This window comes from Terrisporobacter hibernicus (assembly GCF_020809405.1).
In the GTDB taxonomy this organism is placed as follows: Bacteria; Bacillota; Clostridia; order Peptostreptococcales; family Peptostreptococcaceae; genus Terrisporobacter; species Terrisporobacter petrolearius.
The window spans coordinates 2998916-3114258 of the sequence record NZ_CP081135.1 but is presented as its reverse complement, the minus strand read 5'-3'; the positions used below and the strand labels follow the sequence as shown (position 1 = coordinate 3114258).

105 protein-coding genes and 1 other annotated feature (2 of these 106 running past the window's edge) are annotated in these 115343 nt (G+C 28.1%); of the genes, 10 read left to right on the top strand and 95 right to left on the bottom strand.

Going from position 1 to position 115343, the window contains the following annotated elements:
- From alaS to JW646_RS15010, 6 genes are all read right to left on the bottom strand, one after another.
- Positions 1-2468 carry the 5' portion of an alanine--tRNA ligase gene (gene alaS, locus JW646_RS15035; RefSeq protein WP_228415564.1) on the bottom strand. 172 nt of this gene lie to the left of the window's left edge, so the window shows 2468 of its 2640 coding nt (coding positions 1-2468); the start codon lies at positions 2466-2468; its stop codon lies off the left edge, out of view.
- 160 nt (positions 2469-2628) lie between these two features.
- Positions 2629-2846 (bottom strand) — a binding site (T-box leader).
- A gap of 65 nt (positions 2847-2911) precedes the next feature.
- Positions 2912-4000 carry a tRNA 2-thiouridine(34) synthase MnmA gene (mnmA, locus tag JW646_RS15030; protein ID WP_228415563.1) on the bottom strand — a complete coding sequence of 363 codons (1089 nt, stop codon included), beginning with the start codon at positions 3998-4000 and terminating at the stop codon, positions 2912-2914.
- 141 nt (positions 4001-4141) lie between these two features.
- The gene (gene nifU, locus JW646_RS15025; protein WP_074915515.1) at positions 4142-4585 is read right to left on the bottom strand and encodes a Fe-S cluster assembly scaffold protein NifU; all 444 of its coding nucleotides are present in this window, start codon (positions 4583-4585) and stop codon (positions 4142-4144) included.
- A 52-nt stretch (positions 4586-4637) separates the two neighbouring features.
- On the bottom strand, positions 4638-5828 hold the full coding sequence (gene nifS, locus JW646_RS15020) for a cysteine desulfurase NifS (RefSeq protein ID WP_228417395.1): 1191 nt from the start codon (positions 5826-5828) through the stop codon (positions 4638-4640).
- 14 nt (positions 5829-5842) lie between these two features.
- Entirely contained in the window at positions 5843-6304 is a 462-nt protein-coding gene (locus tag JW646_RS15015) for an RrF2 family transcriptional regulator (RefSeq protein WP_074915513.1), read from the bottom strand.
- Positions 6305-6512: 208 nt separating this feature from the next.
- A complete protein-coding gene (locus JW646_RS15010) occupies positions 6513-7286 on the bottom strand; it encodes a GNAT family N-acetyltransferase (RefSeq protein ID WP_074915511.1) in 774 nt (257 codons plus the stop codon).
- A gap of 224 nt (positions 7287-7510) precedes the next feature.
- Here JW646_RS15010 and JW646_RS15005 point away from each other — a divergent pair, with 224 nt between their 5' ends.
- A complete protein-coding gene (locus tag JW646_RS15005) occupies positions 7511-7726 on the top strand; it encodes a hypothetical protein (RefSeq protein WP_018589677.1) in 216 nt (71 codons plus the stop codon).
- Positions 7727-7778: 52 nt separating this feature from the next.
- On the opposite strand, the gene JW646_RS15000 is transcribed toward JW646_RS15005, so the two are convergent.
- The 6 genes from JW646_RS15000 to JW646_RS14975 all read right to left on the bottom strand — a co-directional run bounded on the left by JW646_RS15000 (position 7779) and on the right by JW646_RS14975 (position 15154).
- Positions 7779-9056: a replication-associated recombination protein A gene (locus JW646_RS15000; protein WP_148556335.1), complete on the bottom strand. Its 1278-nt coding sequence runs from the start codon at positions 9054-9056 to the stop codon at positions 7779-7781.
- Positions 9057-9111: 55 nt separating this feature from the next.
- Complete coding sequence (codY, locus tag JW646_RS14995) at positions 9112-9897, bottom strand: GTP-sensing pleiotropic transcriptional regulator CodY (RefSeq protein WP_074915505.1); 786 nt, start codon at positions 9895-9897, stop codon at positions 9112-9114.
- A gap of 158 nt (positions 9898-10055) precedes the next feature.
- The gene (gene topA / locus JW646_RS14990) at positions 10056-12131 is read right to left on the bottom strand and encodes a type I DNA topoisomerase (RefSeq protein WP_228415562.1); all 2076 of its coding nucleotides are present in this window, start codon (positions 12129-12131) and stop codon (positions 10056-10058) included.
- Between the two features lie 26 nt (positions 12132-12157).
- On the bottom strand, positions 12158-13255 hold the full coding sequence (dprA, locus tag JW646_RS14985) for a DNA-processing protein DprA (protein WP_074915501.1): 1098 nt from the start codon (positions 13253-13255) through the stop codon (positions 12158-12160).
- A gap of 3 nt (positions 13256-13258) precedes the next feature.
- On the bottom strand, positions 13259-14797 hold the full coding sequence (locus JW646_RS14980; protein WP_228415561.1) for a YifB family Mg chelatase-like AAA ATPase: 1539 nt from the start codon (positions 14795-14797) through the stop codon (positions 13259-13261).
- Between the two features lie 12 nt (positions 14798-14809).
- Entirely contained in the window at positions 14810-15154 is a 345-nt protein-coding gene (locus JW646_RS14975; RefSeq protein WP_018589683.1) for a YraN family protein, read from the bottom strand.
- A gap of 148 nt (positions 15155-15302) precedes the next feature.
- On the opposite strand from JW646_RS14975, the gene JW646_RS14970 reads away from it, so the two are divergent.
- A complete protein-coding gene (locus tag JW646_RS14970; RefSeq protein WP_228415560.1) occupies positions 15303-16571 on the top strand; it encodes a CapA family protein in 1269 nt (422 codons plus the stop codon).
- 32 nt (positions 16572-16603) lie between these two features.
- Here the strand turns inward: JW646_RS14970 and JW646_RS14965 are convergent, their stop codons facing one another.
- Positions 16604-16759, bottom strand: coding sequence for a hypothetical protein (locus JW646_RS14965; RefSeq protein WP_228415559.1), 156 nt, complete (start codon positions 16757-16759; stop codon positions 16604-16606).
- A 266-nt stretch (positions 16760-17025) separates the two neighbouring features.
- Between JW646_RS14965 and JW646_RS14960 the strand changes: the two genes are divergently transcribed.
- Positions 17026-18285: a CapA family protein gene (locus JW646_RS14960; protein WP_228415558.1), complete on the top strand. Its 1260-nt coding sequence runs from the start codon at positions 17026-17028 to the stop codon at positions 18283-18285.
- Positions 18286-18329: 44 nt separating this feature from the next.
- On the opposite strand, the gene JW646_RS14955 is transcribed toward JW646_RS14960, so the two are convergent.
- The 6 genes from JW646_RS14955 to mgtE form a co-directional block, all read right to left on the bottom strand.
- Positions 18330-18845: a VanZ family protein gene (locus JW646_RS14955; protein WP_148556328.1), complete on the bottom strand. Its 516-nt coding sequence runs from the start codon at positions 18843-18845 to the stop codon at positions 18330-18332.
- Between the two features lie 32 nt (positions 18846-18877).
- Positions 18878-21475: an ABC transporter permease gene (locus JW646_RS14950; protein WP_148556327.1), complete on the bottom strand. Its 2598-nt coding sequence runs from the start codon at positions 21473-21475 to the stop codon at positions 18878-18880.
- Positions 21476-22153 (bottom strand): ABC transporter ATP-binding protein, encoded by a 678-nt coding sequence (locus JW646_RS14945; protein WP_074915488.1) that lies wholly within the window; start codon positions 22151-22153, stop codon positions 21476-21478.
- Between the two features lie 98 nt (positions 22154-22251).
- Positions 22252-23490, bottom strand: coding sequence for a sensor histidine kinase (locus tag JW646_RS14940; protein WP_148556325.1), 1239 nt, complete (start codon positions 23488-23490; stop codon positions 22252-22254).
- On the bottom strand, positions 23483-24178 hold the full coding sequence (locus JW646_RS14935; RefSeq protein WP_083399255.1) for a response regulator transcription factor: 696 nt from the start codon (positions 24176-24178) through the stop codon (positions 23483-23485). Before JW646_RS14935 ends, JW646_RS14940 begins: the two co-directional genes overlap by 8 nt.
- Positions 24179-24392: 214 nt before the next feature.
- Positions 24393-25727, bottom strand: coding sequence for a magnesium transporter (gene mgtE, locus JW646_RS14930; protein ID WP_228415557.1), 1335 nt, complete (start codon positions 25725-25727; stop codon positions 24393-24395).
- A gap of 261 nt (positions 25728-25988) precedes the next feature.
- Between mgtE and JW646_RS14925 the strand changes: the two genes are divergently transcribed.
- Positions 25989-26672: an MBL fold metallo-hydrolase gene (locus JW646_RS14925; protein WP_228415556.1), complete on the top strand. Its 684-nt coding sequence runs from the start codon at positions 25989-25991 to the stop codon at positions 26670-26672.
- A 49-nt stretch (positions 26673-26721) separates the two neighbouring features.
- Here JW646_RS14925 and JW646_RS14920 read toward each other — a convergent pair whose 3' ends face one another.
- Positions 26722-28731: a penicillin-binding transpeptidase domain-containing protein gene (locus tag JW646_RS14920; protein ID WP_228415555.1), complete on the bottom strand. Its 2010-nt coding sequence runs from the start codon at positions 28729-28731 to the stop codon at positions 26722-26724.
- A gap of 174 nt (positions 28732-28905) precedes the next feature.
- Between JW646_RS14920 and JW646_RS14915 the strand changes: the two genes are divergently transcribed.
- Positions 28906-29895, top strand: coding sequence for an HD domain-containing protein (locus JW646_RS14915; protein ID WP_228415554.1), 990 nt, complete (start codon positions 28906-28908; stop codon positions 29893-29895).
- Positions 29896-29948: 53 nt separating this feature from the next.
- Here JW646_RS14915 and JW646_RS14910 read toward each other — a convergent pair whose 3' ends face one another.
- The 10 genes from JW646_RS14910 to JW646_RS14865 form a co-directional block, all read right to left on the bottom strand.
- Positions 29949-30791, bottom strand: coding sequence for a MerR family transcriptional regulator (locus JW646_RS14910; protein WP_148556320.1), 843 nt, complete (start codon positions 30789-30791; stop codon positions 29949-29951).
- Between the two features lie 14 nt (positions 30792-30805).
- A complete protein-coding gene (locus tag JW646_RS14905) occupies positions 30806-31549 on the bottom strand; it encodes an ABC transporter permease (RefSeq protein ID WP_228415553.1) in 744 nt (247 codons plus the stop codon).
- Positions 31542-32267, bottom strand: coding sequence for an ABC transporter ATP-binding protein (locus JW646_RS14900; protein ID WP_148556318.1), 726 nt, complete (start codon positions 32265-32267; stop codon positions 31542-31544). The genes JW646_RS14905 and JW646_RS14900 overlap by 8 nt, the downstream gene beginning before the upstream one ends.
- A 204-nt stretch (positions 32268-32471) precedes the next feature.
- Entirely contained in the window at positions 32472-32990 is a 519-nt protein-coding gene (locus JW646_RS14895; RefSeq protein ID WP_083399252.1) for a DUF2179 domain-containing protein, read from the bottom strand.
- A gap of 105 nt (positions 32991-33095) precedes the next feature.
- Positions 33096-33704, bottom strand: a complete 609-nt coding sequence (locus JW646_RS14890; RefSeq protein ID WP_074915471.1) for a hypothetical protein — start codon at positions 33702-33704, stop codon at positions 33096-33098.
- 203 nt (positions 33705-33907) lie between these two features.
- On the bottom strand, positions 33908-34543 hold the full coding sequence (locus tag JW646_RS14885) for a glycosyltransferase family 2 protein (protein WP_074915469.1): 636 nt from the start codon (positions 34541-34543) through the stop codon (positions 33908-33910).
- Positions 34544-35058: 515 nt separating this feature from the next.
- A complete protein-coding gene (locus JW646_RS14880) occupies positions 35059-35811 on the bottom strand; it encodes a flavodoxin family protein (protein WP_148556317.1) in 753 nt (250 codons plus the stop codon).
- Positions 35812-35835: 24 nt separating this feature from the next.
- Positions 35836-37239, bottom strand: a complete 1404-nt coding sequence (locus JW646_RS14875) for an MATE family efflux transporter (RefSeq protein WP_187359182.1) — start codon at positions 37237-37239, stop codon at positions 35836-35838.
- Positions 37240-37496: 257 nt separating this feature from the next.
- The gene (locus tag JW646_RS14870) at positions 37497-38756 is read right to left on the bottom strand and encodes a coproporphyrinogen-III oxidase family protein (protein WP_228415552.1); all 1260 of its coding nucleotides are present in this window, start codon (positions 38754-38756) and stop codon (positions 37497-37499) included.
- A 10-nt stretch (positions 38757-38766) separates the two neighbouring features.
- Entirely contained in the window at positions 38767-39669 is a 903-nt protein-coding gene (locus tag JW646_RS14865; RefSeq protein ID WP_228415551.1) for a radical SAM protein, read from the bottom strand.
- A 222-nt stretch (positions 39670-39891) separates the two neighbouring features.
- On the opposite strand from JW646_RS14865, the gene JW646_RS14860 reads away from it, so the two are divergent.
- Positions 39892-40497 (top strand): GNAT family N-acetyltransferase, encoded by a 606-nt coding sequence (locus tag JW646_RS14860; protein ID WP_228415550.1) that lies wholly within the window; start codon positions 39892-39894, stop codon positions 40495-40497.
- 81 nt (positions 40498-40578) lie between these two features.
- On the opposite strand, the gene mprF is transcribed toward JW646_RS14860, so the two are convergent.
- The 3 genes from mprF to JW646_RS14845 form a co-directional block, all read right to left on the bottom strand.
- A complete protein-coding gene (mprF, locus tag JW646_RS14855; protein WP_228415549.1) occupies positions 40579-43116 on the bottom strand; it encodes a bifunctional lysylphosphatidylglycerol flippase/synthetase MprF in 2538 nt (845 codons plus the stop codon).
- Positions 43117-43576: 460 nt separating this feature from the next.
- Positions 43577-44824 (bottom strand): DEAD/DEAH box helicase, encoded by a 1248-nt coding sequence (locus JW646_RS14850; RefSeq protein WP_148556311.1) that lies wholly within the window; start codon positions 44822-44824, stop codon positions 43577-43579.
- Positions 44825-44986: 162 nt separating this feature from the next.
- A complete protein-coding gene (locus JW646_RS14845; RefSeq protein WP_074915445.1) occupies positions 44987-45640 on the bottom strand; it encodes an HNH endonuclease family protein in 654 nt (217 codons plus the stop codon).
- A gap of 104 nt (positions 45641-45744) precedes the next feature.
- On the opposite strand from JW646_RS14845, the gene JW646_RS14840 reads away from it, so the two are divergent.
- Positions 45745-46149: a branched-chain amino acid transport system II carrier protein gene (locus JW646_RS14840; RefSeq protein WP_228417394.1), complete on the top strand. Its 405-nt coding sequence runs from the start codon at positions 45745-45747 to the stop codon at positions 46147-46149.
- Between the two features lie 518 nt (positions 46150-46667).
- Here JW646_RS14840 and JW646_RS14835 read toward each other — a convergent pair.
- Positions 46668-47576: a LysR family transcriptional regulator gene (locus JW646_RS14835; protein WP_228415548.1), complete on the bottom strand. Its 909-nt coding sequence runs from the start codon at positions 47574-47576 to the stop codon at positions 46668-46670.
- A gap of 126 nt (positions 47577-47702) precedes the next feature.
- Here JW646_RS14835 and JW646_RS14830 point away from each other — a divergent pair, with 126 nt between their 5' ends.
- Positions 47703-48893: a coenzyme F420-0:L-glutamate ligase gene (locus JW646_RS14830; protein WP_228415547.1), complete on the top strand. Its 1191-nt coding sequence runs from the start codon at positions 47703-47705 to the stop codon at positions 48891-48893.
- A 328-nt stretch (positions 48894-49221) separates the two neighbouring features.
- Here the strand turns inward: JW646_RS14830 and JW646_RS14825 are convergent, their stop codons facing one another.
- The 24 genes from JW646_RS14825 to JW646_RS14710 all read right to left on the bottom strand — a co-directional run bounded on the left by JW646_RS14825 (position 49222) and on the right by JW646_RS14710 (position 73435).
- The gene (locus tag JW646_RS14825) at positions 49222-50238 is read right to left on the bottom strand and encodes an alpha-hydroxy-acid oxidizing protein (RefSeq protein WP_228415546.1); all 1017 of its coding nucleotides are present in this window, start codon (positions 50236-50238) and stop codon (positions 49222-49224) included.
- 59 nt (positions 50239-50297) lie between these two features.
- Complete coding sequence (locus JW646_RS14820) at positions 50298-51065, bottom strand: ribonuclease HII (RefSeq protein ID WP_074915426.1); 768 nt, start codon at positions 51063-51065, stop codon at positions 50298-50300.
- Between the two features lie 156 nt (positions 51066-51221).
- Complete coding sequence (gene nhaC, locus JW646_RS14815; protein ID WP_228415545.1) at positions 51222-52652, bottom strand: Na+/H+ antiporter NhaC; 1431 nt, start codon at positions 52650-52652, stop codon at positions 51222-51224.
- A 308-nt stretch (positions 52653-52960) separates the two neighbouring features.
- A complete protein-coding gene (locus JW646_RS14810) occupies positions 52961-53464 on the bottom strand; it encodes a lecithin retinol acyltransferase family protein (protein ID WP_228415544.1) in 504 nt (167 codons plus the stop codon).
- Positions 53465-53562: 98 nt separating this feature from the next.
- On the bottom strand, positions 53563-54477 hold the full coding sequence (gene ylqF, locus JW646_RS14805; RefSeq protein ID WP_018589717.1) for a ribosome biogenesis GTPase YlqF: 915 nt from the start codon (positions 54475-54477) through the stop codon (positions 53563-53565).
- Between the two features lie 165 nt (positions 54478-54642).
- The gene (gene rplS / locus JW646_RS14800) at positions 54643-54993 is read right to left on the bottom strand and encodes a 50S ribosomal protein L19 (RefSeq protein ID WP_039677931.1); all 351 of its coding nucleotides are present in this window, start codon (positions 54991-54993) and stop codon (positions 54643-54645) included.
- 98 nt (positions 54994-55091) lie between these two features.
- Entirely contained in the window at positions 55092-55787 is a 696-nt protein-coding gene (gene trmD / locus JW646_RS14795; protein ID WP_228415543.1) for a tRNA (guanosine(37)-N1)-methyltransferase TrmD, read from the bottom strand.
- Between the two features lie 8 nt (positions 55788-55795).
- Positions 55796-56311 carry a ribosome maturation factor RimM gene (gene rimM / locus JW646_RS14790; protein WP_074915418.1) on the bottom strand — a complete coding sequence of 172 codons (516 nt, stop codon included), beginning with the start codon at positions 56309-56311 and terminating at the stop codon, positions 55796-55798.
- A 220-nt stretch (positions 56312-56531) separates the two neighbouring features.
- Positions 56532-56759 carry a KH domain-containing protein gene (locus JW646_RS14785; protein ID WP_074915416.1) on the bottom strand — a complete coding sequence of 76 codons (228 nt, stop codon included), beginning with the start codon at positions 56757-56759 and terminating at the stop codon, positions 56532-56534.
- A 62-nt stretch (positions 56760-56821) separates the two neighbouring features.
- A complete protein-coding gene (gene rpsP / locus JW646_RS14780; protein WP_074915414.1) occupies positions 56822-57094 on the bottom strand; it encodes a 30S ribosomal protein S16 in 273 nt (90 codons plus the stop codon).
- Positions 57095-57135: 41 nt separating this feature from the next.
- The gene (gene ffh, locus JW646_RS14775) at positions 57136-58488 is read right to left on the bottom strand and encodes a signal recognition particle protein (RefSeq protein WP_074915413.1); all 1353 of its coding nucleotides are present in this window, start codon (positions 58486-58488) and stop codon (positions 57136-57138) included.
- Positions 58485-58853, bottom strand: a complete 369-nt coding sequence (ylxM, locus tag JW646_RS14770) for a YlxM family DNA-binding protein (RefSeq protein WP_074915411.1) — start codon at positions 58851-58853, stop codon at positions 58485-58487. The genes ffh and ylxM overlap by 4 nt, the downstream gene beginning before the upstream one ends.
- A gap of 98 nt (positions 58854-58951) precedes the next feature.
- A complete protein-coding gene (gene ftsY, locus JW646_RS14765; protein WP_228415542.1) occupies positions 58952-60112 on the bottom strand; it encodes a signal recognition particle-docking protein FtsY in 1161 nt (386 codons plus the stop codon).
- A 34-nt stretch (positions 60113-60146) separates the two neighbouring features.
- A complete protein-coding gene (gene smc / locus JW646_RS14760) occupies positions 60147-63695 on the bottom strand; it encodes a chromosome segregation protein SMC (RefSeq protein ID WP_148556298.1) in 3549 nt (1182 codons plus the stop codon).
- A gap of 87 nt (positions 63696-63782) precedes the next feature.
- Positions 63783-64853 carry an elongator complex protein 3 gene (locus JW646_RS14755; RefSeq protein ID WP_228415541.1) on the bottom strand — a complete coding sequence of 357 codons (1071 nt, stop codon included), beginning with the start codon at positions 64851-64853 and terminating at the stop codon, positions 63783-63785.
- 17 nt (positions 64854-64870) lie between these two features.
- Positions 64871-65575, bottom strand: coding sequence for a ribonuclease III (gene rnc / locus JW646_RS14750; protein ID WP_228415540.1), 705 nt, complete (start codon positions 65573-65575; stop codon positions 64871-64873).
- Positions 65576-65689: 114 nt separating this feature from the next.
- Entirely contained in the window at positions 65690-66163 is a 474-nt protein-coding gene (locus tag JW646_RS14745; RefSeq protein ID WP_228415539.1) for a CD1247 N-terminal domain-containing protein, read from the bottom strand.
- Between the two features lie 90 nt (positions 66164-66253).
- Positions 66254-66811 carry an elongation factor P gene (efp, locus tag JW646_RS14740; protein WP_074915398.1) on the bottom strand — a complete coding sequence of 186 codons (558 nt, stop codon included), beginning with the start codon at positions 66809-66811 and terminating at the stop codon, positions 66254-66256.
- Positions 66812-67053: 242 nt separating this feature from the next.
- Positions 67054-67653 carry a shikimate kinase gene (locus JW646_RS14735; RefSeq protein WP_148556294.1) on the bottom strand — a complete coding sequence of 200 codons (600 nt, stop codon included), beginning with the start codon at positions 67651-67653 and terminating at the stop codon, positions 67054-67056.
- 150 nt (positions 67654-67803) lie between these two features.
- A complete protein-coding gene (locus JW646_RS14730; RefSeq protein ID WP_148556293.1) occupies positions 67804-68100 on the bottom strand; it encodes a putative quinol monooxygenase in 297 nt (98 codons plus the stop codon).
- A 17-nt stretch (positions 68101-68117) separates the two neighbouring features.
- Positions 68118-69350 carry an MFS transporter gene (locus JW646_RS14725; protein ID WP_331478023.1) on the bottom strand — a complete coding sequence of 411 codons (1233 nt, stop codon included), beginning with the start codon at positions 69348-69350 and terminating at the stop codon, positions 68118-68120.
- 86 nt (positions 69351-69436) lie between these two features.
- Entirely contained in the window at positions 69437-70303 is an 867-nt protein-coding gene (gene aroE, locus JW646_RS14720) for a shikimate dehydrogenase (protein ID WP_148556292.1), read from the bottom strand.
- An 80-nt stretch (positions 70304-70383) separates the two neighbouring features.
- A complete protein-coding gene (locus JW646_RS14715) occupies positions 70384-72309 on the bottom strand; it encodes an oxidoreductase (RefSeq protein WP_228415538.1) in 1926 nt (641 codons plus the stop codon).
- 265 nt (positions 72310-72574) lie between these two features.
- On the bottom strand, positions 72575-73435 hold the full coding sequence (locus tag JW646_RS14710; protein WP_228415537.1) for a sugar phosphate isomerase/epimerase family protein: 861 nt from the start codon (positions 73433-73435) through the stop codon (positions 72575-72577).
- Between the two features lie 319 nt (positions 73436-73754).
- On the opposite strand from JW646_RS14710, the gene JW646_RS14705 reads away from it, so the two are divergent.
- On the top strand, positions 73755-74648 hold the full coding sequence (locus JW646_RS14705; RefSeq protein ID WP_148556289.1) for a LysR family transcriptional regulator: 894 nt from the start codon (positions 73755-73757) through the stop codon (positions 74646-74648).
- A 114-nt stretch (positions 74649-74762) separates the two neighbouring features.
- Here JW646_RS14705 and JW646_RS14700 read toward each other — a convergent pair whose 3' ends face one another.
- The 4 genes from JW646_RS14700 to JW646_RS14685 form a co-directional block, all read right to left on the bottom strand.
- Positions 74763-76148: a dicarboxylate/amino acid:cation symporter gene (locus tag JW646_RS14700; RefSeq protein ID WP_228415536.1), complete on the bottom strand. Its 1386-nt coding sequence runs from the start codon at positions 76146-76148 to the stop codon at positions 74763-74765.
- A gap of 33 nt (positions 76149-76181) precedes the next feature.
- Entirely contained in the window at positions 76182-76943 is a 762-nt protein-coding gene (gene aroD, locus JW646_RS14695) for a type I 3-dehydroquinate dehydratase (RefSeq protein WP_228415535.1), read from the bottom strand.
- Between the two features lie 70 nt (positions 76944-77013).
- The gene (locus tag JW646_RS14690; protein WP_148556287.1) at positions 77014-77880 is read right to left on the bottom strand and encodes a shikimate dehydrogenase; all 867 of its coding nucleotides are present in this window, start codon (positions 77878-77880) and stop codon (positions 77014-77016) included.
- Positions 77881-78032: 152 nt separating this feature from the next.
- Positions 78033-78914, bottom strand: coding sequence for a LysR family transcriptional regulator (locus JW646_RS14685; protein WP_148556286.1), 882 nt, complete (start codon positions 78912-78914; stop codon positions 78033-78035).
- A gap of 221 nt (positions 78915-79135) precedes the next feature.
- Here JW646_RS14685 and JW646_RS14680 point away from each other — a divergent pair, with 221 nt between their 5' ends.
- Entirely contained in the window at positions 79136-81148 is a 2013-nt protein-coding gene (locus tag JW646_RS14680; RefSeq protein ID WP_148556285.1) for an NAD(P)/FAD-dependent oxidoreductase, read from the top strand.
- 193 nt (positions 81149-81341) lie between these two features.
- On the opposite strand, the gene JW646_RS14675 is transcribed toward JW646_RS14680, so the two are convergent.
- The 33 genes from JW646_RS14675 to xseA form a co-directional block, all read right to left on the bottom strand.
- Positions 81342-81863 carry a hypothetical protein gene (locus JW646_RS14675; RefSeq protein WP_074915394.1) on the bottom strand — a complete coding sequence of 174 codons (522 nt, stop codon included), beginning with the start codon at positions 81861-81863 and terminating at the stop codon, positions 81342-81344.
- On the bottom strand, positions 81853-82287 hold the full coding sequence (locus JW646_RS14670; protein WP_074915391.1) for a GspH/FimT family protein: 435 nt from the start codon (positions 82285-82287) through the stop codon (positions 81853-81855). The genes JW646_RS14675 and JW646_RS14670 overlap by 11 nt, the downstream gene beginning before the upstream one ends.
- A gap of 20 nt (positions 82288-82307) precedes the next feature.
- A complete protein-coding gene (locus JW646_RS14665) occupies positions 82308-82907 on the bottom strand; it encodes a hypothetical protein (protein ID WP_228415534.1) in 600 nt (199 codons plus the stop codon).
- Positions 82888-83247 (bottom strand): hypothetical protein, encoded by a 360-nt coding sequence (locus JW646_RS14660; protein ID WP_148556283.1) that lies wholly within the window; start codon positions 83245-83247, stop codon positions 82888-82890. The genes JW646_RS14665 and JW646_RS14660 overlap by 20 nt, the downstream gene beginning before the upstream one ends.
- Before the next feature lie 13 nt (positions 83248-83260).
- Positions 83261-84115, bottom strand: coding sequence for a shikimate dehydrogenase (gene aroE / locus JW646_RS14655; RefSeq protein WP_148556282.1), 855 nt, complete (start codon positions 84113-84115; stop codon positions 83261-83263).
- A gap of 59 nt (positions 84116-84174) precedes the next feature.
- Complete coding sequence (locus JW646_RS14650; protein WP_228415533.1) at positions 84175-86664, bottom strand: sensor histidine kinase; 2490 nt, start codon at positions 86662-86664, stop codon at positions 84175-84177.
- Positions 86665-86688: 24 nt separating this feature from the next.
- On the bottom strand, positions 86689-89085 hold the full coding sequence (locus JW646_RS14645; protein ID WP_074915382.1) for a sensor histidine kinase: 2397 nt from the start codon (positions 89083-89085) through the stop codon (positions 86689-86691).
- A gap of 213 nt (positions 89086-89298) precedes the next feature.
- The gene (sigK, locus tag JW646_RS14640; protein WP_139216732.1) at positions 89299-89949 is read right to left on the bottom strand and encodes an RNA polymerase sporulation sigma factor SigK; all 651 of its coding nucleotides are present in this window, start codon (positions 89947-89949) and stop codon (positions 89299-89301) included.
- 77 nt (positions 89950-90026) lie between these two features.
- Complete coding sequence (locus JW646_RS14635; protein WP_228415532.1) at positions 90027-91688, bottom strand: peptidoglycan D,D-transpeptidase FtsI family protein; 1662 nt, start codon at positions 91686-91688, stop codon at positions 90027-90029.
- A 114-nt stretch (positions 91689-91802) separates the two neighbouring features.
- On the bottom strand, positions 91803-92258 hold the full coding sequence (locus JW646_RS14630; RefSeq protein ID WP_228415531.1) for a MarR family winged helix-turn-helix transcriptional regulator: 456 nt from the start codon (positions 92256-92258) through the stop codon (positions 91803-91805).
- A 213-nt stretch (positions 92259-92471) separates the two neighbouring features.
- Positions 92472-93401, bottom strand: coding sequence for a peptidase U32 family protein (locus JW646_RS14625; protein WP_228415530.1), 930 nt, complete (start codon positions 93399-93401; stop codon positions 92472-92474).
- On the bottom strand, positions 93401-94063 hold the full coding sequence (locus JW646_RS14620; protein WP_228415529.1) for an O-methyltransferase: 663 nt from the start codon (positions 94061-94063) through the stop codon (positions 93401-93403). The genes JW646_RS14625 and JW646_RS14620 overlap by 1 nt, the downstream gene beginning before the upstream one ends.
- A 108-nt stretch (positions 94064-94171) precedes the next feature.
- Positions 94172-95239, bottom strand: coding sequence for an endolytic transglycosylase MltG (mltG, locus tag JW646_RS14615; RefSeq protein ID WP_228415528.1), 1068 nt, complete (start codon positions 95237-95239; stop codon positions 94172-94174).
- 171 nt (positions 95240-95410) lie between these two features.
- Positions 95411-96736 (bottom strand): pyrimidine-nucleoside phosphorylase, encoded by a 1326-nt coding sequence (locus JW646_RS14610; RefSeq protein ID WP_228415527.1) that lies wholly within the window; start codon positions 96734-96736, stop codon positions 95411-95413.
- An 87-nt stretch (positions 96737-96823) separates the two neighbouring features.
- A complete protein-coding gene (locus tag JW646_RS14605) occupies positions 96824-97996 on the bottom strand; it encodes a phosphopentomutase (RefSeq protein WP_148556278.1) in 1173 nt (390 codons plus the stop codon).
- Between the two features lie 14 nt (positions 97997-98010).
- Positions 98011-98898, bottom strand: a complete 888-nt coding sequence (locus JW646_RS14600) for a tyrosine-type recombinase/integrase (protein WP_074915362.1) — start codon at positions 98896-98898, stop codon at positions 98011-98013.
- A gap of 12 nt (positions 98899-98910) precedes the next feature.
- Entirely contained in the window at positions 98911-99522 is a 612-nt protein-coding gene (locus JW646_RS14595) for a hypothetical protein (RefSeq protein WP_074915360.1), read from the bottom strand.
- A 58-nt stretch (positions 99523-99580) separates the two neighbouring features.
- Positions 99581-100111 (bottom strand): NUDIX hydrolase, encoded by a 531-nt coding sequence (locus JW646_RS14590; protein ID WP_074915358.1) that lies wholly within the window; start codon positions 100109-100111, stop codon positions 99581-99583.
- Entirely contained in the window at positions 100083-101180 is a 1098-nt protein-coding gene (locus tag JW646_RS14585; RefSeq protein WP_228415526.1) for a DUF3866 family protein, read from the bottom strand. Before JW646_RS14585 ends, JW646_RS14590 begins: the two co-directional genes overlap by 29 nt.
- Positions 101181-101184: 4 nt before the next feature.
- A complete protein-coding gene (locus JW646_RS14580; RefSeq protein ID WP_083399376.1) occupies positions 101185-101949 on the bottom strand; it encodes a glycosyl transferase in 765 nt (254 codons plus the stop codon).
- Positions 101950-102013: 64 nt separating this feature from the next.
- Positions 102014-102706 carry a glycosyltransferase family 2 protein gene (locus JW646_RS14575; protein ID WP_074915352.1) on the bottom strand — a complete coding sequence of 231 codons (693 nt, stop codon included), beginning with the start codon at positions 102704-102706 and terminating at the stop codon, positions 102014-102016.
- A 25-nt stretch (positions 102707-102731) separates the two neighbouring features.
- On the bottom strand, positions 102732-103610 hold the full coding sequence (locus JW646_RS14570) for a copper transporter (protein ID WP_074915349.1): 879 nt from the start codon (positions 103608-103610) through the stop codon (positions 102732-102734).
- Between the two features lie 22 nt (positions 103611-103632).
- Complete coding sequence (steA, locus tag JW646_RS14565) at positions 103633-104754, bottom strand: putative cytokinetic ring protein SteA (protein ID WP_074915347.1); 1122 nt, start codon at positions 104752-104754, stop codon at positions 103633-103635.
- 121 nt (positions 104755-104875) lie between these two features.
- Positions 104876-106099, bottom strand: coding sequence for a CCA tRNA nucleotidyltransferase (locus JW646_RS14560; protein WP_074915345.1), 1224 nt, complete (start codon positions 106097-106099; stop codon positions 104876-104878).
- A 117-nt stretch (positions 106100-106216) separates the two neighbouring features.
- Positions 106217-107044 (bottom strand): sporulation transcription factor Spo0A, encoded by an 828-nt coding sequence (gene spo0A, locus JW646_RS14555; RefSeq protein ID WP_026255020.1) that lies wholly within the window; start codon positions 107042-107044, stop codon positions 106217-106219.
- A gap of 106 nt (positions 107045-107150) precedes the next feature.
- Entirely contained in the window at positions 107151-108167 is a 1017-nt protein-coding gene (locus JW646_RS14550) for a SpoIVB peptidase S55 domain-containing protein (protein WP_228415525.1), read from the bottom strand.
- 122 nt (positions 108168-108289) lie between these two features.
- Positions 108290-109969, bottom strand: a complete 1680-nt coding sequence (gene recN / locus JW646_RS14545; protein WP_228415524.1) for a DNA repair protein RecN — start codon at positions 109967-109969, stop codon at positions 108290-108292.
- A 25-nt stretch (positions 109970-109994) separates the two neighbouring features.
- Positions 109995-110807, bottom strand: coding sequence for a TlyA family RNA methyltransferase (locus JW646_RS14540; protein ID WP_074915341.1), 813 nt, complete (start codon positions 110805-110807; stop codon positions 109995-109997).
- 4 nt (positions 110808-110811) lie between these two features.
- Positions 110812-112680 (bottom strand): 1-deoxy-D-xylulose-5-phosphate synthase, encoded by a 1869-nt coding sequence (gene dxs, locus JW646_RS14535; RefSeq protein WP_074915339.1) that lies wholly within the window; start codon positions 112678-112680, stop codon positions 110812-110814.
- Between the two features lie 170 nt (positions 112681-112850).
- Positions 112851-113288 carry a divergent PAP2 family protein gene (locus tag JW646_RS14530; RefSeq protein WP_074915337.1) on the bottom strand — a complete coding sequence of 146 codons (438 nt, stop codon included), beginning with the start codon at positions 113286-113288 and terminating at the stop codon, positions 112851-112853.
- Positions 113289-113297: 9 nt separating this feature from the next.
- Positions 113298-114185: a polyprenyl synthetase family protein gene (locus JW646_RS14525; RefSeq protein ID WP_074915335.1), complete on the bottom strand. Its 888-nt coding sequence runs from the start codon at positions 114183-114185 to the stop codon at positions 113298-113300.
- Positions 114186-114401: an exodeoxyribonuclease VII small subunit gene (gene xseB / locus JW646_RS14520; protein ID WP_074915333.1), complete on the bottom strand. Its 216-nt coding sequence runs from the start codon at positions 114399-114401 to the stop codon at positions 114186-114188. It lies immediately after the preceding gene.
- 2 nt (positions 114402-114403) lie between these two features.
- A protein-coding gene (gene xseA, locus JW646_RS14515) for an exodeoxyribonuclease VII large subunit (protein ID WP_228415523.1) crosses the window boundary here: on the bottom strand, positions 114404-115343 show its 3' portion. The gene runs 266 nt beyond the window's last position; only the last 940 of its 1206 coding nucleotides appear in the window; the start codon falls outside the window, past its right edge — the gene reads right to left on this strand; its stop codon occupies positions 114404-114406.

Here is a 115343-nt window from a genome sequence, read left to right as displayed (position 1 = left end):
TCATTGGTTGCAGTAACAACAAAGTTTACTTTATTATCTACTACATTTGAAAGAACTACTACACCACTTCCTACTTTATCTCTTAGAGAGTCTGCAGTTTCTTTTAGCGAATTCATGTCTATTCCTTCAAACTTAGCACACAGTAAACTTACTCCAGATACATCAACTTTTGAATCTAATAAAGCATCAACTGATTGTAAATTTAATTTAGTTTTAGCATCTTGTAATTCCTTAGTTAAAGATTTATTTTCTTCTACTAAAGTATGTGCTCTTTGAACTAAATTATCTTCTTTTGTTTTTAAAGCTATACATATGTCATTTATTACTGTATCTCTGTTTGTTAAATATTTATAAACAGCTTTACCAGTTATAGCTTCAATTCTTCTAACACCAGCTGCTACTCCTCCTTCAGATAGTATTTTGAATAATCCAACTTGAGAAGTATTGTTAAGGTGAGTTCCTCCACAAAGCTCTACTGAATAATTGCCCATAGATACAACTCTTACCTCATTACCATACTTTTCGCCAAAGAGTGCCATAGCTCCTTTTTCTTTTGCATCTTTTATATTCATAATTTCGCAATTTATGTCTAATGCGTCTAAAATAGCAATATTTACTTTTTCTTCTACTAGTTTTAACTCTTCTTTTGATATTGGTTCAAAATGAGTCACGTCAAATCTTAATCTTTCTGGAGTTACTAAAGAACCAGCTTGGTTAACATGATCACCTAAAACTTCTTTTAATGCTTCATGTAACAAGTGTGTTGCAGTATGGTTTCTTGCACAATCCATTCTTATTTCCTTGTTAACTTTTGATTCTAATTTATCATTTACATTTATTTTACCTTTTTTAACAAATCCTATGTGCTTTATCGTATTGTTTGCACCTTTTTTAGTATCAACAACTTCAAATATAGCATCTTTATTTTCTAATGTCCCTATATCTCCAGCTTGTCCTCCACCTTCTGCATAGAAAGCAGTTTCATTTAGTACTACTATAGCTTTTTCACCTTCACATATAGTATTTGTAACATTATCGCCTTTAACTATAGCAGTAACATTACCACATACATTTAAGTTTTCATATCCATCAAATGTTGAAGCTATACTTTCATCTAGTGTTGATAGTGGATCTTCTTTCCAACTTTCGTCTTCCATAGCACCTCTATCAGCTCTAGCTCTTTGTCTTTGTGCTTCCATTTCTCTTTGGAATCCATCTTCATCTATTTCAAATCCTTGCTCTTCAAGAATTTCCTGAGTTAAGTCCATAGGGAATCCATAAGTATCGTATAATTTAAATGCTTTTTCTCCACTTAAAACTTTTTCGTTATTTTCTTTTAATTCATCTATATAAGAATTTAATATCTCAACACCTTGGTCTAAAGTTTCGTTGAATTTTTCTTCTTCTATTTTAATTACTTTTTTAACGTAACTTTCTTTTTCTACTATTTCTGGATATGCTTCTCCACTTACTTTTTTAACTCTGTCGAATAATATATATAAGAAATCCTCTTTAATTCCTAATAATTTACCATGACGAGCTGCTCTTCTAAGTAGTCTTCTAAGAACATATCCTCTTCCTTCATTAGAAGGTAATACACCATCAGCTATTAAGAAACTCATAGCTCTCATATGATCAGTTATTATTCTTATAGATACATCATTTTTAGAATCTTTTCCATATTTAACATTAGCTAATTCTTCTATTCCTTCAATAATATATTTTATTGTGTCTATTTCAAATATGTTGTCTACATCTTGCATTATACAAGCCATTCTTTCAAGCCCCATACCAGTATCTATGTTTTTGTTAGCTAGTTCTGGATAAGTTCCATCTTCTTGTCTATCAAACTGAGTGAAAACTAAGTTCCAAAATTCTAAATATCTATCACAATCACATCCTGGCTTACAGTCTGGACTTTCACATCCAAATTTTTCACCTCTATCAAAGTATATTTCTGAACAAGGTCCACATGGTCCAAGTCCTATCTCCCAGAAGTTATCATCTTTTCCAAGTCTAACCATTCTTTCTTCTGGCACACCAATTTCTTTAACCCAGTAATCATAAGCTTCATCATCATTTAGATATACAGTTACCCATAGTTTATCTTCTGGTATCTGTAGTTGCTTTGTTATAAATTCCCATGCCCATGTTATAGCTTCTGTTTTAAAGTAATCTCCAAATGAAAAGTTACCCATCATTTCAAAGAAAGTACCATGTCTAGCAGTTTTACCAACATTTTCTATATCACCTGTTCTTATACATTTTTGACAAGTAGACATTCTTTTACTTGGTGGCACTTCCACTCCTGAGAAATAGTTTTTAAGTGGTGCCATACCTGAGTTTATAAGTAATAAACTTTTATCATTGTTTGGTATTAAAGATGCACTTTTACCTACATAATGTCCTTTTGATTCAAAGAACTCTAAAAATCTTTTTCTAATTTCATTAGCTCCTAAGTTTTGCATTAGCTTTACCTCCTATAAATTTATATCTTTTACTTTACAAATAAAATTTCCTATTGTTTCTATTGATTAAGTAATATAATATTTTACTCAAAATTAATAAATATATTTTAATTTACTTTACTTAAAACAAATTAAAAAACCTCGCACCTATATAAAACTATATAGGGGCGAGGTATATTCGCGGTACCACCCTAATTATCATAATAAATATGATATCTTCGGAAAACCTTAGCTATAACGTAACTACCGTCAATCTATACTTAATTTCCAGATTGATACTCCAAGACTGCTTCAAATATTCTACTCTAGGAGTTCTCACCATTTCTCCTTCTCTGTGAAGACCTTAAATATTTTACTACTTCTTTTCACTGTATTTAAATTATTTGTAAAATTATATTTTCTTATAGTAATTCTACTAAATTTTCAATTTATAATCAAGTATATTATAAACTTTTATCTATAATTCCTCCTCCAACTACTTTATCTCCTTGATACATTACAACAGATTGACCTTTAGTAATAGCTCTTTGAGGCTGATCAAACACTATTCTTATTGAGTCTTTTCCGTTTTTGTATACTGTAGCTGGTGATGGTTTTGCAGAGTATCTAATTTTAGCTTCAACTCTAATTGGTTCTGTAATCTCATCTACTGTTATTAGGTTAACATCTTTTGCTATTAATTCATTATTGAATAAATCGTCATTTGAGCCTAAGATTACTTCATTAGTTTGTGGGTTTATATCAAGAACAAACATAGGTTTACCAAAAGCAATTCCTAGCCCTTTTCTTTGTCCTATTGTGTAATAAATTATTCCTTTATGTCTTCCTAAAATATTACCTTTAGTATCTACAAAGTTTCCTTCTTTAATACGTTTGTTTGAATGCCTTTTTACATAGTTTGCATAATCATTGTCTTTTACAAAACAAATTTCTTGGCTATCAGGTTTATTGTGAACGTCCATTCCCATTTCTTTCGCGATTTCTCTTACTCTATCTTTTTCATAGTCTCCAATTGGAAGCAATGTATGTTCTAGTTGTTCTTGTGTTAAATTATATAGTGCATAAGTTTGATCTTTTTTATCAGTTACTGATTTTATCAAATAATTTCTACCAGTTTCTTCGTCTTTTTCAATCTTAGCATAATGACCAGTTGCAACATAATCACAACCTAGTGCCATGGCCCTTCTATATAAGTCATCAAATTTTATATGCTTATTGCATGCTATACAAGGATTTGGTGTCCTTCCTTGTAAATATTCATCAATAAAATAATCTATTACTTTTTCTTTAAATACATCTTTAAAATTTAATACATAAAATGGGATGCCTATTTTGTCTGCAACAGCCCTTGCATCTTCTACAGCTGCCAATGAACAACATCCTCCATCATTTTCTATCAGATCATATTCTTCATCATCTTGCCATAATTTCATAGTAACGCCGATTACTTCGTATCCTTGTTTTTTTAGTAAGTATGCAGCAACAGAACTATCTACCCCACCACTCATACCTATCATTACTCTTTTGCTCATTTTCTAAATCACCTCATTCTCTATATTATATATACTTTAAAAGAATTTTAAAAGTATATTTTTAAATTCTCAAAATTTCTTGCTTCTTTGACAAAAAAAATCTTTGAGATACGTTACCCCAAAGATTTTATTTATTTTATATTAGTCTTCTTCTATATCATGGTGATGATCATGGTCATCGTCTATAACTACACCATCTAGTTCTGGTATGTGTATATTATTTTTTTGTGCATAATCTATTAATGCTGCTTTTATAGCTTGTTCTGCTAAAACTGAACAGTGCATTTTAACTGGTGGTAAACCATCTAGTGCTTCAGCAACAGCCTTATTAGTAATTTCTAAAGCTTCATGTATATTTTTACCTTTTACCATTTCTGTAGCCATTGATGAAGAAGCTATAGCTGAACCACATCCAAATGTTTGGAATTTAACATCCTTTATTATTTCATCTTCTATATCAAGGAATATTTTCATTATATCCCCACATTTAGCATTTCCAACTTCACCTATTCCACTTGCATCTTCTATTTGTCCAACATTTCTTGGGTTTAAGAAATGATCCATTACTTTATCACTATATTGCATAATCGTTTCCTCCTAATATTTTCATATATATATATCTATCTATTCTAATTTATTATTTATTTTGTTCTTTTAAATATGTTTGATATAAAGGCGATAATCCTCTAAGTCTTTCTATTACTTTTGGAAGATGTTCTAATATATAATCTATATCATCTTCAGTAGTAAAATCTCCAACAGTAAGTCTTAAAGAACCATGTGCCCATTCATGAGTTAATCCTATGGCCATTAATACATGAGATGGATCTAGAGAACCTGATGTACAAGCAGAACCACTTGAACCAGCTATTCCTACTTGATCTAATAACAGTAATATTCCTTCACCTTCTATAAATTCAAATGAGAAGTTTGCATTACCTGGTAACCTATCAGTTCTGTGTCCATTTAATCTTGTATAAGGTATTCTTTCTAATACACCTTCTATTAATTTTTCTCTAAGTCTTGTTAATTCTGATACATGATGTTCCATATTTTCTTTAGCAATTTCTGCTGCTTTTCCATACCCTACTATTGAAGGTATATTTTCAGTTCCAGCTCTTTTTCTTTTTTCTTGAGCTCCACCATGTATAAGATTGTGTATTCTTACACCTTTTTTCATATATAAAGAACCAATACCTTTTGGTCCATATATTTTATGAGAAGACATACTCATTAAGTCAACATCTATATCTTTAACATCTACTGGTATATTACCAGCTGCTTGAACTGCATCTGTATGCATCAAAGCACCATGTTCGTGAGCTATTTTAGCTATTTCTTTTATAGGTTGTATCGTTCCTATTTCATTATTTGCATACATTATACTTACAAGTATAGTAGTATCTTTTATTTCTCTTTTTAATTGTTCTAAATCTACTTTTCCATTTTCATCAACATCTAAATAAGTAACTTCAAATCCATGTACTTTTTGTAAATATTCACAAGTATGAAGTATAGCATGATGTTCTATTTTACTTGTTATTATATGATTTCCTTTATCTCTTCTTGCAAAAGCAGTTCCTTCTAAAGCCCAGTTATCACTTTCACTTCCACCATTTGTGAAATATATTTCACTTGGATCTGCATTAATAAGTGATGCTACTTGTTTTCTAGATTTATCTAAAGCCGTTTTTGCTTCTCTTCCAAATAAGTGGAAACTTGACGCATTCCCAAAGTAATCAGTTAAATATGGCATCATTTCGTCTAATACTTCTTTTTTTACTGGAGTAGTAGCTGAATAATCCATGTATAGTCTTCTTTTTTCCATCATAAATTCATCTCCTATTTTTTATTATTCATTAACTCTGTTATATCAAATTCTTTTATGTTATTTTTCTTATTGTAGTCATCAACCATATCTTGCAGTGTAATGGAATTTAATACGTCTTCAATTCCTTTTTTTAACTTTTCCCATACTAATTTGGTAGAGCAATCATTTGAGTTTTCACAGACTCCTTCATCAATAATGCATTGAGATAGTGCTACTGGTCCCTCAAGTATAGCAAGTACATCACCTACAGTAACTTCATTAGGTGCTTTATTAAGAAGATATCCGCCTTGCGCCCCTCTTACACTAGTTATTAATTTTGACTTCTTCAATGTAGAAAATATTTGTTCTAAATACTGCTCTGGTATTTTTTGTTTACTTGCAATCATGTTTAAAGGCATAGGCCCTTCATTTACATGCAAAGATAATTCAAATATTGCCTTAAGTCCATATTTACCTTTAGTTGATAATTTCATTTTTTATCACCCTCTGTGTCTATTCCAATTCATAGTAAACTTGTATGAATTACTTTGATATCATTGTATTATTTCCTACTGTTTTTGTCAAGATTATTTCTGACTATTTTTATCAGAATTAATTGCTTAACATTTAATGATAATTTATTTATACCCACAAATAAAAAAAGATAACTTGAAAATTCAAATTATCCTTTAACAATTTTTTCTATTTACGATATATACTCCAATACCCAATTTGTTCAAATCCTAACATTTTATATATAGCACCTGCTGCTTCATTATCACAAAATAAACAAGGTATTCTATTTTCTTCTAGCAATTCATTACAAATCTTTATTAGACATCTGGTAGCATAGCTTCTATTTCTATATTTAGGATGAGTTCCTACCCCTATAATCATAGCATTATGCCTATTTTCTGAAGTTGTTTTAGCCATAGAAACTACTTTTCCTTCTCTTTCTATACAGTAACCTCTCCCAGTTTTTAAACTAGACTTAATATTGTCTACTGTTGTATCTTCAAATTCATCTATTTCTTCATATAATTTTACTATTTTATTTAAATTTCCAAATCTAATTTTTCTAAGTTTAACATTATCTTCTATGTACGGAGGTAGTAGGTTTTTATTAATTAATTTAAAAATATTAACTTTTCTATATTTTCCTAAGCAAATCTTTTTCTCTAATTTTTCCAGTGCTTGTGATTTTCCACAGACCTCTTCACAACTACTGTCGTTTATAAATTCTGCGAAATCATCTACATCAAACTTATCATAAGCATAAAATATAATAAATTCAAAACATTTTAGTAAAATACCTTCAATTTCTCCTTCTTCATTTATTCCACCATAAATGCTAAAAAAATAACTATCATAGCCATATCTCTCAATATCACTTAATAAAAATATATTCACTTCTTTTTCTTTATGCAAATATTCAATAACCTTCTTATGATAAGTACTATTTAGTCTTTGAATCATTAACATTCCCCCTGATATATGATCATCATTTATTAAAATTATTAAAAACTCCTCAATATTAATCATAAGTTTATTTAATCTCACTTGCAATTAAAAATTCTACTTACTAATATATATAGTTAAACAATTAATTTTTTATGATTTTTATTGGTAATCTTTTATAAGAATTTTAAATTATTTAAAACAAATAATAATCTTATAAATATGTAAAAGGATGTGTAAAAATGACTGACAAAAAAAGACCTAGCACAAAAAAAATGAAAGATTACGAAAATGAAAAATTAGAAATAGCTAGCGAATTAGGAACAATTAATATGAATGACGTACAAGTAAATGTTAAAATAGCTGCCCAAGATGAAGCAAAATATAGCAGTAAAACTACTACAAAACAACATAACTTAAATAATCAAATGAAAACTACACCTCACGAAAAAGTATAATTAAATCTTACTTACAAATAAAAATCAAGTATACCTTTGGTATACTTGATTTTTATTTTGATTTATTTTTAATTAATTTCCAATAATTTTCGAAGGAACTTTCATTTTTATTGTTACCATGAACATAATATTTTTTATCCTTTATTGCATCTGGTAAATATTGCTGATCTACGTAGTGATTTTCGAAATTATGAGGATATTTGTATTCAATACCTCTACCTAATTTTTTAGCCCCAGCGTAATGAGCATCTTTTAAATGATTTGGGATTTCACCTGTTTCAATATTATCCAAATCATGCAAAGCCATATCAATTGCGTTTATGACTGAATTTGACTTTGGACATTGGGCCAAATATATAGTTGCTTGTGCAAGAGGTATACGTGCTTCAGGGAATCCTAATTGAAGAGCAGCGGAAACACAAGCTTCAGTTATAGTTATAGCCTGAGGAACTGCCAATCCCACATCTTCACTTGCAACACATAATAATCTTCTTGTTATGGATTGAATATCTCCAGCTTTCACTAATCTTGCTAAATAATGAACTGCGCCATCAGCATCAGAGCCTCTTAATGATTTATGAAATGCTGACAATATGGAATATCCATCATCTCCACCTTTATCATAATTTAACATCTTTATAGAAGAGCAATTTATAACATCATCTAGGGTTACTTTAACTGAATTATTAAGAATATCTATTCCCACATTAAATGCTAATTCAAGTTTATTTAAAGCACTTCTCATATCACCATTACAAGTATCTGATATATACTCCAATGCCTTATCTTCTATGTTAATGCTTTCATATGAATACAAGCCTTTCATTTTTTTTACAGCTCTATTTAATCCTTTTACTATATCATTTTTTACAATAGGCTTAAATTCAAATATTGTACTTCTACTTAAAATAGCCTTATACACTACAAAATATGGATTATCTGCAGTACTAGCTATTAGCGTTACTGATCCATCTTCTATCACTTCTAATAAGGATTGTTGCTGTTTTCGATTAAGAGCTTGTATTTCATCAAGCATTAAAAGTATGCCATTGTATGAAAACAAATCTTGTTTATTTGCATCAATTACTTCTTTTATTTCTTTCACTCCACAATTTACAGCATTTAACTTTACATACTTTTTATTTGTACAATTCGCTATAATATTTGCAAGTGTTGTTTTACCTGTGCCTGGCGGACCATACAATATCATATTAGGGATGGTATTGTTATCTAATAATTTATTTATGATTTTTCCTTTTCCAATTATATGAGATTGTCCTACCATATCATCTAAACTTTTAGGACGTAATTTATCTGCCAAAGGTTGCACATCTTTCACTCCTTTTATATGTAAAAAAGGTATCTTATAAAGATACCTTTTTATATTAATAATTACTTCTTACTTTTTTAAGTTCTGGTATTAACTTATCATTAAGAATTTTTATATGAGTTCCCTTCATACCTAGAGATCTAGACTCAATTACACCTGCACTTTCAAATTTTCTAAGAGCATTTACAATTACTGATCTTGTTATTCCTACTCTATCTGCTATTCTACTTGCAACAAGTAAGCCTTCACTTCCTTCTAACTCTTTGAAGATATGTTCTACTGCTTCTAATTCTGAGTAAGACAATGTTCCTATGGCCATTTGAACTACTGCAGTTTTTCTCATTTCTTCTTCCATTTCTTCACTTAGACCTCTTAGAATTTCCATACCTATTACTGTAGCACTATACTCAGATATGACTAAGTCATCATCTGTAAATATATCATTATATCTTGATATTACTAGTGTACCAAGTCTTTGTCCACTTCCTAGTATAGGAACTATTGTATGATATTTTTCTAATCTTCCTTGTTCATCTGGAAATACTTCTAATACTTTCTCTCCAGTTAGGTTTTCCAGTGTTTCATCAATTTTTAAAACTCTATCTGTATAAGCTTTAGGGAAAATTTGTAACTTAGTTTCCTCATCTTCTATAACAGAACTATCTTGAATATCTGTTAAATGAAGACCTATAACTTTTCCTTTTGCACTTATAACATATATATTAGCATCTAATACTTCCCCTAATGTTTCTGCTAATATATCAAATGATACACTACTACCTCCGCTTGTTTGAAGAGTTTTGTTGATTCTTCTTGTCTTTTGTAATACTTCACTTGCCATTTAATCATCTCCTTAACGAAGTTTAAAGAATTTAATATTCTCTAGTTCTCTAGTTCCCTAGTCATTTACTTATTTTACCTATTTCATTCTAACACAAAAATGTACACTAAACAATAAATTGTTTGTACTTTTGCCAATATTCTGTCATCTCAATAATTTTATTCCAAAATTCTACCTTCAGCCTTACACTCTTTATTAGAACATATTTCTTTTGTTTCGCTTTTTGTTTGTTTTTCTATCATGTAAGAACCACATTCTTTACAAATTTCTCCTGTAGGTTTGTACCAACTTATAAAATCACATTCTGGATAATTTGAACATCCATAAAAAGCTTTACCTTTTTTAGATTTTCTAAGAATAATGTCTCCTTCTTTACACTTAGGACATTTTACTCCTACTTTATTAACCAATGGTTTTGTATTTTTACAATCTGGATAGTTTTTACATGCCATAAATTTACCAAATCTACCGTATTTAATAACCATATTTGAACCACATAGTTCACATATTTCATCGGTTTCTTCATCCATATTAATTTTTTCTATTTTTTCGTTAGCTTCTTCTATAGCTTCCTTTAAAGGCTCATAGAACTCACCAACAACACTTTTCCATCTTATGTCGCCTTCTTCTATTTCATCTAATTTACTCTCCATCTGAACGGTGAAGTCAACATCTATGAATTTTTGGAAGTTTATATTTAAAATATCAGTTACTATCATTCCTAACTCTGTTGGATGTAAACTAGTTCCTTGTTTTTCAACATAACCTCTATTTAGTACAGTTGTTATTGTAGGAGCGTAAGTACTTGGTCTACCTATACCCAGTTCTTCTAAAGTTTTAACTAAACTAGCCTCAGTGAATCTTGCCGGTGGCTGAGTGAAGTGTTGAGAAGGCATAAATTGATTAACTTCTAGCTCATCACTTTCTTTTATTGGAGGTAAAATTTTATCTTCTCTTTCTGTAAAATTATAAATCTTAGTATATCCATCAAATTTCATCACTGAGCCTGTTGCTCTAAATAATGCATTACCTATTTTACAATCTACATTTAGAACATCGAATACAGAGTCTTCCATCTGACTAGCTACAAACCTTCTCCAAATCAAGTTATAAAGCTTAAATTGATCTTTACTTAATGAACTTTTCACACTATTTGGTGTTCTAAGTACTGAGGTTGGCCTAATAGCTTCATGGGCATCTTGTACTTTTTTCTTATCTTTGGTCTCTTTTTTATCTGCATTAACTTTATAGTAGTTTTCACCTAATTCTTCTAAGATATATGATTTTGACTTTTCCTTAGCTTCTTCGGATATTCTCTTTGAGTCTGTTCTTATGTATGATATAAGACCTACTGTTCCTTCTCCTTCAATATCCACACCTTCATATAACTCTTGAGCTATTATCATTGTCTTTTTAGTTGTAAAAGACAACTTGTTAGCTGCATCTTGTTGAAGCATACTAGTTGTAAATGGCTTTGGAGCAGATTTTCTTCTTGTTTTTGATTCAATTTTTTCTACTACTAATTTTCCATTTTTTATATCATCTAAAATTTTATTTACTTCTTCTTCATTATTTAAATCTATTTTTTCATTATTAAATGATACGAATTTAAATAATACAATTTCTCCATCTTGAGTTTTTCCTTCAATTTCTAAATTCCAATATTCTTTAGGTACAAATTCATTAATTTCTCTTTCTCTTTCACATATTAATTTTGTTGTTACTGATTGTACCCTACCTGCACTAAGTCCTTTTCTTACTTTGGCCCAAAGGATAGGACTTATTTGATATCCTAAAAGTCTATCTAGTACTCTTCTCGCTTGTTGAGCATCTACAAGTTTTAAATCAATATTCCTAGGACTTTTTATAGCTTTTTTAATAGCATCTTTTGTTATCTCATTAAACTCTATTCTGCATTTATCATTTTCATCAATACCAAGTATATATGATAAATGCCAAGAGATTGCCTCTCCTTCTCTATCGGGGTCAGTTGCCAGATATACTTTCTTAGCTTTTTTAGCTTCTTTTTTTAATTCTTTTATTAAATCGCCTTTACCTCTGATATTAATATATCTTGGTTCAAAATCATTATCTATATCAACACCTAAAGTACTTTTAGGTAAATCTCTAACATGACCAACTGAAGCCTTTACAGTATAATGGCTTTTTCCTAAGAATTTTTCTATTGTTTTAGCTTTTGCAGGCGATTCCACAATTACCAATGTTTTCGCCATTTTTGCACCCCCACCCTTAAATTATTTTAGTTTATGCTAAACATTTTATTATTCATTTCAACAACTAAGTCTCTTAGTAATAATTCATTTATTATAGTATTAACATTTTTTATATCAATACCAGTAGTATCACAAATTTCATTAATTTGCAACATACCTTGCCTTTTTATAACCTGAATAATTTTTAATGCTTCATTACTTAAATCCTTAATATCATATTCTATACTATTTTTATTATTATTAAAACCACTATTATTATATTCATTTAAAATATCATCAATATTTTCTATTAGTTTTGCACCCTCTTTAATTATTTTGTGACAACCTTTGCTTAAATCTGAATTTATATAACCAGGAACTGCAAATATATTTTTACCTTGGTCTAATCCTAGATCAGCAGTAATTAAAGCACCACTTTTTTCTCCTGCTTCTACAACAATAACACCATCACTTATTCCACTAATAATTCTATTTCTACATGGAAAGTTGCCTCTAGTGGTAATATGACCTACATTATATTCAGATAAAATTAATCCTCCATCTTCTAAAATTTCATTAGCAAGAGCTTCATTAGTTGATGGTCTAATATTATCTAAAGATGATGCTAGGACTGCTATAGTCTTGCTTTTTCCCTTTATACATCCTCTATGACAACAAGAATCTATTCCTAAGGCAAGTCCACTTATTATATTAATACCTACTTGAGATAATTCATAACTTATACGATGTGCACAATTTATTCCATAGGGAGTAGGTTTTCTAGAACCAACCATTGCTATATTTAAGTTATTATTTATTATAGACAAATCTCCTTTATAAAATAATAATAAAGGTGGACTATAAATATTTCTAAGTTTTTCTGGATATTCATCATCTTCTATACAAATATACTGAATAGAGTTTTTATATAGTTTTTCTTTAATTTCATCTAAATTGAAACGACTAATATATTTTACTAGATTTTCTTTAATATTTAAACTTATATTTTTCAAATTATATATATCTTTTTCACTAAGACTTATAATTTCCTCTACACTTCCCACTTCTTTAATTATTTTTCTAAGGGTTATAGTACTTAATCCTTTTATGGATTCTATACATAGGTAAATATCTTTTTTATTCATAATTTACTCCAATCTAGAATTAAAATATGTATAATAAGCCTTTCTAAACGAGTAAGACTCTAATACATGGCTTGAGTTTATATCCTCTTTTCCTTCTAAATCCGCTATGGTTCTTGCAATCTTAATTAATTTTGTATAACTTCTATTACTTAACTCATGCTTATTATAAATTTCATTTAAAATATTTGTTGTATTATTATCTAATTTACAGTATTTATCTATCATAGATGTAGACATCTCGTTATTTGTACTTATTAACTCATTTTTAAATCTTTGTCTTTGTATTTCTCTTGCTTTTTCAACTCTAACTCTTATTTGTGAAGATGTTTCTTCATGAGATTGTTCATTAAGTTTTTTAAAAGGTATTTGAGTTACTTCCACAAATATATCAAATCTATCTAAGAGTGGTCCTGATAATTTATTTCTATATCGAATAATATCAAAACTTTGACAACGACATTGTGTTTTTGATAAATATAAGCCACATGGGCAAGGGTTCATAGCTCCAATAACTAGCATATTACAAGGATACTTTACATTTTGTCTTACTCTAGCTATATTCACATATTTATCTTCCATAGGTTGCCTTAAACACTCTAGTATTTTTCTATCAAATTCTGCTATTTCATCTAAAAACAATACTCCTCTATGAGATAAAGTAATCTCTCCTGGTTTGGAATTAAAACCTCCTCCTACTAAAGATTGCTTTGTTGTGCTGTGGTGAGGAGATCTGAATGGTCGCTCTCTAATAATTCCATATTCTTCATTAATTAACCCTGCAATGCTATAGATTTTGCTTATTTCAATCATTTCTTTTTTATCTAATTTAGGTAGTATAGTCCTAATACGTTTTGCTATCATAGTTTTGCCTGACCCAGGAGGACCCACCATCATAAGATTATGATTTCCTGCCGCACATATTTCAGCAGCTCTTTTAGTAAAATAGTTACCTTTAACATCTTTAAAATCTTCTGTATAGTTAAACTTTACATTATCTACCTCTAAGTCTTTATAGGTCAAAGGTCTTTTTTTATTTTCATTAAAATAATTAATACAATCTTTTAATGTTTTAACAGGAATAATTTCTATTCCATCAATAAAGTTACTTTCTCTTAAGTTATCGTAGGGTATGAAAATTCTTTTAAAATTTTCTTTTTTAGCTCCAATAACTAAAGATAAAATTCCCTTTACTTTTCTCAAGTGTCCGTCTAAAGACAACTCTCCTACAAAAACACACTCATTTAAGTAAGAATCATCTTTATTTAAACACTTTCTTAATATACCAATTGAAATAGGTAAATCTAAAAATGAACCCTCTTTTTTAATATCTGCTGGTGATAAATTAACTACTATTCTTGAGTTTGGAAAATCATAACCACTATTGATTATGGCAGATTTTACTCTTTCTCTTGCTTCTCTTACTTCTGCACCAGGAAGTCCTACCACATTAAATGCTGGAATTCCTCTACTTATATCAGTCTCTACCTTTACTAAAAAACTGTCTATTCCTATCAAATTATTAGAATTTATTATACTTAACATATTTCCCCTTTCTTAAAAAGCATTTACAATATGATTTATTTTCTTTTCATTAAAATAAATTTCAATTACATCAAACCTAATAGATAGATTTTCTAGAGAATTGTCTAAAATATAATATTTAGCAACATTAGTTATTTTTCTTTTTTTCTTATAGTTAACTGACTCTGATGGATATCCATAGTTTATGTTGCTTCTACTTTTTACTTCAACAAAAACTAACTCTCCATTTAATTTTGCTATTATATCAACTTCGCCTATTTTTGTTCTGTAATTTTTTTCTATTACTTTCCCACCTTTTGAAATAATGTACTTTAATGCAATTTCTTCACCTAGTTTACCTTTTTCAATATTATTCATATTTTCACCTTACTATTTTTATTATGAGATTATTGTCAAGGTAATTGCCATATATACAAATTTTTTTATAATTGATAAATTATTCCAATAAATATATGATTATTAAGAAGGGGTTTGTGAAATTAATTATTAAAAAGGGGGATAATTAATGTCTAGAAAAAAATCTAGAAAGAAAAGAAAAAGTAATAACAAATTATTTTGGATTATAATAATTGTTATTTGTATTATGGGAGCTTTTTTCATATATAAAGGCGTAAAAAATGATACAAAAGAGAGCAGTAAAGGTAACACTATTCCTATATTTAACGAAAATATTGAGACTTATAAAGCTTCCATATTCGCTGCTGGAGATGTTATGGTCCATACTCCTCAGCTTCAGGCACAATACGATCATTCTACTGGTGTTTATAACTTTGACAATAACTTTAAGTATGTAAAAAAATATATTGAAGACGCTGATTATAGCTTAGCTAATTTGGAGACAACCTTAGCTGGCAATGATGTATATCAATATAGCTCATATCCGACGTTTAACTCACCTGACGAGTTAGCTGATGCACTAAAAAATGCTGGTTTTGATTTATTGTCAACAATAAATAATCATAGTTTTGATAAAAGTGATTTAGGAGTTAATAGAACTTTATCAACCTTAGAAAAAAAAGGATTTGATACGGTTGGTACAAGAAAAAAGTCTTCTGACAATGAATACATAATAAAAGATATAAATAATATTAAAGTCGGTATTACATCCTATTCTTATGGAGAAGTAAAAAACAATAATAAGTATTTAAATGGTATCAAAATATCTGAAGAATGTGAGGATAAAATGAATATTTTTGATTCCTCAGATGTAAATGAAGGATTTAAAACTATTTCTTCTACAACAGATAAAATGAAAGATTCAGATTTGCAGGTGGTTATTATACATTGGGGTATAGAATATGCAAGAAAGGAAACAGATTTCCAAAAACAATTGGCTCAAAAGCTTTGTGATGATGGAGTTGATATTATAATTGGTTCTCATCCTCATGTAGTTGAACCTGTAGAAACAATTACATCCACAGATGGAAAAAACAAAACACTTGTAATTTACTCCTTAGGAAATTATATCTCTAATCAAAGAAGAGAAACTGTAGGCTCATATAGTGAAGATGGGTTGATGGTTAATATTGATATAAGTAAAAAAAGTAATGAAGAAGAAGCTAAAGTAAATAAAGTCACTTGTATACCTACTTGGGTTAATAAGTATAATAAGGGTTACAAAAATGTATACGAAATTATTCCAATAGAAGATGAAAGTGATTTGAATTCAATTACCTCTTTAAATAAACATAATGTAAAACAATCATATAATAATACAGCTTCTTTAATAGATGCTTCTGATATAGTTACTGTAGTAGACAGTCCTTTTAAGTAAACTATTTGCTTATAAATAAGTCCCAGCCTTATTTAAAGACTGGGACTTATTTTATACTTCAATTTAAATCCACTCTTTGGTGTTATTTCCATATTTATAATTGACTTAATATTATTCTTATCTAAGTTAACTTTTACCATTATATCTTTGTATCCAATAGTTTTGTTTTTACTTATTATTATAGGCATATTTAACTACTGAGGTTTTTGAAATCATATTTATCATCATTAAAATTAAAGTAAATTTTTTATAATATCTTCTTGTAAAAATAAAAAAAGAAACTAATAATAGCTTCTCCTTTTATTTTTATATATTATTGTATTTTGTTTAATTTAGTTATTTCCAAAAAAACTCTTAAATATACAAAATAAAACTTTTAATTGAAAATATGCTAATTTATAGATAATATAAAGTTATATGAATATTTTATATTTTTAAGAAAGGGGGCAAAAAAATGTATAGCTATAACAATCGTAATACTAAGAAATTTCTTATTTGTTTTTGCTTAAGTATATTAGTCATGGGAACTTTTTCCTTTGCTACTATTAACAAAACATCCATTTTCTCTAAAAATAAATCACAAGAAGCATCTATATTTACACCTAAAAAAGATGACCCTAATAAAGCCTCTTTATTAGCTGTAGGTGATACTATGGTATATAACGCCCAATTAACTGCACAATACGATGTATCTAGCGCAAAATATAACTTCAATAATAATTTTGAGTATGTAAAAAAATATGTTGAAGAAGCTGATTATTCCATGGTTAATTTAGAAACAACATTAACTGGAAATAAAGTTTATAGATATAGCTCTTCCCCAAAGTTTAATTCACCAGATGAGCTTGCCGATGGTTTAAAATATGCTGGTTTTGATTTAATTTCAACAGCAAACAATCATGCGTATGATAAGGGGTATTTAAGTATAAAAAATACTCTTGCTACCTTAAAAGATAAAAATTTTGATGTAGTTGGAACTAGAGAAAACAGCGATGAAAGATTTATAGTAAAAAAAATCAATGGGATTAATGTAGGCGTTACTTCTTATTCTTATGGAAGAATTATTGGAGATAACAAATATTTAAATGATGTTAAAATATCTGATGAATACAAAAACAGCATTAATATTTTTGATTCTACAAGTGTAGATAGAGCATTTAACAACATAAACTACACTCTTAAAAATATGAAGGACACTGATTTACAAGTAGTGTATTTGCACTGGGGAGATAAATATTCTCTTAAAGAGAATACTTTCCAAAAGAAGCTAGCTCAAAAACTTTGCGATGCTGGTGTAGATGTTATAATCGGTTCTCATCCTCATGTTGTACAACCTGTAACAACTATAAAGTCTAGTGATAATAAACATGAAACTATAGTTGCTTATTCTCTTGGAAACTTCTTATCTAACCAAAGCAGAGATCAGTTTAGTCAATATACAGAAGATGGTTTAATGCTAAATATAGATATAAGTAAAAGTAATGGTGGAGATGCAAAAGTTGATAAAGTTACTTGTATACCGACTTGGTTAAATAAATATTATAATAGTAAGACTGCTAAATACGTTTACGAAATAATACCTATTGCAAGTAAATCAGAGTTAGATAAGATTGATAATTTATCTGAAAGTAAATTGAAAAAATCTTATAAAAACACTGCTTCTAAAGTTGACACAACAAACTTAATAAATATAGTTGAAAATCCTTTTAATTAAAAAACAGATAGCTATTAATAGCTATCTGTTTTTTAATGTTCTATTTAATTTGCTATTATTATTCCTATTAGTAATAATGATACTATCAACATCATTATAAAACTACAAATAGCAATTATTTTTTTTACCCTTTCTCCATCTTTAAATAACAATATAAGCATTTTGTAAACATATATACCTATTACTCCACCAAAAGTATTGGTAATAATGTCTGTTATGTCCGTAGCTCCTATTCCAAATATATATTGGCAAGACTCAAATACAAGGCTTACTATTAATATGATTAATATATTTTTAATGGTTTTATTCTTATCTAAAAGTATACTTATATAAATACCTAAAGGTATAAATAATATTATATTCCCAAACAAATCTAATTTATTATAATTACCTTGAATTATATCATTAAATGGTATTAAATTTATGGTACGCGAGAAATATCGATTACCACTAAATACTTCAATAGGTGACACATATTTGAAAAGAATATTCCATAAAAGAAATCCCGTATAAAATACAAATGGTACAATTAGTAATATATTAATTGTTTTTTTCTTCATTTCAAATCCCCACTTTTCTAGTAAATAAAAATCTATATACTTTCTTGTCTAATATTTTCAATTATGTTTTCTTTATTTATTTTCTTCATAGGTATATATGATGAAATAAATGTAATTATAAAAATACCTGTAACAGATATAATTATAGCTCCCCATGGAAGTACTAATCCAAGCTGAATAACATCACCTAAGATAAGATTCATAAGAGCTACAAGACCAACTCCTAAAGGTATACCATAAAGAAGTGCTAAGGCCCCATATAGTAAACTTTCTAGGTATATCATCTTGTTAAACCCTCCAGGCGTAACTCCTATGGATTTGATTATTGCCAATTCTCTTTTTCTTAAGTTTATATTTGTGCTAATTGTATTTACTATATTAGTTACACTTACTAAAGAAATTACTGTAACAAATCCGTATACAAAAATTTGCATTACTATAAGTGTATCTTCCATTTCTTTTACTTCTTCCATTTTGTCAGTTACATCATACCCATATTTGTTTGCAATATCTTTTACTGCATTTCGTGTACTTTCTTGTCTATTTGTAGAGATATACATACTATTACTACTTGGGGTAAATCCAAGTTTTTCTCCCACTTCATCGTAGGTTATAAAATCTAATCCCATATAATTGTATGATGGGCTTCCTGTTGGTATATCATCAGTTATAGCCATAATTTTGAAATTAATTTCTTTTTTTATTTCTTTATCTTCATCATATTCTGAAGTATAACCTGTAACTGTATCTCCAACTTTATAATCTGTTAAGTTTAATTCATATTTTTTACCAGGTTCTTCGAAGTAACTTTTTCTTACAAGTATTACTCCTTTTTCTTTTATTGCTTCTTTCTTATCAAAACTACCTTCTTCAAGATTTATTTTATTAATTTCAAAATCTCCAGGCATCTTTGTCATACAATTTTGTATATCATATACAGTTTTATTGTTCAATTTTTCTGTTGTAATGTACTCATCTATTATATCATCACTATCTTTAGTCATTTTATTTTTGGGTACATAAATTCCCATTCCAAAATCATTAGCTGCAGCAATTCTTTCCACTCCATCTATATCTTTTAATTCCTCAAATAAATTCTTATCCATGGTACTATTTGAAGATAAATGTAAATCATAATTTACTTGTCCAAACTGCACTTTATTAGCATTAATAAATAAAGTCATAAACCCACTAAAAGATATAAATATAACCACACTTATAATAAGAGAAAACAAAGTTATCCTAAATTTCTTTTTATTTCTTCTTAAGTTTTTATAGGCAAGAACTCCTTCTGCCTTAAACAAAGTTCTTACTATTTTTGAATCTTTTACTTTTCCTATTTTTAAATTACTACTATTTTTTATGGCTTCAAGTGGTGATATTTTTGCTGCTTGTCTTGCTGGCAATATTGCTGATATTAATATTGTTATTATTACTATCACTGAACTTAATATAATAACAGTTGGACTATATACCACCCTTAGCCCTAGATCTCCTATCATTGAACTTCCATAAAATTTTCCTACTATTTTAAATACCATGTCTATAGCAAAGGTACCTGCCAATAATCCTATAGGTATCCCTATAATACTTACTATAAAAGCTTCTGTTAATACAAGTTTTGTAGTTTGTCTTTTTGTAGCTCCTATGGAGTTTAATATTCCAAATTGTTTCTTACGTTCACTAATAGATATGGAAAATGCATTATACACTGTTGCTATAGTACAAATAATTACCAAAGATGTAACTAATATTATAATTTTATCAACAAATCCATTAATATTGTCGTAAGCACTGGCACTTTGTAATCTTAATAAGTGTTCGTTAAAGCTTAAATTTTCATAGTTTACTCCACTTTCATTATTAGAATCAGGGGAGCTTTCTTCTCCATCTACTTTTTTTACTTTTAAACCTAAGTTCTTAGCCATTACGGAAGCTATATCGTAAACTTCTTTTGGATTGTTGGCACTAATTGATACATTAATCCCTTTTTTGCTTTCAATATTATTTATATCCAAATAAGTTATACCTGTTGTAACTTGTTTACCTATTTCAAATCCAGGCTTATTTATTATACCTACTATTTTGTACTCTTCTTTTCTAGTATCAACAAGTTTCTCGTCATCACTTACCCAATAACCGGTTAAATCCTCACCATCTTTAGTTACTCTTTTTCCCACGTTAAGAGTAATTGTATCTCCAATTTTCTTTTCTCTAAGTATTCTTGAATCTTCACTAATTACTATTTCTTTATTATTTGTTGGCATCTTACCTTCTTTTAAAGATATTTGAAACCCATCAAAAGCACCTTTATCGTAAGACTTTAAGTCTATTAAATCATTGTCATCACTATACTTTCCAAAATCTAATCTTTCACTATAAGCATATTTGGAAATTCCTGCACTTTTTGTTATTTTGCTTACATCCTTTTTTTGTACATCATAAAATGTGGCATGGAAATCCCCTTCTCTTTTAACAGTTTCTCTAACTTGATAATCCATAAAACTGTTATAAATATTTCCTATTCCACAAATTAATGCAGTAGATAATATAATTCCTATAATTGTTACTATTGTTCTTTTTTTATTTTGTTTTAAATATCTAAATGTAAGAGATGTATATAAGTTCATTTATATCACCTCATCACTTTTTATCATTCCGTCTTCTATAGTTATAACTCTATCTGCTTGAAGAGCTATATTGGGATCGTGAGTTATCATAACTAATGTTTGCTTATATTTTTTAACTGATAACTTCAGTAACTCTATAACTTCTTTTGAGTTTTTACTATCTAAGTTTCCTGTAGGCTCATCTGCTAAAACTATGGCAGGTCTATTTACCAAAGCCCTACCTATAGAAGTTCTTTGTTGTTGACCACCACTTAGCTCATTTGGAAGATGATTTTCCCTTTCTTTAAGGCCTAAAGTTTTTAATAAATCATCTAAGTACTCTTGATCTATTTTTCTATTGTCTAACTCTGCAGGAAGAAGTATATTTTCCTTTACAGACAGTACTGGTATTAAGTTATAAAACTGATATATTAGTCCAACATTCCTTCTTCTGAATATAGATAAATCTTTTTCTTTTAAGTTATATATATCTACATCATTTATATAAACAGTTCCTTCACTTGGCTTGTCTACGCCTCCTATTAAATGTAATAAGGTACTTTTACCACTTCCACTAGGTCCAACTATGGCAACAAACTCTCCTTTATTTATTGATAAGTTTATGTTTTTTAAAGCATCTACTTTTGCTTCATTTTTACCATAGGTCTTGCATAAATTTTCAATTTTTAAAATCTCCATATTACCCTCCATAATATCTCACTAACTTTTGTAAGTTTTAATTTATATTTACATTGTAGATTTCTATACTTACATCTTGGTGAATGCAAAATTACAAATTAGTCACCATAAGTTTTGTGAAAAATTATATGGAACTCAGTTCCTTGGTTTTTTTCGCTGTTAACATAAATATCTCCATTTTGACTTTCTATAATAGACTTAGACATGGCAAGGCCAATGCCCACACTATCTTCCTTTGAAGCTTTGCCTTTATAAAATCTTTTGAAAATATGAGGCAAATCTTTTTTATCTATTCCTTCTCCGCTATCTTTTATTACAACTTCACAGTATATAGGATTTTCATCATAACTAATATTTATTTTTCCTCCTTGTGGAGTATGTTCTATACAATTTTTTATTATATTTACAAAAGCTTCGCTAGACCAATTTATATCACCAATATAACTTGTATTGTCATCTCCACTTATACTTAATTCTATGTTTTTAATCTCCATAGGAATTAAGCTTGGAGCAACGGATCTTTTAATTAATTCCTTAATTTTAACCTCTTTTTTTTCGAAATCTATTACTTTTGCCTCAACTTTTGACAGTTTTAACATGCTTTTTACTAGCCATTCCATACGATTTAGTTGAGATTTTATTTTATCTAGAAATTCTATTTTTGTTTCTTGTGGTAAATCTTCATACATTAAATCATTTAAAATTACTAAAGATGTCATAGGTGTTTTTAACTGATGAGATATATCTGAAATAGTGTTATTTAGAAATATTTTTTCATTATTTAAAAGCTCCACTTTTTCTTTTAATATATTAGTCATTTTAATTAGTTCTGTTTTTAAAAGGCCTATTTGACCATCTTGATTTCTATTTTTCATTTCAAATCTTACACCTTCAGAACTGTTATAAACATAATCTGTCATGTCTTTTATATCTTCATAAATTTTTTTAAAATAGCTTAAAGCAAGAATAATAAACAAAATCAAAATAATACATAGAAACATCCAATTAATATTAAAGATATATCTTATGCTTTCATTTATAATAGGCTCATTGTTTAAACTTATATTACTATTATAATTATATTTGCTTAGTATTTTTTGCCCAAAATCCACATTATCTTTGGAATTTCCTTGTGTTACTATATCTATAATATCTTCTTCTAACTCAGGTCTTTTGGATAGAATATTTCCTATAATTGCTTGATTATTTTCAACTACTTTCTCTTTTATAATTCTTAAATTAATTAACGTTACTCCACTGCACATAATAATAGCAACAAGGAATAAAACACTAAAGCGCCTTATAAAACTTTTCATTTCTACATTATATTTAATCATTAGCTTCACTTCCACTCCACTTATATCCCATTCCTCTAACTGTAATTATTAGCTTTGGATTGCTTGTATCATCTTCAATTTTTTCTCTAAGGCGTTTTATATAAACAGTTAAAGTGTTATCATTAATAAAATCATAAGTTACATCCCATAATTTCTCTAGAATTTGATTTCTACTTAAAATTATATTTTCATTTTGAATTAAAATTAATAATAACTTATATTCAGCAGAAGTTAAAAATACTTCTTCACTACCTTTATAAACCCTAGCCTCTAAAGTATGAATACTCAAGTCTCCATATTTCAAAATTTTCTTACCCTTATCTTCCCCTTGATTTCTTCTAACTACTGCTTTTATTCTAGATATCAGTTCTCTTACCCTAAAAGGCTTTGTCATATAATCATCTCCTCCTATATCGAGACCCATGACAATATTTACCTCATCATCACATGCTGTTAAAAATATTATAGGTATATCTTTTATTTCTCTTATTTCTTTACAAAAATCATAACCATTACCATCTGGTAACATTACATCTAAAAGAATTATGTCATAAGATTTTTCATTTATATGAAGTCTTGCCCTTTCTAAGTCTTTGCATATATCTATTTTAAACCCCTCTTGTTCTAGAGCATATTTCACTCCAAAAGCTATTGTAGAGTCATCCTCCACCATAAGAATCTTTATCATAATAACCTCCAAATTTTTCATCATTTATAATTATTATACAATAAGTTAAAAAATATAATAAGGTTGCTTAATATGACATTCTAGTCATAATAAAAAAAGAATACTCATAAATTTATTTTTACACAAATTCACAAGTACTCTCTTATATATCTAAATAAGCTTTTACAAGCTCACTGATTATTTATTCATAATCTATTTTAGAATATAGTATTTTTTATATTCCTAGTAATAATTTTGCTAAGGTAAAGTATACCATAAGCGCAAAAGTATCTACTATTGTAGTAATTAATGGGCTCGCCATTATTGCTGGATCCAATTTTAGTTTTTTAGCTATTATAGGTAATAAACCTCCCACTACTTTAGAAATTATAACTGTGCAAAATAAACTTAAACATACAGTTAAGGATATTAGTATATCAGTTTTTTCTAAGAAATATATTCTAAGAAAATTTACACTTGCTAAAATAGTTGCAACTATTAAACTTACCCTAAATTCTTTAAACATAACTTTTAAATAATCTTTTAACTCAATTTCTCCAAGGGCCAATCCTCTTATTACTAAAGTTGATGATTGTGAACCTGCATTACCGCCTGTGTCCATCAACATAGGAATAAATGCAGCTAGTATTACTACTGATTGCAACACATCATCAAACTTTTTTATTATGGAACCAGTAAATGTGGCAGATATCATTAAGACTAATAGCCATATAACTCTTTTTTTTGCCAAGTCTATTACTGGAGTTTTTAAATAGGATTGTTCATTTGGTTGCATAGCTGCCATTTTTTGAAAATCCTCTGTATTTTCTTTATCTACTATATCCATAACATCATCTACTGTTATAATACCAACTAATCTGTCTTCTTTGTCCACTACTGGCATACATGTTAAGTCGTATTTTTTGAACTCTGAAGCTACAATCTCTTGATCTTCTATTGTACTTGTATTTATAACATTTCTGTCCATTATATCTTTTATAAAAGTCTTTTCATTATTTAATATTAGTTCTTTTAGATGTAGTCTTCCTTTTAGTTTTCTATTGTTATCAATTATAAAGCAAGTATCCACATCTTCTTTATCTAAAGTATCGCATCTAATATATTTTATAGCATCTTTTACCGTCATACTTTCTTTTAGTTCTAAAAATTCTATGGTCATAATAGAGCCTGCTGTATTTTCATCATATTTTAATAGTTGGTTAATAAGTTCTCTTTTTTCTTTTGAAGTGTTTCTTAATACTTTTTTTACCATATTAGAAGGTAGCTCCTCTATTATATCCACTGTATCATCTAAAAATAATTTATCTATTATGTCTTTTAATTCACTGTCTGTTATAGTCTGTATTATATATTCTTGCATCTGTGGTTCTAAATATGAAAATACCTCTACTGCTTTATCTTTTTGTAGTATTCTAAAAGCTAATACTGTTTCCTCATCTTTTAAATCTACCATATCTTTTGCTATATCTACTGAATTTAAATCAGAAAAGTATTCACTCAGCTCTAACATTTTTCTCTTTTTAATTAAATCACTTACTACTTCTACCATAATACCTCCATCATAAAGAGTTAATATTATTTTTAAATAGATTGTAATATATATTAATTCCCATTTTCTTATTAACTTTTAACCTAGGATATTCATACATATAAATCTCATTCTTTACTTTTATTTGTTTTTATTATATTAAACAAATATATAGAACTTATGTAGTTTTATATGATTTTTTAAATTATATATTGTACTTCATATATAATAAAATTATAATTTACATAATATATAAAATAATTAGTAAGGAAGGATTTTAATATGAAAATAACATATATTCATCATAGTAGCTTTATTGTAGAACTTAAGAATCACATATTACTTTTCGACTATTTCCAAGGAAATCTTCCACAGTTTAATAAAAATAAAAAGCTCTATGTATTTTCTAGTCACTCTCATCATGATCATTTTAATAAAAGTATTTTTAAACTAAATAAAATACATCCTGATGTAACTTATATATTGTCAAAGGATATAAATTCTCCAAAATCTGAAAATATAAAACTTTTAGATGCAAATGAAAAACTAGTAATTGATAATTTAGAAATAGAAACTCTACAGTCTAGTGATTTAGGTGTGGCCTTTATTGTTAAGGTTGAAAACAAAACCATTTATCATGGCGGTGATTTAAACTGGTGGCACTGGGAGGGAGAGAACTCCCCTGAAGAAAATGCTTATGCCGAAAAATTATTTAAAGATTCTGTAGACAAAATAAAAGGAAAAATAATAGATCTTGCCTTCTTACCTTTAGATTCTCGACAAGGGAATGAGTATTATTTAGGTTTTGATTATTTTATGAGAAGTACTAATGCTAAAATAGCATTTCCTATGCATTTTTGGAGGACCTATTCTTTAATTAAAATCTTTAAAGCTTCTAATTATGCTTTAAATTATAAAGATAAAATTATAGAAATAAATCATGAAAATGAGGAATTTCAACTTTAAAGTATTAATATAAAAAAAGCCAACTTATAAAAGTTGACTTTTTTTATTATTAATCTTCTAAAATATAACTTTTCATTACATTTTTAACTTTAGGTACTAAATATTTAGATGTAGATTTGTCTTTCATATCTTCCATAACCATAGATATGGCTAACTTAGATTTGTCCATATCAACTGCAACAAACCAACTATTTTCATTTCCATCTTTGTCTTCTTTAGTGGATTTTATTTCTGCCGTTCCTGTTTTACCTGCCAATTTAATTCCATTTATTTTACATAAGTGTCCACTTCCACTAGGATCGTTTATAACACCAGAAAAATCCTTTTGTAGTTCTTTTAAATCTTCTTTTCTTATTGCTTTATTGTATACTTTTTCTTCCTTATTTTCGCTTATTACAAGCCTTGGAGCCATAATTTTACCTTCATTTGCTAAAGCTGAATAAGCCATAGTTACTTGCAAAGGAGTTGTTAAAACTTCTCCTTGACCGTAGCCTGTATCTCCCAATAAAACTTCACTTTCTATTTTACCACTATTTGAAATTTGAGATTTTGTCATAGGATATTCAAAATTTATATCTGATCCTAAACCAAACTTCTTGGCTCCTTCTATAAATTTCTCACTACCTACTTTAATAGACTTATCTGCAAAATAAATATTGTCAGAGTTTACAACAGCATCATATAAATTCACAGAATCTATATCTTTTACTCTTGTAACTTTATAATTTCCCCAAGACGATGAATTTTGCCAATTTAATCCTTCTATTTTCATTTTTTCACTTGGATTTATTATGTTATTTTCCAATCCTATAGATGCAGTTAGAAGTTTCATAGTAGAACCTGGTGAGTATAAATTGTTTGTTCTATTATCAAAACATGCATTTTTATTTTCTTCCCACTCTTTTGCTATTGACTTAGTTTTGTAAGTTACCATTGTGTTAGAGTCATAAGAAGGTGAGCTAACCATGGCCAACACTTCTCCATTAGTTGAATTCATGGCTATGGATGCTCCTTTTTCTTTATCCATTTCATCGTATATTTTTCTTTGTAGCTTAGAATCTATTGCTAACTTTATATCATCTCCATCTCTGGCTTTTGTTTTGGCCACTGTTAAATTACTGCCTTCTCTTTCAATATATATATGAACTCCATCTGTAGCTCTTAATTTGTCTTCATAAACTTGTTCCAATCCATTTTTGCCTATTTGACTACTACTTGTGTAGTTTTTATCTGCTTTTTTCTCCAACTCTTCTGCTGTTACATTACCTATATATCCAAGAAGGCTCCCAAAGGCCTCACCTTTTACATAAACCCTAGATGTTACTTGCTGTATAGTTGTTCCTTCTATTTTTGAAACTTTATCTAACTTATCATCTTCATAGTTTGAAAGCTTTACAATATTTACAGCATATTTGGGATTAGTGTTACTTTCAATTTTCTTTTCAATATACTCTTCACTTATATCAAGTACTTTGGCCAAATCTTTTATGCTCTCTTCTTTGAATACTTTGCTATCTATGTTCACATAACTAGCTTCTCCATTATATGCTAGCAAATTCCCAGCTCTATCTAGTATTTTACCTCTATTCCCTTTAGTTACTTCAACTTTTATCTTATCTCCTTTAATCATCTCAGGCAGAATTAAGCTTTCATCCCAACTTATTTTATATTTGTCATCTTCTTTTTTTATTTTAATTGTTGCATCATCATATTTTAATTTTCCTCCAATAGTATTCATAGAAACCCTAATAGGTATTTCTGATTTACTTTTGATTTCTCCCACATCAATTTTTATGTTACTTACATTCATAGCAGAATAAATTGCTGAGTATTTTTTTACAAATTCTTCTTTTCCGCCAAACTCTTCTTTTATGTAGTTTTTAGACTCTGTGGTTAAAGTTTCGTATAATTCTCCATAATTTTTTTCATTTAACAACTTGTTATAGTTTTTTACAGTATTTTTTATTTCATCCTTATTGCTACAACCACTTAACACAAATACTGATATAATCATCATGATAATAAATACTAACCTACTTAATTTTTTATTTCTAATCATTATCACCATTCTCCCCTCATAAATTATTTAGTTATCCCTCTATTATTTTACTCTTTATATATTAGACCCTTATATTGCATAAAAGGTTTTAACTTATTTATATTTTTTAAATTGCAACTATATATACTCTGTTATATAATAAGTTCTTATTAGAAGTTTAAAGGAGGTATTAATTTGAATTTAATTGATATATATAGTAAATATTTTCCTGATTTTATAAAGGAATTAATAAATACACCTGAGTTTAAAAGACTTAGCAATGTGGGTATGAACTGTGGCTGCGAATACACTAGTTTTCCCATATTTTCTAATGGTAAAGATTATACTAGATATGAGCATAGTATAGGTGTTGCCCTTATAATTTGGCACTTTACAAAAGATATAAAACAATCTATTGCAGGTCTTTTACACGATATTAGCTCTCCTGTATTTGCTCATGTAATTGACTTTTTAAATGGAGATCATGAAACTCAAGAATCTACAGAAGAAAAAACTGAAGAAATTATAGCAAATTCTATGGAAATACAAGAAATATTAAAAAAATATAATTTAAGCACTAAAGACGTTTATGACTATCATATGTATCCTATTGCAGATAACGATTCTCCTCTTCTTTCTGCAGATAGACTGGAGTACACTTTAGGTAATGCTTTTTACTATGATTTTAAATCTATGGAAGAAATAAGAGATATGTATGAAGATTTAGTAGTAAGTGTAAACGAATTTGGGCAAAGTGAAATTTCATTTAGTACTTTAGATAAAGCTATAGAATTTACATGTGTATCCATTGAAAACTCTAAAGTGTATAGTTCTAATGTAGATAGATTTGCCATGCAATACTTAGCTGATTTATTAAAATTGGCAGTAAATAAAAGAGTTATAAGTATGAAGGATTTATATACTGTAGAAGATCAGGTTATTTCTAAGTTAAAAAAAGATGAAGAATTAAAGTCTATGTGGAAGGATTTCACAAAGCTTTCTCAAATATTTACTAGCAAAGAAAAACCGGAGTACGGATACTGGGTTAATATACCTGCTAAAAAAAGATATATAAATCCTCAAGTAGTTTCTCAAGGTAGAGTTTCTAGTTTATCTAAAAATTTATCAAAAGAAATAGATGATTTTTTAAATATTGATTTTAATATTTGGTTAAGTGGAAAATAAAATTTTGAAGGTGGTAACAAAAATGTTACCACCTTTATTCAAAAATAGATTTTCTATATCTTTCTAACAGGAAATTGAATTTCTGTTAGCCAGTCTTTAACACTATCTTTGTTCCATACACCATCAATATAAGATTCCCTAGGACTGTCAATTATCTCATATCCATTTTCCTCTATGAATCTGATAACAGCACTATAAGCCTTTGGAAAGTCCTTGTAGTTACCTTTGTGAAGGACACAAGCAGCCATATCCACTTTTGTAATTAATTTAAACTTAATCATTTCAGAATCTTCTTTAAGCTCAGTTACAGCCTCACAAACTTCCACATCAATATCTTTTTCCTTATATTCACCATCATGATATATGTTGAAGCAGTATTCAGGTACTGCACATTCACAGCCCAATCTTTCCATTTCTGCACCCATAGGTGGAACCAGAGAGAACAATGAATCATAACTTGGCATAATAGTTCTCATAGAGGCAACTATAGCTTCTGGTAATTCTTTTATAATAACTGGATATTGCACATTAATGCTGCTACTTGATAAATAACTTTCCACCTTAGATAATTTCAAAGTTTCTTCTGCTATTCTTTTCATAATTTCACTTCTTTTTCTCTTTAATAATTGTTTTTCACTTACTCCATCTTGAACTTGCTTAATTTCATCTAAAGAAAAACCTGCTTCCCTAAGTGCTAATATTTGATGTAAAATAGGTAGTTGATTAGATGTATAATATCTATATCCATTACTTTCATCTATATGACTTGGTTTTAATAAACCTATAGTATCATAATGACGCAAGGTTTTTATTGTAACGTGATTCATTTTTGAGAAAACACCTATTTTATAAACTCTTTCTTCTTCTTTTATTTCACATTTATATTCATTATTCATAAGAAACCTCCATATTATTCCCACTTAAATAACTTAAAGGATAATCCAAATCCAATTACTGTAATTATCACCATTAAAAATATTGATAAATATAAATTATCTATACCATTTCCCATGGAAAATCCCTTCAACAATTTTACTCCATGGGTTAATGGTAATATATTAGCTATGTTTTGTAATGCTTTTGGAAATAGTTCATAAGGAATTGTAGCCCCTGATAAAAATAACATGGGAAAATATATAAGACTGCATACAACATTGGCTTTTTTTGTTGATTTACAAATACTTGCCACCAACATACCTATACTATACATGGATATCATTACTAAGAAATAGACTCCTATAAACTTAATTAATGAACCTTCCATTTTATAGTCAAATAAAATAATAGCCACAATAGATACTAAAAGAGCTGAGATAATCGCTGTAATTATATTAATGAGAACTTGTATGGACAATAGCATCTTTGGGCTTGCCGGTGTTGCAAAAAAATGCTTCAATATTTTTTTATCTCTATAATCTACAATTGATAATGGCAATCCCATAAATGCTGTTGCACATATTCCAACAGCAATTAACGCACCAAAAGCAGATTGTAAAAATGTGTAATCAGCTCCTTCAAAAGCTATTTTCCCTCCTCCTATAGTACCTATTAAAACCATTATACCCATGGGCATGCAAATTCCAAAGATTATGCCATCTGGACATCTCATAGCTAGTTTGCCTTCTATTTTTAATACAGTGAAAAATTTATTCATAAGTTAACTCCTCTCCTAAATACCATAAATATGCTTCTTCCAATTTTTCATAAGGACTATTATTTATAATTTCTTTTACGTCTCCTATTTTGACTATTTTACCTTCTTTTAAAATACATATTCTGTCACACAGTTCCTCCACTTCATCCATATAATGAGATGTTAAAAATATGGTTATTCCTTTCTTCTTTAAACCTTTTAATACCTTCCATACTTCTCTTCTAGCAACCACATCTAATCCTGTTGTTAATTCATCTAAAAATATGATCTCTGGATTTGGTATTAAAGATAATACTACTGATAACTTCTGTTTCTCTCCACCTGATAGTTTATCTACTGATTTGTCTTTAAATTGATGCAAATTAAATTTTAATAATAATTCATTGTAGTTGGCTGGATTTTTGTAAAGAGCACACATTTCTTCACATATTTCTTTTACTTTAATATTATTTGGATAATTTGATGATTGAAATTGAACTCCTACCTTTTCAAATAATGTTTGTCTGTTTTGTCTTGGATCTTTATTTAAAATGAAAATTTTTCCTTTTTGTACTTTTTTAAATCCTAATAAACAATCAATAGTTGTAGACTTGCCTGCTCCATTATGACCGATAAGACCAAATACTTCTCCCTTTCTTATACTAAAAGACAAATCTTCTAAAATAGTTTTTCCCCCAGATACTCTATGGATGTTTTCTGCTTTAATAGATATTTCCATTATAAAATCCTCCTTTTTCCATATTCATAAGTTAATGTTAAATGCTTACCTAAGGGAAGGGTCAACAGAAAATATAAAGTTTTTTATAAATAATAAAAAGGATATGCTTATATTCAATTTCATATAAACATATCCTTTTACTCGTATTTTATTAAAATCCTATAAATTTTCATAATTCCTTTTTATTGTATTTTTTTCTAATAATCATTGCGCAGAATGTTTGTTTAAATAACCACCTTTAAAATGTGCCAATTCAAAGGATATTATAAAGGCTTGTGGCTCTAATTGTTCAGTTATTTTTATAACTTCTTTCTCTCTTATTCTATGTGTCATAACTTCTAATCTGTATCTTGTTTCATTATTTCTACCTTTTCCTTCAAGTTTAGTAACCCCAAATTTATGACCTCTTAATATGTTTATTAAGTCATCATTTTCCTTAGTCAAATTAATTTGTACTACTCTGTATCCTATAGCAAGTTTCTTTTCTAATCTACCTCCTAAGTAGACTCCTATAGCATAACCAAAAACATAGGCTATAATATTATACATATTTGTTAAATCAGAAAATACAATGCCTAAACTTGCAATATAAACTATCCCCTCTACAAATGCGGCAAGAGGAGCTTTTTTGTCCTCACCTTTCACAACAAGTACTGTTCTAAGAGATAAAACAGGTACATAAATTAACTGTAAAACAAATATTAGTATAACTTTAGTAATCATAAGGCCTCCATAAATTCCCCTCTAGTTATTAATATAATTTTAAATTACATAAAATGTCTCAACCATATCATTATCTTTTTTAATTTTCTTTATTTTCACAAAATTTTAACTAGAACACATTTCTATAATTATCATTCCTCCCTTTTCTTCATATTCTGTATTCCATAATTCTTTAAATGAAATCCAGTTATAATCCCCATAAGTAGCTATTTTTATTAATAGGTCATTGTCAGCTTTTTCATAACCAACAATTAAAAACCAATGCCACACAAGTTCTTCAAACTTTTCATTCTTATGTTTTAATAGAAGAAATGGTATTGGTATATCTTTATTTATCTGTTTGATAATTACTTTTTCTCCGTCAAGTAATAGATTTTCTCCAGAAAACATTGTCATATTTATTTCATTGTCATTAACATCTTCTAGATATTTTCCAAGTCCATCTATATACAATTGCAAAGTATTAATTCCTGTCATTCTTGGACGAAGATAAGATTTCATAATATGTGAGAATTTTATATAATCCACTTTTGTTAAGGCCTTTATATCAAATGGATATAAATGCTTACTGTTTCTAAGTATATTTAAATAAATACATAAGTCACAAGCTGTAACTGCTGCACAGCCTCCTAATTTCATAATTGGATCTATAAGCCAATTTTGATTTCCACCATAATGATTTTCTATATAAAAATATTTTAATTCTTTTTTCATAGTTAGTATTTCCTTTCTAATATCGTCCCCTCAAGTACATATTAGCACCTTTAATATTATATTAATACTAAAAGTATCTATGAAAATTCCTACATATTTATACAATATAATTAAAAATCCTTAGAAGTTGTCAAATCGACTATTTCTAAGGATTTTTATTTTTATACTGCAATATAAAATATTAATTCTACTTACAATTCACTTTATTTAATTTTATAAATAGCTGGTTTATGAAGTATTATGTACCTTTCAATAATATTCATTGCTTCGTATATCCATTGTAGTTCATTAGTTTTTTCTTTATTTTCTAAAATCATCTTTTTAATTAAATCTGTTTTATACAATTTGCACCAGATAACATTTTTTACTCTTTCATTTATTTTTAGTTCTTCCATTAAGCATTTGTTATCTAGTATTAATCCTTCACCATCTTCTTCACTATATTTATCATCATATAATAACTTGTCAAAGTATACATCATATGAATCTACTTGTATTGCATCGGATTTATATTTTTCTTGTTTTTCTACCATAATACTTATCATATTTTTGTCTAACCAGCTATATTTGCTATCAACATATAATACATATTGTCCTGTTGCATATTGCGTTGCATAATTTATTGCCTCACAAAGATTACTATTTTCCATATTAAGTAATCTAATTCTTTTATCAAATCGAACATAACCCATAGCAATCTGCTTTGAGTTATCAATACTACCATTGTCTACTAGAGTTATTTCCATATTTGTATATGTTTGATTTCTAATACTATCTAGACACCTGTTTAAATTTTCTTCTGCATTATATATTGGCACAATCACACTAACTTTGTACATTTTTTCTCCCCCCATAGATTAATTTGTACATTTTTTATTTGTTGCTTATTAAAAATACTAACTCCCCATAATTAATATTTTTAACCCTATCCTATAATAATACTATTTATAGATAGTTTCCTATTATACAAAAGTATTATTTTTGCTTATCACATGTGAATTTATCTTTTAGTCTACTTATAATAAATTCTTTACTTTACTTTACATCCCTTGTTATTTTTATTATATTTTTCCTCTGAATTCCTTCATAAAGCGATAAACTACCTAATAATAGTAAGTATTTATAGCTTATAACCAAAATTAAAATAAGAGAGCTTATTTATCTACAATAGATTAACAAACTCTCTTATTTGCACAAATATATATGCAGTATTTTTCAATTAATTTTTATTTTATACTAAACAACATTACCATCTTTTATAGTTATAACCTGGTCTGACATTTGGGCTATATCGTTAATCTAGTCAGTTATATATGGATTTTCATTTATGAATACATTGTATTAATTACATAATTCATTTTTCATCTATGGGATTTATAACTTTGCATAACATTTTATAAATTCCATTTCCGTATAGTTTTTGAATAGTATTAAGTTTTGCACCAGGGAAATATGGTCTATTAAGCCAACCATTATCTTCCCAGTATTCTTTATCTTTTTCAAAGACATTTCTTGCTAAAGTCCTTTGAACATTATAGGTGTAAATTTCTTTAAATTTAGGTGAATACTTTTTACCATCTAAATTTATTAATTTAATAAAATGTGATAATTCTTTTTCTTCAATAGGTTTATTAAAACTTCTACCATTTCTTGATATAGTTCCTCCAAAGCTTACTCCCCACTGAGTCATCACCTCTTCTATTGAATGCAGAGTATTTTTTAGACCGGAACCTTGAGTATTTGCAAGAAGTAAAGTTGGTTTTTGGGCAACTGGACTTCTGTGAAACCAGCTACATGTTCTATCTATAAAAGTCTTTAGGATTCCACTCATGTTATTTAGATATACTGGCGTTCCTATTACCAATCCATCACTTTCAATTATTTTTGACATAATGCTACTCACATCATCTTTTATAAAGCAGCCTCCTTTTAATATACAAACTTCACAACCTATACAATAATCTATTTTATAATCGTAGAGAGTAATTAATTCCGTTTCATATCCCTTGTTTTTTAATATGTTTTCAATTGATGTTAAAAGTTTGTAAGTATTTTTCTTTCTATTACTTGCATTTATTAATAATATCTTTTTCATATATCTATTCATAAATAAATTTATACAAAATATGCTTTATTTATGTTCTCCTTTCTTTACTAATCCTGGATTTAGCCCTAGTTCACAATTGCCATTGTATTTTAGTAACTGGTCTTTTCTTAATATGATTTTTATATAAACACTTGATAAGACTCTCATAACTATATCTGTTATGGGTTGTGCGTACATAAATCCATTAAATCCTAAAATTATATTTAAGATTAATAGTAGTGGTATGTACAATATACCTTGGCGTGATATAGATAACAACATGGCTGGTATAGCTTTACCCATTGACTGTGCTGCTGATATTGCAATCATCTGACCTCCTACAAAAGGAAGGGACCATATTAAAGCTTTAAGTATGGTAGTACCTTTATTTATAACATCAACCTCATTTGTAAATAATCCTATTAAAATAGAGGAACTTAGACCAAATATAAAAAATAATCCCAAACCTATTATAAAAGTTATTCTTGTTCCAGTTTTTATTACATCTTTAACTCTATTTATATTGTTAGCTCCATAACTATACCCAATTATAGGCTGACAACCCGTAGAAAAACCTATAAAAACAAATGTGCCTATCATCATTATTTTTGTGGCAACCCCCATAGCTGCAACAGTTTCAGTTCCATAGGATATAGCAATATTATTAGCTACAATAGTTGCTACTCCCATCAAAAGTTGATTAAATGATGATGGTAATCCTATTTTAAATATTTCTTCCATAATATTTTTATCAAAAGAGAATAACTTTAAATTTATTTTAATAGTAGTTTTACCTTTAAAAAAACATGCCAAGTAGTAAATAAGACCTGCCATATTTCCTATAATTGTAGCTAGTGCAGCTCCAGATACCCCCAACTTAAAAGTAAATATGAATATTGGGTCTAAGATTATATTAACAATAGTTCCTATTAGCATACCCATCATTGATTTAATTGCGTTTCCCTCTGCACGTAATAGTTGACCAAATGCAAAGTTGCCCATAACACCTACTGAGCCAATCAACATTATAATAATGTATTGATAAGTATACTCATAAGTATCCTTACTTGCTCCCAGCATTGTAACTATGTTTTTGCAAAAAATCACACCTAATACAGTTAAAACAATGCTAATTAACAGTAATAAACCTGCTGATATTGATGCAGTCTTATTAACTTCTTCATAATCTGTTTTTCCTAAACATCTTGAAATGTAAGATGATGATCCTGTACCTATAATACTTGCAGTTCCCATTAGCAACATAAATATAGGTAATGATATATTTGCTGCTGCCAGCTGATTTGAATCCCTAAGTAGCCCTATAAAGTAGGTATCTACAAGATTATAAAACACCTGAACCATCATACCCATAACCATAGGAATAGATAGTTTTATTATTGCTTTTGATACTGGTTGGTTTGCCAATAAATCTATATTTTTATTTTTCATAACTATTTTCCTCCCTTCATTTATGTTACACTTGTATCGCATTTAAGCATATTATATAATCTTAAATAAAAATACTCAATAAAATATATACTTATGGTACAAGAGGAATGCAAATATATCAGAAAAAAATGATAAGCGTTCAATCCAATCTAGTCAGTGGATTTATAATCAACTAAAAGAATTAATGTACGTAAATTTATTTTTATAAATAAAGGCTAAGCTTAGGTAAGTATCCTTTGCATAGCCTTCTTTAGTATTTAATATAATTCAATCTTATTTGGCCATGGATTATTTCGTGCAATACTCCATGTTTTGTCTATATATTGTAGTGTATAAATCTGCTCTACTGCATGGAAATAATAAGAACCTTTTGTAGTAACTTTATATCCTGTCTCATCTTCTTTTAATAATCCCATTACCTTTGCAATGCCAAGTTCAAGTCTATAGTCTTCACTTATGTCACTGCTAAACATTTTTTCATAAGGATCTTTCTTCAAGTTCATATTGTAAACATTCCAAAATAGCCAATAAGATTTTCTTGAAAATTTAGTAAAGTTTAATACCAATGCACAGGCAAATTCATTATTATTTATTGCATTTATATACTCATTCACTGAGAAAGTATTCAACCTAAACTGGTTATCAAAGAGTGACGCAGCTCCCGGTCCTAATCCTATAAAGTTTTCTCTTGTTATGGATGAATATTTTTCTGTATTTGGCTTAGCAAAAGTCCATACAGAAGTTCTATCTAAACCTATTTCTTTTGATAAATTAACCAGTTCAAAAAGCATTTTTTTCTTATCATTGGAAGATAGAGGTTTTCTTTTGTTATTAGCATAAGAAAAATCAATAAATGGATAAGTAGAAATTTGAGTTGCTCCAAGTTCAAATGCCAATACTACGTCTTCCTTTAGCTGCTCTATACTTTGTTCTGGTATTCCAAATATTAAATCTACGTCTATTGTTTCAAATCCAACTTCTTTAATTAACTTTATCTTTTCAGCGTCATTATTTTCTTTTCTGCCTAAGCTTTCTAAGCAGTTTTTATTAAAGGATTGAATCCCAACACTTATCATGTTAAATCCTAAGGCCTTTAACTTATTCAATAGATCTAAATTAATATTACTTGGATGTAATTCTATGGCTAAGCTGCCCTTTATATTAAAGTTTTCTTTTACAGTATCTATAATTTCTTCAAGGTATTCTAGAAGTAGTGCTGGTGTTCCACCTCCAAAATACAACGATGTTATATCCTGCTTTTTATATCTTAAATTAGCTAGCTTTATCTCTTTTAACAAAGCTTCCTTATATTCAAAAGCCTTGTTCTCATCATATAACTCTTTATTGTAAGGACAAAAAGAACATATACTTTTGCAAAATGGTATATGTATATATAATCCTAAATTGTCTTTATTATTTAAATCAACATAACTTAAATCATTATTATCATCGCACTTTACAAACTCAAAGGGCTTAAAACTTCTGTTTAACACTGGTCTCAAAATATTTGTCAGCATATTCTCTCCCCTATACAAATTTCAGATATGTTTTTAAAGTTTCATAGATTATTCTAGAATTTCCACCAAACAATAAGGCAAATTCTACTGCAAATAAATATCCACATTCATTGCATAATCCGTCTATTTCTACACATCTTCCACATACAAATCTCTTTTTATTTTCTACTACCAAACATTGCTTGCAAGGTCTGTTCCAATTGTTATCCAAATAATAGTCTAGGGCAGAGTATAAATTAAATATGGGATAGCCTTGCTTCATAAGCTGTTTTATAGTATTTACTACTTCAATTTTTTGCTCTCTGCTCAAACTTAAATCCTCTGTACCCTCATAAGGTGTGTGAAAATTAAAGGAAATGCTCTTTAAATTTTTAGTATTTTTAACTAATTCACAAAGTTCCCCTACATCCTTATAATTTCTATTATTAATAGCCATATATACGCAAATATTGCTATCATTGGCCTTTCCCACATTTTCTAATATGGTGTCAAATGTATTTCCTCTTATATAATTGTGATTTTCTTTAGTTCCATCAATACTTAAAAATATAATATCTGCTTCTTTAATATCTAAATCTATAGTTCCGTTGGTAACTATATTAACTAATTCAAAGCCTATTTCTTTAGCTTCTGCAATTAAGTCCTTAGCATTTTTCCCACTGTCATTCCAAAGAAGTGTTTCTCCACCACAAAAGAATAAAATTCTAACACCTTCATTATAAAGCTTATTCATTTCCTCTTTTATGTCTTCATAAGGATGAATTATTTTATTTATGTTATTCACTGCACAATGCTTACAAGTAAGATTGCAATAATCTGTAAGTATTATAGTTGCAAGTATTGGATTAGTATTTTTAAAAAATATTGTTTTTAATCCATAAGTTGAAAATTCTATAAATGATTTTAGCTTCATAATTTACTTACCCCCAATTTAAATATATCAATAAATACTTTTGTAATTTTACTCCAATTTTATAATAACATAAAATTAATACCTTGCTACCATATTGATTCTTCTGAATATATTAGAAAACATAATAAATAAAAAAATTTTAATGTATATTATGCATGTGGATTTTCCAATAATTATTTATATAGTATAATTATATATAAAGATAGGATGGTATAAATATATATGAATAAAATAATTATAACAAAAGAACTTACCCATTCTCAAAAAATACAAGTTTGTGAACTTGTGTATCAGGGTTTCTATAAAAAGCTATCTAACTATTGGATATTTGAAAAAAATATAGAAAGAGGATCTACTGTACTTCAAGGCTGTATAAATTACAATAATGGTATATATGCTATAGAAAATGGAAATGTAGTAGGTTTTATAGGTATCCAGTTTAGAAAAAATAAATTTAGAGAATTTAATATAAGCACCCTTAAATCACACTATGGATTGATAGGCGCTACTTGGAGAGGCTTACTAAATAAATTCGAAAATAAATCAAATTCATTAAAAGACGACGAAATGTACATTGACTTAATAGTCGTTGATTCTAAGCACAGGGGCAAAGGTATAGCATCCTTACTTATAGAAGAAGTTACAAATTTGTCTATTGAGAATAATTTTAATAAAATATTATTAGATGTTGTTGATACAAATGAAGGTGCAATAAATTTATATAAAAAACTAGGTTATAAAACTATTAAAGTAATGGATTTTAAAGGACTTACAGATTTTATGGGATATAGAAAAGTTATGTATATGTGCAAGAATCTTAAAAGTTAATATAATTCATAAAAATTATAACCTAATGATATAAAAATTATGTCATTAGGTTATTTTTACAAATAATTTATACTTTAATATTTACATTAGTTTATCATAAGGTTTTGAAACCAGAAGTATTACTTGTATCATTGTTGAAACCAAAGAGGTTTTTTTCTTATAAGCCAAATATCTTCCATCCCAAGACTCACAATATTTTTCTTTATATTTTTTCAGACCTTTGAAGGAATAAAATTTATGACCATGTGAATAAACCTCAGCTGCTATTTTTTCACTTAGGAATGCATACTTTGACCTACCAACATTTGATAATGGTACCATCCCCATATTAAATCTAGAGTATCCATGTTCTTTTCCATATTCAAAAAGATTTACGAACATAAAATCCATTATGCCATTGCATGACTCTCTAGAAAATCTCATAAGATCTATTGATAAGGTTTCGTTATTGTCATACATTGGCATTATATTAGCAAATCCTTTTATGTTATTTTCTTTGTCTCTAACTACACATATTGGCTCTTTGCTAAGATATTCCTTATTGAAAAATCCTATAGAAAATCCTTTTTCTTTTCTTCCATCAAGCCACTGGTCTGATATATTTTTTAAATCTTCAAAGAAATGATCGTCAAATGGCGGATAAACCATTTGGAAACTATACCCTTCTTTAGTTACCCTAGATATTGCATTTCTTACACTCTTCATCTTTCTTCCTTCTAAGGTAAATTCTTTTAAATTAACTGTAGCTTCTTCTCCAAGTTTAAAAAACTGATAACCAGTCTCATGAAGGTATGGTAAAATCTGCTTGTCTATAGCACAGAAAACACATATATATCCGTAGTTATTAGATAATTCGTAGAATTCTTGTATAGTATCAAATATATTTTCTTTATTACCTACTGGGTTTCCTAGTATATATATTTTATTAGCATAAGTTTGATACTGCATTAGTACATCTTTTTCTTTATTTATATAAACATATTTATCATTTAAATATATAAAGTGACTTACTGATGTCCCACCAAAAGTATCTAAAATTTTGTCTACATCATCCTTGCAGTCATTCAAGGTTAGTTTTGGAAATTTATTTTTACTATTTATGTAGTATATAAACACTAAAAACAATATGGATATTACAAATCCAATTATACAAATATAAATTATTGAATATGATGTATCTGAAAATCTTAATTCATAATCAGTAAAAGCTATTTTAGTAATTTTACCTTTCAAGCTTGAATGAAAAGTATACACATACAATAATAAGAAAAATATTAGTGTTATCATATCTTGAAATACCATTCTCCAGCCCATAACAAAACTTTCTCTGTAGAATTGATTTTTACATATAAGCATCAAGCATAATACCCCTAATATATATATTAGATCGCTATAATTTGTACCTTTAATAAAAATTAAAACACACAGTGCTGATATTACAAAAAGTGTTGCTTTGTATACATATTTAGATTTATATATTAATAGTCTTGATAATACTATTAATAAAAATCCTATTATTACTGTAAATCTATTTGGTATATATATAACTGATAAATATGATATATTCTTAACCACATCTACATTACTGCTAATAACTGGTACCGCTTCTGATAGTAATAGTATACTTCCAGTAACTAAAACTATTAAAACAATACTTATATGAGCTAATTTAGATAAAATAGTAGAAAATATATCTTTTACTTCTTCATCCATATTTTTATAAAATTCTCTTGCGTAAAGTACTAATCCTATTATAAGGGGTACTATGTAATAAGATACTCTGTATAAAAATATTGCTAATAATGTTTTTTCAACTGGCACATTTAAACGTTGCAGACCTACTATCATCGTCAAATCAAATGAACCTAAGCCACCTGGAGACATACTAACCATAGCAATAATTATAGATACCATAAATACTGGGAAAAAATTAGTAAATGAAATATTAACCTTTAATATTAAGATTATAGAATATATCAGTACTATTATCCCCAACCATGCTATAGCAGACATAAGTATAATTTTAAAATAATCTTTTATACGTGATTTATCCTCTGCACTACCTTTAATGTATTTATAAATCAAGTACACTAAAACCAAAGGAAAATAAAGACTTATAACGATTGTCATTATACCTATCCAATCATTTAGTTTTAAGTTATTAAAACTTGTTATAGCATATATCAAACTAACTATAGAAAAACCAGTTAGGTTAAGTGCTACAAATTTTGATGTTTCTTTTACAAGTAATTTTTTATCTTTTACATGTTCTCCATAGAAATTATTTTTAAAATATATTGCCGTACTTCCTCCCATACCTGCAATATTTGAAATTGAACTTGCTATCCATGAGTATTTATATATTTTTTTGTTATCCAAATTTATGCCTACCCTGTTTTTAAGCACTAAGTCATAAAGACTCAAAGGTACAAAGGCAATTATTCCCATAAATAATATCACCATTATTTTTATTAGTGTTAGTTCATTTGCATATAAGTTAAATAAATTTTTATCAAAAGAACGTAATACGTTAATAAATTCTTTTATGATAATGGTAAAAATGAATAGTATAAAAATATACTTTATTGATTTTTTTAATTTCTGCTTTATTTTTATCACCTCTAACTTGATATGTTTATAACGTTAATTCATTATACTATTTTAATTTTTATTTTTCTATACTCTACTAATTAATTTTTGTATTTTATCTTAAAATTCCCGCCTGGCTAGTTTTATATTCATATCCTTAAAAGCAATTGAATAAATCATTTAAATCATTAATATTTCATCAAAAGTATTACTTTTTATGCCTTCATTGCATAATAACATAAAAAGAACTGATCAACTTTAAGCTTAACAGTTCTTTTATGTATAATTTAGTATATTTAAATGTCAATAGTCGTGTATTTCGACAAATTTCAAGGTAGTAACAAAAATGTGTACCCCTTGTATAAATAAGCACAGTATATAGGTACTATTTTGTGCTTGCTGTACTTATCTCCTGATTTTATTAATATAAGAGCACTAGTTAGTCTACAATAAATAGATCATATCAATATGGAAAGCAGACCTTAGCTGCTTAATTTTTATTGTTAAATTTATCTTTACTTCTATTATTTTTATTGTTACTTCTATTAGGTTTTCTACTGCCCCTATTACTTCTTTTAGCTACTACAGTTACATCCTCTGCACTAGCTACAAAACTATGATTTTCTACAACTTCAATCTTTTTATTTATAAGTTTTTCTATAGCCTTATAAAGATCTCTTTCTTCCATTGAACAAAATGCTGTTGCTCTACCACTTCTTCCCGCTCTTCCTGTTCTTCCAATTCTATGAACATAAGTCTCTGCAACTTCTGGCAAATCATAATTTATTACAAATGGTAGTTCATCAATATCAATTCCTCTTGCTGCTATATCAGTTGCTACCAATACTCTAATTTTACCTTCTTTAAACTCATTTAATGCTAGTTGTCTTGCATTTTGAGATTTATTACCATGTATTGCAGCCGCACTTATTGATGATGATATTAGATCTTTTGTTATTTTATTTGCTCCATGTTTTGTTCTAGAAAATACAAGTACAGATTCTTTTGGATTATTTTTTAATAACTCTATAAGTAACTTTGTCTTTTGTTTTTTACTTACAAAATAAATATTTTGTTCAACCATCTCAGTTGTTGATGATACTGGTGCAACTTCCACCTTAACTGGATTTTTAAATATTGAATCTGCTAATTTTGATATTTCTTTTGGCATAGTAGCAGAGAAGAATATGTTTTGCCTAACCTTTGGCAGGTGGCTAATTATTCTTTTTACATCATGTATCATACCCATATCTAACATACTATCAGCTTCATCTAAAACAAAGTGCTTAACATCATTCAATTTTAAGAATTTTTGATTGTATAAATCAAGCATTCTACCTGGAGTAGCTATTAATATATCTACACCTTCTTTTAATGCTTTAACTTGAGGGTTTTGAGATACTCCTCCAAATATAACCAAACTCTTTATATTTGTATGTCTTGCATAAGCCACAAAGTTCTCTTCTATTTGTATTGCTAGTTCTCTTGTAGGTGCTAGTATTACTGCTTTTATAGTTCTTTTGCCTTTTAGTGTTTTTTTATCATTATATATTTGTTGTATTATAGGAATTGCAAAAGCTGCTGTTTTACCCGTACCAGTCTGTGCACATCCTAGTAAGTCTCTACCTTCTAATAATGGTGTTATTGATTTCGATTGTATTGGTGTTGGTTTTATATATCCTTCTTCTTTTAGTGCCTTTTGTATTGGCCTAATTATGTCTAAGTCTGTAAATTGCATTTATTTCTCCTTTTTATTTCCTTTTATATTAATCTAAATTGTTTATAAAATAAAAATAAACACTTTCAATGCTAGTTAATATCTAAGCATAAAAAGTGTTTATCTTTTATATTATACATCATATCTTTTAAAATAACGATACATTTATTATTTACTACTTAATTATTTTAATTTATTTTCTAAGTTCTTTCTTCTATTATCTAATGGATTTAAGTTTATATGATGAACTCTTTCTTCTTCACTAGGTTTCATTATTACATCTTCCATATATACCTTCCCACTTGGAGTATGGGCTATTACCCTAGGCTGATTATAACCTTTTGAATATACCCATGTATACCTCTTATTTATTACTCTATCTAAATCTTTAACTGATACTAATGCCTTTGCTTGCGGCTTTCCATATCGATCTTTTAGTATTACAGCTATTGTTTCATCGTCTATATTCTCATATTCATTTTTTTCTCTTTGGTCAACAAGCTCTAAATTAGATTTTCTGTTATCTAGTGTATCTCCATTTATATGTCTAATTGGGGCTGATGACGCTGTATCTAGTATTACTGATTGAATATTTCTTTTAGTACTTTTAATTTTTTTATTTTCTTTAGTTGTAGTTATATTTTGAACTAAATAACTATTGAAGTCTTTATGCCATTCAGCAAACCAAACTCCCATTGCTTGTACCTTTTCTAAATCTTGTGTATCTATTTTAGCTATTAGCTCAGAACCATTCTTTTTAAGTATTGTTATGTTAGTAACTGAACCTTGAATCTCATAATTATTCTTTGTTGTTTTATAATTATTTATGGTAATCACCTCTATATTTAAATTGTATTATTTAAGTGTAACAGAATTTGTTAATAAAAGCTAATAAGTTTTATTATTATCACTTCTAGTTTGTAAATATTACAATGAATTAAATAACTTGTTCTTATTATGTATTCGGTAAGCCTGGCGCATTATTATTAGCAGTTACATTTACATTAGCTTGTTTAACAGCTAGTGTGGGACTTATAACTTCTTGTAGTCAATATTTTACAACACTTACAAACAAACTATCTTTTAAATCTTTTGTTAGAGTACTATCTCTTGCTAATTTAGGATTAACTAAAATACTTGCAGTACCTGTACTAAATGTAATATATCCAATATCAACAATATTTATAGTACTAGCAATGCTAGATAGATTTTTCAAAGAAAGTTCTTTCGTTTATAAGTTTACAATATTATTTATTGGTGTAGTAAGTGTTGTTGATGCTTTGGAACAAGTATGGGTAAAATTAGGTTATGTTGCAAGTTTATTTAGTAAATTACCTTTATATTAGGTTGTATAGTCCCTGCAATACTTGGAATGTTTTTAGGATTAGGTGTTACTTATGTAAAATCTAGTTTAAATAATAGATATGTTTTAAAAGCAGAAAATTTAAAATAAAAATAAAAAAGATATAAGATAGTTGGTAAATTACTACTAAATCCTATATCTTTTTGAGTATGCAAATTAATTTTCAATTATTCTCAAAAATCTATATTTAAAAATTTTTTTCATTATATATTCATTTAAATCCATATATATTATAGGTTTAATTCTATATCAAAAAAGTATTGATTTTTCAATCAATACTCTTTCGTGGATTTCAATGGTGGAGATGAATCGTAGAAATACTACCCAAGATTAATTCTCTACAAATATTTGAGCAAAGCTTTGTTCTCATCTTAATAATTGTTTTTATAATAACTTACCTCTAGGCTAAATTTATGTCCATAAATGTAAGTATTATAACAAAGTATTCAACAAGCACTCCAGCAAAATCAATTGCAATAACACTTTAAATCAAGGCCTGTGTTATATACTATCATTCAATGAAAAGTTAGCAGATGATAATATCTCAACAAATTTTGCAGAAGCTAATGAAAGTGGAACACCCTTTAAATAACAAACACCAATATTTCTACTTGGTATTTCTTCTAAAATATTAACCTCATATAATAATCCCTTTTCTAAATAATCCCTTGAAAACTCCTTTACTACACAAGCAATCCCTAAATTTATCTTTGCAAATTCCAATAGTAAATCAAAGGATCCAAGCTCAAACTCCGGAGAAATTTTTATACCTTTTGATGTCATGAACTTTTCTACATACTTTCTTGAATTTGAATTAGGTTCTAAGAATATTAAAGGATGTTTTACTATTTCTTCTAATGAAATCTTCTCCGTCGACAAATCCTTATACTTCTCTCCACAAACAAAAATATCTCTAACTTCTCTACAAGGTATTAATTCTAATGAGTGATCATCAATTGGAAAATTACAAATTGCAATATTAATTTCTCCTGATTTAATTAGGTCGCAAAGTTCTAGAGTTGTGCCATTTATAATCTTAAACTTAATATTAGGATATCTATTATGAAAAAATTCTAAATATGGAATTAGAAAATACTTAGATATAGTATCTCCTACTCCAATTTTTAATTCTCCCACAGTTAAACCTTTAAATTCTAATATTTTTTCTTCTCCAGCATTGATTAAATTAATTGCTGAATTTACATATTCAAATAAAAGGCTCCCTTCATTAGTTAACGATACTCCTCTATGCGTTCTATTGAAAAGCCTAATATCTAGTTCTCCTTCTAATTGCATTATAGCTTGGCTCACTGCTGGCTGTGTCATGTAAAGCTCCTTCGATGCTTTTGAAAAGCTTTTACTTTTTCCTACCTGGCAAAACACCTTATATAAATCTAATTTAGTAATCATATAAGCACCCCTTATATCACGTATTCATTCTATTTATTTTACTTATATCATTTATTAGTGTATATTACAATAGTACGAAAGTACGAAATATTTTAAATTAAATTTAAATTGTTGGGAGAGATTATTTTGGAAAGAGTTATTGGTACAGTTGTTAGAGGACTTCGTTGCCCAATCATTAAAGAAGGCGATAAAATCGAGGATATAGTTGTGGAAAGTGTACTTAAAGCTTCAGAAGTGGAAGGCTTTACTATAAATGATAAGGACATAGTTACTGTAACTGAATCAGTAGTTGCACGTGCTCAAGGAAATTATGCTTCTATAGATAATATCGCTAAAGATGTTAAATCTAAGTTTGGTGACGATACTATCGGTGTAATATTCCCTATCTTAAGTCGTAACCGTTTCGCAATTTGCCTTCGTGGTATAGCAAAAGAAGCTAAGAAAATAGTATTAATGTTAAGCTATCCATCTGATGAAGTTGGAAATCATCTAGTTGACTTAGATATGTTAGATGATAAGGGAGTTAATCCTTGGACAGATGTTTTAACAGAGGAAGAATTCCGTAATCTGTTTGGGTATAATAAACATACTTTCACAGGTGTTGATTACATTGATTATTATAAATCTTTAATCCAAGAATATGGTGTTGAATGCGAAGTAATATTCTCAAACAATCCTAAAACTATCTTAAATTATACAAAGAACGTTCTTACTTGTGATATTCATGCAAGATTTAGAACTAAGAAAATTTTAAAAGCAAATGGTGTAGAAAAAATCTATAGCCTTGATGATATATTATGTGAATCTATTGATGGAAGTGGATGTAATGAAGCTTATGGATTACTAGGTTCAAACAAATCAACAGAAGAAACTGTTAAGCTTTTCCCTCGTAACTGTCAACCTATCGTTGATAATATACAAACTATTCTTAAAGAGAAAACAGGAAAAGATGTCGAGGTCATGATTTATGGAGATGGAGCTTTCAAGGATCCAGTGGGTGAGATTTGGGAACTTGCTGACCCGGTTGTTTCACCAGCTTATACATCAGGCTTAAATGGTACTCCAAATGAAATAAAATTAAAGTATCTTGCCGATAATAACTTCGCTGATTTAAAGGGTGAAGAACTTAAGAAGGCAATATCAGAATATATTAAAAATAAGGAATCAGATTTAGTTGGAACTATGGAATCACAAGGTACTACTCCAAGAAGACTTACTGACCTTATAGGATCATTATCTGACTTAACTTCAGGAAGTGGAGATAAGGGAACTCCTATTATATTCATCCAAGGTTATTTCGATAATTACACAAAGTAATAACTATAAAAAGGGCTGCCACTTCAGCAGATTAAAAATCTGTTAGTGGTAGCCCTTTTTTAGTTATTCAAATAAGTAGTTAATGTAACTAATTATCCCAAGCAGTATATTAAATTTCTACTATTTTTTATGGATATTTGCACTCTGAAATGTTTTTTAACTTTTTAGTTTTATAGATATATTTACTACTTCAATACATCTGAGTCTAACATATTTAATGCATATGTTAATTTTTTTACATAAAAAAACACATTGACAAAATTATCAATGTGTTTTCGTGGATTTCAATGGTGGAGACGGGTCGTATCCAACCCTCTCCACCTACTAACTATCTATATATAACCTTCCCATCAATATCCTTAACAGTCTGACATCCAGTAAGCCTCATAGTAGCCTCAAACTCACCAACAATCTTCTTAACATACATCTCAACACCTTCTCTACCACCACCAAAACTAGCAGTTACAAAAGGTCTTCCAATAAGAACACCATCAGCCCCAAGACCAATAAGCTTCACAACATCAACACCACTTCTAACACCACCATCAACAAGCACAGTAAGCTTACCATCAACAGCCTGAGCAATAGCAGGTAACACATCAGCAGCACCTGGAGTACAATCTAGCACTCTACCACCATGATTAGACACAACTATAGCATCCACACCAGATTCCACAGCAAGCATAGCATCTTCCACAGTCATTATCCCCTTCACTATAAATGGTAACTTAGTAGCAGCTTTTAGCTCTTTTAATGCTTCCACATTCTTTGGTACAACAGTTTTTCCGTGCATTGATAAAGTAACTAACCCACATGCATCCACATCCACACCAACAGCAAAAGCTCCAGCTTCTTCAGCCAACTTTATTTTCTTTATTATATCGTGATTTTCCCAAGGTTTTATAAATACTATCCCTTGTCCATTATTTTCTTTTAATACATCTAAGTTATCCATTAAGAAAGAATCTACAGCAGTATCTCCAACCATTGGGAATATTCCACTTTCTATACATCCTTCTACAACTGGAGTTATGTATTCTTTTTCACTTATTTTTCCACCCATGTTTAATGTAGTTCCTGTTATAGGCGCTGCAAATATAGGTGCTTTCATTTTCTTTCCAAATAATTCTACTGATGTATCTGGGTTTGATACATTATGTATAACTCTCATATTTATTTTAACATCTTGCAAACTTTTGAAGTTTTCTACAAATGCAGATCCACTGTCTTTTCCACCCATTCCTGGAACTTCACCTGCACAAACTACTCCATTACAAGCTTTACAAACTCTACAACTTCCATTTAAGTTTTCTCTTGCTTCTTTTAGCATGTCTTTATAATTCATTATTATGACCCCCTCCAACAATAATTTATCTTAATAATTCTTTCATTTATAATTATAGTCTATAAAACATTTTTAAGGAAACTTTTTCTATGTATTGGTGTTATACCATGTTTTTCTATAGCTTCATAGTGTTCCTTTGTGCCATATCCTTTATTTGATTTAAATCCATACTCTGGGTATATTTCATCATAGTCACACATCATTCTATCCCTTGTAACCTTTGCTAATATACTGGCAGCACCTATAGATATGGATTTTGAATCACCTTTTATTATTGGATTTTGTTTTATATCAACCCCTGGTATAGTTACAGCATCTACTAATAAATAGTCTGGTTGTTTTTTCATTGAGTTTAATGCTTTTTTCATTGCCATGAATGTGGCATTTAAAATATTGTAGTCGTCTATTTCTTCATTGTCCACAATTCCTATTCCAAAGTCCAGTGCATGTTCTTTTATTATTTCGTATAACTCTTCTCTTTTGCTTTCTTTTACTTTTTTAGAATCGTCTACTCCTTCTATTTTTGTGTTTGGTGGTAAAACAACTACAGCTGCAACTACTGGCCCAGCTAGTGGCCCTCTACCAACTTCGTCTATTCCACCTATGTATAAATACCCTTTTGAGTATCCGTCATTTTCATACGTATTTATAAGTTCTAATCTTTCATCTTCTTTTCTTATGGCATCTAGTTTTTTTGCCAAAGATACAGCAAACTTTTGCACTGATTTTCTTTCATCATTTTTTAAAATATTTATATATTCTAAGTATTGTTCAACTTTTAAATTATCTACTATTTCTTTTATCTCTTTTACGCTTTTGTTATTCATGGTAATCTCCTTAATATTTATTCAGTTTTATTATGTACTTACCTTTTATATTTTATCATATAATTCACCACCTTCATATGACCAAGGGTTTACCTTCACAAAAAAGCCAACAGAACTATTTTTCTGTTGGCTTCATATATCTATTCAACTTAATAACTAATTAGCTTTTTCACACACTTTTAAATTTTCTTCTTTATTATCATCTATTCTTGCTACTTTATAATTAAATGCTATCATTGCCAATGAAATTAATGGATTTATTATATTTAATAAGGCATATGGCGCATATACAAAGGCTGACACACCTAGCGTTCCTGCAATATATGCTCCACAAGTATTCCATGGTACTAATGGAGAACTTAATGTTCCACTATCTTCTAATGCTCTAGATAACATTTTGGGATGTATTCCTCTTTTTTTGAATTCTTCACTATACATTCTTCCAGGTATAACAATTGATAAATATTGTTCTCCAGCTATTATGTTAGTAAATGTACAAGTTAACATTGTACATAATACTGTTCCAAATACTCCTTTTGCAGCTTTTAATATAGAACATGCTATAACTTCAAGCATACCTGTTTTTTCTAGTATACCACCTAAACCTAGGGCACATATTGTTAATGATACTGTTGACATCATATTCATAAGGCCACCTTTAGATAATAACATGTCTACTGACTCCACACCTGTAGCTGATACATATCCATTTGTTGCTGCCTCTAATACTGCTCCCATATCTTGACCTTGGAAAAATACTGCTATAACAACTCCTATCAATGCCCCTCCTATAAGTCCAGGAATTGCTGGTACTTTTAGCATTACTAGCACAATTACTGCGATTGGTGCAATTAATAAAAGTGGTGATAGTGTATTATATGAAGATTCTAATGTACTACTAATTAACTGTATTTGACTTATATCTAATTCTTGTCCAGAATATTTCATTCCCATTATACCAAATATAACTAAAACTATTATTAATGATGGTATAGTTGAATATAACATATATTTTATATGAGTAAATAAATCAGTACCTGCCATTGCTGGTGCCAAATTAGTTGTTTCAGATAAAGGTGACAACTTATCTCCGAAGTATGCTCCTGATATTATAGAACCTGCTACTAAGCCTGTTGGTATTCCTAAACTTTGACCTATTCCTAAAAGTGCCACACCAACTGTTCCCATTGTACTCCAAGATGATCCTGTTGCCAAAGATACTATGGAACATACTATTACTGATGCCACTAAGAAAATATTTGGTGATATAACTTTTAATCCCCAATAAATCATACTTGGTACTACTCCACTTATTATCCAAGTTCCTATAAGTATACCTATTATCATTATTATTAAAATTGCTTGCATTGCCATTTTAATACTATCAAACATACTGCTTTCTAATTCAGACCATTGAAAGCCTAATCTATATACACCTATAGCTCCTGCTATGGCTGCTGCTCCTACTAGTGGTACATGTGGTGATGATCCGTACATAAATATTCCTATTCCTAAAAACACTCCTAAACATATTATTGGTATCATCGCCTCTAATAATGTGGCCTTCCTACTAACTTGCTGTTTCATATTAATTCTCCCCTTATCAATAGCTTAACGCTTTTTTTTGGAAACTTATTAGTTCGTACTAGCTCTTATTATTTTACTCATAAATCAATATGTTTTTGCTGTATCACCTGCTTTATAATTTAAATATATAATTTGTTATATTTTATATTATAATTTTAGCACGATTTTCTATTGATTGTTAATTTTTTGATAAATTTTTTTAAAATATTTTTATTTTTTAACATTATTTTTTATTATACTTATTTAATTATTTACTTTTATGTAATTCTATAAATAAAAAAACGTAGGTATCGTTTGCCTACGTAATTTTAATAACCTTCATATATTAAATATTTCACAAACATTACTTTTATTACTGCATTAACTTGATAGGATTGCTTAACTCCAGTTTTGCACCAAATAGCAAAATGCTCACAGTTGTTAGCATGAAGCAAAAACTTTCTTTCCCCAATTCTACTTCTTGCCCTTTTCACAGTTTCTTCTGGTGTGTATACTTTAAATTTAATCTTGTTTTTAATTTGATAAATAAGATATAAAGCTTGCACATCATCTACTAAGTCCCTACCTAGTCCCTCTGCTCTTATCCTATTAACATTAAAAGGTTTGTCCTGTGAAAACCTATATACATAATATTTATCAGATTCTCCCAGAAAATTTTCCATATCTGTTTCATCTATAACCATCTCTCTAAAAAACATATCTTTTTCTTTCCCACTATAATGGATAACGTGGTTTTTATCTACGAATATGCCAAAATGATTATATATACCGTGATTAACACATATTACATCTCCGTATTCAGGTTCAATCAAAATACCACCTCCCTACAAATATTTATATATATAATTTATGATTTATTTTTTATAATGTTATTCCTCAATAAAAAAAGAAAGTCATAATGACTTTCCTTTTATTTATCCATATAATCCATAGGTTCTTCTAAAGATATTTGTCCTATTTTACCTTCTCTGTATTCATTTAGAACAGTTTGAGCTATTCTAGTATAGTCAAGTTCTTGTCTTCCTAGTATAAATCCTCTTTTTCTACCTATCATTTCCATAGTTTCAAGAGGAGTTTCTCCTAACTCTTCTAATTTATATCTTGCTTTTAATTTTTCTGGCTCTATTTCCATAAGCTTTTCTATAAATTTAAGTCCTAAAGTGTCTATATCAAGTACTTCATCTTTTATAGCTCTACTGAAAGCTAAGTTAAGGGCAACTTCTTGATCTTCAAACTTAGGCCAAAGTATCCCTGGAGTGTCTAGTAATTCTAAGTTTCCTTTAAGTCTTACCCATTGCTTACATTTAGTAACCCCTGGCTTATCTCCAGTTACAGTACTTTTTCTTCCTGTAAGTTTGTTTATAAGAGTTGATTTACCTACGTTTGGAACACCAACTATCATAAGTCTGATAGCTCTTTCTTGTCTTCCCTTAGCTTTAAGGTTATCCATCATTTCTTTAGTAACATTTTTACACTCGTCTACTATTTTATTTACTCCATTACCTTTTATAGTAGCTACAGGTATTGCTTTTATTCCTTTTTTATCATAGTAGTTAACCCATTTGCTTAAGTTCGCTGGATTTGCTAAGTCACTTTTGTTTAGAACAACTACTCTTGGCTTATCTCCAACTATTTCATCTATTTGAGGGTTTTTACTTGAGTAAGGTATTCTAGCATCTAATAACTCTATTACAACGTCTACCATTTTTAAGTTATTTTGAACTAATTCCTTAGTTTTTTTCATATGCCCTGGATACCAGTTTATATGTAAGTTATCATCTTTTAAATATTCGTCATAATCACTTCTTCTATAATCTCTTGCCATATTTTCACTTCCTTATCTTTTATAAGTACTAATTTATTTCATCCTAATATATTGGATTTTATTTTTTTATTATATCTATAATTTTGTCCATATTTCATCATATTAATGACTGAAAAAAAGGAAATCCCCAAAGAGATTTCCTTCCTAAATTAACTTAAAAAGTTATTATTTATTTCTAGCTTCTTTTATCTTAGCAGCTTTACCAGTTCTAGTTCTTAGGTAGTTTATCTTAGCTCTTCTTACTTTACCTTTTCTAGTAACTTCGATTTTTTCTATTTTTGGAGAGTGAACTGGGAAAGTTCTTTCTACACCAACATTGAAAGATATTTTTCTAACAGTGAAAGTTTCTCTAGCTCCTCCACCTTGTCTCTTCATTACTACACCTTCAAATACCTGAACTCTTTCTCTTTTTCCTTCAACTATTTTAACGTGTACTCTTACTGTGTCCCCAGGTCCAAATGCAGGAACTTCAGCTTTTAATTGTTCTTGTTCTAATGATTTTATTAATTCGTTCATTTTCTTCCTCCTAAGTTCATAGACGCTCTTAATTACTGACCAATGTAAGCAGAGGAGCGGCCGTTATTTATCAACAGTCTTAATTATACTATATTTATTTACTTCTTACAAGACTTTTTATACAAGTCTGGTCTTCTAAGTTCCGTAATTTTTTTAGATTCATCAAGACGCCATTTTTCTATTTTTTGATGATTACCTGATAGTAATACATCTGGTACAGACATACCCATAAACTCTCTCGGTCTAGTGTAATGTGGGTATTCTAATAAATCATCTTTGAAACTTTCTTCTTCAAAGGATTCATTTTGGCTAAGTACGCCAGGAATTAGTCTAGCTATAGAGTCTATCATGATCAAAGCTGGAAGTTCTCCTCCAGTTAATACATAGTCTCCTATGGAAACTTCATCCGTTACTATTAAATCAATAATTCTTTGATCTATTCCTTCATAATGACCACAAAGTAATATGATATCCTCACCTAGAGATAAATCACAAGCTATATCTTGTTTATATACCTGTCCTTTTGGTGTCAAATATACCACCCTAGGGCTTTTTATATTGTGAGTTTCTACAATATGCTTATATGTGTCATATATGGGCTGAGGAGTCATAAGCATTCCTGCTCCCCCTCCAAATGGATAGTCATCCACTTTTTTATGTTTGTTTGTTGAAAAATCCCTAATATTGTACACATGTACTTCTATTATTTCTTTTTCAATAGCTCTTTTCATTATACTTTCACTCATATATGAGTTAAAAATATCTGGGAAAAGAGTCATAATGTGAAATCTCATATTATCACCTAATCTAACATTCCTTTTATAGGATCTATTATCATTTTCTTTTCTTGTATGTTTATTTCAGGAACAAATTTTAGTGTTGACGGGATAAGATATTCTTTATCATTATCTCCTTTTACAACATATACATCGTTAGCTGAATACTGTAGTACATCTTTAAGAGTTCCTACTTTATCTCCACCTACTGTAAATACTTCTAGTCCTATTAAATCTGCTATGAAAAATTCATCTTCATCAAGGTCTACACTGTTATCTCTAGATATATAAAGATTTTTAGTTTTAACTTTTTCAGCAAGCTCCACAGAGTCTATACCCTTTATTTTCATTATAACCATATTTCCTTTATATCTTACCTTTTCAACTTCATATTCTTTTTCAAAGTTTTTATCAAGATAAAAACTTTCTAAATCATCAAATCTGTTTATATCGTCCACATATGGATATACTCTAACTTCGCCCTTAAGACCTTGAGTATTCACTATCTGACCGATTCTAAAATGAGTTAACTTTTCTTTCATAGTCTCACCTTCTTTAAATTGTTTCTTTCTTTTCAAAAAATATATCTTTAATATCAAATAATATTTGTTTTTGTTTTTAGTTTTTGTTTTTAGTCTTTGTTTTTAGTCTTTGTTTTTAGTCTTAAAATTATTTTGTATTTATATATTTAATATTTGCATGATTATTTTCAACTTTAAAGATTATTATAAACAAAAAGGATTAGGCACATACCTAACCCTTCTATAATATTTCAAGTGAAACCTTGATATTTTCTTTATTTCCAGCAGATTTTAACACAGTTCTTATAGCCTTAGCTATTCTTCCCTGCTTTCCGATAACCTTGCCCACATCATCTTGAGAAACTTTTAGTTTTAAGATGATTTCATCTTTTTCCATAGTTTCTTCTATTGTCACTTCGTCAGGATTATCTACTAGAGCTTTGACAATATGCATAACTAGCTCTTTCATATATTCATCTCCTAAAAACTAATCCATAATGGATTAAATTAAGTACCTTAATAGTTTATAGACTATTTAGATTGTTTTTGAGCTTCGAACTTTTCAGTTATTCCGTTGTTAGCGAATAATTTTTTAACAGTATCAGTTGGTTGAGCTCCTACTGATAACCATTTTAAAGCTTTCTCGTCGTTTATTCTAGTTTCTTTGTTAGCTGAAATTGGGTTGTAGAATCCTATTTCTTCTATGAATTTTCCATCTCTTGGTGCTCTAGAATCTGCTACTACTATTCTGTAGAAAGGTTTTTTGTTTGCACCCATTCTTTTTAATCTTATTTTAACTGCCATTACAGTCACCTCCGAATTTTTTGTTTATTTTTGTGTATTATTTATTTAAAGAAAGGAAGTCCGCCAAGTGCGCCTCTTTTCTTCATACCTTTTTGATTACCCATAAACATCTTCATCATTTTTTTCATTTCATTTAATTGCTTTACAAGTCTGTTTATGTCTTGCACGCTTGTCCCACTACCTTTTGCTATTCTTCTTTTTCTAGAAGCATTTAGTAGCTCTGGTTTACGTCTTTCTTCCAAAGTCATAGATTGTATTATGGCTTTAGTTCTTTTCATTTCTTTTCCATTTAAGTCCACATCACCAAGTTGACCTTTTAAGCTACCCATACCAGGTATCATTCCAAGTACTTTATCAAGTGGTCCCATGTTTTCAATTTGTTCCATTTGAGCTAAGAAATCTTCAAAATCAAAATCTTGTTTTTTCATTTTCTGTTCTAGCTCTTTGGCTTTTTCCATATCTATAGATTCTTGAGCTTTTTCTATTAAACTTAGTACGTCTCCCATTCCAAGAATTCTCGATGCCATTCTGTCTGGATAGAATGGTTCTAAGTCGTCTAGTTTTTCACCCATACCTATAAATTTAATTGGTTTTTGTGTTACAGCTCTTATTGAAAGTGCCGCCCCACCTCTTGTATCACCATCTAGTTTTGTAAGAACTACACCGTCTAAGCCTAAAGCTTCATCAAAACTTTGTGATACATTTACTGCATCTTGACCTGTCATAGAGTCAACTACTAATAAAATCTCATGAGGTTTTATTTCTGTTTTAATAGATTTTAATTCATCCATTAAAGTTTCGTCTATGTGAAGTCTACCTGCTGTATCTATAATAACTAAGTCATTGTTATTTTTTATGGCATGACTTAATCCTGCTTTTGCTATATTTACTGGGCTTTCTTTGTCACCCATATTAAATACTGGTATATCTAATTTTTCTCCTACAACTTGTAATTGTTTGATTGCTGCAGGTCTATAAACGTCACAAGCTACTAATAAAGGTCTTTTACCTTGTTTTTTGAAGTAATTCCCTATTTTTCCTGAAGTAGTTGTTTTGCCAGCACCTTGAAGACCAACCATCATAATAATTGTAGGTGGTTTCGAAGATATCATTACTTTACTTTGTACATCTCCCATAAGAGCAGTAAGTTCTTCGTTTACTATCTTGATAACGTGTTGAGCTGGAGTTAAACTTGTCATAACTTCTTGTCCAACACATCTTTCTTGAACCTTTTTTATAAAGTCTTTAACAACTTTAAAGTTTACGTCTGCTTCTAACAAAGCAAGCTTAACTTCTCTCATTGCATCTTTTACATCTTTTTCTGTAAGTTTTCCTTTTGATTTTAACTTACCAAGTGCACCTTGCAATTTATCTGATAAACCTTCAAATATCATTTTAACAACTCCCTACATATTTGTTCTATTGTTTCTAACTTAGGGATTAAATTAGCACAATCTCTATTTTGCAATAAATCTTGTTTAATGTCAACAATTTTATCTTCAAGTGATTTTAGGATTTTTTCTTCCTCGTTACTTTGTGATACTAAGTGAAGTTTGCTTTCATATTCTCTTAATATCTTCTCTGAACGTTTAAGTGTATCGTAAACTCCTTGTCTAGATACATTAAGATTTTCACTTATTTCGCCTAAAGAATAATTCTCTTCATAATAAAGTGAAACTATTTCTTTTTGCTTATCAGTTAATAATTCTTTATATTGTTCAAATAATAACCCAATTTCCACCATCTTATCTATATTCATAACTTCACTTCCCAGTGTATACTGTAAAGGTTAATTACTTTACACATTGTATTTTATATTAAAACTAATTTATTGTCAATATATATTTCGTCTAAATTTTACCCAAATAATGCCTCTGAAAATGCTTTAGCATCAAAGTCTTGTAAATCTTCCATTTTTTCTCCAACACCTATTAATTTCACAGGTACATCTACTTCAGATTTAACAGCAAGCACAACTCCACCTTTTGCAGTACCATCAAGTTTAGTTAAGACAAGTCCTGTTATATCACACACTTGTTTAAAGCTTTTTGCTTGAGATACGGCATTTTGTCCAGTTGTAGCGTCCACAACTAATAACACTTCTTTTTTAGCTTCTGGATATTCTCTATCAACTATTTTGAATACTTTTGATAATTCATTCATTAAGTTAGCCTTATTGTGTAGTCTTCCTGCTGTATCACAGATTAATAAATCAATATCTCTTGCTTTTGCAGCTTTTATTGAGTCAAATATTACAGCTCCTGGATCTGCACCTTCTTGATGTTTTATTATATCCACATCACTTCTCTTAGCCCATACTTCTAATTGGTCTATGGCAGCAGCTCTAAATGTATCTCCTGCTGCGATTAAAACTTTTTTACCTTCTTTTTTGTATCTACTAGCTAATTTTCCTATTGTTGTAGTTTTTCCAACTCCATTAACTCCTACCATTAATATTATTGTTGGTTTATTACTAACATCTAAAGTTGCATTTTCATTAGTTAATATTTCTTCTATTATTAACCTCAATTCTCCTTTAACATCTTGTGGATCTGTTATTTTTTTAGTTTTTATTGCATCTGTTAGTTTTTCAATTATATTCATTGTTGTATCTACACCAACATCTGCTGTTATTAGTATTTCTTCAATTTCTTCTAATAACTCATCATCAACTTTTGTATATGATTTTAAAACTTGGTCTACTCTATCTGTTATACCTTGTTTAGCCTTTGATAAACCTTGCTTTAATCTTTCAAATAAACTTGTTTTTGCTTCTTCAGTTTTCTCTTCAACAATTTCTTCTTCTACTTCAACTTGTGGTTTCTCTTCAATTTGAATATCTTCCTCTATTGATGTATCTAAAGAAACTTCTTCTATTGCTTCAACTGTTTCTTCTTTTACTTCTTCTTTTTCTTCTACTGCTATTTCTTCTTCCACTGCTTCTTCACTTACAGCTACTTCTTGAACTTCCTCTTGTATTTCTTCTTTTTTGTTCTTTTTGAAAAACTTTTTAAACACTCTGCTTCCTCCTAAGTATACTTTACTTTTCTTGTTAAATAATATCAGTCATTTCTTCTGCTTCATTTAAGCTTAAAGCTATAACTTTTGAAATAGCCCTTTGTTCCATAGTTACACCATAAATATAGTCTGCTGCTTCCATTGTACCTCTTCTATGAGTTACAGCAATAAATTGAGTTGTAGATGTTAATTCTTTTAAGAATTTCCCAAATCTAGCTATATTGCTATCATCTAGTGGAGCTTCTATTTCATCTAGTATACAAAACGGTGTTGGTTTTGCCAGTAAAATGGAGAATAGTATACTAATTGCTGTTAATGCCTTTTCTCCTCCTGATAATAAACTTAAATTCTTCATCTTTTTACCTGGTGGTTTTGCAGTAATTTCTATATCACTTTCTAGAATATTTTCTTCATCTAAAATAGTTAAATTTCCTTCTCCTCCACCAAACAATCTGTTATATACATATTTAAAGTTTTCATTTATTTTATCAAATTCTTCTTTAAACTGTACTTTCATGTGTTCTTCCAACTCTGCTATTATTTCTTCTATAGCCTCAATAGACTTTTGTAAGTCTTCTTTTTGCTCACTATAGAAATCATATCTTTCTTTTGTTTCTTTGTATTCTTCTATGGAATCCACATTTACATTTCCTAAAGACCTAATATCTTTTTTTATAGAATCTAATATCTTTTTATTTATTTCTATTTCATCATCCCTAAGCTCTATAGCTTGTAAGTATGTTAGATTATAGTCTTCAAATAATTTAAAGTTATTACTTTCCTTATTTGATTCTAGTTTCTCAATTTTAGATTCAACTTTAAATATGGCTTCTTTTAATTCCATAAATTGTTTATCAATATTCTTAAGTTTTATATTATTATCATCTAGGTTTTGTTTTAAGTTTTCTCTAGCTATTTTTTTATTTTCTAATCCTTTGTTATTTTCATTTAATTGATTTTTTAAATTTTCCTTTTCCCTATTTTCCAGGATTATTTTTTCGTCAATATCTTTTATTTCGTTTTCTTCTTCATTATTTTCTTTCTCAATTAAAAGTTTTTTACTGTGGAGTTGATTTAAATATTCTTTTATCCTTTCCATATCTGCATTAAAGGACTTAAGTATTTCTTTGTCTTTTGTAAGTTGAAGATTTATATTGTCAAATTTACTTTTTTCAGCTTCGTAAATTTCACTTTCTTTATTAAGTTCTTCATTTAAAGTTTCTATATTTTCTTTGTTATTTTTATGCTTGTCATCAATATCTTTTATTTGAGATTCTAGTACTTCTTTCTTTTGAAGAGTATAACTTAAGTTTGATCCTAGATTTTGTTTTTCATTCTCCAACTTTTTCATACTAGATAAGAAGTTATTTATTTCTTCTTCGTATCTTGAATAAGATGAATTACTAAATATTAATTCTTTATCTAAGTTTTTCATTTCTTCTTCGTAAGATTGAATATTCTCTTTACAGCTTATTATGTCTTTTTCTATGGATACTAGTTTTTCTTGTATAGATGCATTTTCTTCCTTTGTAGTTTTTATTTTTTCATTAAACTCATTTATAAGTCTTTTTCTTGATAAAATATTCCCACTTGTTTTTAGAGAACCACCTGTTAAAGAACCTCCTGGATTTAATATTTCACCTTCTAAGGTTACTACTTTGTATTTATGTCCAGTTTCTCTAGCAAATTTAATTCCTTCATCTATATTGTCTATCACTATAGTTCTTCCTAGTATATTCTCTAGTATATCTCTATATTTATCATCATAAGATATTAAATCACTGGCAATTCCAATAATATTAGTTCTAGTTTGAATATTGTTTATCTTTTTAGATTTAATTATATTCATAGGTAAAAAAGTTACCCTACCAATTTTATTGTGTTTTAAATAATTTATGGCTGCTTTTGCACTATTCTCATCAGCTGTTATTATATTTTGCATATAAGCACCAAGTGCTGCTTCAATAGCTTTTTCATACTTTTGTGGAACAGTTACCACCTGCCCTAAAGCGCCATATATTCCCTTAAGGTTTTTATTTTTTAGAACCTCTTTAACTCCTCTGTTAAATCCTTCATAGTGATTTTCCATATCTATATAAACATTTAATTTAGAGCTATATTCTTTTAGAGCGTAGTTATTATTTTGCATCTTAGTATTTAAGTTTTGATTATCTTCTTTTAACTTTCTAAGATTTTCATAATAATTATTTACTTTATTTTTTAAATCCTCAATTTTTTCTTTTTTATTATTTATTTCATCTTGGATTTCTTTTAAAAGTTCTTCCTTAGATTTTAATTTTTCATTTATTTCTCTAATTTCTACGTCTATATTTTCATTTCTTTGATTAATATTATCTTTATTGGCATTTAAAGTTGATAATTTATTACTTACATCTTGTTTTTCATTAAGTAATTTAATTATTTCATCTTTTAAATTTTCAATTCTATCATTCAACGCTTCAATTTTATTCTTATTGGTTTCATTCTTTTCCATAAAAATATTAAGCTGATTTTTGAATTCATTTATTGATTTTTCTTTTTCTTCTTTTTCATTGTTTATTTTTTCTAAGTTTTCTTTATTATCTTCTAAGGATTTGTTTATATTTTCTAGCTCCTCAGTATTTCTTTTTATTTTAGTAGAGCTATTATCTTTTCTTTGATTTAATAAATTAATCTCATAGTCTTTTTTATCTATTACAGATTTAATAGAGTTTATATATTCTGTAGCTTTTTCTATGGATTTATCTATTTCTTCTATTTGAATACTAACTTCCTTTGAGTTTTCTTCAAATAATATTTTTTCTTTATCAATATGTTCTAATTCTTTACCTAGAACTTCGTATTGGCTATTTATCTCTTTTAATTGTTGTTCTATTCTTTGTATTTCTCTTATATAATTGTTTACTTCTAATTTTTTTAATGTTTCACTAAGGTCTAAATATTTTCTTGCTTTAACTTGTTGATTATAAAGTGGTTTAATTTGATTTTCTATTTCCACATATATATCATTTATTCTCTCTAGATTTTCCTTAGTGTTTCTTAAGTTTCTTTCCGATTCCGTCTTTTTATATCTATACTTAGATATTCCACAAGCTTCGTCAAAAACTTTTCTTCTGTTTACTGGGTTATTACTTAAAATTTCATCAACTTTCCCCTGCTCTACAATAGAATATCCATCTTTACCAATTCCTGTATCTAATAAAATTTCTTTTATATCTTTTAGTCTACAGTTTTTATTATTTAAATAGAATTGACTTTCTCCATTTCTATAAGCCCTTCTCTTTATGGTAACTTCACTATAATCTATATTTAACTTTTCGTCTGAATTATCTATTGTAAGTGCTACCTCACAGAAATTCATAGGTTTTTGGTTATCAGATCCAGCAAATATAACGTCTTCAAGTTTGTCTCCTCTAAGACTTTTTATACTTTGCTCTCCAAGAACCCATCTAACAGCATCAGATACGTTACTTTTCCCACTTCCGTTTGGTCCAACTATTGCCGTTACACCTTCTTTGAAGATTATATCTGTTTTGTTTGGGAAGGATTTAAATCCTTTTAACTCTAATCTCTTTAAATACAATGCTTACATTCTCCCTTCCTTACAAAATTCGCCACTCTTAAGCCACTGCGTGGGGCAACACTTCATGACGTCAATGAGATGTCTTTCCTACAAGTTATAAATATTATAAAGTTCTTTGTACATATCTTTCGCTTTAATATTTACTTCCTTATTGTCATCTAATATTATTACAAATTCATTTTCGTCTATGTTTTCTGGCTTTGTCTTAATATTAATATTCAGTTCGTTTTTGAAGAATAATTTATTAATCTTCTTATTACCAACTACTTTTGATATATTTTTATTGTTTGTTTTTATTTCTAAGTTGCTTACAGTCTTATTTTGTATAACAAGATAATGTAAGTAGTCTTTAATCATTTCCCCTTCAACTAATTCTCTAAAAGCTGGATGATAAGGTCCATCTACTATTCCTTTTCCAAGCTGTATATCTTCTGTTGCTTGAAGCCCAACTCTTATAACATTTATGTTGTTAACATAAAATAAAACTAAAAGCTTTTTAACAATTGAAATACATTCTTCTAAAGTAAAAGGCTTATATTCCCCTTTATTTAATAATGTTTCAAGTCCTGTATCCTTTACTACTAATGTTGGATAAATTCTTACACAAAATGGATTTAATTCAATAAATTTTTTTGCCGTTTCAATACATTTTTCTTCTGTATCTGAGGGTAGTCCAACCATCATTTGAAGTCCTAAATTTATACCAGACTCTTTAATTAAGTTTGAACTTTTTATTACACTTTCTATGTCATGCCCTCTAGCGCTATCATGAAGTACCTTTGCATCCATTGATTGTACTCCAAGCTCTATTATTGTTGTTTTGTATTCTTTTAATCTATTTAGTATATCAACACTAATGCAATCTGGTCTTGTTGACATTCTTATATCTGAAACTAAACCTTTATCTACATACTCTTTAGCAACTGATAGTAACTCATTTTGTGTTTTTTCATCTATTGCCGTAAAACTTCCACCAAAAAATGCAATTTCTACACTAGCATCCTTGGCTATAGTAGGTAAATATTCTTCTATAATATTTCTTGCTTCTTCACTAGTAACTTCTGTGCTAACTCCTGTTATTTTCTTTTGATTACAAAATATACAATCATGAGGGCATCCTCTATGTGGCACGAATATAGGTATTATTCTCTTTTTCATTTTATCAACCTCTTAAGTTAAAATTTTTGTGATTTAAGAGCAGATTTTGCAGCAACTTGTTCTGCATCTTTTTTACTTTTACCTTCTCCCACACCTAACACTTTATCATTGATCCCAACTTCCATAACAAATCTTTTATTATGATCTGGTCCTTTTTCTTCAAGTAACTTATACCATATGTTTTGTTCACCTTTACTTTGTAAAACTTCTTGAAGATATGTTTTATAATCTCTAAAAATTTTACCTTCAATAGAGTTTTCTATTATTTCTTCCATAAATTTAAATATAAATTTGCTTGCTTGTTCTAAACCACCATCTAAGTAAATAGCTGCAATTACTGCTTCTAAAGCATCTGCTATAATTGATATTCTGTCTCTTCCACCAGTAGCTTCTTCACCTTTCCCAAGTAATAGGTGCTCTCCTAAATGGATTTGACCTCCAACTTCGCTAAGTGACTCTTCACATACAATATTTGCTCTTAATTTTGTAAGTTCTCCTTCTGGAAGATCCTTTTCTTTTTTAAATAAATAATCACTTATTACTATACTTAAAACCGAATCTCCAAGAAATTCTAATCTTTCATTGAATTTATAATTTTTATTTTCATTTGAATATGAGCTATGAGTTAATGCTTCTAATATATAGCTTTTATCCTCAAATGTATAATCAATTATTTCTTCAAATTTACTTATGTTATAAATTGCTTTTTTATTAACGTTCATTGTTCCTCCTTAAATAATTATATCATTTTATAGTGTACTATTTCTAATAAAATAATGCAAAAAACCTATGGAGCAGAAAGCTTCATAGGCAAAATATTTTAATATTTTTTTCTTCTATTTCTCTTCATGATTTTCGCAGCTACATCCACATTCACAGCAATCTTCATCTTCTTCTGATGATAATATGATTGCTTGACAATTTGGGCAAATAACATCTACTGAATCATCAAATAATAGTTCTTCGTCTATGTCAACTAAATCGCCACAATTTGGGCATTCCATTTCTATGTAACTTAATTCATCTTCATCATCGCAATCTTCATCATCGTAGTCATCATAATCATCATCAAAGTCATCATCGTCTTCTTCATATAATATGTCTTCTACATCTGATAAATCTTCGTCAACACTCTCAACATATTCCACTAACTCATCATAATCTTCCTGCATATCATCTAACGTGTCAGTTAAATTTTCAAGTACATCTATTATCTTGCATATCATTTTGCCTTCTTTAGTTTCGCTTTCTATTTCTAAACCTTCTGCCAAACCTCTTAAATATGCTACTTCTTCGCTTAGATACTTCATACGTTAATACCTCACTTTCATTTTATTTATAAACTAAAAGCTCATATATCATTATTATTAAGATATATAAGCTTTTTATACATTAAAATATTAAACTCTTGATAAATATTCACCAGTTCTAGTGTCTACTTTTATTTTGTCACCTTCATTTATAAATAAAGGCACTTGTACTACTGCACCAGTTTCAACTGTAGCTGATTTAGTTACATTTGAAGCAGTATCTCCCTTTATTCCTGGTTCTGTTTCAGTTATTGTTAATTCTGCAAAGTTTGGAGCTTCTACTTGGAATGGTTGTCCTTGGTAGAATCTTATAGTTGCTACTTCATTTTCTTTTAAGAATTTTATAGCATCTTCAACTTGCTCATAGTTTAAAGGTATTTGATCATAAGTTTCTTCATCCATGAAGTAGTATAATTCACCATCATCATATAAGTATTGCATTTGCTTAGTTTCTATTAATGCTTTTGGGAATTTATCACTTGGGTTAAAAGCTTCTTCTCTTATAGCTCCTGTTTTTAAGTTTTTGTATTTTGTTCTCACAAAAGCTGCACCTTTTCCTGGTTTAACGTGTTGGAAATCAACTATTAAACAAGGTTGTCCATCTTTTTCGAAAGTTACACCTTTTCTAAAATCTCCTGCTGTTACCATATCTGTTCCTCCATCTAAAAAATTTGTCATCATATATCTTGACGATATCTATTAACTTCATCCCAATACATATCATCATATGAATTTAAATTTTTAATATACAATAAACTTATTAAGCAAATTGCATATTTTTACAAAATAATTTTTTCTCTTAATATAATATCATACATTAAGTTATTTAAACAAGTTTTTAACTAACTACTTTATTATATTTTTATAATTTATCTATTTTTTATACTAAGTTAAATAGTTAAAATTATTTCCTCACATATTTTTTCAACACTTTTATTATCGGTATCTATTATCAAATCAGCTGAATTTAAATATTTTGACTCTCTTTTATTCATAAGAGATGATATAAATTCCACATTCATGTTGTTATTTAATATTGGTCTTTCATTACTAAACCTTACTCTATTATATATAGTTCCAGGAGTGGCAGTAAGTAATATTATTTTTCCTTGTTTTTTCATTAAATCAATATTTTCTTCTCTTAATACTATTCCACCTCCGCAAGATATTATAGTATTATTCATCCTATTTAACATTCTTAAAGTTTCAGTTTCCAAATCCCTAAAATAGATTTCACCATATTTTTCAAATATTTCAGGAATAGTCATTTTTTGCTCCTTTTCAATATATTGGTCTATTTCAATATATTTTCTATATAATATTTTACTCAAATAAGAAGAAACTGTTGTTTTTCCTACTCCCATAAATCCTATGAAAAATATATTGTATTTAGCCAAATTTTCAATATCTATTTTTTTAAACTTATCTAGTATTTTTTCTGATTCATCGTTATTACTTTTACATATATCTATGTCATTAGTTTTTTTCATTTATATCCACCCCATTTTATAGTAGTTTCTATAAATTATAGCATCTTATTACTTTTTTTCAACAATTAGTCTTTTAAATAAAATAAATACACAATGACAAAAAGGTCAACTTAATTTAAAGCCGACCTTTTTCCTACATTATATATATAACTAATAAATCTCATACATTGTTTCATATTTGCTTACTTCTGATTCCTTTTCCTTTAAGTCTTTTAATTTAGGAACTATCGTTGTAAAATGCTCACTTTTATTGTGTCTATCTATAGCTTCTTTATTTTCATATTTTTCAACAAATACAAATATATTTTTATCATTTAAATCTTGGCATAAATCATATGATATACAGCCTTTTTCTTTTCTAGTTTCTTTAACTAATTTTTCAGCATATTCTATAAATCTATCTACTTGACTACTTTTTACGTAATTCTTAGCTAATATGACTATCATATATTCAACCCCTTATTTTATGCTATTTGTTGTTTTTTATATTCTTTATTTACATAAACTGCAAGTAATACACCTATGAAAGTAACAACTATGTTAAGTAATATAACATTAAGTGGTCCTTGTTGTGTTCCACCAACTTTAGTTAAGTAACTTGCGAAATTTAATACTGTATAGTTAGCTATACTTGAAGCTATCATAACTATAGATGTTATCTTACCTTTATCATTTGGGAACATTTCATTTGCAGTTGATACACATAATTGTAATACCCCACCTGCTGCTGAATAACCTAAAACAAATCCTCCTACAAGAACTATTGTTGGATTTTTTACGAAATATATAGCTATTAACATTATTGTGGCTATTGCTGGATATAATATTAATATTTTAACTGGCTTAATACCTGTTTTAATTAATACGGTTGACATTAATATTGCACATACAGTTCCTGCTGCATATAATGATTGTATTTTTGATGGATCTAATACTCCATATAATTTTCCTAGCTCTTGATTACAGTTTAACCATATCATGAAAGTTGAAGAACACGTAAATCCTATCGATATTAATGCTATACTAACTGGTGTAAATTTCATTTTTTCTTTTTTAACTGAGTCATTTGATTTAGCTTCTTGATTTCCACTATTTTTTAGAGGGAATGGAAGAAATACTATTAATAAACCATCTATTGCTATTGCAGCTGCTGCTACAAGGAATATTGTTTTAAATGGTAATGCTGATGTTGCTACAAATCCTATCATAAATGGTAATAAAAACTGAGCTACTGATATTGAAAATTTAGTAAACATATTTGCTATAGAACCATTTTCTGGGAATATTTCCATGCATGAAGGTGAAACACAAGTATCTAAGAATGAGTTAGCTATACCACCTACTATGGCAAACATATATCCTATTGTCATATTTGGTGAAAAAGCTATACCTCCAAGATAAAGTACATAACAAATTATACCTATAAGTCCACTTACTTTTCTACCAAACTTATCTGATATGGCACCAGAAAAAGGAAGTGATATTAAACGACCAAGACCTAATGCCGCTATAACTGCTATTACCATACTTACATCAAAAGTTCCATCTGCTAATTTTTCAGCTCCCCATTGAGATGCAAGGTTTTGCTTATATTGGCCCATTATTGACGCACCTATTCCATGTATAAAATAAGTAAAATAAAGGGCTACTGCTGTCGGGTAAAACTTTTTGTAATTAATCTGCGTTGTACTATTCATAATACAATCCTCCTACATATTTTTATATTTTTTTCTTCTTCGTTAATTTCTTAACTTATAATTGCATAAAAAATTCAATTTACTTACTACTCTGCAAAATATTTTGCTCTTACTTCTTTTACTGGCATATCTTTTCCTGTAAATAGTTTAAATGCTTCTACTCCTTGGTATAATAACATTCCTTTACCACCAATAACTTTACATCCCTTATCCTTTGCGTCTAAAATCATTTTTGTTTTTATAGGGTTATAAACCACATCTGTAACTACTAAGTCTTTTCTAAATACATTAGTATCTAAAATGTTTGTATCATTTTCATAAGGTTTCATACCAACTAAAGTTGCATTTGTTAATATATCACTGTTTGCTATTTCATCGTATAATTTTTCAGTATCATTTAAATCGTATAATTTGATTATACACGTTGGAACTTCTTTCTTTATATCTTCTACAGTTTTTTGAGCTCTTTCAAAGAAATTATCCTTCTTGTTAAATATAGCTATTTCTCTAGCACCATCTAGAGCACACTGTACTTGAATGGCTGTAGCAGCTCCACCAGCTCCCATTATAGTTAATTTTTTACCTTCTACTTCAACACCCTTTTCTTTTAAATTTCTAACATATCCTTGTCCATCTGTAATATGTCCTATAAGTTTTCCATTATCATTAACAATAGTATTGCAAGCGCCTATTATACGCGCTGCCGGTGATAATTCATCCATATAGTCGCATACATCACTTTTACATGGCATTGTTACATTTGCACCTTTCATATTAAATGTTTTAATAGCAGATATGGCATTTTCTACCTTATCTAATTTTATATCAAATGCTAAATATTTATAGTCCATGTCTAATAACTCAAAACTATAATTGTACATTGCTGGTGATCCTGAGTGTCCTACTGGTGACCCTATTAACCCTAATAATCCTGTTTTTCCTGATATTTCCATTTATCTTCCCCCCTAATTTTTATTATTTATTATCTCTGTTGTAAATTTAAACAACAGAGATAATAATTTTTTAATCTAGACTATATACTTAAAGCCACATCTAAAGCTTCAACTGTAGCGTTTAAAGCTCTTCTAGCTTTAACTGCATCTCCAATTACATAAGTATCTTTTACTATTTCTTTAACATTTTCACTAAGTGGATCGTAATTTCTAGAACCCATAGCAAGTACTACTGAATCAAATCCATGAGCTTCATGTTCACTTCCATCCTCTAGTGCGTAGTTAACTCCATCTTCTACAAATTGAGAAACTTTTGCTCCAGTTATTGTTTTTATTTTGTATTCTTCAAAATCTTTCATTAGATATTTTCTATGTTCAGCTGCAACATCAGCTGCTACTGCATCTCTCATCTCTATTACTGTAACATCATGTTCTTGTTCTCCAAGGAATGCTGCAGTTTCTGCACCAACTAACCCTCCTCCTACAACTAAAACCTTTTTACCACATGATTCTTTACCATCTAATAAGTTTACTGCATGTATAATTCCTGTATCATTTATACCTGGTATAGGAAGAACTAATGGAATAGCTCCTGTTGCAATAATTGCACTATCTGGGTTGATTTCCTTTATTAAATCTATTGTAACTTCTGTATTTAGTTTAATTTCAACTCCATATAACTCACATTTAGCTATTAAATTACGAACTAAATTAGTTAAATCTCCTTTACCTGGTGGGTAAGCAGCAAGTCTCATTTGTCCACCTAGTGTATTTGTTTTTTCAATTAATGTAACTTTGTGACCTCTAGCAGCTGCCACCCAAGCAGCTTCCATTCCTCCAACTCCACCACCAACAACTAAAATATTTTTAATTTCTTTAGCTGGTTTTAATTCATCTTCACGACCAACTAATGGATTACTTAGGCATGTTAGTGGTTTTCCTTGGAACATATTAGGTACACAACCTTGTAAACACGCTATACATGGAGTCATTAATTCTAATTTACCTTCTTTAGATTTATTTGGAAGTTCTGGATCAGCTATACTTTGACGACCAAATGCTACTAAGTCAGCTTTACCTTGATTAACCATTATCTCAGCAAATTGAGGTTCAGTATAACGACCAACTGTTATTACTGGAATATTTACAGCTTGTTTTATTTTTGCTACTAAATCAGCACTAAATCCACCATGAACTGTAGTAGGAGCCCACATAAATTCATCATTTAAGTGAGTAGCACGTGATACATGTAATCCATCTACTTTACATTCTTCAGCTAAATAAGCTGCTATAGCTGTAGAATCTTCTGCACTTACTCCTCCTAATTTATCATCAGAAGCATTTATTCTGCATAATATAGCTATTGTTCCTTCAGTTTTCTTACGTATATTTTCTAATATGAGACGAGGAAGTCTCATTCTATTTTCAAAACATCCACCAAACTCATCAACACGTTTGTTACTTCTTGGTGATATGAATGAACTTACTAAGTAACCATGAGCACAGTGAAGCTCTACTACATCTATTCCTGCTTTTTTAGCACGAAGAGCTGCATCCCCATAAGCTTCTATTATTTGATATAATTCTTCTGTTGAAACTTCATCAGGAATTATGTGTCCTTGTTTAGTTTGAATAGGAGAAGCTGCTATTGGATTATGTCCAGCTATTTTAGCATTAACTTCTGGTCCAGCATGTTGTAATTGTACGGAAACCTTTGCCCCATGTGCATGACATGCATCTATTACAGTTTTAAAACTTTCTATGGAATCGTCACTAAATAAACAAGGTTTTCTAGGCCCACCTTTTGATTTATTGTAAACAACAGTTGACTCTATTGTTATTAATCCAAACCCACCTTTAGCTCTTGCTTCATAGTAGTTTTTAGATTTTTCACTTAATGTACCATCAGTATTTGCAAAATTATTTCCCATTGGTGGTACAACAAAACGGTTAGGCACTGTTATGGGACCTATTTGTATAGGTTGAAACATTGATTTGTATCTCATAATTCTCCATCCTTTTTATATATATTTTTTAATAAAATTTATTTGGTTTATTTTTATTAAGTTTTATATTTCAAATAAAACGAATACGTTTTATATTGTTTTCAAAATCAAGTAATTTTTTTGTATAATAATTAATATTTCTATTTAAATTAAAATTTAAAAATCATAATTTTTCTACTAGGCAAATTAATCTTATAGTAATTCTTATTTTTAACTGCATGCCTCTTATTTGGTAGACATGCAGTTAATATTTAAAACATTATGTCTAAGCCAATTCTACATCTATTTCTTCTATCATTTCAGGCCAAGCTTCTTTTAAAACTTTCATTGCATTTTCATATGTATATTTAGCTGCAAAGTCTACACCTTTTTCAACATACTCATCGCATATTACTTCTACACCTACTACATTTGGTTTAATGCCTTTTTCTCTTAACATCTTGCAAAATCCAACTGTATCTCCATATCCAACTCCTGGAGCTACTCTATCATGCATTGACTCATCTCTTAATACTTCTTTAGCATATGGTCTTGCTTGAACATCATTTATTTGAACAGATACGATTTTTTCTGCTGGTATCATATCAATTACACCTTCATATGGTTGATTTGCTCTTACCCAGTGCCATGTATCTAATATTATCATGGCATTGTCACATCCAGATTTTTCAACAACTTTCCAAGCTTTTTCAAGATTTGGAAGTCCACTGTATGGCATTGGTTCTACTCCAATTATATATTTTCCTGCTCTATGGCAAAGTTCTTTAAGCTTTTGTGCTGTATATTCTATTGAATAGTTTTCCATAAGACCACAGTTTATTTGTTTTACTCCAAATAATTCACACATGTGAAAACACATTTGCTCTTTATATTTTTGTTCATACGATCTGTTTTCCTCAGCCCATTGGACTATATACTCGACTTCAGTAGCCTTCATATCATGTTTTTCTAAAATCGCTAGTATATCATCATCATGAAGCCCTTCATTCAAAGCATCAACATATATCTCAGCTCTAAGTCCAATTCCTTCATATCCAGCTTCTTTAGCGACTATAACACGTTCTTCAAATTTACACTTATCCCCAAGTGTCCATGAACTTACAGTAATAGGATGTTTTTTTGACATTTGTATTTCCCCCTAAAATTTAAAACTAATATAGTTATTAGTTTTTTATTTTTTCTTATAGCCTATAAGTTATTTTAAGAATAATGCATGTTTTCGAAAACCGTTTTCTTATATTACTCTGGATGACTATATTTACATATTATCATAGGATTTTTATAATAACCAATTGATAATATTCTATCAATTCATTGATTTTATATATAGTTTTTAGTATATTTAGTTTAAGAAAATTCATTTTTACTTATATCCATATATTTAACTGTTTACAATTAATGAATTAAAATAAATATTTATATTATTATAAAAAGGAGAGTTAATATTGAATTTATATCATTTACGTTACTTTGTTACTTTAGCTCACTTAGAGCATTACACCAAGGCCGCTCAGCAATTGTCTATTACTCAACCTAGTTTAAGTAATGCTATTTCTTTATTAGAAGAAGAACTTGGAATTCGTTTGTTTGAAAAAGAAGGTAGAAATGTGGTTTTAACTAAATATGGCAAGATATTCTTAAATAGTGTAGAAGAATCTTTAGATATACTAGACTCAAGTGTCAAAGAGTTAAAAAATGTAGGTATGGGTAAAGGAAAAATCGACTTAGGGTTTTTAAGAGCTTTAGGAACAGAATTTATTCCAAAAATATGCCAAAATTTTTTAGATGAAAATACTAATAAAGACATAAAATTTAATTTCAATACAGCATCCACTACCTCAGATATTATTGAAGGATTAAAAAACAGAAATTATGATATAGCATTTTGTTCCAAAATAGAAAAAGAAGCAAATATTGATTTTACACCTGTGGCTAATCAAAAACTAGTTTTAATAGTTTCACTTGACCATCCATTAGCGAGTAAAGACTCTGTGGACTTAAGAGAAACTATTACATATCCTCAAATAATTTTTAGTGAAAAAAGTGGTCTTCGACCTATTATTGATAACTTATTTAAAAAAATAAATGAAAAACCTTCTATTTCTTACGAAGTTGAAGAGGATCAAGTAATTGCTGGATTAGTAGCTAAAAATTTTGGTATTGCAATAGTACCATATATGAACATACTAAATTTCCTAGATGTTAAATCTTTGGATATAAACTATCCAAGTTGGGAGAGAAATTTCTATATTGCTAATCTAAAAGACTCTTATTTATCACCAGCCGTTAGGGAATTTAAAAACTTTGTAATCACTAACTATAGTAAAAGCCAAATATAATATTATGCTTTATACAAATCTTTTATAGACACTTAAATTAAATATAGTTTTATAGTAATTAAAAAAGATATGTTGAAGATTTATACAAAAAAATTTTCAACATATCTTTTTATATTAAGAATTATATTTTTCAATATCTAAGGTTCCTTCTGATTTAGATACTACTAATGCTGTTGCTGCATCTCCAATTACATTTAGAGAAGTAGTATACATATCCATAGGTCTATTAATAGCCAATAATAAAGCATATGCTATAAGTGTAGCATCGTTATTATATCCCATTCCTGATATTACTGTAAATAATACTATCATTGATGAACCAGGTGCAGATGGAGTGCCTACTGATGCTATAAGAGCTAAAATAGCAATTAAAAGCATATTTCCTAATGTTACTTTATAACCTGCACTGGCAGCTACAAATAAAGTACCAACCACTTGCATTATAGCTGTACCATTCATATTTATTGTCATTCCCAAAGGCAAAACAAAAGATGCAATATCTTCACTAACACCAAGCTCTTCTGTAGTAGTTTTTAAGTTTAGAGAAAGAGCAGCTGCAGATGAAGCTGCAGAAACAGCTAAAAGAGCAACTTTTGTTATTTTTTTCATAAATATTATTGGATTTAAACCTGTTGTTATATAAATAAATGAACTATATAAAAATATTAAACATATAGATGCCGCTATAGTAACTGTTGCAAGATATGCAAAAGCAGGTCTAAGATGTTCTACTCCATATACTGCAAAAGTTCTTGATATTAAAACAAAAACAGCTATAGGACCAAAATTATATATTACATAATTTAAAAATACAGTTATTACATTATTCAAATCAATAAATAATTTTTTTATAATTAGTATTTCAGCTTCTAGTTTATTAATACAAAGCCCCATTACAACACCCAAAAATACTACTGCTATAACACGACCATTAGTTATAAGTACAGTTCCTATATTATTAGGTACAGCATCAAGTATTACCATTAAAGGATTTCCACTAGACGCAACCTGACTAGCGCCGTTGCCTGATATAGAAACATTAAATAATCCTAAGTGATAAGTAATAAAACCACATATTATGGCAACAATCATAGCACATATTGAAGTAGCTAAAAATCCTAATAAAGTTTTTCCTGAAATACGTCCTAATTTTTTTGTATCACTAATTTGGCACATTGCAATTGCTATTGAGGAAAAAATCATAGGTACTATTATTAACTGTAGACAATTTATAAATAGTTGTCCTATTATATAAAATATACCTATCGCATGTTTACCTTCCTCTACACTAATATCTTGAAAAAATAAATTATTTATTACTGTCCAGGCAGATTCATAACCATGAGAGTTTAAATATTCTCTCAAAAAAAGTAATAACAAACCTGTAATTAATCCTGCACCAAGAGCAATCCCCATGTTTTTGGCTAATTTATTTACATCATTTTGCTGATAATTTTGATCAACATTTTGCTTAATATTTTCTATAGGTTTTGAAATCATAAAAAGCCCCTTTTCATTATAATAATGTTTTTATTATAAACTTTTATTTATAATATTTAATGCTTTATTAAGTTCTTCTACATTTATTTGACCTGGAGCTGACGCTTTGGATACTGCTCCAAAAGTTAAACAAGAACCAAATACTTCCCCACATAAACGACTTATGGCACCTTGACCTGCCATAGACATAGTTATTATTGGTCTAGTAGCATATTGTTCACTCATTATTACAGTTGCTTCTAACAATTCTAAAACATCTAATTTACATTTAGGCATTACAGCTATTTTAGGAATATCTGCGCCTAAATCTTGCATTTTTATTAAACGACATACTATGTCACCTTTTGATGGTGTTTTCTCAAAGTCATGATTTGAAGCTATTACTTTAACATTTGATTCATGAGCTGATTTAATTATTTCCTTAACATAATCATCACCAGTAAATACCTCAACATCCACTAAATCTACTAATCCTGTAGCTACCATTGCTTTATTTAAGTTTACATATTCTTCGTTTTCTATGGCTTTTTCTCCACCTTCTTTTGATGTACGGAAAGTAAATAATAAAGGTAACTCTTTTAATTCTTTTCTTAAATCAACTAAAACATCTTTTACTTTTTCTAATTGGAATACTCCTTCAAACCAGTCAACACGCCATTCCACTACATCAACTTCTACATTTTCTAAAGCTTTTGCTTGATTTAATATATCTTCTTTTGTAATACCAACTATTGGAACACAAATTTTTGGTTTTCCTTCTCCAAGTATTACATTTTTTATTTTTATTGTATTCATCTTATCCTCCAAATAAATTAGTTGTATAACTATTTATACAACTCTCATATTATTAAACTTAACTATATATCTATATTCCTAAAAATTCTTTCATGTGATCTATTGGCATTGGTTCTCCTGTCCATAATTCAAAAGCAGCTGAACCTTGGAATAACATCATTCCTAATCCATTCATAGTTTTACAACCAACTTCTTTAGCCATTTTTAACATTTCTGTTTCCCTTGGTGAGTAAACAACATCTGCCACTATTAGCTCTGGTCTGAAAAATGATTTATCTGGTATATAGGTTTTTCCTTCTAGTGGTTTCATTCCCATTCCTGTTGCATTTACAAATATAAAACTATCTTCTATTTCTGCTTTTAATTTATCTAAATCTTGTAAATCATATAAAGTTGCTTTACATGAAGTGTTTTCATTTATTTTGTTAACAGTTTCCTGTGCATTATCCCAAAATTTATCTTTTATATTAAAAATAGATATTTCTTTAACCCCATCTAAAGCTGCTTGTATTTCTATGGCTGTAGCTGCTCCACCAGCTCCTACTATAGTTATTTTTTTACCTATAGCATCAATATTTTTTTCTTTTAACGATTGCATAAATCCTATACCATCAGTTATATGTCCTATCAATTTTCCATTTTCATTTACTACAGTATTTACTGCTCCACATAATTGAGCTGCTGGAGATATTTCATCTAAATATTTATGTATTACTGTTTTATTTGGCATTGATACATTGCAACCTCTTAATTTTAAAGCTCTAAGACCTTTTACTGCATCTCCTAGGGAATCGTTATCCACCTCAAAAGCTAAGTATGCATAATCATATCCTAATTTTCTAAATGCTTCATTGTGCATTGCTGGTGAACTTGAATGTCTTATTGGATAAGCCATTAGCCCTATTAATTCCGTATGACCTGTTATTCTTTTCTCCATTTTTCTAATCTCCTTCTTATCTTTTTATAATATAATAAATATTCAAATTGTTAAAATTTTAATTATTAATTTTGCTTAATTTCATTATATTAAAAAAAATAAAAATGTACCAATTGATATTTTTAGGGTTTTTTATAGTTTTTCCCTATAATTTAATTAGTTTTATTAATAACGAATTTTATAAATTCATTGACAGCTGGAGATAAATATTTATTTTTTAGTTTAGCCATATAAATATTTCTATTATATTTTGGATTTTTAATTTTTATAATATTCACATCTAAATGATCTAATATAGGTATTTTAGGAATAATTGCTATGCCAAAATTCCCCTCAACTAAACCTGCCAATGATTCATCTTTCTCTACTTCATAGATTATATTTTGTTTTTCACCTATTTCCATAAACATATTATCTATAAATGGTCTTAGTCCACTATTTTTTTTGAAAGCTATATATTTATAATCAATTGTATCTTTTAAATCAATTTCTTTATAATTAGATAGAGGATGGTTTCTGGGTGTAATTAATACTAGTTCCTCTTCTTTAACCTTGATAAATTCTATACCATCTTCACTTTCTATTTTGGAACAAAATCCCACATCATAATCTTCATTTTTTAGACCACTTATAATATTCCATGTATTACCATCTGAAAATGTAAATTTAAAGTTTTTATCTTTCGTTTCTTCCAAAAAACTATTTACTAGTAAGGATATATCTTTCATTCCAAAAGTATATATATATCCCAAATCTATTATTCCACTAGTTTCACTAGTCAGAAGTTTTACTTTTTTTACTCCTTGATTTAAAGTCTCTAGTGTTTTTTCTACATATTCCAAAAACACTTTGCCATATTTAGTCAACACAACATTTCTTCCTTTTTTTTCAAACAAGTATGTTCCCAACTCTTTTTCTAAAGATGATATTGCATTACTTAAACTAGGTTGGGTAATAGATAGTTTTTGTGCTGCATTAGTATAATGCTCTTCTCTTGCTAATGTTACAAAATATTGCAAATGATTTAAATTCATCTTGTTCCCCCTATATAGAATCTTAATTTTCAAAATATTATTTATAATTCTAACCCGTCTCCAATTTTACTATAACCTATAGTTTTTTTCTATTATTTTATATAAAAATATCAATTTGTTTTATCAATCTTTATAATTTAAAATTTGAATTGCAAGGAAATTATTCTTTTAACACTAAAAATATTAAATTACATTTCAAACAAAGGGGAGGTTTATTAATTATGAATAATGAATATAAAAATTTATTGTCACCTTTGACAATAAAACATATGACACTTAGAAATCGTGTAATGATGTGCCCTATGGGAACTAACTACGGGGAACAAAATGGAGAAATGAGTTTTCTTCATATAGACTACTACGAACAAAGAGCAAAAGGTGGAACTGGACTTTTAATGATTGAAAATACCAGTGTTTACTCACCTCAAGGTTCAAACGGAACTACTCAGCTTCGTATAGACCAAGATAGTTATATAACTAGATTATACAAACTATGTGAAAGAGTTCATAAACAAGGTGCTTGCATAGGTATACAAATAAATCATGCTGGTGCATCTGCCATGTCTTCAAGGATAAATATGCAACCAGTATCTGCATCAAATATTCCATCAAAAGATGGTGGTGAAATACCTATACCATTAACTAAGGATGAAATTATATTTATAGCAAAAAAATATGGAGAAGCAGCGAAGCGTGCTCAAATGGCTGGATTTGACTGCGTAGAAATCCATGCTGGTCACTCTTATTTAATAAGTCAATTCTTATCTCCGACAACAAATAATAGAACTGACGAATTTGGTGGTTCTATTGAAAATCGTACAAGATTTGCGAGAATGGTAATAGATGAAGTTCGTAAAAATGTTGGACCGTTCTTCCCAATATTCCTTCGTATTAGTGCAGATGAATTAGTTGAAGGTGGTAATACTTTAGATGATGTTTTAAAATATCTAGAATTTTTAAATGATGACGTTGATGTATTTGACGTTTCTTGTGGACTAAATTCATCTATACAATATCAAATAGATTCTAACTATTTCCCTGATGGATGGCGTTCATATATGGCTAAAGCTGTAAAAGAAAAGTTTAAAAAACCATGTGTATCAATGGGTAATATAAGAGATCCTAAAGTTGCTGAACAAATATTATCTGAAAATCATGCTGATATAATCGGAATGGGACGTGGATTAATTGCCGATCCTGAATGGGTAAACAAAGTTTCAACTAATAGAGAAGATGAATTACGTAAATGTATATCATGTAATATAGGCTGTGCTGGTAATAGAATAATGTTAAATAGACCAATTAGATGTACAGTCAATCCATCTGTAAATGAAGGAGAAAATTACTTAAATACAAAAATTAAAAAACCTTGTAACGTAGTTGTAATTGGTGGTGGAACAGCAGGTATGGAAGCTGCATGTACTGCTAGTGAAGTTGGTTGTACTACATTCTTAATAGAAAAACAAGATCACTTAGGTGGATTAGCTACTGATATTTCAAAAATTCCTGATAAAAAAAGATTAGCCGATTTCCCAAATTATTTAATTAATAGAACAAATAAACTAAATAATTTATTTGTATTCAAAAACACTGAAGCTGATATTGATTTTATAAAAAATTTAAAACCAAATATCATTGTTAATGCAACAGGTTCTACTCCTTTACTACCTCCAATAAAAGGGTTACACGATTATGTTGATAAGGATGGAAGCAAAGTAAGCTCAATAAACAATATGATTAAAAATATAAGTGACTATCCTGAAGATTTATTAGGAAAAAGTGTTATTATTATAGGTGGAGGAGCCGTGGGTCTAGATGTAATGGAATTTTTTGCAAAGAGAAATGCATCAGTTACTGTAGTTGAAAAAATGCCTATAATCGGAAATGGTCTTGACCCAGTTACAAAAGCAGATACTTTTTCTACTATGAAAAAACATAATGTTAAGAAACTTACAAATACTTCTCTATTAGAAGTTAAAGAAGACTTTTTTTATGTTGAATTAGAAAGTGGTGAAAAGAAAGATTTATTCTTCGATTATGGATTTGTTTGTTTAGGTATGAAATCAAATAATTCTATATTTGATGAATTAAAAAATCATTTCACTGACGAAGTAGAAATATTAAATATAGGAGATAGTTTTAGAGCTAGACGTATTATTGAAGGAGTTTTTGAAGGAAGAAATATTTTAAACACTTTATCCAGATTAAATTACTTAGATTCTATTAATATTTAATTAAGAAAAATTAATTTTTTAATAAAAAAATATTTAAATTATTGTAAATCAATTAAAATTACTATATTTTATACATATAGATATGAATATCATATCTTTAAAATTTGTTTTTTGTTATGTGTTGTTAAAAAATGTTTATTTATGTGTGTATGTAAACGGAAGAATAGGACGATTTTATCGTCCTATTTTACGTTTAAAAATCTTTTATATAAGATTTGAAATTCGTTTCATATTTTTCATCATTTTTACTTAAATTAAGTTTAACAGATACCTTGTTATTTTCTATCATTACAGACATAAAATCAACATAGTCACCTATTTCATAACCTCCAATTTCACTGTTTCCGCTATTACTTAATGTATTTATAAACAGTTTTTTATTACTCTTATAACTTACTTCCTTGTCTTTTACATTTCTATATTGATTTTTATATTTACACTTTATAGAATTAATTTTTATATAGGATGAAGTATTCCCTCTTATGGTATTTCCATTCAAATCGCATATACTTATAATCTCATCACTATTTTCTATAACTTTATTAATTTGGTAACACATTTCTTCACCTTGTTCATATAATTCTACATTGTCTTCAATAGTTTTTTTATATTTATTGCTGAAAAATAAAAAGGAATATAAGCTTAAGGAAATAGTTACTATTATAAATAAGGATATTATACTTTCTAAAAGTAAGTAGCCTTTTCTAATTTTCATATATTCCCTCTTTGTATAGCACTCTTCCACTTACTGGCACTATTGTAATATATTTATAATTATCACCTTTATTAATACTTATGGTTCCACCACCATTTTTATATAGACCACTCGTATGAAAAGATATTAATGAATTATTCTGACCTATTGGAAAATTTAATTTTACATTCTTAGGTAAATGCACTCTTTTGTCTTCTTTTTTATTTCTATGTAAAATATAAGACCATTTGTTATTTTCATTTAGAAATCTAATATAAACATTTTGATTATTTAACATATTTTCTCTTCTTACATAACGTATATCTGAACATAATTCTCTTGCAAAAAATTCTATTTTATAATTATCACCTTCGTATTTCATAAAACAAATACTAGATAAGATAACTATTATACTTATTGTTATTATAAGCTCAAGCGTGCTCACATTCCTTCTCGCTTCATATATTATTTCTCCTCGTAATTGTAAAACGTAATTAAATCACCTTCATTTATTTTAGTAACTTCCTCCTCAGTATTTTCAATATTAGTTTCTATGTTTGAATCTTCTTGTTCATTAATATCCGATTCTTCTAATTTTTTCTCTGTTTTTCCCAACCAAGGATTTTTAATTTTAACGCTTATTAAGGCGTATTTATCATGATTATTAATTTTACTTTTTATTGAAATTTTATAATGAATATATTCTTTTGTAGACAAACTATTATCAAAATCCATATCTATAATTCTATTTGTAGTCCCTGTATTTTCGATTTTTTTTACTTTATTTATAAATATGGCACTATTATTTTTAGTTAAATAATTATAAAATTCATCTTCTATTTCTGTGTTTTCCACAGTATATTTAACTTCTTTAAGCATATTACTATAAATAAGTTCAATAACTCCAAGATTCTCTTCCTTAAGCTTTTCCGTTTTATATTCTAACTCACTAATTCTGTTATTACTTAAAATCAAACTAGAACATGTAATACAAATCAAGCTAATTATTGTAAATGTAATAACAGACATAATTAAAATTGAACCTTTACTCTTTTTTTGTAACATAAGTATTAAGTTCCATTTCTCTATTATTATCTGATACTTTAACTCTTAAATCATAACAATTATAATAACTAATTGGAGTAACTAAAGTTTTCACTTTGAAGTTGTTAACCATTTGTTCTTTATCATATCCGTCTTTACTCCTACTCTTTTTTATTATATTTCTTTCATCTTCTATTTTTTCCTTAGCTATATATAACATCTGTCTATTATGATTATTTTTCTTAAGCAAAACAATATTATTATGCAATGTTGATGTAATTATAAATACTATCATACTAACAATAAATAAGCTTATTACACATTCTAAAGTTGTGAATCCTTTTCTTTTTATCCTCATCATCCTTTCTAAATTTTTACTTTAGTGAATTGAAATATACATTCTTTATTTCTTCAAGATCATCCTCACTCGTTTTTATATTTTCCCATATTTCATAAGCTAATAATCCTTGATTAATTAACATATTAATTCCATAAACAACATTTAAATTATTGTTCTTTGCCCAAGATAATAATGCAGTTTCATGAGGCTTATATACAATATCACAAACTAGTAAATTTTTAGGTGGATTTATATTAACATCTATTGGACAGTCCTTAGATCCCATTCCTATAGGCGTAGTATTGATCAAAATGTCAAAGTTATTTAAATCATTTTCTTGTAATGGATTTGTGTCATAGTTGGCTTTTGACAAGAAATTACTATTAATTAAGTTACAAATATTCTTCGCATTTTCTTCGCTTCTATTTCTAATTTCAATGTAAGAAACTTCTTTGTTAGCCAATTCTACTGCTATACTCCTGCAAGCTCCTCCAGCTCCTATAATAATTATTTTTTTATTTTTCAAATCATAGCCTTCGTCTGTTAAAGATTTTATAAATCCTCTGCCGTCTGTGTTATAGCCTACTAACTCATTATTTACATTTTTTATTGTGTTTACAGCTCCTATAAGTAGTGCATTTTTATCTACTTTATCTAGGTATTGGATTATTTCTACTTTATAAGGAATAGTTACATTGCAACCTTTCATATTAAAAGTTTTTATACTTTGGGCTGCATTTTCTAAGTTATTTTTGTCTATTTCAAAACACATATAAATATTATTTTTTTTATATTTTTGTGATAAGTAATTATGTATGTTTGGTGAAAAGCTTTGACTTACTGGTTGTCCCAAAAGACCTATTAATTTTGTGTTAGAATTTATATTCATAGTAGCTCCTTTATTATGTTTATTATCATATCTTTAGTAATTTATACTTCTTATTTTAACTATAAATCACATATTTTTTTATATTCATTATAGATAAAGTTTTCATCAATTACTTTAATAGTTTTTTCATTATCATTAATATTTTTTTCAATATTTAGTTCCATTTCAATTAATATACAATCGTCCTTATTAGTTTTCATGTCCATTTTTCCCTTATACTTGTTTACTATTAACTTTGCAATAGACATACTTAAATTAAGAATTTTTTCCTCATAATTATCAAGATATTGCTCATAGTTATATCTTTTGAAATTTTCTATTGTAATTATTACTTTATCTACCTTAGTTTTTATATTAAAATCAATTGTACTTTTTATCCTAGAATTTTTTACTACTACAGATAATAAGGTAAGAATAGCTTTAGTCATATCATCTGGATCTAATTTCGTATATATTTCTTCTTCATCTGTATCAAATACTATATTAATATTTTTATAATCAGTATACTTATTTAACTGAGTAACTATATCTTCACACAAAGACACTATATCGTAAATTTCATTACTTTCATTATGGTTATCCTCTTCTAACTTAGATAATTCCATAATCTTATTAATAAGTGTGATTAAAACTTCCACATGTTTTTTCATAACTGATATAGAGTTGGCAAACTCTCCATCAGGCTCTCTTTTAATAATATCTTTACAATTTCTTTCTATAAATTGATTACTACTATGAAGTAAGTTTGCCGGCGTTAACAGTTCATGTGACATATTTATAAAGAAATCATCCTTATCCTTATTAATAATTTCACTTTCTAAGATTTCTTTTTTCATTGATTCTACTTTGATTTCTTCTGTAATGTCTCTAATTATTAATACCATTTTAGTGGATTTATTAATATTAATAAGTACCACACTACTTTCAATATTGATTAACCCACCATATCCATCCTTTAGGGTTTTTCTTATATATTTAATATTTTCATTTATATTACCTGAACTAATTGCTATGTCATTATATATTTCATCCAAATCCATATTTTCTATATCTTGAATCTTAAATAATTCAAAGAATGTATCATTTGCATACTCAAACTCTTTACTTTCATAATCTAGAACACAAATTGCCTCTGGTATAGTGTCTATTAAAGTTTTATATTGATTTGTACTCATCTCTAATTTATTAAGTAGCTTTTTATAATTAGAAATATCTTTTATTTCAATTAAGCTAATTTCCTCATTATCTTCAACAAATTTTATTCTGTCTATAAATAACGAAATCTCTTTACTTTCATCATCAATATAATTTATTTCACCTTTTGTAGCGCTATTAAGAATAATGTTTTTAATATCACTATTATCTAAGTCTATATCTAATTTATTATTATTATAAATTATCTCTTTGTTTTTCTCTAATATTATAGAGTATGGTATATTTTCAACTATTTTTTTATATTTCACATCATTTTCTTGTATCTTCAATGCCATTTTCTTTTCATATGTTATATCCGATAATATACAAATCACTTTTGAAGATTCATATTCGTCATATAATGAAAATACGCATTCAAAGATCCTGCCATCTTTTATTGTTACTTCTGTAATTACACTTTCACTATAGTACCTTGCATCTTCTATACTTTGTAAAAATTTTTCTTTTTCTATCATATTGTCATTTAAAAAATCATCCAGTTTAATTGCTGTATGGTAATCCTTATATGAGTTAAACATCGTTTTAAAAACAACATCATTATTAATTATGTAGTTATCTTCGTCAATTAATAGAGCACTTTTCTTAAACTGTCCCAGAAGAATATGAAGATTCTTTTCTTTCAAATCATAGTCTTCTTGTAGTATTTTATTAACCATTCTATAATTATTTAATCTTTCATCATATAATTTCATATTTATAGCACTTCTATTTAAACTACTTTCTGTTTTAGAGTATTTAATATTAGGCTGCTCAATATAAATTATGTAAGTCTTAAAGAATATAAGTAAAACAATTAATAAATCTAAAATTATATTGCTATATATAAGCCAGTTAATAACATGACTTTGAAGTACTAAAATAAAATTAATAATATAATATAAGGAAATAGTTTGTATTACCTTAGGATATTTACTATAAAACAAGCATATATTTCCTATAATAAGACTTATAATCATAAAATTATTTAAGTTAGTATATACATTATTAAGACTTAAACAAAATGAAAATATACAAATTCCATAATTTATTAATAAAACAATTTTTCTATATAAACTCAACTTTTCATCATCAGACATAAGATAAAACAATATTAATACTATTATATCTCCTACCAAAAACATATAAAATAAATTATAATCATTAGCAATTATAGTGTTTGTTGCTATTTTTTTTAAATAATAGCATATTTTCATTGTTAGAATTGTACCTATTAATACTAATTGAATTATATTTTTTTTGCTCCTTCTAGTACCTATACTAGATAAAATAATAAAAAAAACACATAAGAATAAAGAAATCGTTAGTGTATTCAAATTTACAATAAAACCATTCATTACTCCCCCCCCTATTTTTAAGCCTTAAGCTAGATATATATCAGAAAACTCTAAGTCAATAGATTCTCTATCTATTATAATATTTTCAAGTTTATGCTTATTCTCTTTAGTACTTTCTAAGTAATTACCTTTAAGTATTACTTCAAATTTACTTCCATATCCTATTTTGCTGTTAACTTGAATCTTTGCATGATGAACCAAAGCCAACTTTTTAACAAGATATAATCCAACCCCTGTTCCTTCTGCAGTTCTAGATAAGGATCTATTAACTTGCTCAAAGTTTTCAAAAATAAAGTCAATCTTATTACTAGGTATTCCACTACCGTTGTCTTTAATGGCTATTGTTATATCTTTTTTATCTACTTTTAATAATACTTTTATTTTTCCACCTTTTTCAGTAAATTTTATTGCATTTGATAGTAAATTAAGTATAATTTTTTCAATTTTTTCTTTATCCATAAAAATTAGGACTTCTCTTTTATTACTTTCAAATGATATATCTAAATTTTTAGGTTTTGTATATTCTTTGCATAATAGAACAAGCTCTTCTAAATATTTAACTATGTCATAAATTTTATAATCTCTATAGTATATACCTGCTTCTATTTTACTTATTTCTTCTATATTGTTTAGCAGTCTCTTTAATCTGTAAGAGTTTTGTTTAACTGTTTTAGTATAACTTCTTACTCCATCATAATTATATATATCTTTATTGTTATCTAAAAATTTATTAATTTCAAATATAGTGTTTATAGGTTTCTTTATAATAGAAGAAGCCCTTGTTAAAAATTCAGTTTTAAACTTATTTCTTTCTTTTATCATTTGCAGTTTATTATATACACTTTCTAATTGTTGCTCAATTTCTAAATCCCTTACTATAACAAGTAGATTATCTTGTTTTGGTACTTGTTCAATTGCTATTGATATTTTTTTATTTTTTTCTTGATTCATATAAAAAGTTTTGAAATTAATCTCTTCATTATTGTCTAAGTATGTATCTATTATTTTATTAAAATTATCCACTCCCATATCTTTTAGTATCCTCATCATGTATTTATTAGTGTATACTTGTTTTTTTGTATACTTATTCACTAATATAATTCCTTCTGGCAAAGTTTGAATTAACCCATAATAAGTCTCTTTATTTTCATCAAGTTTATTCAATGCAACTTCATGTTCCGTACAATCACTCACAATACTTAATATCATTTTTTTACCATTTAGTCGGAAGGTTGATGAGATAAAATCTATAATTTTTCCATTTTCCAATTCAAGTTGGCTCTTTTCTTGATCTTTAACACCATTTTTCAAAGTAAATATGTTATGTAAAAATTCATCCTTACTATCTTTACTTATTCTTTTTTCTAACTTATCCATAGTCCACACATTTTTTATAGATGAATCTAAATCAAAAATATCCAGTCCTATTTTATTAATATAACTAATATTTTCTCCATCATGAATAAGTACACCATCACTTAATATATCCATTAAAGTTTTGTATCTTAATTCACTTTTTTTCAATTTATCTTCTTCAAGGGATATTTCAGTAATATCTTTTAATTCACATATTATTCTTTCCCCACCTTCAAAATAATCTTTAACTAAAACTAACTTATACTTCTTATTAACAAATTCTATTTGTAAAAAATTTTCTTTTCCAAAATCCATCTTACTTATTTGGTTAAATATTTTTTTAGGATCCTTATTTAGCTCATTACTTATAAAATCACTAAAGTCAAAATTTTTAACATTATAATTATTTTCTATTATGAATTCATCAAAGTACTTATTTTTAAAAATACATTTAAAATTAGATGCATTCAAAATTATTATTGGTATATTAATTACTTCAACAATACTGGACAGCTTATCATTAACAGTTTTAATTTCTTCCCTCATATAACTTTGAACATAAGTTTCATCTTCTATTTCTTTTATTGTTCTTGATATATATTGCTTATTCATACGAAATTTATTTTTGTTCAATTCATTTTCTTTATGTTTTATGTATATAACATTAATACATATAATACTTAAAATACATAAGTTAATTAATATTTCATATATTCCATCCATGGTCATGGAACCATAATGTGACGTATATACTAGTCCAATAGTAAACACTATAGGGAGGATGTATTTTTTCAAATTGCTTTTGCTTTTTATTTTTATTTGAAATAATATAAGAAGTTTTAAAAAAATTATTACAAATGATATTTCAGCAGTATAATTCATTATCGATCTAATATTATATTGTTTTAATTGAATTATTAATAGCTCTAAGATAAATAATGGAAGTATTAAAAACATACTTTTGTCTTTTGATGTTTTATATATAAATATTAATAAAACTGGTATAGCAATGTTAGTAATAATTTTTGACAAATATAGTAGTTCACCATATTCATTCAGAATCATAAAGTTCCCCCCTTTATAGTATGACAGCAGTAATAACTTATTTGTTTGTAAATTACATACACTTTTATCCATTACTAAAAAACACGATTCTTGAGTATAAACTTCATATTTTTTTCTCTTTTTTTATCATATAAGTTATATTATCATAATTATATTAAATATTTTGTCAATTTCTGGATATAAGCCAAAAAGTTATGTACGACAAAAAAAGCCTTATTCAAGGCTTTTTTCTGATTTTAGTTCTTTTCTCAACTTTTTAAGAGCTTTTTTTTCAATTCTTGATACATAAGAACGTGATATGTTAAGTTTTTGAGATATTTCTCGTTGGGTTTTATATCCCAAAGGTGTAAGTCCATATCTTAATTGAATAATTTCTTTTTCTCGATCTGAGAGAATTTTATCCAACTTTTCATAAAGCTTACTTATTTGTACTTTTAATTCAACCTGGTCTATTACATAATCAGGTTCAGTACCTAATATATCTATTAAGCTAATGGAATTCCCTTCCTTATCTACACCAATAGGGTCTTGAAGAGAAACTTGCACCTTATTTTTTTTATTAGTTCTGATATTCATTAGAATTTCATTTTCTATACACTTAGATGCATAAGTTGCTAGTCTTGTTCCCTTGTCTACTTTAAATGTCTCTATGGCCTTAATTAAACCAATGGTCCCTATTGATATAAGATCATCTTGGTCCTCATTAGAGTTATTATATTTTTTTGCTATATGAGCAACTAATCTCATGTTTCTCTCTATTAAAACTTCCTTCGCTTCTCTATTGTTCTCGTTTTTTAATAAAGATAAATAATGTATCTCTTCTTCAGGGGTTAATGGTTTTTCGAATGATTTTAGAATAGTCAACAGGCCACCCCCTTTTTTAGGTGTCACTCTAAATTATATGAAAGTGACCTGGTAAAGTTGACTATTCTTTGTTAAATTTATTTTAAATTTTCACAGATTTCTTTAAAAGTTGGAGTTGCTGATTTACTTTCCTTTTCTGTTCCCTCAATTATGATTGTTATTGCATATTTAGGATTTATTTCTGGATAAAAACCTGTAATCCATCCATGAGAGATATCCTTCCCGTTTAAACTACTTTGAGCAGTACCTGTTTTTACACCACACCCACCTTGTAAATCAGATAATGCTTTTGCTGTACCATCCTTTGATACTTTCATCATCATGTTTTTAATTCTAGTCATAGTGTATGGAGATATTATTTCTGATTTTCTATTAGGTTTGTACTCTTTTATAGTGCCCTTCTTATTATCTATAATACTATCATACATATATAGTGGCATATATGTTCCATTATTAGCTATTGCTTGAGTAAGTTGATTAATTTGAAGTGGAGTAAACTCTATATTAGCCTGACCAATTGCTAAATTACTAATAGCTATATTTTCAGGTATTTTAGAATCTTTCTCTTCATCTATTCCTATATCCACTTTTTCATCTAAATGAAGTGTTTTTATAGCTTCAAATATCTTTTCACTACCTACTCGTTTTGCTATATCATAAAATGCACAGTTACAAGAATTAGCTAATGCGTCGCTAACATCTTCTAAACCATGGGCCACATTATTATTGCAATTTAGAACTTTACCGGAAGTCCCAATCTGCGCACTTCCATTACAGGTATATCTGTAATTTTCATCTATTGCATTATTTTCAAGTGCTGCATATAGTACTACCAGTTTGAATACAGATCCTGGAGGATATGTAACAGCTAGAGCTCTATTTTGTAGTTCACCCTTTGTACTATCACTATAATCAGATATTTCATTTTGATTAAAGTTTGGTCTAGAACACATTGCTAAAATTTCACCAGTTTTAACATCTGAAATTATTACTGAGCTTGGATTTTTTTCTTTATCCATAATTTTTTCTACTTTTTCTTGTATTTTAGAATCTATACTTATTTTAAGATGCGAAGAATTTTCTCCACTTGAGCTTTCTTCAATACTGCCTTTTAAATAATTCAGACCTTTGTTATTTACACCTGCTTTAAATACAGATACATAATTTCTATTGCTATCTTTTAGTTCTTCATTCATGTATTTTTCTATACCACTAACTCCATTATTTTCTGATTTTTTTACGTATCCTATTAAATGAGTTAGTAGACTATTATCTGAATATCTAATAGTTTTTTCTTTTACCGAAATGTTTTTTTCTTTTAATTCGTCTATTTTACTTTCATCAACATAATCAATGTCTATTTCGATAATTTCATTTGATAACTGTTCTTGTACTGCTTTATAAATATCTTCTTCAGTTAATTTTGTTGCTTTTTTTATAAGTGATACATTTTGATAATTACCACTTATTATATCTTTTGGTACAAGTAGCACTTTAGTTTTTTTCTTATCTGTAAGAGGTAAATTATTTCTATCATAAATTATTCCCCTTCCACTATTTAAATTTATCGTTTCTAAACTTTGGCTCTCTACTTTGCTTTCATATTCTTTATTTTTAAATATTGCCAAATTTGAAATTTCATAAGTTAGATAAGCACACAATAATAAAAAAACAATAAAAAAACAATTTATCCTTCTTCTTATTAATTTATTCGATGTATTTTTTTTCTTCCTTGTCATTCAATCACCTCTTATCATTTGTAATTATTTTTGACAACTAAAAGAAAAAAAATACTGTAATGGTAAATTTTATATTTAAATTATGTCATTATTTTTTAGCACAAAAAAAGCTCCCTATTGGAAGCTTTCATATTTTCGCTCAAAAAACCTACTTGCCTTACCTAAAATTTTTGTTAAAACTTCTAAATCCTCACCTTTAAACTCTTCTAATATGGTGTCTATCATTTCTTTATGGAAAATACTATGAACGTTAAATACTTCTTCTCCTTTTTCAGTCAAATTAACAAGTACTACTCTTCTATCTTCTTCAATCCTTTTTCTTTCTACGTAACCTTTTTTAATAAGTCTATTTATTGCTGTAGTTAGGGTTCCAACAGTTATTCTCAAATTATGAGCAATTTCTCCCATTGTTCTATTTCCTTCTTTACCTATTGCTTCTATAGTATGTATTTCTGTAATAGACAAATTAGCAAATTCAGTATTTTTCATAGCTTTTTCTTCAATATGTAAAATGTCATTGAACAATTGTACTAACAATTTATTTAAAATTTCCTCTTTTTTATTTTCCATAATCTATACTCTCCGTCCTTTATATTATAAATGTATTATAATAAATTTTTAGGTTTAATTCAATTACTACCATTCATATTTAATTTTTATAATAATACATTGATATTTTATTGTTACCTCGTACTCTTTACTTATAATACCCATTAATATTGTCTAATAATTACAATATTAAAAAATGCACATTTATTTACATAATTGTGCACTTTAATATCATTACTTAGTATAGTCTATATTTTCTTCTAAATAAAATCCCGTTGTTAAATCTCTATGATCTATATTTTTTAGTTCTTCTAACCAATTTTTATCAAATTGCCAGTTATCTGGATTATTTATAAATTCGTCAATAGCTTTTCTATATATTTTTATTACTTCTTCAGTATATTCATTAGATTTCAGATGACCTTCTATAGTTAAAGTTGTAACACCAGATTTTATGAGTTCTGGTATAAATTCAATCATACATAAGTCTCTTGCTCCATAGAAGATAGTTCCACCTTCATCTTCGTATATTGGACAGTATTGACCTGGCCTTTTTTCTTCCACTAAATTGTAATGTTTTTCCTCATCATATTTTCCAGCATCTTTACTCGTCATATAGTTGGATAATAGTCTTCTTCCTGAGTATGACATTACCATTGAACCATGAACAAAGGCTTCTATTTCTAAATCTAATGGCGCATTTTTTCTTATTTCAATTATGTCCTTAAGTGCAAGTTCTTTAGCAATTACAACTCTTTTAACACCTAAATCATAATAAAATCTTGCTGTTTCATAGTTATAAATATTAGCTTGTATTCCCATATGAACTTTCATATTAGGTGTCACTTTTCTAACTATTTCTAAAGTACCTGGCTCACACAAAATTAATCCATCTACTTTTATATCATTTAACTTTAATAAATATTCTTCTAACTTAACAAAGTCATTGTTGTGTGGTAATAAAGATATAGTTACATAAACTTTTTTATTTCTTTCATGAGCAAATTTTATACCTTCTTCTAATTCTTCCTTAGAAAATTTATTTGAAATAGTATCCATTCCAAAAGTTTGCCCACCTATATATACACTATCCGCTCCACTTTCAAGAGCAACTTTCAATCCTGCCAAATCTTTTGCAAAGGATGATAATTCTAAGTTTAACATTATTCTTCAACCCTTTCCGCTTCCTTGTAACTTAGAGCTACTCCATCTCCAATTGGTATTAATGATGTATTTAAGTAGTCACAATTACATATATAGTCTAAATAATTTCTCATTCTTTTTACAATAGTTTTTTTTCTTCTCATTACAAGAGCATCGTCAGCAATCATACCTTTATAAAGGATATTATCCGAAATTAAAAGACCACCAACTTTAAGTTTATCTATTACTAAATCATAGAATAATTTATATTGACCTTTAGCTGCATCTAAGAAAATCATATCAAATTCGCCTTCAACATTTTTTAATAATTCTTCCGCATCTCCTTCTAATAAGGTAATATTATTATCAAATCCTGATTTTTCAAAGTTTTTCTTTGCTTGTTCAATCATTTTTTCGTTTCTCTCTACTGTTATTATCTTAGCTTCTCCATTTGTAGAAGTTGAAAATAAAATAGATGAATACCCTATGGCACAACCTACTTCCAGTATAGTCTTTGGTTTTTGAACTTTTAATAAAACTTTCAATAAGTCTGATACTTCTTTATGTACAATTGGTACATTATACTCAACTGCATATTCTTCTAATTCTTTTAATAATCCATCTTTGTCTTTTAGTGTTTCTCTTATATATCTTTCAACTTCATTATTTACTATATTGCTCAATTCTTTCACTCCTTAATTTATTACTTAACTTGCTCTTTTCAAATTAATAGGATTATGCCTCAAATTCTCAAAACATAATCCATACAAACTATCAATAATATACTTACCCTATTTATCTGTAGAATAACTATTATTTCTTTCTTCTCTATCTTTTCTGTATTTCTCCACGTTTTTTACATGTTCTTCGTAAGTTTTGCTATAAGTATTTCCACCTTCTATAGTTGCTACAAAATATAAATAATCTGTATTGTCTGGATATAATACTGCTTCTATAGATTTTATCCCAGGATTGGCTATAGGTGTAGGCGGTAATCCAGCAATCTTATAGGTATTATATGGAGAATCAATTTTTAAATCATTATAAGTTATACTTTTCTTTCTTTCTTTGAAAATGTATTGAATTGTTGCGTCAGATTGTAATGGCATGTCTATTTTTATTCTATTATAAAATACACTAGCTATTATGGGTCTATCTTCATCAAGCACAGCTTCTTTCTCTACTATAGATGCTAAATTAACCACTTCATATAAAGATTTATTAAGTTCCTTTTGTTTGTTTTGTAATTTGTCAGTATACTTTGAATCAAAAGTTTCAAGCATATGTTCTAAAACTTCTTTTTCACTTTGTTTTTCACTAAAATAGTAAGTACTTGGATATAAAAAACCTTCTAAAGACTTTATTTTTTCATCGTCTAGAAATTTAAATTTCTCTTTAAATTCTTTTGGGTTGTTTATAAGCTTTTCATAAGAGCTTACTTCTCCCAATTTACTTTTAGCAAGAATATCCATAATTTCAAAAGAAGTAGATCCTTCTGGAACTGTTATTTTTATACCATCGTTATAAATTTTACCTTCAGATAAATCCTTAACTATTTCCTTATTTGAATAAGTTTGATTAAATAAGTACTTTCCAGATTTAAGTTTTGCAGAGTTATCACTAACTCTTGCATATAATTTAAATAAAGTTTTATTTTTAATTAAATTGTTTTCTTTTAATATATCTGTAACTTGGCTTAAAGTAGATCCTGTGGGAATATCGATTACAATGTCTTCTTTATTATTTTTATTATATGGCCCTATTTGTTGAATAACTACAAAAGTTGCCACAATAATTAAAATTAAAACTGCAATTATAAAAACTACAATTTTTTTATTTTTGTCATTGTTCAGATTCATAAGTTGCTAACTCCTTATCTCTTTTATATCCTTTTTATTATAAGTCTAAGGTTAAAATATTTCAATAAAAATGTCGTAAATTAAAAAATTCACTTGGCTTAATTCAATGTATTGAAAATTAAAAAAAGCTTAACTTTATTTTTTACAAGTTAAGCTTTTTTAAACATTTAACTAGAATTTACTTATTCCATCTTTTGTCACAACACCATATATTAATTTTTTAGGTTCTAATTTTTCTTCACTTATTATATAAGCATTTTTAAATCTATTCTTAGCATCCTCAAATTTATTTTCTCTATTAAAGTGCATTAAAGCTAAAGTATCTCCTTCATTTACAAAGTCTCCAACTTTTTTCTTTAAAACTATACCTGCACTTAAGTCTAACTCATCTTCTTTAGTTTCTCTTCCTGCGCCAAGTATCATCGCACTTACTCCAACAGCTTCTGCTTCTATTTTATCTATGAAACCAGTTCTATCTGATTTTATTTCAACTATATGATTTGCTTTAGATAATAAAGAGTAATCATCAACTATTTCAGGATTCCCACCTTGATTAGCAACAAATTCTTTAAATTTTTCTATAGCTGTTCCAGATTCTAGCGCTTGTTTTATTCTTTTTGCTCCATCCTCATAATCGCAAGCTACTTTAGATGATACTAACATATATGCACCTAGTGTTTCACAAAGTGTCATGAAATCTTTTGGCCCTCTTCCTTTTAATGCTTCTATAGCTTCTATAACTTCTAAAGAATTACCAACAGCACTTCCTAAAGGTTCATCCATATCACTAATTATGGCAATAGTTTCTCTATTCATAGCTGTTCCGATTTCTACCATTTCTTTTGCTAATGCAAAAGAGTCATCTAAAGTTTTCATAAAAGCTCCATCTCCAGTTTTAACGTCTAAAACTATGGCATCAGCTCCAGAAGCTAGTTTTTTACACATAATTGATGCAGCTATTAAAGATATATTATCAACTGTTGCTGTAACATCTCTAAGAGCATACATTTTTTTATCAGCAACTGCTATTGATGCTGTTTGTCCGCAAACAGCTATTTTTATATCATTTACTGAGTCTATAAATTTCTTAGGAGTCATTTCTATTGAAAATCCAGGTATAGCTTCTAGCTTGTCCAGAGTCCCTCCTGTATGCCCAAGACCTCTACCTGACATCTTGGCCACCGGAACACCACAAGCCGCCATTAAAGGAGCTAGGGCGATTGTAGTCTTATCTCCTACTCCTCCTGTAGAGTGTTTATCAACTTTCACTCCGTTTATTGCAGATAAGTCCATTACTTCTCCAGAATTCATCATAGCCTCTGTTAAATAAGCAGTTTCTTGTTTATTCATTTTATTTAAGTATATGGCCATTAACAGTGCTGACGCTTGATAATCTGGTATTTCTCCCTTTGAATATCTATCTACGAAAAAATCTATTTCTTCTTTTGTCAATTCTTCCCTATCTCTTTTTTTTCTTATTATATCGTATATTCTCATGATTGCCTCCTAAAATTTGCTTTACTTAAATCACCATATGGGCAACTTGAAAAACAAGTTCCTTGCTACTTTAAAATATTAAATTTTTTATTTTATTATTTCATTCTTAAAGCTTTCACCATTAACCGGTAATTTAACATTTAATATATCTGCTACAGTGGCACCTATATCTGCAAAACTTTTTCTTATACCTAAGTTCACTCCACTTTTAATATTTTTACCATATACAAGTACTGGTATATATTCTCTAGTATGATCAGTTCCTTTGTAAGTAGGATCATTACCATGGTCTGCATTAATTATTAATATATCATCTTCTTTCATTGATGATATAATTTCAGGTATTCTAGCGTCAAATTCTTCTAAAGCTTCTTTATATCCAAAAGAGTTTCTTCTGTGTCCATATTTTGAATCAAAGTCAACTAAGTTTGTGAAGATTACTCCATTATTTTCTTTTTTAATATAATTTATAGTTTGATCTACGCCATCCATATTATCTTTAGTATGTATAGCTTCAGTTATACCTTGTCCATTAAATATATCTTCTATTTTTCCCACACCTATAACATCTAAATTAGATTCTTTTATTGTATCTAGTACTGTAGGTTCAAATGGGTTTAGTGAGTAATCTCTTCTGTTAGAAGTTCTTTCAAAGTTTCCTGCTTTCTCTCCTATATAAGGTCTTGCTATTATCCTAGCTACAGCATTGTCACCCATCATTATTTCTCTTGCTATTTCACACATTTTATATAATTCTTCAAGAGGTATTATATCTTCATGAGCTGCTATTTGGAATACACTATCTGCTGAAGTGTAAACTATTACATCTCCTGTTTTCATTTGGTGTTCACCATATTCGTCAAGTATAGCTGTTCCAGAAGCTGGTTTATTTGCAACAACTTTTCTTCCCGTTCTTTTTTCAAATTCATCGACTATTTCTTTTGTAAATCCATCTGGAAAAGTTTTAAAAGGCTGTTGTACTAAAACGCCTGTCATTTCCCAGTGACCTGTTGTTGTATCTTTTCCACATGATAACTCATCGCATTTGCCAAAAGAACCCATAGGTTTATCTTCTTTTGGTAAATAGTCTATTCCCTCTATATTTCCAAGCCCTAATTTAATCATATTAGGTATTTTTATATCTTTATGATTTTTGACTATATTACCTAAAGTGTTTACTCCTATATCTCCAAATTTTTCTGAATCTTTAAGTGCTCCTACTCCAACACTATCAATAACCATCCATATTACTCTACTCATACAAATTTCCTCCTTTATATGTCTTCTTTTTTCCTTGGATGCTTGTCCTTAATTTCTTTCCTAACATTATTGTCCATTTGGTTTAAATATAACTGTAAACTAGCCAAATTAGAATTGCCTAATATTTTACTTACAACAGCTAAATTCGCTCCTCCTTTTAATAAATGAATAGCAAAAGAATGTCTAAGTATGCTAGGATTAATATTTTTACTTATATTAGCCATATTAGCATATTTTTTAATAACCTTCCAAAGTCCTTGCCTTGTAAACCTTTGTCCTTGAGCATTAACAAATAGTGCTTCTTCTTCTGTTTTTGCTAAGCTAGGTCTGCCTTCTTTTATATACTTCTCTAAATATACTTTAGTTATTTCACAAAGTGGTATTACTCTATGATTTTTACCCGTATTGCAGTATAAATAATCAATTTCTAAGTCTACATCTTGTAAATTTAATTCCACAAGTTCTGAAACCCTCATTCCTGTTCCGTATAACACTTCAAAAATAGCCTTATCTCTTATTTTTTTTGGACAGCTTAAATCAGGAAACTTCAAAAGAGCTTCAACTTCTTCTTCTGTTAAAATTTCAATATTTTCTCTTTTTATTTTTGGTTTTTTTATAGTATTAGCTGGATTAGTTTCACTAATACGATTTAAAAATAAATATTCATGAAAAGACTTAACAGAAGAAGTTACTCTTGACACTGTAGCAACAGAAATGTTTTGTTTTTCTAAGTTTACCAAAAAATTAATAATGTCATACTCTGCTACATCTTCAATTTTTATATTTTCAGACTTTAAATAATCTATATACTTTTTAATATCCGCATAATATGAACATATGGTATTTTCCGATAATTTTTTTTTGGATTTTATATAGTCAATATACTGTTGTAAAACTTCCATAAATAACTCCTTTTATCTTACTAGGAATTGTAAAATACCAACGCTAATTGCATTTAATAATAATTGAGCTGATGCACATATTACTATTATAATAATACCATTTAACAAGTATCTTCTACCTAAAAATAAGACCCCTTCTTTTCTTCCTCGTTTATATTCTTCGTAAATATTTTTAATATAGTAAAAACTTACGGCAATAATTAATATTGCCCCTGGTATTATAATAAAATTTTTTATAACCATAATCAATATCATTTTTATACTTTTAAGTTTAATTAATAAAATTAAGCTATTAATAGTATAGCCTATGGATATTCCTTTTAATAAAAAACTTATTATTGCTAAGGGAAAAGTAAATACAAATAATGAAAATAATACTATACTACCTAAAAAAATGATATTTTCTCTTAAATTAGAAAAAACTACAGCACTTATGTTTATATCACTTCCATGGCTATAGTAGTCATTCAAATTATTTATACTATCTAATACTATGTTTTGTCCATTAGAAAAAATCTTATTTAAATAAGTTCCTATGGCCACAAATATAATAAAGATAATACTTAAATAAATTATTTCTTTACTTATTCTAAAAGTATCTCTTTTTCTTAATGTTTTTCTCAAATTTATAACCTCCTCTTATCCTAACATATATTTATGTTGGAAAAGAGGAGGTTATGCTTTATATTAATTCTTTAGTTAATAATATTCCAATAACAGTTTTTGAGTCACAAATTTCATTACTGATAACCATATTATAAGCTTCTTCTTTATCAAGTTCATGAACTTCTAAAAATTCATCTTCTTCCAAGTGACTTTCTCCTGGAATTAAATTTTTAGCTAGGTAAATAAATACTAATTGATTAGAAAACCCTGGTGTAGCATAGTACTTATGAATTAATTTTAAACTATCTACACTATAGCCCGTTTCCTCTTTTAATTCTCTAATAGCACAATCTAAAGGGTCTTCTCCAATTTCAATTTTCCCAGCAGGTAATTCATATAATTCTTTTTCTACTGCTTTTCTATATTGCTTAACTAATACAATTTTATTATCATCTGTTATGGCAACTATGGCCACAGCACCTTTATGTTCAATTATTTCCCTTTTTTGATATCCTTTATTAGGCACCTCCACTGTGTCAACTCTAAGTTTTATAGTTTTACCAGTGTAAATTAAATCACTACTTACTGTAGTCTCCTTTGTTATCATCACAAACCTCCATTAAGTAATATGCAGCAGTGCTTGCTGCTTCAAAAAATTCCTTATCTTGTTCGTAACTTCTGCCCATACTTCTTACTTTAAGGTTAAAATAATCCAAGTCTTCCCTACATTTATTATTCTCTATATATATTATATTGTGCTTATCAAATAATTTATAGTCTTTAACTTGTTTTTTTATGTAATCAAATTTTTCTTTATCATAAATAGTTATTGGAATATTTACGTTCACATTTACAATTTCATTAAATATAGTTATTGCATGATGTGATATTCCTTTGTGTCTTTCTCTTAAATCAGCAAAACTTATTCTAGGAATTGCTATAGGGTTTCCTCCTAGTTTTTTAATAGCATCTAATATAGACCCTTGTTCTATCCCTGTAAACCCGTATTTTGTACCTGTACCTGCGATTCCCGGTCCCATAGATACAAATACTGCATCAGCCTTTATTACTTCTTTTGCTGTGATTAAAGCTGTGTATATGTTTATACATTCATAATCACCACCAAAAGCATTTCCAATAGTAATTGTACTATCAATTAATTTTTTATCTTTCAAATTTTGTACATTTTTACTTAAATAAATTGGAAGAGCAGCTCCATCGGTCATTATATATACCAGCTTCTTACTTGGATTATGTCTTTTATATGATGCTACAAAAGGAGTTAACATACTATGAAGAGTTCCCACAACAACTGGCATATCATCTAAAGTTTTAAAGTTATTAATTATATCATGATATTTATTTTCATGATCTTCTACAGCATCTACTTTCACTTGGTAAGGAGTATATCTAAGCTTCATAATATGCCCCTTTGGTGATAAATCAGATTCTTTGTTATTTAGATTGGATATAACAAAGTGATATCCACCAGTACCTAGGCTTAGCTCAACTGCTGTAGTATTAAGTATTACTTCATCGCCTATATTTATCTTTCCAGTTATTTTAGGATAGTTGTAAGCTCTTTGTATTTGTCCATTAATATTAACTCTTATATCATCTAATACTTCACTACTATCAGCTATTTCTTCTACTATTCCTACTTTTTTACTAATCATGAGATTACCTTCCTAATCTATCAATAAAATTTAATACTTTGTTCTTTTCTATAATCTTTGTTAAAGAGAACTTTTCAGTTAATACATGAATTAACACTAAAAATACTAACCATCCTATTCTTACATTTAAAGTATATCCAAAAGCCATAAGAATACCTATTGATATCCCAAGCACATTTGAACCTGTATCTCCCATCATAGCCTTTGCTTTTAAATCAAAATTAAAATATGCTAATACATTTGGAAGTATAAGTAATGGGAGTATTTTTATATATCCAGTTAAAGTTATAAATATAGTAATCATAATAACTAAATATACTTTTATAGCTCTACCTGGTCTTAAATCAAATAAATTCATTAGATTTGTAGATAAAGCAATTATTAAAGTATTTATTATAATATCAATAATATTTTTAGATATGGATACTGATATTATAAGTCCAACAAAGCCACCAAATAGGGCTTTAAATCCCCCTGTTGTAAGTTTTCCTTTGAAAAGACTTTTAAAGTGTCCTTTTAACCCACTTACATCTCTATTACCTATGGTATCATCTATTATACCTGCAAAAAACATAGCCATCATACCAAATATAAATAAAAATAGACATAACATACTTATGGCATCTATAGTAAAGAATGCCACTATTATTCCATTTATTATTATCATTGGAAGAAATACTATTCCCATACTTACAGGTATCATTTCTCCTTTATAATTTGGTCTTATACAATTACTATCAATAAGCAAGTTTTTGAATAAAGGTATCATTAGGTATGTTCCAATTAGGCCTAGTAAAAATACTATCCCTCTAAATACATATGAATACAATAGATTACCTCCATTCTTTTTTCTTTTGTCTTAGTACTTTCTTAATGTGATAATACTGTTTACCTCTATGAATAAAACCTTTTAAATCTCTTCCTGTTTCACTGTGAGTCATATTAACTAGTACTTCTTTAATTCTATATCCGTGTTTTAATATGTCTATGGTCATTCCAACTTCCACACCATATCCAAATGGAATTTCATCAAATTTTTTTAATACTTCTTTTTTAAATAATCTCTGACCTGATAAAGTTGCATCTAATTCTACACCTGTCATTTCAAGAACTGATTCCTTTGCTAGACCTTTAACAAATCCAAGTCCTCCTTTTTTCTTTGCAGGAGGGAATTTTGCTATTATAACATCAGCTTCATTATTTAGTATTGGTGTTATTAACTTTCCAACTTCTCTTGATGAACTTCCAAGGTCTGCATCTAAAAATCCGATGATATCCGCTTTTGTCATAGCAACTTTTAAACCATTGTTTAAGGCATAACCCTTGCCTCTATTTTTGTCTTGAGTTATAACAGTTATTTTATCACTTTTTACTTCTTTTGCAACCTTTGATGTATTATCACTAGAACCATCATCTACAACTATTATCTCACTTATTTCTTTTATATCTTTTATATTTTCTAGCGTATCCTTAATTTTATTTTCTTCATTGTATGCTGGTATTATTATACTTAAATAAGGATTCATTTTCTTATTCTCCTTTAATTATTAGTTATTTTTCGTAAGCAATTAATTCTTTTGCTAAATCAGAGTTTCCATAATGACCAACTGTATTTTGATTTTTTAACAATGTAGTTAGGGAAATTTTTCCCATACCTTCATTTATATTATCTATTGTTGATATATTGTTTTCTGAATATAATTTTAAAACTTCATGATTGCTATCATTTTGAGAAACAGCAACTGAATATTTATTTTCTTCTTTTAATTTATCTAAAATTAATTTTTCTTTTGCATTAAATTTTTCTTTTGCATCTTTTCCAGATAATTCTCCAAGTAATACTACTGAATCATAATCTTGGTATTTCTTTTCGTCTATGTTGTTAATTTTTATAACACCTAAGTCTTCTAAAGCGTATAATTGGTCATATCCTTTTGTGCTACCTAAAGAACTTATTATGTAGTTTATTACATCTTGTGATGATTTAAATGTTTTATTTAAGTCCTTTGACAAAGTTGCCAACTTTTCTTCATCACTTATGTTATCTTTTACCACTATATTAAAAGACGCTGTTCCATTTGCATTTGTTATTAATTTTTCTACATCTTCACTGTAGTCATTATTTTCATTTGTTAGTATTATTCCAGTATTTTTATCTGTTAATACATCCTTAGTTAATGCATCAATATTTTTATCAATGTATTCTGTTGTTATTTGTAAGTTTCCATTTAAAGATTCAATCTCAGACTGTAAATTTTTATTTTTTTCTTTTAAATCATCAAACTCCGTATTAAAACTTTCAAGTACTTCACTTTGTTGTTTACTTAAAGCTTGGTCGTAGTTCAAATTAAAACCAACTAGTATCCCTACTCCTAAAGCAATAAATATAGCACCAATTGTAACTATATAGTACTTCATATTTATATTCATATTAATCCTCCTAATTTATATATTACAAATTTAATAGTAATTTCAATTTTAATTGTATTATTCTGATAAATTGCTGCGTTGTTGGTGATAAATAAGCAAGTATTAATACTGGGAATAATGCTGCTATTATCATAGCCCAAATATATTTTATTTTTAATTTACTTTTATATAGTAAATTAACACCTTTAGCATCTATTAATTTAGATCCTATTTTTAGTCTTACAAGGAATGTACTAGCCATACCTTTTCTGCCTTTTTCCAAGAAATCAATCATATTAGAATGTGTTCCAACTGCAACAATTAACTCTGCTCCATATTCATAGGCTGTAAGCATTGCTATGTCTTCACTTGTCCCTGGCGCTGGAAATACTATAGCATCAAGACCTAAATCTTGTACTCTTTTAAGACCCGGCGCTCTTCCATCCACATAGGCATGTACTACGATTTCACCAGCTTTTTTCAGTGTTTCATCACTAACACTATCCATGTCTCCAACTATAACATCTGGAGTATATCCAAATTCTACTAAAGCATCTGCTCCACCATCTACTCCTACAAGTACTGGTTTTACTTCTTCTATATAGGAAATTATTGTACTTAAGTCTTCTTTATAATCTTGACCTCTAACAACCACTAATACATGTCTGTCCTTATACTTTGTTTTTACTTTAGGGATTTCTACTTCTCCTAAGATGAAGCCTTTTTCCTTTTTTGCATATTCTATAGTATTATCTATGAATCTATCTAATTCTACAGACATATTATCATAAGCTTCTTTTATTTTTATAGATACCTTTCCTTTGTCTAATACACTACCTTCTCCCAAAAGTTGTCCATCTCTATAGATTTGCCCATTGTTTACTTCTATTATTTGTCCTTCTTTTAATTCATCAAATAATTCTTGTCCAATATTATCTATAATTAAAATATTTTTATCTGTTAATATTCCTGGCCCTTTATTTGGATATTTCCCACTTATAGACTGGGCTGCGTTAATTACTAATTTAACTTTACCTTCTACTAGAGAATTAGCCGCTACTTCATCTATATCCATATGATTAATAACTGCTATCTCTCCCCCTGTAAGTCTCTTCGCAAGCCTTTTTGTTTTTCTATCTACTTTAATAGGGGCTTCCACTCTCATAATTAAAACCTCCGACATTTTATTAAAATCATATAACATTATAACATTATTTAAGAACAAAGGAAATATTTTATAGTTTTATAAATTATTATATGTTTTTTAATTTATTAAAAACAATTAGTTATATTTCTTTTATTTTTTTAATAAGTAAATTTTTTTTATTTAAATTAGGGTTGATTATAACTTGGTTTAAAAGATAATTGAGAACTTGTCCCACCGCTTTATTTTCATAACCTTGAGCCATAATATCTTTTCCATTTACTTTTAGATTTTTAATTGTATAACATTCTTTATTTTCTTCAATTTCTTTTAATATATCTATAATTTTTTCATAATTTTCTTCATCTTCATAAATCACTCTATTTATATCTAAATAATCTTCAAACAATTTTCTATCGATTTGATTTAATATTTTTTTTATTTTAATCTTATCTAAATTATTAATGTCCGTTTCTTTAATTAAATCTAAAATAATATCATGATCCTTATTTGTTTTCTTTGAATATACTAATTGCTTACAAAACATCTTACAATCTATATTTAAATTTTCAATTATGTAATCTAATACTACCAGTCTTTTTACCAAAACTTTATCAATTTTTTTTAATATACTAATTTTTTTATATAACTTTTCAATTTTATTTTCATCTTCTTCACTACTTATATTTAAATTGTTTAATAATTTTGTTTTAAAAAGATATATAATATTTTCCGGTTTATTGCTAAGCATGACTTTATTAAATTCATCAGTTATTCTCTCTAGGCTAATATTTTTTATTATTGTTGCATTATCATAAATAGCCAAAAGAGTATCCTTTTCTATTTGAAAATCTAATTTACTAGAGAATCTAATGGCTCTAATCATCCTTAAGCCATCTTCATTAAATCTATCATAGGGGTTTCCCACTGTTTTAATAATTTTATTTTCAATATCCCTCTTTCCTCCAAATAAATCTACTAATCTTTCATTTTCATTGTATGCCATGGCATTTATAGTAAAATCACGTCTTTTTAAATCTTCTTCTAATTTATTTGTAAAATCAACATTTTCTGGTCTTCTATGATCCTTATATTCACCTTCTATTCTATATGTGGTTATTTCGTATATTTCCTCATCTATTACTACACTTATAGTCCCATGTTCTATTCCTGTTTCTATACATTTAAAGCCCCTAAATATATTTTTAATTGTTTTGGGAGTAGCATTAGTCGTTATATCATAGTCATTAGGTTTAATACCTAATATAGCGTCCCTGACGCACCCTCCTACTATATATGCTTCAAAATTATTTTCATGTATTTTATCTATTATGTATTTCACTTTTGGAGGTAAGCTTATTTTCATATTTGTATCTCCTTAATATGTTGATAGTTTTATTTATCTATATCTGTTTTAAATTTACTCCGCTCAAAAAATAAAGCCTTCTAAATAGTTAGAAGGCTTACTGTAATCAATTTAAAATTATTTAACCATGCTGTGTTCTAATCTTAATTTATCTGCAATCATTGCTATAAATTCAGAGTTTGTTGGTTTACCTTTAGTATTGTGTACTGTATAACCAAATAATTGATTTATCGTATCAACCTTTCCTCTACTCCATGCAACTTCTATTGCATGTCTTATTGCTCTTTCAACTCTACTTGGAGTAGTGTTATATTTTTTTGCAATGCTTGGATATAATTCTTTCGTTACTGCTCCTAAAAGTTCTACATTATCAATAACCATTTTTATAGCTTCTCTTAAGTATAAGTATCCTTTTATATGAGCTGGAACACCTATTTCATGGATTATATTTGTTATTTCTGTTTCTATATTTCCTGTGTTTTTAACATAATCACTTCTTGTCATTTGAACTTCTTGATTTTGTCTTATCTTTGGTTCTCCACCGACAACTTTATTAGTTACTAATTCCCTAATTCTATTTATGAATATCACAAAATCAAAAGGTTTAACAATATAGTAATCCGCTCCTAAATTTATAGCTGTTTGAGTTATTTTATCTTGCCCAACAGCAGATAAAACTATTATTTTTGGTTGTTTAGGAAGATCCATTGAATTTAATTTTTCTATTACTCCTAAGCCATCTAGGTGTGGCATTATTACGTCCAATACTAATAAGTCTGGTTGTGTTTTTTGTACTAATTCAAGAGCTTCAATACCATCTTTTGCTATTCCTAATATTTCAATATCTTCTTCATTAGATAAATATTCCTTTAATAGCTGACAAAAATCTTTATTATCGTCTGCTAATACTATTTTAATCTTTTCGTTCACTAAAATTCCCCCCAATAATAAGTTTTTCTTATTTTAATTTTTTTATATCATTACTCTTTTAGGTTTATTCGACACTGTAAAATTATATTCCTTCTAAGTGTTTAAATATTTTGTTATCAATTTACAATTTTAACATTTCATCGATGAAAATGCCATATCCTTTTTTAGGATTATGCTTGAATACATAGGTTAAACTGCCAATAAGTTTGTTATTTTGTATAATAGGGGCACCACTCATTCCCTTTACAATTCCACCAGTATAGTCAATTAATTTATCATCAACAACTTTTATTAACATATTATTGTCTTCTTTTATTATTTTTTCTATTTTTATTTCATAGGATTCAACATTTCCTTCTTTTGATTGAAAAAGTACATACGCACTGCCAGTCTTAACATTATTTTTTTTACCAATTTCAATAAGTGGAAGATTAGACTTATAGTTGTAATTGTAAAATTTACCTTTTATTCCATTATTTGAATTTATAAAAAACTTTCCAATTGAATTATTATAATCTATTATAGCATTAATCTGCCCAATATTCTTTTCATTATTTTTATGAATAGATATATTGGAAGCGTTGTAAATATTTCCCTCTTTAATGTTTAATAACTTTTCTGTATCCATATCGCAAATACCATGGCCTATAGCATAAAATTCATTGGTAACAGGGTTATAACAAGTTAATGTTCCTATCCCAGATATTTTGTCTCTTACCCAAAGACCTAATTTATATCTATCATTTTCATTTTTAGTTTTTATTTTACATTTTTTAAATTTATCATTTCTCTCAAAAATGATCTCTACTTCATCTAAACGAAGTTTATTTAAAACATTTGAAATATCTTTGTAATTATTAATCTTTTCCCCTTCTATAGATATGATATTATCTCCTATTTTTAGACCTCCAATATATTCTATATCATCTTCTTCAAATCCTATAACTAAGGCTCCATCTGTATCAGCTTTAATTCCAACAATATTGCCCAGGGGGTATACATATTGCTTATTTGATATGTTTTGATTTTGGAAAGTTTCTAAGACGTTATTATCTTTTTGTTTAAGTAATATATTACAAAAAATTAACAAGACAAAAATAAAAAATATGCTTATTATAAATCGATTGTTTTTTTTCATACTTAATCCCATATCCTTCTAATAATAATTTCTATATTATAATTCCATTAAATAGTTAAATTATACAAAAAAAGAATAGAAAATAATTCTATTCCTTTTATTAACAGTATTTAATTATTAAATTAATGTTTTTCTTTCGTCAAATTAACAATCTCTCTAGCGTGTTCAATAGTTGTGTCAGTTATATTGCTACCAGCTATAAGTCTAGCTATTTCATTTATACTTTCTTCATCTTTTAATTTCTTAATAGTTGTATAAGTTCTGTTTTCATCACTATTTTTTGATATACAAAAATGTGTATCTGCATTAGCTGCTATTTGTGGTAAATGGGTTATACAAAGTATTTGTTTTTTCTTTGCAATATTATGTAACTTCTCACCTACAACTTGAGCAGCAATTCCACTTATACCTGCATCTATCTCGTCAAACACTATAGTATCTATTTCATCTATATCTGCAAGTATTGTTTTAAATGCTAGCATAAATCTAGACATTTCTCCACCTGATGCAACTTTATAAATTGGTTTTAGATCCTCTCCTAAGTTAAATGATATCATAAATTCTACTTCACTATTTCCACTTTGAGAATATGTAGATTGAGCAAAATTCACTTTAAAACTAACACCCTTCATATCTAGAGATTTTAACTCACTTAATATGGCTTGTTCTAAATTTAGGGCAACTTCTTGTCTCACTTTTGTAAGAGAAGAAGCTTTTTTGCTTAGTTCCTCTTCTAATTCAACCAATTTATTTTTTAGGCTTTCTGACATTTCATCTCTATTTACTATGTCCTCTAATCTAGATGATATTTCATCCTTATATTTTAAAATATCTTCTATAGTATCTCCATATTTTCTTCTTAAATTATTTATCTCATCTACCCTTACCTCTATTTGTTCGAGTTCGTAAGGTTCAAAATCAATATTTTCTTTATAGTTTCTAAGATCCCTACAAGTGTCTTGAAGCTCGTACATAATTCGCTCTACAATTTCACTGTATTCACTTAAAGTTTCATCATACTTGCTTATTTCACTTAATTCTTTCGAGGCCATACCAATTAAATCAACTGCATTTACACTTCCATCGTGTAACTTTTCATAGCTTAAATTAAGATTATTATATATTTTTTCACTATTTCTATAGATTTCTCTTTGTCTCAATAAGTCTTCATACTCATCTTTGCTTAATGCAGCTGCTTCAATTTCATTAATTTGAAATTTTAATAAGTCTATTTCCCTTTGAATTTCTTTTTCATCTTTATTTTCATTCAGTGTATTTAATGCCCTTTTTACTTTATTGTACTCTGTATAAGTATTTTTATATTCATTTCTTGGTAAATCTAATATTTTACCTCCAAACAAATCTAAAAATTTCAAGTGTGTATCTTTATTAAATAATGCTTGATTTTGATGCTGTCCATGTAAGTCTATAAATGTAAGAGCAATTTCCTTTAATATTGACATTTTTATAGTTCTTCCATTTATCCTAGCTACACTTTTTCCATCAGCATAAATAATCCTAGTTATAATTAGTTCGTCATCTTCTAAATCTATGTCATATTCATCTAGTATCTTCTGTAAATTACTACTTGGTGATGATACTATAATCTCTGCAATACCTTTTTCAGTGCCTTTTCTTAAAAAAGACTTGTCATATTTATTTCCTAAACATAAGCCAAGAGCCTCTATTATAATAGATTTTCCTGAACCAGTTTCCCCCGTTAATATGTTTAGATTTTGGCCTAAGTTTATTCTGCATTCTTCAACTAAGGCACAATTTTTCATATACAATTCAAGGATCATTTTATGCCCCCTTTATCATTACTTGTTATTTATTTAAGTTATGAGATTCTTCTACAACTTCAACTATTTTTTTATCAAAAGATTCTTTGTCAAAAGTAAAGTCATCATTATTGTTTCTTAAATGAATTAAGTATTCTATATTACCTTCTGGTCCTTTTATTGGAGAATAATCAAGATTTAAAATTGCAAATCCATTCTCAACAGCATATGTTGATATTGTCTCTATAACTTCAATATGAACTTTTTTATCTCTTACTACACCCTTTTTACCAACTTTTTCTTTTCCTGCTTCAAACTGAGGCTTAATTAATGCGACTACCTCTCCGTCTCTATTAAGTAATTCTTTTGCTTTAGGTAAAACAAGTTTAAGAGATATAAAAGACACATCTATAGACGCAAAATCTGCAAATTCCTTTGTATCTTCAATTGTCACATATCTTATATTAGTTCTTTCCATACAGACAACTCTCTCATCTTGTCTTAACTTCCAAGCTAACTGTCCATAACCTACATCTATTGAAAACACCTTTACTGCACCATTTTGAAGCATACAGTCAGTAAATCCTCCTGTTGATGCTCCTATATCCATACAAACTTTATCCTTAAGGGTTACACCAAAATATTTCATTGCTTTTTCAAGTTTTAATCCACCTCTACTTACATAAGGAATTGGATTACCTTTTACTAAAATATTAGCCTCTTCTTTAACTTCTGTTCCTGGTTTGTCACATCTTTGATTGTCTACAAAAACAAGACCTGCCATTATAGCTTTTTTCGCTCTTTCCCTGCTCTCAAAATGCCCTTTATCTACAAGTAAAATATCTATTCTTTTTTTCATTATACTATCCTTCTAATAATAAATTTTTTATTCTGTTTGCTATTTGTTCATCTGACATTCCTATTGTTTCAAATAATTGTTCCACATTACCATGTTCAACATACTTATCAGGAATGCCTATATTTTCAACTTTTACATTATAATTATTATCTATTACAAATTTATTTATTCTACTTCCAAATCCGCCACTTATAACATTATCTTCTATAGTTACCACTTTCGAATGTTTCTTCAATAATTCATGCAATAAATCTTCATCCATGGGTTTTAAAAATCTTGCATTTACTATTGTAGGGTTTATATTATCTTTAATAAGTATTTTTCTTGAATTTAATGCTTTTTCAACCATATTACCAATAGCTAATACTAACACATCTTTACCTTGTTCTAATACTTCATACGTTCCTACTTTTATTTTATCGTAAGATCCCTTATCAATATAATATGAATTCCCTCTAGGGTATCTTATAGCTACAGGCCCATCTATCTCAGTGGATAATTCCATCATTAAATCTAACTCTTTTATATCTTTTGGAGCCATTACAATTAAGTTTGGCACCACATTTAAATAACTTAGGTCAAATACTCCATGATGTGTTTCTCCATCATTACCAACAAGGCCCGCTCTATCAATTAAGAAAGTAACATTCTTTTTCGTTATAGATACATCATGTATAACTTGGTCGTAACCTCTTTGTAAGAAAGATGAATATACTGCAAAATACGGCTTCATCCCTTCCTTCGCAAGGCCTGCTGCAAATGTCGTGGCATGTTGTTCAGCTATTCCCACATCATAATATCTATATGGATAAGATATGGCAAAAGTGTTTAACCCTGTACCTGAAGGCATGGCTGCTGTAATAGCCACAATTGTATCATCTTCATCTGCCATACTAACTAGTTTTTTTCCTACATGAGAAGATATGCTTTCTTTTGTAGATGCTTTAAGTCCTTGTTCTATGTTAAACTTAGATACCCCGTGGTATTTATCAGGTGCATGCTCTGCAAACTCATAGCCTTTACCTTTTTCAGTTATAACATGTAATAAAACAGGTCCTTTTTTATTTTTAGCTTTATTTAAAATATCTATTAATTCTTTAATATTGTGACCATCTATAGGTCCATAATATTTAATTCCAAAAGACTCAAATAAATCACAGTCTTGTGGTGTAAATTTGCTTATAATTCCGTCTTTAAACTTATCTGCTGTTTTATATATAAAGTTACCTGTTTTTGTCATAGATAATATTTTTTCTATTTGATCTTTAACTTGATTCGCTTTAGCATTTCTAATAATACTAGATAAATATCTTGACATTCCACCTACATTTTTGTCTATAGACATTTCATTATCATTTAAAATTATTATCATTTTCTTATTTAAATAACCTAAGTGATTTATAGCCTCCAGTGCCATACCTCCTGTTATAGACCCATCTCCTATAACAGACACCACGTTAAAATCTTCTCTCTTTATATCTCTTGCACATGCAATTCCAAGACCTACTGATATAGATGTAGAACTATGTCCTGTGTCAAATATATCATGTTCACTTTCATTTTCCTTAGGAAATCCACTTAACCCATTAAGCTGTCTAAGTGTTGCAAATTCGTCTTTACGCCCAGTAATAATCTTATGTACATAGGATTGATGACCCACATCCCATATTAATTTGTCTTTTGGACTATCGAAAACTTTGTGCAATGCCAAAGTCAACTCAACAACTCCTAAATTTGAAGCTAAATGACCTCCAGTTTTCGAAATAGAGTTTATTAAAAACTGTCTTATTTCTTCTGCCAATTTTTCCATTTCATCTGTATTTAGTTTTTTTATATCTTCTGGAGAATTTACTTCATTTAAATAATTACACATAATTTTCCTCACCTTTATAATGGTCTAATTTATTTTCATTTTGTATTTAAAAATAACTCATACTAAAAAAGCCTTCCACAGAAGACTTTGATTTTTATAGTTTCCATGTATTTATTATAATTTCCTATAAAGCAAAAAAATTATATCATATAATACATTTTTTTTCAATTTTAAGCCATAAGGACTCCAACCACTATACCTAGTATTGCTCCTAATATAACTTCTTTTGGCGTATGACCTACTAACTCTTTTAAAGTTTCATGTTCAATATGTTTTTTATTTTGTAAATCTTCAACTATTTTATTTAAAATAGCTGCCTGCCTTCCTACTGCTCTTCTTACACCGGAAGCGTCATACATTACTATTAATGCAAAAACTACACATATGGCAAATTCAACCGAATCAAATCCTTTGTATATACCAACTATAGTTGATAAACTTGTAACAAATGAACTATGCGAACTTGGCATTCCACCTGACATAAACATTCTTGGAAAATCTACTACCCTTCCTTTTCCTGTGAATATTTTTATAAATTGTGCTAAAAAACAAGCAAATATACTTATCCATAATATATGGTTGTCAAATACTTGTGTAAAAAAATCCATGTGGCCTCCTTAACAATCCCTACTAATTATATAATCTCCTAGCTGATTTAAAAAATCTATTTCCGATGATAAATCATCTATACTAGATTTTCCCTCATCTATTAACTGTCTAGCTATTTGCCTTGATTTTTCAAGTCCTAGTAGTGAAGGATATGTTGATTTGCTGTTTTCTATATCACTTCCAATAGGCTTTCCTAATTTAGCTTCATCTCCAGTTATATCTAATATGTCATCTACTATTTGAAAAGATAATCCAATATTTTTTCCATATTTAGTTACTTTTTCTAATTCTTCTTCGCTAGCTCCACCAATTATGGCACCAGCTCTCATACATCCTATAATCATAGCTGCAGTTTTATTTAAGTGAATAAAATCTAGTTTATCTTTGTCTATGATTTTATTTTCACTTTCCACATCTACAACTTGTCCTCCTATCATACCATAAATTCCTGCATGTTTTGCAACTTCATTTATAGCCTTTAAATATTTATTTGAATCTTTTTTATCTATAGATGAAGACAACATTATCTCAAAAGCATAATTTAATAGAGCATCTCCAGCTAAAGTTGCCATTGCTTCTCCAAATACCTTATGATTTGTAGGCTTGCCTCTTCTTAAATCATCATTATCTAATGCTGGTAAATCGTCATGAATCAAAGAATAAGTATGTATCATTTCTATAGCCACTGCAAAAGGAATAGCATCTTCTTCTTTTCCACCAACTATCTTACAACTTTCTAAAGTTAATATAGGTCTAAGTCTTTTACCTCCAGCTTTTAAACTGTAGTTCATAGCCTGTATTACAGTTTGTTGATACCCTTCTTCTTTTGGCATATATTCATTTAAAAGTGTTTCTATATAATTAATTTTTCCCTTTAAAACATCTTTAAATTCCATTTACTCTTCCCCCATATTAAAATCTTCTTCAATGCCCATTTTATTAAATTTACTTATTTTAAATTGTGCATCTTCTAATAATTTATTACAATGTTTAAATAATTTTATTCCTTCTTCATATAAACTTAATGAATCATCTAAACTAGTATTTTTTGATTCTAATTTCATCAATATATCTTCTAATTTTTCATAAGCTTCTTCGTAAGTAAGTTTCATGATTATACCTCTTTACTATTAATTTTATTTATATTACACTCTAAACTACCGTCTTTTAAAGTTATATTTATATCCTCATTCACATCTACTTCTTTAATAGAATTAATAACTTTATTATCTTTTTCAACAATAGAATATCCTCTACTTATTGTAGCAAGAGGACTTAGGTTATGTAAAAGAGCTGCTTTTTTTGAAAGCTTTTCTTTAGAAGTCTCTAAGTTTTGTTCTAATCTAAAATTTATTTTATCATAAATTTGGTCTAACTGTATAACTTTGTCCCTTATTACATAGTTTTTCATATAATTATTAATTTTTTCAAAGGTATTCACAAGCTTTTCATTATCTAATGTTACTTGATTATTTAAAGACCTATTCATTCTATTTCTTATATTATCAAGTTTATAATAAATTTGTGACAAATCTGGTGTTGCAATTTCTGCTGCTGCAGATGGCGTAGGCGCTCTCATATCTGATACAAAGTCACAAATTGTAAAATCCGTTTCATGGCCTACTGCAGATATTATAGGTATTTTTGATTTAAATACTTCTCTTGCTACTATTTCTTCATTGAAGGACCAGAGTTCTTCTAAAGAACCGCCTCCTCTGCCTACTATTATGGTATCCACATTTTCCATTTTATTAAAAAATTCAATTCCTTCACAAACATCTTTAGCAGATTTTTCTCCTTGAACATTTACTGGATATAGTTTTATATCCACCTTTGGAAATCTTCTTTTAGTAACATTTATAATATCTCTTATAACAGCACCAGTAGGTGATGTTACTATGCCTATAGATTTTGGCATTTTAGGTATTTCTTTTTTATATTTAGTATCAAATAATCCTTCTTTTTTTAGTTTTTCTTTTAATTTATTAAACTCAATATATAAATTGCCTATACCTTCAATTTCCACTTCATTTATATAAAGTTGATAGGCACCG

Excerpts from the sequence above, each read along its gene's own strand:
- mnmA (WP_228415563.1), bottom strand. The coding sequence starts at position 4,000 with ATGAGCAAAAGAGTAATGATAGGTATGAGTGGTGGGGTAGATAGTTCT.
- nifU (WP_074915515.1), bottom strand. The coding sequence starts at position 4,585 with ATGCAATATAGTGATAAAGTAATGGATCATTTCTTAAACCCAAGAAAT.
- nifS (WP_228417395.1), bottom strand. The coding sequence starts at position 5,828 with ATGGAAAAAAGAAGACTATACATGGATTATTCAGCTACTACTCCAGTA.
- JW646_RS15015 (WP_074915513.1), bottom strand. The coding sequence starts at position 6,304 with ATGAAATTATCAACTAAAGGTAAATATGGACTTAAGGCAATATTTGAA.
- JW646_RS15010 (WP_074915511.1), bottom strand. The coding sequence starts at position 7,286 with ATGATTCAAAGACTAAATAGTACTTATCATAAGAAGGTTATTGAATAT.
- JW646_RS15005 (WP_018589677.1), top strand. The coding sequence starts at position 7,511 with ATGACTGACAAAAAAAGACCTAGCACAAAAAAAATGAAAGATTACGAA.
- codY (WP_074915505.1), bottom strand. The coding sequence starts at position 9,897 with ATGGCAAGTGAAGTATTACAAAAGACAAGAAGAATCAACAAAACTCTT.
- topA (WP_228415562.1), bottom strand. The coding sequence starts at position 12,131 with ATGGCGAAAACATTGGTAATTGTGGAATCGCCTGCAAAAGCTAAAACA.
- dprA (WP_074915501.1), bottom strand. The coding sequence starts at position 13,255 with ATGAATAAAAAAGATATTTACCTATGTATAGAATCCATAAAAGGATTA.
- JW646_RS14980 (WP_228415561.1), bottom strand. The coding sequence starts at position 14,797 with ATGTTAAGTATAATAAATTCTAATAATTTGATAGGAATAGACAGTTTT.
- JW646_RS14975 (WP_018589683.1), bottom strand. The coding sequence starts at position 15,154 with ATGAATAATATTGAAAAAGGTAAACTAGGTGAAGAAATTGCATTAAAG.
- JW646_RS14970 (WP_228415560.1), top strand. The coding sequence starts at position 15,303 with ATGTCTAGAAAAAAATCTAGAAAGAAAAGAAAAAGTAATAACAAATTA.
- JW646_RS14965 (WP_228415559.1), bottom strand. The coding sequence starts at position 16,759 with ATGCCTATAATAATAAGTAAAAACAAAACTATTGGATACAAAGATATA.
- JW646_RS14960 (WP_228415558.1), top strand. The coding sequence starts at position 17,026 with ATGTATAGCTATAACAATCGTAATACTAAGAAATTTCTTATTTGTTTT.
- JW646_RS14955 (WP_148556328.1), bottom strand. The coding sequence starts at position 18,845 with ATGAAGAAAAAAACAATTAATATATTACTAATTGTACCATTTGTATTT.
- JW646_RS14950 (WP_148556327.1), bottom strand. The coding sequence starts at position 21,475 with ATGAACTTATATACATCTCTTACATTTAGATATTTAAAACAAAATAAA.
- JW646_RS14945 (WP_074915488.1), bottom strand. The coding sequence starts at position 22,153 with ATGGAGATTTTAAAAATTGAAAATTTATGCAAGACCTATGGTAAAAAT.
- JW646_RS14940 (WP_148556325.1), bottom strand. The coding sequence starts at position 23,490 with ATGATTAAATATAATGTAGAAATGAAAAGTTTTATAAGGCGCTTTAGT.
- JW646_RS14935 (WP_083399255.1), bottom strand. The coding sequence starts at position 24,178 with ATGATAAAGATTCTTATGGTGGAGGATGACTCTACAATAGCTTTTGGA.
- mgtE (WP_228415557.1), bottom strand. The coding sequence starts at position 25,727 with ATGGTAGAAGTAGTAAGTGATTTAATTAAAAAGAGAAAAATGTTAGAG.
- JW646_RS14925 (WP_228415556.1), top strand. The coding sequence starts at position 25,989 with ATGAAAATAACATATATTCATCATAGTAGCTTTATTGTAGAACTTAAG.
- JW646_RS14920 (WP_228415555.1), bottom strand. The coding sequence starts at position 28,731 with ATGATTAGAAATAAAAAATTAAGTAGGTTAGTATTTATTATCATGATG.
- JW646_RS14910 (WP_148556320.1), bottom strand. The coding sequence starts at position 30,791 with ATGAATAATGAATATAAATGTGAAATAAAAGAAGAAGAAAGAGTTTAT.
- JW646_RS14905 (WP_228415553.1), bottom strand. The coding sequence starts at position 31,549 with ATGAATAAATTTTTCACTGTATTAAAAATAGAAGGCAAACTAGCTATG.
- JW646_RS14900 (WP_148556318.1), bottom strand. The coding sequence starts at position 32,267 with ATGGAAATATCTATTAAAGCAGAAAACATCCATAGAGTATCTGGGGGA.
- JW646_RS14895 (WP_083399252.1), bottom strand. The coding sequence starts at position 32,990 with ATGATTACTAAAGTTATACTAATATTTGTTTTACAGTTAATTTATGTA.
- JW646_RS14890 (WP_074915471.1), bottom strand. The coding sequence starts at position 33,704 with ATGAAAAAAGAATTAAAATATTTTTATATAGAAAATCATTATGGTGGA.
- JW646_RS14885 (WP_074915469.1), bottom strand. The coding sequence starts at position 34,543 with ATGTACAAAGTTAGTGTGATTGTGCCAATATATAATGCAGAAGAAAAT.
- JW646_RS14880 (WP_148556317.1), bottom strand. The coding sequence starts at position 35,811 with ATGAATAGATATATGAAAAAGATATTATTAATAAATGCAAGTAATAGA.
- JW646_RS14875 (WP_187359182.1), bottom strand. The coding sequence starts at position 37,239 with ATGAAAAATAAAAATATAGATTTATTGGCAAACCAACCAGTATCAAAA.
- JW646_RS14870 (WP_228415552.1), bottom strand. The coding sequence starts at position 38,756 with ATGCTGACAAATATTTTGAGACCAGTGTTAAACAGAAGTTTTAAGCCC.
- JW646_RS14865 (WP_228415551.1), bottom strand. The coding sequence starts at position 39,669 with ATGAAGCTAAAATCATTTATAGAATTTTCAACTTATGGATTAAAAACA.
- JW646_RS14860 (WP_228415550.1), top strand. The coding sequence starts at position 39,892 with ATGAATAAAATAATTATAACAAAAGAACTTACCCATTCTCAAAAAATA.
- JW646_RS14850 (WP_148556311.1), bottom strand. The coding sequence starts at position 44,824 with ATGCAATTTACAGACTTAGACATAATTAGGCCAATACAAAAGGCACTA.
- JW646_RS14835 (WP_228415548.1), bottom strand. The coding sequence starts at position 47,576 with ATGATTACTAAATTAGATTTATATAAGGTGTTTTGCCAGGTAGGAAAA.
- JW646_RS14825 (WP_228415546.1), bottom strand. The coding sequence starts at position 50,238 with ATGAATTATAAAGACATGCTAAAAGAAGCAAGAGAAAACTTAAATGGA.
- JW646_RS14820 (WP_074915426.1), bottom strand. The coding sequence starts at position 51,065 with ATGAATAACAAAAGCGTAAAAGAGATAAAAGAAATAGTAGATAATTTA.
- nhaC (WP_228415545.1), bottom strand. The coding sequence starts at position 52,652 with ATGAAACAGCAAGTTAGTAGGAAGGCCACATTATTAGAGGCGATGATA.
- ylqF (WP_018589717.1), bottom strand. The coding sequence starts at position 54,477 with ATGGCAAGAGATTATAGAAGAAGTGATTATGACGAATATTTAAAAGAT.
- rplS (WP_039677931.1), bottom strand. The coding sequence starts at position 54,993 with ATGAACGAATTAATAAAATCATTAGAACAAGAACAATTAAAAGCTGAA.
- trmD (WP_228415543.1), bottom strand. The coding sequence starts at position 55,787 with ATGAGATTTCACATTATGACTCTTTTCCCAGATATTTTTAACTCATAT.
- rimM (WP_074915418.1), bottom strand. The coding sequence starts at position 56,311 with ATGAAAGAAAAGTTAACTCATTTTAGAATCGGTCAGATAGTGAATACT.
- JW646_RS14785 (WP_074915416.1), bottom strand. The coding sequence starts at position 56,759 with ATGAAAGAGCTAGTTATGCATATTGTCAAAGCTCTAGTAGATAATCCT.
- rpsP (WP_074915414.1), bottom strand. The coding sequence starts at position 57,094 with ATGGCAGTTAAAATAAGATTAAAAAGAATGGGTGCAAACAAAAAACCT.
- ffh (WP_074915413.1), bottom strand. The coding sequence starts at position 58,488 with ATGATATTTGAAGGTTTATCAGATAAATTGCAAGGTGCACTTGGTAAG.
- ylxM (WP_074915411.1), bottom strand. The coding sequence starts at position 58,853 with ATGAATATAGATAAGATGGTGGAAATTGGGTTATTATTTGAACAATAT.
- JW646_RS14755 (WP_228415541.1), bottom strand. The coding sequence starts at position 64,853 with ATGAAAAAGAGAATAATACCTATATTCGTGCCACATAGAGGATGCCCT.
- rnc (WP_228415540.1), bottom strand. The coding sequence starts at position 65,575 with ATGAACGTTAATAAAAAAGCAATTTATAACATAAGTAAATTTGAAGAA.
- JW646_RS14745 (WP_228415539.1), bottom strand. The coding sequence starts at position 66,163 with ATGAAGTATCTAAGCGAAGAAGTAGCATATTTAAGAGGTTTGGCAGAA.
- efp (WP_074915398.1), bottom strand. The coding sequence starts at position 66,811 with ATGGTAACAGCAGGAGATTTTAGAAAAGGTGTAACTTTCGAAAAAGAT.
- JW646_RS14735 (WP_148556294.1), bottom strand. The coding sequence starts at position 67,653 with ATGAAAAAAACTAATGACATAGATATATGTAAAAGTAATAACGATGAA.
- JW646_RS14730 (WP_148556293.1), bottom strand. The coding sequence starts at position 68,100 with ATGATAGTCATATTAGCTAAGAATTACGTAAAAAGTAGTCAAGTAGAT.
- JW646_RS14725 (WP_331478023.1), bottom strand. The coding sequence starts at position 69,350 with ATGAATAGTACAACGCAGATTAATTACAAAAAGTTTTACCCGACAGCA.
- aroE (WP_148556292.1), bottom strand. The coding sequence starts at position 70,303 with ATGGAAATATCAGGAAAAACAGGATTATTAGGGTTAATAGGGTCACCA.
- JW646_RS14715 (WP_228415538.1), bottom strand. The coding sequence starts at position 72,309 with ATGAGATACAAATCAATGTTTCAACCTATACAAATAGGTCCCATAACA.
- JW646_RS14710 (WP_228415537.1), bottom strand. The coding sequence starts at position 73,435 with ATGTCAAAAAAACATCCTATTACTGTAAGTTCATGGACACTTGGGGAT.
- JW646_RS14700 (WP_228415536.1), bottom strand. The coding sequence starts at position 76,148 with ATGATTTCAAAACCTATAGAAAATATTAAGCAAAATGTTGATCAAAAT.
- aroD (WP_228415535.1), bottom strand. The coding sequence starts at position 76,943 with ATGAATACAATAAAAATAAAAAATGTAATACTTGGAGAAGGAAAACCA.
- JW646_RS14690 (WP_148556287.1), bottom strand. The coding sequence starts at position 77,880 with ATGGAGAAAAGAATAACAGGTCATACGGAATTAATAGGGCTAATGGCT.
- JW646_RS14685 (WP_148556286.1), bottom strand. The coding sequence starts at position 78,914 with ATGAATTTAAATCATTTGCAATATTTTGTAACATTAGCAAGAGAAGAG.
- JW646_RS14680 (WP_148556285.1), top strand. The coding sequence starts at position 79,136 with ATGAATAATGAATATAAAAATTTATTGTCACCTTTGACAATAAAACAT.
- JW646_RS14675 (WP_074915394.1), bottom strand. The coding sequence starts at position 81,863 with ATGAAAATTAGAAAAGGCTACTTACTTTTAGAAAGTATAATATCCTTA.
- JW646_RS14665 (WP_228415534.1), bottom strand. The coding sequence starts at position 82,907 with ATGTTACAAAAAAAGAGTAAAGGTTCAATTTTAATTATGTCTGTTATT.
- JW646_RS14660 (WP_148556283.1), bottom strand. The coding sequence starts at position 83,247 with ATGATGAGGATAAAAAGAAAAGGATTCACAACTTTAGAATGTGTAATA.
- aroE (WP_148556282.1), bottom strand. The coding sequence starts at position 84,115 with ATGAATATAAATTCTAACACAAAATTAATAGGTCTTTTGGGACAACCA.
- JW646_RS14650 (WP_228415533.1), bottom strand. The coding sequence starts at position 86,664 with ATGAATGGTTTTATTGTAAATTTGAATACACTAACGATTTCTTTATTC.
- JW646_RS14645 (WP_074915382.1), bottom strand. The coding sequence starts at position 89,085 with ATGATTCTGAATGAATATGGTGAACTACTATATTTGTCAAAAATTATT.
- JW646_RS14635 (WP_228415532.1), bottom strand. The coding sequence starts at position 91,688 with ATGACAAGGAAGAAAAAAAATACATCGAATAAATTAATAAGAAGAAGG.
- JW646_RS14630 (WP_228415531.1), bottom strand. The coding sequence starts at position 92,258 with ATGGAAAATAAAAAAGAGGAAATTTTAAATAAATTGTTAGTACAATTG.
- JW646_RS14625 (WP_228415530.1), bottom strand. The coding sequence starts at position 93,401 with ATGTTAAACTTAGAATTATCATCCTTTGCAAAAGATTTGGCAGGATTG.
- mltG (WP_228415528.1), bottom strand. The coding sequence starts at position 95,239 with ATGAATCTGAACAATGACAAAAATAAAAAAATTGTAGTTTTTATAATT.
- JW646_RS14610 (WP_228415527.1), bottom strand. The coding sequence starts at position 96,736 with ATGAGAATATACGATATAATAAGAAAAAAAAGAGATAGGGAAGAATTG.
- JW646_RS14605 (WP_148556278.1), bottom strand. The coding sequence starts at position 97,996 with ATGAGTAGAGTAATATGGATGGTTATTGATAGTGTTGGAGTAGGAGCA.
- JW646_RS14600 (WP_074915362.1), bottom strand. The coding sequence starts at position 98,898 with ATGGAAGTTTTACAACAGTATATTGACTATATAAAATCCAAAAAAAAA.
- JW646_RS14590 (WP_074915358.1), bottom strand. The coding sequence starts at position 100,111 with ATGATAACAAAGGAGACTACAGTAAGTAGTGATTTAATTTACACTGGT.
- JW646_RS14585 (WP_228415526.1), bottom strand. The coding sequence starts at position 101,180 with ATGATTAGTAAAAAAGTAGGAATAGTAGAAGAAATAGCTGATAGTAGT.
- JW646_RS14580 (WP_083399376.1), bottom strand. The coding sequence starts at position 101,949 with ATGATACCTTTATTCAAAAACTTGCTTATTGATAGTAATTGTATAAGA.
- JW646_RS14575 (WP_074915352.1), bottom strand. The coding sequence starts at position 102,706 with ATGAATCCTTATTTAAGTATAATAATACCAGCATACAATGAAGAAAAT.
- JW646_RS14570 (WP_074915349.1), bottom strand. The coding sequence starts at position 103,610 with ATGAATATAAATATGAAGTACTATATAGTTACAATTGGTGCTATATTT.
- steA (WP_074915347.1), bottom strand. The coding sequence starts at position 104,754 with ATGAGAGTGGAAGCCCCTATTAAAGTAGATAGAAAAACAAAAAGGCTT.
- JW646_RS14560 (WP_074915345.1), bottom strand. The coding sequence starts at position 106,099 with ATGAAAATAAGCTTACCTCCAAAAGTGAAATACATAATAGATAAAATA.
- JW646_RS14550 (WP_228415525.1), bottom strand. The coding sequence starts at position 108,167 with ATGAAAAAAAACAATCGATTTATAATAAGCATATTTTTTATTTTTGTC.
- recN (WP_228415524.1), bottom strand. The coding sequence starts at position 109,969 with ATGATCCTTGAATTGTATATGAAAAATTGTGCCTTAGTTGAAGAATGC.
- JW646_RS14540 (WP_074915341.1), bottom strand. The coding sequence starts at position 110,807 with ATGAAAAAAAGAATAGATATTTTACTTGTAGATAAAGGGCATTTTGAG.
- dxs (WP_074915339.1), bottom strand. The coding sequence starts at position 112,680 with ATGTGTAATTATTTAAATGAAGTAAATTCTCCAGAAGATATAAAAAAA.
- JW646_RS14530 (WP_074915337.1), bottom strand. The coding sequence starts at position 113,288 with ATGGATTTTTTTACACAAGTATTTGACAACCATATATTATGGATAAGT.
- JW646_RS14525 (WP_074915335.1), bottom strand. The coding sequence starts at position 114,185 with ATGGAATTTAAAGATGTTTTAAAGGGAAAAATTAATTATATAGAAACA.
- xseB (WP_074915333.1), bottom strand. The coding sequence starts at position 114,401 with ATGAAACTTACTTACGAAGAAGCTTATGAAAAATTAGAAGATATATTG.